At 71.1% G+C, this 112,740-nt stretch carries 106 protein-coding genes, 3 tRNA genes and 1 other RNA gene (1 of these 110 only partly in view); 48 read left to right on the top strand and 62 right to left on the bottom strand.

Going from position 1 to position 112,740, the window contains the following annotated elements; genetic code table 11:
• The 8 genes from ACFC1W_RS15265 to ACFC1W_RS15230 form a co-directional block, all read right to left on the bottom strand.
• Positions 1-343, bottom strand: partial view of a class I adenylate-forming enzyme family protein gene (locus ACFC1W_RS15265; protein WP_375994281.1) — the beginning only. Its footprint begins 1,247 nt before the window's first position; the window shows 343 of its 1,590 coding nt (coding positions 1-343); it begins with the start codon at positions 341-343; its stop codon lies off the left edge, out of view.
• Complete coding sequence (locus ACFC1W_RS15260) at positions 340-1,467, bottom strand: branched-chain amino acid ABC transporter permease (protein WP_375994280.1); 1,128 nt, start codon at positions 1,465-1,467, stop codon at positions 340-342. The genes ACFC1W_RS15265 and ACFC1W_RS15260 overlap by 4 nt, the downstream gene beginning before the upstream one ends.
• A complete protein-coding gene (locus ACFC1W_RS15255) occupies positions 1,464-2,339 on the bottom strand; it encodes a branched-chain amino acid ABC transporter permease (protein ID WP_375994277.1) in 876 nt (291 codons plus the stop codon). The genes ACFC1W_RS15260 and ACFC1W_RS15255 overlap by 4 nt, the downstream gene beginning before the upstream one ends.
• Positions 2,336-3,070, bottom strand: coding sequence for an ABC transporter ATP-binding protein (locus ACFC1W_RS15250; protein ID WP_375994274.1), 735 nt, complete (start codon positions 3,068-3,070; stop codon positions 2,336-2,338). The genes ACFC1W_RS15255 and ACFC1W_RS15250 overlap by 4 nt, the downstream gene beginning before the upstream one ends.
• Positions 3,070-3,861, bottom strand: coding sequence for an ABC transporter ATP-binding protein (locus ACFC1W_RS15245; protein WP_375994271.1), 792 nt, complete (start codon positions 3,859-3,861; stop codon positions 3,070-3,072). Before ACFC1W_RS15245 ends, ACFC1W_RS15250 begins: the two co-directional genes overlap by 1 nt.
• A 19-nt stretch (positions 3,862-3,880) precedes the next feature.
• The gene (locus ACFC1W_RS15240; RefSeq protein WP_375994268.1) at positions 3,881-5,086 is read right to left on the bottom strand and encodes a substrate-binding domain-containing protein; all 1,206 of its coding nucleotides are present in this window, start codon (positions 5,084-5,086) and stop codon (positions 3,881-3,883) included.
• Positions 5,087-5,273: 187 nt separating this feature from the next.
• Positions 5,274-6,116 carry a zinc-ribbon domain-containing protein gene (locus ACFC1W_RS15235; RefSeq protein WP_375994266.1) on the bottom strand — a complete coding sequence of 281 codons (843 nt, stop codon included), beginning with the start codon at positions 6,114-6,116 and terminating at the stop codon, positions 5,274-5,276.
• A 94-nt stretch (positions 6,117-6,210) separates the two neighbouring features.
• Positions 6,211-6,283: transfer RNA gene (locus ACFC1W_RS15230), tRNA-Lys, on the bottom strand.
• 93 nt (positions 6,284-6,376) lie between these two features.
• On the opposite strand from ACFC1W_RS15230, the gene ACFC1W_RS15225 reads away from it, so the two are divergent.
• Both ACFC1W_RS15225 and ACFC1W_RS15220 read left to right on the top strand, forming a co-directional pair.
• Complete coding sequence (locus ACFC1W_RS15225) at positions 6,377-7,204, top strand: inositol monophosphatase family protein (protein WP_375994263.1); 828 nt, start codon at positions 6,377-6,379, stop codon at positions 7,202-7,204.
• A 39-nt stretch (positions 7,205-7,243) separates the two neighbouring features.
• Positions 7,244-7,828 carry a hypothetical protein gene (locus ACFC1W_RS15220; protein ID WP_375994260.1) on the top strand — a complete coding sequence of 195 codons (585 nt, stop codon included), beginning with the start codon at positions 7,244-7,246 and terminating at the stop codon, positions 7,826-7,828.
• Between the two features lie 73 nt (positions 7,829-7,901).
• On the opposite strand, the gene ACFC1W_RS15215 is transcribed toward ACFC1W_RS15220, so the two are convergent.
• From ACFC1W_RS15215 to ACFC1W_RS15200, 4 genes are all read right to left on the bottom strand, one after another.
• Positions 7,902-8,255, bottom strand: a complete 354-nt coding sequence (locus ACFC1W_RS15215; RefSeq protein ID WP_375994257.1) for a UBP-type zinc finger domain-containing protein — start codon at positions 8,253-8,255, stop codon at positions 7,902-7,904.
• A gap of 40 nt (positions 8,256-8,295) precedes the next feature.
• A complete protein-coding gene (locus ACFC1W_RS15210; protein ID WP_375994254.1) occupies positions 8,296-9,921 on the bottom strand; it encodes an FAD-dependent oxidoreductase in 1,626 nt (541 codons plus the stop codon).
• Positions 9,922-9,923: 2 nt separating this feature from the next.
• Positions 9,924-11,819, bottom strand: a complete 1,896-nt coding sequence (gene nhaA / locus ACFC1W_RS15205; protein ID WP_375994252.1) for a Na+/H+ antiporter NhaA — start codon at positions 11,817-11,819, stop codon at positions 9,924-9,926.
• 128 nt (positions 11,820-11,947) lie between these two features.
• On the bottom strand, positions 11,948-12,808 hold the full coding sequence (locus ACFC1W_RS15200) for a M23 family metallopeptidase (protein ID WP_375994249.1): 861 nt from the start codon (positions 12,806-12,808) through the stop codon (positions 11,948-11,950).
• Positions 12,809-12,987: 179 nt separating this feature from the next.
• Between ACFC1W_RS15200 and ACFC1W_RS15195 the strand changes: the two genes are divergently transcribed.
• Both ACFC1W_RS15195 and ACFC1W_RS15190 read left to right on the top strand, forming a co-directional pair.
• Complete coding sequence (locus ACFC1W_RS15195) at positions 12,988-14,310, top strand: flavin monoamine oxidase family protein (RefSeq protein ID WP_375994246.1); 1,323 nt, start codon at positions 12,988-12,990, stop codon at positions 14,308-14,310.
• 10 nt (positions 14,311-14,320) lie between these two features.
• Positions 14,321-14,773: a VOC family protein gene (locus ACFC1W_RS15190; protein ID WP_375994244.1), complete on the top strand. Its 453-nt coding sequence runs from the start codon at positions 14,321-14,323 to the stop codon at positions 14,771-14,773.
• Between the two features lie 94 nt (positions 14,774-14,867).
• Here the strand turns inward: ACFC1W_RS15190 and ACFC1W_RS15185 are convergent, their stop codons facing one another.
• The 6 genes from ACFC1W_RS15185 to ACFC1W_RS15160 form a co-directional block, all read right to left on the bottom strand.
• Positions 14,868-15,557, bottom strand: a complete 690-nt coding sequence (locus ACFC1W_RS15185; protein ID WP_375994241.1) for an ArsR/SmtB family transcription factor — start codon at positions 15,555-15,557, stop codon at positions 14,868-14,870.
• Positions 15,554-15,913: a hypothetical protein gene (locus ACFC1W_RS15180; RefSeq protein ID WP_375994239.1), complete on the bottom strand. Its 360-nt coding sequence runs from the start codon at positions 15,911-15,913 to the stop codon at positions 15,554-15,556. Before ACFC1W_RS15180 ends, ACFC1W_RS15185 begins: the two co-directional genes overlap by 4 nt.
• On the bottom strand, positions 15,910-16,362 hold the full coding sequence (locus ACFC1W_RS15175; protein ID WP_375994236.1) for an OsmC family protein: 453 nt from the start codon (positions 16,360-16,362) through the stop codon (positions 15,910-15,912). The genes ACFC1W_RS15180 and ACFC1W_RS15175 overlap by 4 nt, the downstream gene beginning before the upstream one ends.
• Before the next feature lie 126 nt (positions 16,363-16,488).
• Positions 16,489-16,857, bottom strand: a transfer-messenger RNA (tmRNA) gene (gene ssrA / locus ACFC1W_RS15170).
• Positions 16,858-16,952: 95 nt separating this feature from the next.
• Positions 16,953-17,591 (bottom strand): class F sortase, encoded by a 639-nt coding sequence (locus ACFC1W_RS15165; RefSeq protein WP_375994234.1) that lies wholly within the window; start codon positions 17,589-17,591, stop codon positions 16,953-16,955.
• Positions 17,592-17,602: 11 nt separating this feature from the next.
• Positions 17,603-18,427: a DUF4397 domain-containing protein gene (locus ACFC1W_RS15160; protein WP_375994231.1), complete on the bottom strand. Its 825-nt coding sequence runs from the start codon at positions 18,425-18,427 to the stop codon at positions 17,603-17,605.
• Positions 18,428-18,550: 123 nt separating this feature from the next.
• On the opposite strand from ACFC1W_RS15160, the gene ACFC1W_RS15155 reads away from it, so the two are divergent.
• A complete protein-coding gene (locus ACFC1W_RS15155; RefSeq protein WP_375994229.1) occupies positions 18,551-19,228 on the top strand; it encodes an SIMPL domain-containing protein in 678 nt (225 codons plus the stop codon).
• 33 nt (positions 19,229-19,261) lie between these two features.
• Here the strand turns inward: ACFC1W_RS15155 and smpB are convergent, their stop codons facing one another.
• From smpB to ftsE, 3 genes are all read right to left on the bottom strand, one after another.
• Positions 19,262-19,738, bottom strand: coding sequence for an SsrA-binding protein SmpB (smpB, locus tag ACFC1W_RS15150; RefSeq protein WP_375994226.1), 477 nt, complete (start codon positions 19,736-19,738; stop codon positions 19,262-19,264).
• Positions 19,739-19,811: 73 nt separating this feature from the next.
• Positions 19,812-20,726: a permease-like cell division protein FtsX gene (ftsX, locus tag ACFC1W_RS15145; protein ID WP_375994223.1), complete on the bottom strand. Its 915-nt coding sequence runs from the start codon at positions 20,724-20,726 to the stop codon at positions 19,812-19,814.
• Positions 20,723-21,865 carry a cell division ATP-binding protein FtsE gene (ftsE, locus tag ACFC1W_RS15140; RefSeq protein ID WP_375994220.1) on the bottom strand — a complete coding sequence of 381 codons (1,143 nt, stop codon included), beginning with the start codon at positions 21,863-21,865 and terminating at the stop codon, positions 20,723-20,725. Before ftsE ends, ftsX begins: the two co-directional genes overlap by 4 nt.
• A 146-nt stretch (positions 21,866-22,011) precedes the next feature.
• Here ftsE and ACFC1W_RS15135 point away from each other — a divergent pair, with 146 nt between their 5' ends.
• Together ACFC1W_RS15135 and ACFC1W_RS15130 are read left to right on the top strand one after the other, a co-directional pair.
• The gene (locus ACFC1W_RS15135) at positions 22,012-23,346 is read left to right on the top strand and encodes a DUF222 domain-containing protein (protein ID WP_375994217.1); all 1,335 of its coding nucleotides are present in this window, start codon (positions 22,012-22,014) and stop codon (positions 23,344-23,346) included.
• 57 nt (positions 23,347-23,403) lie between these two features.
• Positions 23,404-23,751: a cupin domain-containing protein gene (locus ACFC1W_RS15130; RefSeq protein WP_375994215.1), complete on the top strand. Its 348-nt coding sequence runs from the start codon at positions 23,404-23,406 to the stop codon at positions 23,749-23,751.
• Between the two features lie 30 nt (positions 23,752-23,781).
• Here ACFC1W_RS15130 and prfB read toward each other — a convergent pair whose 3' ends face one another.
• Positions 23,782-24,894, bottom strand: a complete 1,113-nt coding sequence (prfB, locus tag ACFC1W_RS15125) for a peptide chain release factor 2 (RefSeq protein ID WP_375994213.1) — start codon at positions 24,892-24,894, stop codon at positions 23,782-23,784.
• 20 nt (positions 24,895-24,914) lie between these two features.
• Between prfB and ACFC1W_RS15120 the strand changes: the two genes are divergently transcribed.
• Positions 24,915-26,189 carry an MFS transporter gene (locus ACFC1W_RS15120; RefSeq protein WP_375994211.1) on the top strand — a complete coding sequence of 425 codons (1,275 nt, stop codon included), beginning with the start codon at positions 24,915-24,917 and terminating at the stop codon, positions 26,187-26,189.
• On the top strand, positions 26,186-26,512 hold the full coding sequence (locus ACFC1W_RS15115) for a hypothetical protein (protein WP_375994208.1): 327 nt from the start codon (positions 26,186-26,188) through the stop codon (positions 26,510-26,512). The genes ACFC1W_RS15120 and ACFC1W_RS15115 overlap by 4 nt, the downstream gene beginning before the upstream one ends.
• Before the next feature lie 30 nt (positions 26,513-26,542).
• On the opposite strand, the gene ACFC1W_RS15110 is transcribed toward ACFC1W_RS15115, so the two are convergent.
• Complete coding sequence (locus ACFC1W_RS15110; protein ID WP_375994206.1) at positions 26,543-27,559, bottom strand: helix-turn-helix domain-containing protein; 1,017 nt, start codon at positions 27,557-27,559, stop codon at positions 26,543-26,545.
• Between the two features lie 78 nt (positions 27,560-27,637).
• Here ACFC1W_RS15110 and ACFC1W_RS15105 point away from each other — a divergent pair, with 78 nt between their 5' ends.
• Positions 27,638-31,510, top strand: coding sequence for a S8 family serine peptidase (locus ACFC1W_RS15105; protein WP_375994203.1), 3,873 nt, complete (start codon positions 27,638-27,640; stop codon positions 31,508-31,510).
• A gap of 110 nt (positions 31,511-31,620) precedes the next feature.
• Complete coding sequence (locus ACFC1W_RS15100; protein ID WP_375994200.1) at positions 31,621-32,121, top strand: nucleoside deaminase; 501 nt, start codon at positions 31,621-31,623, stop codon at positions 32,119-32,121.
• Positions 32,122-32,131: 10 nt separating this feature from the next.
• On the opposite strand, the gene xdhC is transcribed toward ACFC1W_RS15100, so the two are convergent.
• From xdhC to ACFC1W_RS15085, 3 genes are read right to left on the bottom strand one after another with little or no spacing between them, the layout of a single operon-like run.
• Positions 32,132-32,965 carry a xanthine dehydrogenase accessory protein XdhC gene (gene xdhC, locus ACFC1W_RS15095; protein WP_375994198.1) on the bottom strand — a complete coding sequence of 278 codons (834 nt, stop codon included), beginning with the start codon at positions 32,963-32,965 and terminating at the stop codon, positions 32,132-32,134.
• A gap of 11 nt (positions 32,966-32,976) precedes the next feature.
• Positions 32,977-35,352 carry a xanthine dehydrogenase molybdopterin binding subunit gene (xdhB, locus tag ACFC1W_RS15090; RefSeq protein WP_375994196.1) on the bottom strand — a complete coding sequence of 792 codons (2,376 nt, stop codon included), beginning with the start codon at positions 35,350-35,352 and terminating at the stop codon, positions 32,977-32,979.
• Positions 35,349-36,806 carry a xanthine dehydrogenase small subunit gene (locus tag ACFC1W_RS15085; protein ID WP_375994193.1) on the bottom strand — a complete coding sequence of 486 codons (1,458 nt, stop codon included), beginning with the start codon at positions 36,804-36,806 and terminating at the stop codon, positions 35,349-35,351. The genes xdhB and ACFC1W_RS15085 overlap by 4 nt, the downstream gene beginning before the upstream one ends.
• A 137-nt stretch (positions 36,807-36,943) precedes the next feature.
• On the opposite strand from ACFC1W_RS15085, the gene ACFC1W_RS15080 reads away from it, so the two are divergent.
• Genes ACFC1W_RS15080 through pucL form a run of 6 tightly spaced genes read left to right on the top strand, consistent with a single transcriptional unit; the run spans position 36,944 to position 42,109 of the window.
• On the top strand, positions 36,944-38,227 hold the full coding sequence (locus ACFC1W_RS15080; protein WP_375994190.1) for a DUF6986 family protein: 1,284 nt from the start codon (positions 36,944-36,946) through the stop codon (positions 38,225-38,227).
• On the top strand, positions 38,224-39,039 hold the full coding sequence (locus ACFC1W_RS15075) for a bifunctional allantoicase/(S)-ureidoglycine aminohydrolase (RefSeq protein WP_375994187.1): 816 nt from the start codon (positions 38,224-38,226) through the stop codon (positions 39,037-39,039). Before ACFC1W_RS15080 ends, ACFC1W_RS15075 begins: the two co-directional genes overlap by 4 nt.
• A gap of 1 nt (position 39,040) precedes the next feature.
• Positions 39,041-40,390 carry an allantoinase AllB gene (allB, locus tag ACFC1W_RS15070; protein WP_375994184.1) on the top strand — a complete coding sequence of 450 codons (1,350 nt, stop codon included), beginning with the start codon at positions 39,041-39,043 and terminating at the stop codon, positions 40,388-40,390.
• Entirely contained in the window at positions 40,380-40,877 is a 498-nt protein-coding gene (gene uraD / locus ACFC1W_RS15065) for a 2-oxo-4-hydroxy-4-carboxy-5-ureidoimidazoline decarboxylase (protein ID WP_375994181.1), read from the top strand. Before allB ends, uraD begins: the two co-directional genes overlap by 11 nt.
• On the top strand, positions 40,874-41,209 hold the full coding sequence (gene uraH / locus ACFC1W_RS15060) for a hydroxyisourate hydrolase (protein WP_241110281.1): 336 nt from the start codon (positions 40,874-40,876) through the stop codon (positions 41,207-41,209). Before uraD ends, uraH begins: the two co-directional genes overlap by 4 nt.
• A gap of 6 nt (positions 41,210-41,215) precedes the next feature.
• Positions 41,216-42,109 (top strand): factor-independent urate hydroxylase, encoded by an 894-nt coding sequence (pucL, locus tag ACFC1W_RS15055; protein ID WP_375994177.1) that lies wholly within the window; start codon positions 41,216-41,218, stop codon positions 42,107-42,109.
• Between the two features lie 14 nt (positions 42,110-42,123).
• Here the strand turns inward: pucL and ACFC1W_RS15050 are convergent, their stop codons facing one another.
• The 7 genes from ACFC1W_RS15050 to ACFC1W_RS15020 are packed head-to-tail and all read right to left on the bottom strand — an operon-like array spanning position 42,124 to position 46,614.
• The gene (locus tag ACFC1W_RS15050) at positions 42,124-42,507 is read right to left on the bottom strand and encodes a pilus assembly protein TadG-related protein (protein ID WP_375994174.1); all 384 of its coding nucleotides are present in this window, start codon (positions 42,505-42,507) and stop codon (positions 42,124-42,126) included.
• 59 nt (positions 42,508-42,566) lie between these two features.
• Positions 42,567-43,046, bottom strand: coding sequence for a TadE family protein (locus tag ACFC1W_RS15045; protein ID WP_375994171.1), 480 nt, complete (start codon positions 43,044-43,046; stop codon positions 42,567-42,569).
• On the bottom strand, positions 43,021-43,413 hold the full coding sequence (locus ACFC1W_RS15040; protein ID WP_375994168.1) for a TadE/TadG family type IV pilus assembly protein: 393 nt from the start codon (positions 43,411-43,413) through the stop codon (positions 43,021-43,023). Before ACFC1W_RS15040 ends, ACFC1W_RS15045 begins: the two co-directional genes overlap by 26 nt.
• Positions 43,414-43,416: 3 nt before the next feature.
• Positions 43,417-43,620 (bottom strand): hypothetical protein, encoded by a 204-nt coding sequence (locus ACFC1W_RS15035; protein ID WP_375994166.1) that lies wholly within the window; start codon positions 43,618-43,620, stop codon positions 43,417-43,419.
• Positions 43,621-43,670: 50 nt separating this feature from the next.
• Entirely contained in the window at positions 43,671-44,609 is a 939-nt protein-coding gene (locus ACFC1W_RS15030; protein ID WP_375994163.1) for a type II secretion system F family protein, read from the bottom strand.
• Positions 44,606-45,463 (bottom strand): type II secretion system F family protein, encoded by an 858-nt coding sequence (locus ACFC1W_RS15025; protein ID WP_375994160.1) that lies wholly within the window; start codon positions 45,461-45,463, stop codon positions 44,606-44,608. The genes ACFC1W_RS15030 and ACFC1W_RS15025 overlap by 4 nt, the downstream gene beginning before the upstream one ends.
• Positions 45,460-46,614 (bottom strand): CpaF family protein, encoded by a 1,155-nt coding sequence (locus tag ACFC1W_RS15020; RefSeq protein ID WP_375994157.1) that lies wholly within the window; start codon positions 46,612-46,614, stop codon positions 45,460-45,462. Before ACFC1W_RS15020 ends, ACFC1W_RS15025 begins: the two co-directional genes overlap by 4 nt.
• A gap of 199 nt (positions 46,615-46,813) precedes the next feature.
• Between ACFC1W_RS15020 and ACFC1W_RS15015 the strand changes: the two genes are divergently transcribed.
• The 3 genes from ACFC1W_RS15015 (at position 46,814) to ACFC1W_RS15005 (ending at position 48,032) form a co-directional block, all read left to right on the top strand.
• Positions 46,814-47,026, top strand: coding sequence for a PLDc N-terminal domain-containing protein (locus tag ACFC1W_RS15015; protein WP_375994154.1), 213 nt, complete (start codon positions 46,814-46,816; stop codon positions 47,024-47,026).
• A 70-nt stretch (positions 47,027-47,096) separates the two neighbouring features.
• A tRNA-Leu gene (locus tag ACFC1W_RS15010) sits at positions 47,097-47,178 on the top strand.
• Positions 47,179-47,240: 62 nt separating this feature from the next.
• Positions 47,241-48,032 (top strand): DedA family protein, encoded by a 792-nt coding sequence (locus tag ACFC1W_RS15005; RefSeq protein WP_375994151.1) that lies wholly within the window; start codon positions 47,241-47,243, stop codon positions 48,030-48,032.
• Positions 48,033-48,044: 12 nt separating this feature from the next.
• Here ACFC1W_RS15005 and ACFC1W_RS15000 read toward each other — a convergent pair whose 3' ends face one another.
• Positions 48,045-49,001: a Ku protein gene (locus ACFC1W_RS15000; RefSeq protein ID WP_375994148.1), complete on the bottom strand. Its 957-nt coding sequence runs from the start codon at positions 48,999-49,001 to the stop codon at positions 48,045-48,047.
• A 78-nt stretch (positions 49,002-49,079) separates the two neighbouring features.
• On the opposite strand from ACFC1W_RS15000, the gene ACFC1W_RS14995 reads away from it, so the two are divergent.
• Positions 49,080-51,560, top strand: coding sequence for an ATP-dependent DNA ligase (locus ACFC1W_RS14995; RefSeq protein ID WP_375994145.1), 2,481 nt, complete (start codon positions 49,080-49,082; stop codon positions 51,558-51,560).
• Here the strand turns inward: ACFC1W_RS14995 and ACFC1W_RS14990 are convergent.
• The 4 genes from ACFC1W_RS14990 to murI form a co-directional block, all read right to left on the bottom strand.
• On the bottom strand, positions 51,557-52,477 hold the full coding sequence (locus ACFC1W_RS14990) for a cation diffusion facilitator family transporter (protein WP_375994142.1): 921 nt from the start codon (positions 52,475-52,477) through the stop codon (positions 51,557-51,559). The genes ACFC1W_RS14995 and ACFC1W_RS14990 overlap by 4 nt on opposite strands.
• 85 nt (positions 52,478-52,562) lie before the next feature.
• Positions 52,563-53,207 (bottom strand): RdgB/HAM1 family non-canonical purine NTP pyrophosphatase, encoded by a 645-nt coding sequence (rdgB, locus tag ACFC1W_RS14985; RefSeq protein ID WP_375994574.1) that lies wholly within the window; start codon positions 53,205-53,207, stop codon positions 52,563-52,565.
• A 22-nt stretch (positions 53,208-53,229) separates the two neighbouring features.
• Complete coding sequence (gene rph / locus ACFC1W_RS14980) at positions 53,230-53,976, bottom strand: ribonuclease PH (protein ID WP_375994139.1); 747 nt, start codon at positions 53,974-53,976, stop codon at positions 53,230-53,232.
• A gap of 27 nt (positions 53,977-54,003) precedes the next feature.
• Positions 54,004-54,831 carry a glutamate racemase gene (murI, locus tag ACFC1W_RS14975; protein ID WP_375994137.1) on the bottom strand — a complete coding sequence of 276 codons (828 nt, stop codon included), beginning with the start codon at positions 54,829-54,831 and terminating at the stop codon, positions 54,004-54,006.
• 52 nt (positions 54,832-54,883) lie between these two features.
• Here murI and ACFC1W_RS14970 point away from each other — a divergent pair, with 52 nt between their 5' ends.
• The gene (locus ACFC1W_RS14970; protein WP_375994134.1) at positions 54,884-56,242 is read left to right on the top strand and encodes a nicotinate phosphoribosyltransferase; all 1,359 of its coding nucleotides are present in this window, start codon (positions 54,884-54,886) and stop codon (positions 56,240-56,242) included.
• On the opposite strand, the gene ACFC1W_RS14965 is transcribed toward ACFC1W_RS14970, so the two are convergent.
• The 3 genes from ACFC1W_RS14965 to ACFC1W_RS14955 are packed head-to-tail and all read right to left on the bottom strand — an operon-like array spanning position 56,221 to position 59,290.
• Complete coding sequence (locus ACFC1W_RS14965; protein WP_127474413.1) at positions 56,221-56,487, bottom strand: DUF3039 domain-containing protein; 267 nt, start codon at positions 56,485-56,487, stop codon at positions 56,221-56,223. The genes ACFC1W_RS14970 and ACFC1W_RS14965 overlap by 22 nt on opposite strands.
• A 41-nt stretch (positions 56,488-56,528) precedes the next feature.
• Positions 56,529-58,097 carry a hypothetical protein gene (locus tag ACFC1W_RS14960; RefSeq protein ID WP_375994132.1) on the bottom strand — a complete coding sequence of 523 codons (1,569 nt, stop codon included), beginning with the start codon at positions 58,095-58,097 and terminating at the stop codon, positions 56,529-56,531.
• Positions 58,073-59,290 carry an ABC transporter ATP-binding protein gene (locus ACFC1W_RS14955; protein ID WP_375994130.1) on the bottom strand — a complete coding sequence of 406 codons (1,218 nt, stop codon included), beginning with the start codon at positions 59,288-59,290 and terminating at the stop codon, positions 58,073-58,075. The genes ACFC1W_RS14960 and ACFC1W_RS14955 overlap by 25 nt, the downstream gene beginning before the upstream one ends.
• A 196-nt stretch (positions 59,291-59,486) precedes the next feature.
• Here ACFC1W_RS14955 and ACFC1W_RS14950 point away from each other — a divergent pair, with 196 nt between their 5' ends.
• The 3 genes from ACFC1W_RS14950 (at position 59,487) to ACFC1W_RS14940 (ending at position 62,610) form a co-directional block, all read left to right on the top strand.
• Positions 59,487-60,179, top strand: coding sequence for an NTP transferase domain-containing protein (locus ACFC1W_RS14950; RefSeq protein WP_375994127.1), 693 nt, complete (start codon positions 59,487-59,489; stop codon positions 60,177-60,179).
• A 64-nt stretch (positions 60,180-60,243) separates the two neighbouring features.
• Complete coding sequence (locus ACFC1W_RS14945; RefSeq protein ID WP_375994124.1) at positions 60,244-61,188, top strand: hypothetical protein; 945 nt, start codon at positions 60,244-60,246, stop codon at positions 61,186-61,188.
• Between the two features lie 42 nt (positions 61,189-61,230).
• Entirely contained in the window at positions 61,231-62,610 is a 1,380-nt protein-coding gene (locus ACFC1W_RS14940) for an aminoglycoside phosphotransferase (RefSeq protein ID WP_375994121.1), read from the top strand.
• Here the strand turns inward: ACFC1W_RS14940 and ACFC1W_RS14935 are convergent, their stop codons facing one another.
• Positions 62,611-63,900 carry a CDP-glycerol glycerophosphotransferase family protein gene (locus ACFC1W_RS14935; RefSeq protein WP_375994118.1) on the bottom strand — a complete coding sequence of 430 codons (1,290 nt, stop codon included), beginning with the start codon at positions 63,898-63,900 and terminating at the stop codon, positions 62,611-62,613.
• Positions 63,901-64,009: 109 nt separating this feature from the next.
• Here ACFC1W_RS14935 and ACFC1W_RS14930 point away from each other — a divergent pair, with 109 nt between their 5' ends.
• Complete coding sequence (locus tag ACFC1W_RS14930; protein ID WP_375994571.1) at positions 64,010-65,035, top strand: glycosyltransferase; 1,026 nt, start codon at positions 64,010-64,012, stop codon at positions 65,033-65,035.
• A gap of 9 nt (positions 65,036-65,044) precedes the next feature.
• Here ACFC1W_RS14930 and ACFC1W_RS14925 read toward each other — a convergent pair whose 3' ends face one another.
• The 3 genes from ACFC1W_RS14925 to ACFC1W_RS14915 all read right to left on the bottom strand — a co-directional run bounded on the left by ACFC1W_RS14925 (position 65,045) and on the right by ACFC1W_RS14915 (position 69,397).
• Positions 65,045-66,496, bottom strand: coding sequence for a CDP-glycerol glycerophosphotransferase family protein (locus ACFC1W_RS14925; protein ID WP_375994115.1), 1,452 nt, complete (start codon positions 66,494-66,496; stop codon positions 65,045-65,047).
• Positions 66,493-67,767: a CDP-glycerol glycerophosphotransferase family protein gene (locus ACFC1W_RS14920; protein ID WP_375994113.1), complete on the bottom strand. Its 1,275-nt coding sequence runs from the start codon at positions 67,765-67,767 to the stop codon at positions 66,493-66,495. The genes ACFC1W_RS14925 and ACFC1W_RS14920 overlap by 4 nt, the downstream gene beginning before the upstream one ends.
• A 64-nt stretch (positions 67,768-67,831) precedes the next feature.
• Positions 67,832-69,397 (bottom strand): S1C family serine protease, encoded by a 1,566-nt coding sequence (locus ACFC1W_RS14915; protein ID WP_375994111.1) that lies wholly within the window; start codon positions 69,395-69,397, stop codon positions 67,832-67,834.
• A 119-nt stretch (positions 69,398-69,516) separates the two neighbouring features.
• On the opposite strand from ACFC1W_RS14915, the gene ACFC1W_RS14910 reads away from it, so the two are divergent.
• Positions 69,517-70,716 carry an aminotransferase class I/II-fold pyridoxal phosphate-dependent enzyme gene (locus tag ACFC1W_RS14910; protein ID WP_375994108.1) on the top strand — a complete coding sequence of 400 codons (1,200 nt, stop codon included), beginning with the start codon at positions 69,517-69,519 and terminating at the stop codon, positions 70,714-70,716.
• Positions 70,717-70,725: 9 nt separating this feature from the next.
• On the opposite strand, the gene ACFC1W_RS14905 is transcribed toward ACFC1W_RS14910, so the two are convergent.
• Both ACFC1W_RS14905 and ACFC1W_RS14900 read right to left on the bottom strand, forming a co-directional pair.
• Positions 70,726-71,541: a carbon-nitrogen hydrolase family protein gene (locus ACFC1W_RS14905; RefSeq protein ID WP_375994105.1), complete on the bottom strand. Its 816-nt coding sequence runs from the start codon at positions 71,539-71,541 to the stop codon at positions 70,726-70,728.
• Positions 71,538-72,071: a DUF6328 family protein gene (locus ACFC1W_RS14900; protein WP_375994102.1), complete on the bottom strand. Its 534-nt coding sequence runs from the start codon at positions 72,069-72,071 to the stop codon at positions 71,538-71,540. Before ACFC1W_RS14900 ends, ACFC1W_RS14905 begins: the two co-directional genes overlap by 4 nt.
• 94 nt (positions 72,072-72,165) lie before the next feature.
• On the opposite strand from ACFC1W_RS14900, the gene ACFC1W_RS14895 reads away from it, so the two are divergent.
• Positions 72,166-72,239: transfer RNA gene (locus ACFC1W_RS14895), tRNA-Met, on the top strand.
• A 58-nt stretch (positions 72,240-72,297) separates the two neighbouring features.
• On the opposite strand, the gene ACFC1W_RS14890 is transcribed toward ACFC1W_RS14895, so the two are convergent.
• Positions 72,298-72,768, bottom strand: a complete 471-nt coding sequence (locus ACFC1W_RS14890) for a MarR family winged helix-turn-helix transcriptional regulator (protein WP_375994100.1) — start codon at positions 72,766-72,768, stop codon at positions 72,298-72,300.
• A 79-nt stretch (positions 72,769-72,847) separates the two neighbouring features.
• On the opposite strand from ACFC1W_RS14890, the gene idi reads away from it, so the two are divergent.
• From idi to ACFC1W_RS14855, 7 genes are read left to right on the top strand one after another with little or no spacing between them, the layout of a single operon-like run.
• Positions 72,848-73,399, top strand: coding sequence for an isopentenyl-diphosphate Delta-isomerase (gene idi, locus ACFC1W_RS14885; RefSeq protein WP_241110252.1), 552 nt, complete (start codon positions 72,848-72,850; stop codon positions 73,397-73,399).
• Positions 73,396-74,451: a polyprenyl synthetase family protein gene (locus tag ACFC1W_RS14880; RefSeq protein ID WP_375994096.1), complete on the top strand. Its 1,056-nt coding sequence runs from the start codon at positions 73,396-73,398 to the stop codon at positions 74,449-74,451. Before idi ends, ACFC1W_RS14880 begins: the two co-directional genes overlap by 4 nt.
• Positions 74,448-75,317 carry a phytoene/squalene synthase family protein gene (locus ACFC1W_RS14875; RefSeq protein WP_375994093.1) on the top strand — a complete coding sequence of 290 codons (870 nt, stop codon included), beginning with the start codon at positions 74,448-74,450 and terminating at the stop codon, positions 75,315-75,317. Before ACFC1W_RS14880 ends, ACFC1W_RS14875 begins: the two co-directional genes overlap by 4 nt.
• The gene (crtI, locus tag ACFC1W_RS14870; protein WP_375994091.1) at positions 75,314-76,888 is read left to right on the top strand and encodes a phytoene desaturase family protein; all 1,575 of its coding nucleotides are present in this window, start codon (positions 75,314-75,316) and stop codon (positions 76,886-76,888) included. Before ACFC1W_RS14875 ends, crtI begins: the two co-directional genes overlap by 4 nt.
• 1 nt (position 76,889) lies before the next feature.
• Positions 76,890-77,234 (top strand): lycopene cyclase domain-containing protein, encoded by a 345-nt coding sequence (locus ACFC1W_RS14865; protein WP_375994089.1) that lies wholly within the window; start codon positions 76,890-76,892, stop codon positions 77,232-77,234.
• A complete protein-coding gene (locus tag ACFC1W_RS14860) occupies positions 77,231-77,536 on the top strand; it encodes a lycopene cyclase domain-containing protein (protein WP_375994086.1) in 306 nt (101 codons plus the stop codon). Before ACFC1W_RS14865 ends, ACFC1W_RS14860 begins: the two co-directional genes overlap by 4 nt.
• Positions 77,533-78,426 (top strand): prenyltransferase, encoded by an 894-nt coding sequence (locus tag ACFC1W_RS14855; protein ID WP_375994084.1) that lies wholly within the window; start codon positions 77,533-77,535, stop codon positions 78,424-78,426. The genes ACFC1W_RS14860 and ACFC1W_RS14855 overlap by 4 nt, the downstream gene beginning before the upstream one ends.
• Before the next feature lie 81 nt (positions 78,427-78,507).
• On the opposite strand, the gene ACFC1W_RS14850 is transcribed toward ACFC1W_RS14855, so the two are convergent.
• Entirely contained in the window at positions 78,508-81,429 is a 2,922-nt protein-coding gene (locus ACFC1W_RS14850; protein ID WP_375994081.1) for a UPF0182 family protein, read from the bottom strand.
• Positions 81,430-81,519: 90 nt separating this feature from the next.
• A complete protein-coding gene (locus tag ACFC1W_RS14845) occupies positions 81,520-82,644 on the bottom strand; it encodes a PDZ domain-containing protein (protein ID WP_375994079.1) in 1,125 nt (374 codons plus the stop codon).
• 126 nt (positions 82,645-82,770) lie between these two features.
• Between ACFC1W_RS14845 and ACFC1W_RS14840 the strand changes: the two genes are divergently transcribed.
• Positions 82,771-84,210: a zinc-dependent metalloprotease gene (locus ACFC1W_RS14840; protein WP_375994076.1), complete on the top strand. Its 1,440-nt coding sequence runs from the start codon at positions 82,771-82,773 to the stop codon at positions 84,208-84,210.
• Between the two features lie 768 nt (positions 84,211-84,978).
• On the opposite strand, the gene ACFC1W_RS14835 is transcribed toward ACFC1W_RS14840, so the two are convergent.
• Both ACFC1W_RS14835 and nudC read right to left on the bottom strand, forming a co-directional pair.
• Positions 84,979-86,742, bottom strand: a complete 1,764-nt coding sequence (locus ACFC1W_RS14835) for an ATP-dependent helicase (protein WP_375994073.1) — start codon at positions 86,740-86,742, stop codon at positions 84,979-84,981.
• Positions 86,739-87,653 (bottom strand): NAD(+) diphosphatase, encoded by a 915-nt coding sequence (nudC, locus tag ACFC1W_RS14830; RefSeq protein WP_375994070.1) that lies wholly within the window; start codon positions 87,651-87,653, stop codon positions 86,739-86,741. The genes ACFC1W_RS14835 and nudC overlap by 4 nt, the downstream gene beginning before the upstream one ends.
• 63 nt (positions 87,654-87,716) lie before the next feature.
• On the opposite strand from nudC, the gene ACFC1W_RS14825 reads away from it, so the two are divergent.
• On the top strand, positions 87,717-89,054 hold the full coding sequence (locus ACFC1W_RS14825; RefSeq protein ID WP_375994067.1) for a phosphotransferase: 1,338 nt from the start codon (positions 87,717-87,719) through the stop codon (positions 89,052-89,054).
• Between the two features lie 13 nt (positions 89,055-89,067).
• Here the strand turns inward: ACFC1W_RS14825 and ACFC1W_RS14820 are convergent, their stop codons facing one another.
• Complete coding sequence (locus ACFC1W_RS14820) at positions 89,068-92,352, bottom strand: ATP-dependent DNA helicase (protein ID WP_375994569.1); 3,285 nt, start codon at positions 92,350-92,352, stop codon at positions 89,068-89,070.
• A 65-nt stretch (positions 92,353-92,417) separates the two neighbouring features.
• On the bottom strand, positions 92,418-95,531 hold the full coding sequence (locus tag ACFC1W_RS14815) for an ATP-dependent helicase (RefSeq protein WP_375994065.1): 3,114 nt from the start codon (positions 95,529-95,531) through the stop codon (positions 92,418-92,420).
• A 138-nt stretch (positions 95,532-95,669) separates the two neighbouring features.
• Here ACFC1W_RS14815 and ACFC1W_RS14810 point away from each other — a divergent pair, with 138 nt between their 5' ends.
• Complete coding sequence (locus ACFC1W_RS14810) at positions 95,670-95,894, top strand: DUF3107 domain-containing protein (protein WP_241110238.1); 225 nt, start codon at positions 95,670-95,672, stop codon at positions 95,892-95,894.
• Between the two features lie 7 nt (positions 95,895-95,901).
• Positions 95,902-96,192, top strand: coding sequence for a hypothetical protein (locus ACFC1W_RS14805; RefSeq protein ID WP_375994062.1), 291 nt, complete (start codon positions 95,902-95,904; stop codon positions 96,190-96,192).
• A gap of 37 nt (positions 96,193-96,229) precedes the next feature.
• Here the strand turns inward: ACFC1W_RS14805 and ACFC1W_RS14800 are convergent, their stop codons facing one another.
• On the bottom strand, positions 96,230-96,943 hold the full coding sequence (locus ACFC1W_RS14800; protein ID WP_375994059.1) for a ferritin-like fold-containing protein: 714 nt from the start codon (positions 96,941-96,943) through the stop codon (positions 96,230-96,232).
• Between the two features lie 237 nt (positions 96,944-97,180).
• Here ACFC1W_RS14800 and ACFC1W_RS14795 point away from each other — a divergent pair, with 237 nt between their 5' ends.
• Positions 97,181-98,650 (top strand): DEAD/DEAH box helicase, encoded by a 1,470-nt coding sequence (locus ACFC1W_RS14795; RefSeq protein WP_375994057.1) that lies wholly within the window; start codon positions 97,181-97,183, stop codon positions 98,648-98,650.
• Between the two features lie 121 nt (positions 98,651-98,771).
• Positions 98,772-99,200, top strand: coding sequence for an SHOCT domain-containing protein (locus tag ACFC1W_RS14790; RefSeq protein WP_374200389.1), 429 nt, complete (start codon positions 98,772-98,774; stop codon positions 99,198-99,200).
• Between the two features lie 36 nt (positions 99,201-99,236).
• On the opposite strand, the gene ACFC1W_RS14785 is transcribed toward ACFC1W_RS14790, so the two are convergent.
• Positions 99,237-100,100, bottom strand: coding sequence for a PHP domain-containing protein (locus tag ACFC1W_RS14785; protein WP_375994054.1), 864 nt, complete (start codon positions 100,098-100,100; stop codon positions 99,237-99,239).
• Positions 100,101-100,174: 74 nt separating this feature from the next.
• Between ACFC1W_RS14785 and ACFC1W_RS14780 the strand changes: the two genes are divergently transcribed.
• Genes ACFC1W_RS14780 through ACFC1W_RS14770 form a run of 3 tightly spaced genes read left to right on the top strand, consistent with a single transcriptional unit; the run spans position 100,175 to position 104,463 of the window.
• Positions 100,175-101,197, top strand: a complete 1,023-nt coding sequence (locus ACFC1W_RS14780; RefSeq protein ID WP_375994052.1) for an endonuclease/exonuclease/phosphatase family protein — start codon at positions 100,175-100,177, stop codon at positions 101,195-101,197.
• Positions 101,198-101,236: 39 nt separating this feature from the next.
• Positions 101,237-102,661: an aminopeptidase P family protein gene (locus ACFC1W_RS14775; protein ID WP_375994050.1), complete on the top strand. Its 1,425-nt coding sequence runs from the start codon at positions 101,237-101,239 to the stop codon at positions 102,659-102,661.
• 2 nt (positions 102,662-102,663) lie between these two features.
• Positions 102,664-104,463 carry a gamma-glutamyltransferase family protein gene (locus ACFC1W_RS14770; protein WP_375994048.1) on the top strand — a complete coding sequence of 600 codons (1,800 nt, stop codon included), beginning with the start codon at positions 102,664-102,666 and terminating at the stop codon, positions 104,461-104,463.
• Between the two features lie 2 nt (positions 104,464-104,465).
• Here the strand turns inward: ACFC1W_RS14770 and ACFC1W_RS14765 are convergent, their stop codons facing one another.
• Both ACFC1W_RS14765 and ACFC1W_RS14760 read right to left on the bottom strand, forming a co-directional pair.
• On the bottom strand, positions 104,466-105,149 hold the full coding sequence (locus ACFC1W_RS14765) for an alpha/beta family hydrolase (RefSeq protein ID WP_375994045.1): 684 nt from the start codon (positions 105,147-105,149) through the stop codon (positions 104,466-104,468).
• Positions 105,149-105,835 carry a general stress protein gene (locus ACFC1W_RS14760; protein ID WP_375994043.1) on the bottom strand — a complete coding sequence of 229 codons (687 nt, stop codon included), beginning with the start codon at positions 105,833-105,835 and terminating at the stop codon, positions 105,149-105,151. Before ACFC1W_RS14760 ends, ACFC1W_RS14765 begins: the two co-directional genes overlap by 1 nt.
• A gap of 40 nt (positions 105,836-105,875) precedes the next feature.
• Between ACFC1W_RS14760 and ACFC1W_RS14755 the strand changes: the two genes are divergently transcribed.
• From ACFC1W_RS14755 to ACFC1W_RS14745, 3 genes are read left to right on the top strand one after another with little or no spacing between them, the layout of a single operon-like run.
• On the top strand, positions 105,876-107,159 hold the full coding sequence (locus ACFC1W_RS14755) for a magnesium transporter MgtE N-terminal domain-containing protein (protein WP_241110228.1): 1,284 nt from the start codon (positions 105,876-105,878) through the stop codon (positions 107,157-107,159).
• Positions 107,159-107,689, top strand: coding sequence for a DUF1003 domain-containing protein (locus ACFC1W_RS14750; protein ID WP_375994040.1), 531 nt, complete (start codon positions 107,159-107,161; stop codon positions 107,687-107,689). The genes ACFC1W_RS14755 and ACFC1W_RS14750 overlap by 1 nt, the downstream gene beginning before the upstream one ends.
• Entirely contained in the window at positions 107,686-108,837 is a 1,152-nt protein-coding gene (locus tag ACFC1W_RS14745) for an Mrp/NBP35 family ATP-binding protein (protein WP_375994037.1), read from the top strand. The genes ACFC1W_RS14750 and ACFC1W_RS14745 overlap by 4 nt, the downstream gene beginning before the upstream one ends.
• 10 nt (positions 108,838-108,847) lie before the next feature.
• On the opposite strand, the gene ACFC1W_RS14740 is transcribed toward ACFC1W_RS14745, so the two are convergent.
• Positions 108,848-109,240, bottom strand: a complete 393-nt coding sequence (locus tag ACFC1W_RS14740; RefSeq protein ID WP_191766629.1) for a twin-arginine translocase TatA/TatE family subunit — start codon at positions 109,238-109,240, stop codon at positions 108,848-108,850.
• 71 nt (positions 109,241-109,311) lie between these two features.
• Here ACFC1W_RS14740 and ACFC1W_RS14735 point away from each other — a divergent pair, with 71 nt between their 5' ends.
• Positions 109,312-109,947 (top strand): O-methyltransferase, encoded by a 636-nt coding sequence (locus ACFC1W_RS14735; protein ID WP_375994034.1) that lies wholly within the window; start codon positions 109,312-109,314, stop codon positions 109,945-109,947.
• A gap of 67 nt (positions 109,948-110,014) precedes the next feature.
• On the opposite strand, the gene ACFC1W_RS14730 is transcribed toward ACFC1W_RS14735, so the two are convergent.
• The 3 genes from ACFC1W_RS14730 to dapE form a co-directional block, all read right to left on the bottom strand.
• Complete coding sequence (locus tag ACFC1W_RS14730; RefSeq protein WP_127474371.1) at positions 110,015-110,188, bottom strand: DUF3117 domain-containing protein; 174 nt, start codon at positions 110,186-110,188, stop codon at positions 110,015-110,017.
• 98 nt (positions 110,189-110,286) lie between these two features.
• Entirely contained in the window at positions 110,287-111,510 is a 1,224-nt protein-coding gene (locus ACFC1W_RS14725) for a hypothetical protein (RefSeq protein WP_375994031.1), read from the bottom strand.
• On the bottom strand, positions 111,492-112,568 hold the full coding sequence (gene dapE / locus ACFC1W_RS14720; protein ID WP_375994029.1) for a succinyl-diaminopimelate desuccinylase: 1,077 nt from the start codon (positions 112,566-112,568) through the stop codon (positions 111,492-111,494). Before dapE ends, ACFC1W_RS14725 begins: the two co-directional genes overlap by 19 nt.
• Between the last annotated feature and the right edge of the window lie 172 nt (positions 112,569-112,740).

Here is a 112,740-nt window from a genome sequence, read left to right as displayed (position 1 = left end):
CGAGCAGCAGCACCGGGTCCGCCCGGTCGAGCTGGGCCCCGAGCTCGCGCGGCGTCAGCCGCCACGACAGCGGCACGAACGCGATGCCCGCGAGCGCGCACGCGAAGAACGCGACGACGTGGTCGGTCCCGTTGCCCGACACCGTGGCGATGCGGTCGCCGGCGCCGTAGCCGGCGCGCCGCAGCGCGTCGGCGAGGGCGACCGAGCGTTCGGCCAGCGTGGCGTAGTCGGTCGTCACGCCGCGGTCGTCGACGGCGATGCGATGCGGCGAGCGAGACGCCCGGTCGGTCAGCCAGCGCCCGATCGTGTGGGAGCCGTCCTCGAACTCGGCCGGCCAGGTCACGCGCGCACCTCCGCCGGCGCCTCGGCCGCCTCGTCGTCGAGGGTCTGCAGGGTGCCGCGGGCCTTCTCGCCGCGGCGGCGACGCACGGCGCCGTCGATCGTGCCGGCGATGCCGCCCGGCAGGAACATCACCACGAGGATGAACAGCACGCCGAGGATGAACAGCGGCTCCGACAGCGGCACGCGCAGCACGTCGGGCAGTCCGGCGATGGCCTCCGATCCGGCGAGGACCGTCAGGCGCTGGTCGAGAAGCGTGTACAGCACACCGCCAACGATGGCACCCCACCGGAACCCGACGCCACCGAGCACGACCATCACGAGGATCGTGATCGTGAGGTCGGCCGACACCGCACGCGGCACGGTGCCCGACTGCAGCAGCATGTACGCCACGCCGGCGAGGCTCGCGAGCACCGCGGCGATCACGAACACGAGCAGGCGCACGCGGTAGGGCGAGAGGCCGAGCACGCGCACGCGCTGCTCGTTCTCGCGCGTCGCGCGGGCGAGGTGACCGAGGCGCGAGGTGTCGACCCACAGGGTGACGAGGTAGACGACGACCAGCACCGCCAGAGCGAACCAGTAGAGGTTGCGGGTGTTGATCACGCCGATGAGGAAGTCGGGAACGAGGTCGGTCTCGAGCCCGAGTCCCTCTTCGCCGCCGGTGATCTGGGAGTTGCGCCGGACCAGCACCGACCCGGCCTGGGCGAACGCGAGGGTCACCATCGCGAACGGGATGCCCGACACGCGCATCGAGACCGCTCCCGTCACGAGGGCGATGAGCATGCCCCCGATCAGAGCGATGAACACGCCCGGCCACAGCGGCACGCCGAAGTGCTCGAGTGCGATGCCGAGCCCGTACGCGCCGGCGCCGAAATACAGGGCGTGGCCGAATGACAGCATCCCGCCCGATCCGAGCAGCAGGTTGTATGACAGTGCCAGCGCCGCGAACACCATGCACAGCGACAGCAGCGCCAGGGTGCCCGGCATATACGTCGGAGTCGGAAGGATGCCGGGAAGCGACAGGTTCAGCATCGGCAGCAGCGCCATGAACCCGACGAGGGCGACGCCGACGATGGCGGGCACGAGGCGGCGGACGCCGCCGGTGGTGGTGCGCGAGTCGGCGCTCATGCCTTCCTCCCGAGGAGTCCGGCCGGGCGCACCAGCAGCACCACGGCGAGGAGGATGACGACGATGAAGTCGCCGGTTCCTCCGAGATAGAAGTTCGCGAACTGCTGCAGGACGGCGACGAGGACGGATGCCACGGCCGCACCGGTCAGCGAGCCGAGACCGCCGACGACCGTGACGATGAACGCGAAGATCAGCAGCGTCGCGCCCAGGTGCGCGGACACGAAGGTGGAGTAGTGCATCGCGAGGACTCCCCCGATGCCGGCGGCGGCCCCGCCGATCGCGAAGACGAGGGTGAACGACCGTCGCACGTCGATCCCGAGGGCGGTGACCATCGAGCGGTTCTCCACCCCGGCGCGGATGATCATGCCGTAGCGCGTGCGCTTGAGGAACAGCACCAGGGCGGCGAGCACGAGGGCCGCGGCGATCATCAGCACCCAGTAGGTGTTAGGAATGCGGGCGCCCAGCACGTCGGTCGTCTGACGCAGCCACGCCGGCCCCGAGATGTGGATCGGGTCGGTGCCCCAGATGCCCTCGAAGAGGGCGACGGCGGCGAAGGAGAGTCCGACCGTCACGAGCACCTGCTCGATGTGCCGCTCGTACAGCGGACGGATCAGCACCAGCTCGGTGAGGGTCGCGAACGCTGCACCCACGCCCGCTCCGACGAGCACCGACAGCAGGAACGAGCCCCACGACGCGGTGCCGAGCGCCTGCGCCACCATCCAGCCCACGAATGCGCTGAGGGTGAGGAAGGCGCCATGCGCGAAGTTGAGCACGTGCATGAGCCCGTAGATGAGGCTCAGCCCGCTCGCGACGAGGAAGTAGAGGGCGCCGAGGCCGACGCCGGTGATGAGGGTGAGGACGAGGGTGCTCATGCGCGGCCGTCTTCCGTCCCGTGTGCGTGAGTGGGCTCTGCGTGCACACCCAGCAGCCGCCGGGTGAGGTCGTCGTCGTCGAGGATCTCGCGGGCCTTTCCGATGTGCACGACGCGGCCGCCGCCGATGACGACGGCCGTGTCGGCGAGGCGGCGGACCACCTCGAGGTTCTGTTCGACGAGGAGGATGGGCACGGTCTTGGCCGCCTCCTCGAGCGCGTCCGCCACCTCGCCGACGATCTTGGGCGCGAGGCCCTTGGTCGGTTCGTCGACGAGCAGGAGGCGGTTGTCGTTGATGAGAGCCCGGGCGACGGAGACCATCTGCTGCTGGCCGCCCGAGAGCGTGCCCGCGAGTTGATCGCGCCGCGCGACCAGGTCGGGGAACAGCTCGGCGACGAACTCGCGGCGCGGGGCGCGCTGGCGCTCTGCCAGCGCCAGGTTCTCGGCGACGGTCAGCGACGAGAAGATCTCGCGATCCTCGGGTACGTAGCCGACGCCCTTGCGGACGATCCTGTGCGTGGGCAGACCGTCGATGCGCTCGCCGGCGAGACGGACCTCCCCGCGGCGCTGGATGAGACCCAGGATGCCGCGCAGCGTCGAGGTCTTGCCCACTCCGTTGCGGCCCAGGACCGCCGTGATGCCGGTGGGAGGCATCTCGAACGTGACGTCCTCGACGACCTGCTGCCCGGCGATCGAGCACCGCAGGCCGGCGACGGTCAGGATGGCGTCCATCAGGCGGCCCCCGTCCCCAGATAGGCGCTCTGCACGAGCGGGTTGTCCATGACGGCCTGCGGAGTGTCGTAGGCGATGATCGTGCCGAAGTACATGACGGCGACCTTGTCGACGAGGCCCATCAGCACGTCGATGTGGTGCTCGACCATGAGGACGGTGCAGCCCTTCTCGCGGTGGAGGTCGCGGATGTTGCCGACGAGTCCGTCGACGTCGCCCGAGCCGACGCCGGCCATGGGCTCGTCGAGGAGCACGATGCTCGTCTCGGTCGCCAGCAGCACCGCGATCTCGAGCTTGCGCTTGTCGCCGTGCGAGATGTCTCCCGCAGCCGAGTCGCGCTTGTGGCTCAGCCCGACGGCCTCGAGCTTCTCGAGGGCGAGCGCGGTCGCGGCATCCGATCGCCTCGGGAACCGCACCAGCGACCCCGAGCCGCCCAGTGACACCTGGGCGGCGAGACGCACGTTCTCGAGCACGGACAGCCTCGGGAAGAGACTCGACGTCTGGAAGGTGCGCCCCAGTCCCGCCCGCGCCCGAGCGGGCACGGACGCCGCGGTGATGTCGTCGCCGTCGAGCAGCACGCGCCCGGCGGTGGGCTTCAGGAGGCCGGAGACCGCGTTGAACAGCGTGGTCTTGCCGGCTCCGTTCGGCCCGATGACGCCCACGAGCGAGCCCGCAGCGACATCGAGGTCGACATCTTTCAGGATCGTCGCGCCGCCGATCTGCAGGCCGAGGCCATCGACCTGCAGCCGGGAGCCGCGTGTGGCGGCCTGGGCGGACGGGACTGGGATGCTCATCGTTCGGTGCTGCTCCCGGTCACTCGGCGGCTTCGGCCGGCGCGACGTCGTCGGCCGAGACCGTGTCGACGAGCTCGGGCACGAACGCGCCGCCGTCGGCGACGAGCTTGACCTGGTACATCTCCTGGATGAGGGCGTGGTCGCCGGCGCGCACGGTCATCGTTCCCTTCGGACCCTCGAACTCGAAGCCCTCGAGCGCCTCGACCATCGCGTCGACGTCGCCGGCGCCCTCCTTGATCGCCTGGACGATCATGATGGCGGCGTTGAAGCCGTCGGGGCTGAACAGGTCGGGCGTGCCGCCCGCCGACTCGATGGCCTCGACCATCGCGTCGTTCACGTCGTTGTCGGGCGCCCCCGGGAAGTAGTGGTTCAGGAAGTTGATCTTCTCGGATGCCTCGCCGTACGCCCCGAAGGTGGCGGCGTCGCCGAGACCGGTGACGACGGGGATCTCATCGAGCACCCCCTGCTGGCTCAGCGCCTGCCACATCGCGCCCGACGTCGCACCGGCCCACGCCACGAAGACGAGGTCGGGTGCGCCCGTGAGGATCTGCTGCGCGAACGGCGTGAACTCGGTCGCGTCCTCGGCGACGAGCACCGAGGTGACCGTTGCGCCCTGACCGCCCAGGATCGCGTCGACCGCGGCGACGTTGCCCTGCCCGAAGGCGTTGTCCTGGGCGAACACGGTGACCGTCTTGCCCTCGATGTCGTCGAGGAACGTCCCGGCAGTGGCGACGTCCTGAGCGCTCTGGCGGCCGGAGCGGAACGTGTAGTCGTTCAGGCCGGTCAGCGCGTCGGCGGCTGCCGGGCCCGAGATGTAGAGGACCTTGTTCTGCTCTGCCTGCTCGGCGACGGCCAGCGCGACGCCTGAGGACGCCGTACCCGCGATGATGTTCACACCCTCGCCGATGAGCTCCTTGACGACCGTGACCGCCTTGTCGGGGTCGCCGGCGTCGTCCTTGTACTCGACCTCGATCGTCGTGCCGTCGACCTCGCCGGTGCCGTCGGTGGCGTAGTCGAGCCCCGCCTTGAACGCGTCGAGGTACTGCTTGCCGTAGCCGGCGAGAGGGCCGGACTCGCTCGTGACGACGCCGACCTTGATCTCGGCCGGGCGGTCGTCGCCGTCGGCCGGCGCGCCTCCGGGCTGAGCCTGCGGCGCGCAGGCCGCCAGGAAGATCGCGGCCGTGGCGACCACGGACCCCAGGAGCAACTTCTTCGAAACCCGCATGTGCGTGCCTTTCGCCGTTGGAAGGTTCGGGTGCCCGGATCGGGCATACCTGAAATCCGATTCAGGTATTCGCAAATGTAGGAAGTCCAGACCGTTCGGTCAAGTCGAGACGGCATTCGGACGGTCGTCGTTACCGAATCGCGATGGAGTGCGCGGTCGTCGAGCGGCAAGGCCAGACGACACGCGCTCAGATGAGATACGCGTCGACGAGCAGCGACCCGCGGATATCGCGCAGCACGTCGATGAGCCGGTCGACGCCTCGGCGCCCGATCGACGAAAGCTGCATGTCGTAGGGGCCGATCGGCTCGAGCCGCCCGGTGCGGATCCGCACGACCTCCCAGCCTGTCGCGCGCAGCGTGCGGTCTTTGCGACGATCGGCGTCTTCTCGCTTGCCCACGTGCTCGAGCCCGTGGCGACCGGTGCTGTCGTACTCGATCGCGAGGCGCAGCTCGGGCAGGAGGATGTCTGGCCACACCTCGACGTGATCGAAGAACGGACGCGACACCCGGACGGCGTTCATCCCCGGCGTCACCCCGAGCCGCGCGAACACGTCGGCTCGCAGCTGCGCCTCGACGGCGGACGCCGGGCGCGGCGCGCACGCGCTGACGAACGCCTCGCCTGGCGGAAGGTCGGGCGTCTTCGGACAGAGCGTGCGCGCAGGGCGGGCCGGCTTCGGCCGTGCGAGCCTCGGCCGCGCGACGGGTTCGCCCAGGATCGCGACCGGGGCGCGCGCCGACGTCGAGCACTCGGGGCACCACGCCGACCGCCGGCGCTCCCGCCCCGGGCGATGGCGTTGCTCGGCCGGTGTCGCGGCGAAAGAGTGCCCCGCCTCGCACTGCCACAGCAGCAGGACGTCTGCCGCCGGCGGGATCTGGGTGAGCGTGATGCCGGCGTTCAGTTCGGGGTGGTACTGCCGGATGAGCGCGGGGTACGGCGCCCAGGCCTCGCGATAGGTGCCCACCGGGTACGGCACGTCGGCGCCGCGAGAGAACTGGCGCCTCGCCCACCACAGTTCGACCCGCTCCGGCATGCGGGGCACGATAGCGCGGACCTCCCCCACCGACGTGGCGATGGCCGCGCGCACGAAGAAGAGCGGCCCTGTCCGGGACCGCTCTTCTGTGTTGTGCACCCCCAGGGACTTGAACCCTGAACCCACTGATTAAGAGTCAGTTGCTCTGCCGATTGAGCTAGAGGTGCGTGATTCGCAAGAGGCGAACCGAGGGTCAACATTAGCATCACGATTGCGTCACCGGAAATCGAGGCCGGGAGGAGGCCGTTAGTCTGGTCGACGTGACCTCCCCCACCACGCCGACGCGCTTCGACGCGCCCTTCGAGGGCGACCTGGGGGCTGATCTCGCGCTCGCTCTCCGGCTCGCGGATGCTGCGGACGCGGCATCCATGAGCCGTTTCGACGCCGCCGATCTCGAGGTGAGCCTGAAGGCCGACGCCAGCCACGTGACCGAAGCCGACCTCGCCACCGAGCGCGCGATCCGCACGATGCTCGAGACCGAACGGCCGGCCGACGGCGTCTTCGGCGAGGAGTACGGGGTCACCGGCGGCACGCGCCGACAGTGGATCATCGACCCGATCGACGGCACCGCCAACTACCTCAAGGGCATCCCCATGTGGACGACGCTGATCGCCCTCGCGATCGACGGCGTCCCGCGCGTGGGCGTCGCCAGTCAGCCTGCCATCGGCCGGCGCTGGTGGGCCGCGACCCGGCACGGCGCGTGGACCAACGTGCCGGGCGGCGAGCCGCGTCGCCTCGCGGTCTCCTCCGTCGACTCGATCGCCGCATCGAGCGTCAGCTTCCAGAGCATCGGACAGTGGCGGGATGCCGGCGAGCTCGACGCGCTCGAACGACTCACCTCTGCGGTGTGGCGCGACCGCGGCTACGGCGACGCGTGGCCGTACATGCTCCTCGCCGAGGGGCGGCTCGAGTTCGTGGCCGAGTTCGGCGTCAAGGAGTACGACATCGCCGCGCTCGTGCCCATCGTGACCGAGGCCGGCGGCCGCTTCACCTCGTTCCACGGCGACGACTCGCTCTCCGAACGGTCCTCGCTCGCGACCAATCGCGTGCTCCACGACGACTTCCTCCAGCTCCTGCACTCCCCCTGATCCTTCTCCCGCCCGATCCCCTCCCCCGGAGACCGCACGATGATCCCCCCACGTCACCGTTCCGCCGCCGGCGCGGCCGTCGCCCTCGCGGTCACGGTGCTGCTCGCCTCGTGCTCGGCGAGCCCTCCATCCGCCGGCCCCGACGCCACGCCGACCCCCGTGGCGACCGCACCCGCGCCGGAACCCTCGGCGACGCCCGAGCCCGAGCCGTCGGCCGCTGACGAGCCGACGTGCGAGACGCTGATCGGGGAATCCGTCATCGCCGACTTCGAGAGTCTGGGGTGGACGTCGCAGACCGAGCCGTTCTACATCGGCAGCTTCGAGGTCATCGAGGGCATCCAGTGCGTCTGGGCCGACTTCGACGGACCGGCGGGCGACCACGGTCAGATGTTCGGCTGGGCCCGCATCTCCGACGACGATGCGGCGGCGACGCAGGCCGAGCTCGTCTCGCAGGGATGGATCCGCGAGGAAGGGCCGGAGGGCGTGTACATCACCGAGAGTCCTGACACGACGATCTCCACCGACGACGAGGGCTACGGCATGACCTACCTCTACGCGCCCGGCTGGGTGAAGCTCGCCGACACCAAGCAGGGACTGCTGCTCATCGAGTGGCCGAAGTCCTGACCGCCGAAGCGGTGGTGGGCCGGTCCGGCAATCACCCTCACGCCGCGCGCCGACCGGTACGCGCTGCGCCGGCTCAGCGGCCTGCGGCGCGCAGCACGTCGCGCCAGTCCCGTGGCACCCGACCCTCCGGACCCGGCACCGGCTGCGCGTCGGGCCGACTGGTGGGGGGAGCCAACGCGGGCCCCTCCGCCCAGGCACCCGCCTCGTAGTCCCACCACCAGTCCTCGCCCGGCTCGAAGCTCTGCACGAGTCGGTGGCCCGTCTCGCGGGCATGAGCCGAGGCGTGCTGCGCGAGCGACGAGTCGCAGCATCCGATGTGCCCGCACGCGGCGCAGCGTCGCAGGTGGAACCACCAGCCGCCCGCCTCGTCGCACTCGGCGCATCCGCTGCCGCTCGGCGGGGCGGTCTCGTCGATGTCATCGGTCACGGCGTCTCCCGAACTCGATGCGGTGCCACCAGGCGGATCATTAGGCCAGCGCCCGATGGACGGAGGCGACGGCGCTCGACCCCTCGCCGACGGCCGCCGCCACGCGCTTCATCGACCCGCGCCGCACATCGCCGGCGGCGAACACCCGCGGCACGGACGTCTCGAAGGGCAGCGGCTCGCGGCCGAGACGCTGCCACTGCGCCAGCGACTGCGCGGCGATGTCGGTGCCGGTGCGCAGGAACCCGTCGGCGTCGCGGTCGAGCGACGGCAGCCAGCCGGTCGCCGGGTCCGCGCCGATGAAGCAGAACAGCCCGCGCGCCTCCACGTCGCCGAAGCTGTCGATGCGCACCCGCTCGAGCCCTGCTCCCCCGTCGAGTCCGACGACGTTCGCACCCGTGTGCACCTGTACGCGCGGATCCTCCATCAGCCGGTCGACGAGGTAGGACGACATTCGGGTGCCGAGCTCCGAGCCCCGCACGACGAGGTGGACGGGGCATCCGTTGGCTGCCAGATAGAGGGATGCCTGGCCGGCCGAGTTCGCTCCGCCGACGACCACCACCGGCGCATCCCTCACCTGGCGGAGTTCGAGCTGCGTCGCCGCGTAGTAGATGCCGGAGCGCTCGAAGTCGGTCCAGCGCTCGAGGCTCAGCCGGCGGTACGCGGCGCCCGACGTGACGATCGCGCTGCGCGCCCGGATGATGCGTCCGTCGGCGAGTGTGACGTCGAGCTGACGCTCCTCGACCGGATCGAGCCTCACCGCCTCGCACGGCGCGTAGACCCGCACCCCGAACTTCAGCGCCTGAAGGCTCGCCTGGCCGATGAGGTCGCCGCCGCTCACCCCGAACGGGAACCCGAGGAAGTTCTCGATGCGCGAGGTCGACGCCGCCTGGCCGCCGGGCGCGACGGCGTCGAGCAGCACGGTGCTGAGTCCCTCGGACGCACCGTAGATCGCCGCCGCGAGTCCGGCCGGACCGCCGCCGATCACGACGAGGTCGACCACCTCGTCGCTGTCGGCCTGGTAGCTCAGGCCGAGTCGCTCGGCCACCATCCCGGGCGTCGCGTTCGAGAGCGGCTCGCCCTGGATGTACGCGATCGGAAGGTCGTCCTCCGAGACACCGAGCTTCTCGTGGGTGCCGAGCTCGCCCGGGGCGAGCGCGACGGTCTTGTGCACGAGGTCGAGGCGCTCGGCGAAGCGCTGCAGGGCGAGGAAGTCGCTCGACGTGCTCGAGCCGACGAACTTGAGGGTCAGCGCGGCCGGCCCCCGCCGCAGAGACTCCCGGCGCGCCCAGAGCGCATGCAGGATGATGTCGCACAGCTCGTCGTCCTCTGCCATCAGCCGCCGCAGCTCGGGTCGCGACACCCGCAGCACGCGGGTCGGCGCAGTCGCCCGGGCCGAAAGGAAGGCGCCCTGCCCGTTGAGCAGGCCGAGCTCGCCGACGAACGTGCGCGGCCCCGAGTGCGCGATCACGGCCTCTTCGATCCAGAACAGTGAATCGCGCACGATCTCGATCTCGCCCTCGTCCACGAGGATCAGGTCGTACTCGCGATCGCCTGAGCGGAAGACGTAGTCTCCCGCCTCCACCTGTTCGGGCACGCCGAACCCGCGCAGACGCTCCCACTGGGCGTCCGTCAGTGTGGGCTGCTGCACCGGATCGACGTCTGCCATCGTCACCTTCCTGGGCGCTCGGGATCGGGGGCCGCCCCCGTCGCGCCTTCCGACAGCGCACGGATGAGCGACTGCGCGTCGTACGGACCGGTGTGACGACGGCCGTTGATGAAGAGCGTCGGCACCGACGTGATGCCCATGGCCTCGGCATCCAGCATGTCGTCCTGCACTCGACCGGTCACCTCCGGCGCCGTGAGATCCCGCTCGAACCTGTCGACGTCGACGCCGAGGTCGCGAGCGAGACGCACGATGTCGGAAGGCCGCTGATTCTCCTGGTCGGCGAACAGCCCGCGCTCGAACTCGAAGAACTTCCCCTGCAACGCCGCCGCCTCCGAGGCCTCGGCTCCGGCGAGGGCGTTCGGGTGGTACTGCGTGAGCGGGGCATGTCGCCACACGTAGCGCAGGCGGTCACCGAGCTCCTCGTACACCTCGTGGATCGACCCCGACGCCTTGAGGCAGAACCCGCACTGGAAATCGCCGTACTCGACGATCGTGAAGGGCGCGTCGGGCGAGCCGAAGATGTGGTCGCGCTTCGGGTCCACCGGACGCAGCAGCGTCTGGCCTGGGTCTACGTCGGTGCGCAGGGCGTCGGAGATGCGGAAGATGATCGTCGCGAGGATGAAGGCGATGACGGATGCCGCGAGCACGCCGACCCGCGCCTCGTTCTGCGCAACCGGGTCGTCGATCGCGAGGTCGACGATGAAGAGCGAGATGGTGAAGCCGATGCCGCACAGCGCCGCGCCGCCGGCGAGCCGGTCGAGCGTGAGCCCCGGGCCGAACTCGCCCATCCCGGTGATCTTCATCAGCGCCGTTGATCCGAAGACCCCGATGAGCTTGCCGGCGACGAGGCCCGCCACGATGCCCCACGTGAGTGACGAGGTGACCGCGCCCTGGAGGATCTCGGGGCTGAGCACGACGCCGGCGTTCGCGAGCGCGAACAGCGGCAGGATGACGTACGCGACGTACGGGGCGTACGCGGACTGCAGGCGTTCGTTGATCGAGATGGACTCCCGCAGGCTGTTGGCCGCCGCGCGGGCGTACTCGCTGTTCGGCGACTGCCGGAAGGTGCGGGCCAGCTCGAGCGCATGCTCCACATCGCGTCGGTCGGGGCGGTAGACGGGCACCAGCAGCGCGATCGCCACGCCGGCCAGCGTCGGGTGAACGCCCGATGCCAGGAAGGCGAGCCACACGATGATCGACAGTGTCGCGTAGACCGGCCCGCGACCGCTGGGCAGGTACCGCGTGAAGTACACGCCCACGAGGCCGACCGCGGCGATCGCGAGAGGCAGCGGCGTGAAGTTCGCCGTGTAGACGATCGCGATGATCGACAGCGCCCCGATGTCGTCCACGACAGCCAAGGCGAGCAGGAAGACGCGCAGTCGCCCGGGTACCCGCGGGCCGATGAGCGCGAGCGCGCCCACGAGGAACGCGGTATCGGTCGAGATCACGATCCCCCACGCGTTCTCGTACCCGGATCCCATCGCGACCAGTACGAACAGCAGCGCGGGCAGGGCAAGGCCCGCGACCGCGGCGATCACCGGCACCATGGCGCGGGACCAGCTCGTCAGCTCGCCGATCGCGAACTCCCGCCGCACCTCGAGTCCGACGGTGAAGAAGAAGATCGCCATGAGCGCGTCGTTCACGATGGCGTGCAATGTGAAGTCGAGCTGCAGATCGCCGACGCCGACCGTCAGATGGGTCTCCCAGAACGCCGCGTACGACGCCGTGGCGAGGTTCGCCCAGAGGATCGCTACGACCGTGGCGAGCAGGAGGAGGAGAGCCCCGATGCGGTTCTGACCTATGCCGCGGATCTTGTCCGCGATCGAACGGCGCGTGCGCGAATGCTCCGCGTCCTGTTCGGGATCGGGCGACTGCTGGATGACCGTCAGATTCGACATCGGACGTGATTCTTGCACGTCCGCTCGGACGGGAGGGCCGGAAAGCGGATGCCGCAGCCTCGGCCTCCCCGCGATGCCACAGCATCGCCGGGCTTCGCGAGCCCCGAGAGTGAAGTCGTCGCTGACGGTCAGCCGTCGACGCCGGTGTCCTCCCCGCCTTCGAGCGGCGGGTCGATGTCGGGATCCTGGTCGGGGTCCTCCGCGACGATGACGTCGTTGAGAAGGCCCGCATTGGCTTCCCGGATGCCGCGCTCCGCGGCATCCCGAACCGGTCCCATGTCGATCGACACGTTCTGCACGGAAGTGAGCTGGTCGATGATCTCCTGCAGCGCGGCGATCTGACCGGCCTGCTTCGCGATCAGCTTCTGGTTGTGGGCCACGATCGGCAGCGCCCCGTAGCGGAACTCCTGAACGATGCCGTCGATGCGCACCTTCCCGCCTGTCCAGACTCCGGCCTTGGTGTTGAGCAGTTCGTTCTTGATCTGCAAGAGAAGCGCGCGGTCCTGCTCGGTGAACAAGGGGTCCTCCTCGGAGGTGGTGGATGTGGTGAGTGTGGTGAGGCTGGGGTTGGCGACGAAGACTTCGAAGTCGTCTGTGGGGGTGAGGCCGGGGATCGGCACCGCGTTGCCGCGGTCGAACCAGAACGACCAGTGCAGGTGCTGGCCGACGCCGTGCTCGCTGCCGCGAGCCGAGGCGCCGGAACGTGCGATGAGCTGGCCCTGCCGCACGCGCTGACCGGGTTCGACGAGGATCTCGGACAGGTGGAGGCCGCGGTGCCAGTCGCGGCCCGTGCGCAGCATGATCGCGCGGCCGGAGGCGCCGGCCGTCGAGCGCTTGACCTCGTGGACGACCCCGTCGGCCGGTGCGACGACGTCGTCGCCGATGAAGCAGTTGTAGTCGATTCCGGGTTCCACGGAGGGCGGTCTGCGTCTGCGGTGACCGCCCCAGCTGTCGTTGATCCCCGGTTTGGACGGACGGATGTAGGCCATGAGCATCCTCCTCCGCCGGTGGGTCGGCCGCCGGCGGCCCGCCGACGCACCCCACCGCGCCGGCAGTCGCGATTATGCTCCTGACGGCGGCCTGGCGACAGAGTGGCGGTGAGGATCCCGATTCACGCACTCGATAGCGTCAGAGGGCGGCCCCGCGCCGCCGGGAGGGAAGGTCACCGATGGACGAGTTCGACACGATCGTGATCGGCGCCGGCGTCTGCGGACTGACCGCCGCGCGGCTGCTGAAGTCTGAGGGGCGGCGGGTCGTCGTGCTGGAGGCGCGCGACCGCGTCGGCGGCCGGGTCGTCTCCGATCATCGCTACGGCTTCGCCACCGATCTGGGCGCCTCGTGGATCCACGGGATCACCGACTCCCCCGTCGCCGCGGCCGCCGAAGCGTTCGGCATGCGCACGGTCGAGTTCACCGTCGGCAGCTACCAGGCCGACAGCCGGCCGATCGCGTACTACGGGCCGGATGGCCGAAGACTCTCCGACGCGGACACGCGCCGATTCGTCGCCGACATCGAGACGGTCGACGAGACCTTGCTCGGTGTGGTCGCCGAGTCGGCTCCGGATGCCTCGTACCGGGACGTGACCGAGGCGGCCCTCGCAGCTCAAGGCTGGGACGACGAGCGAACACAGCGCGTGCGCGAGTTCCTCGAGCACCGGTCGGAGGAGCAGTACGGCGTGTGGATCGAGGATCTCGCCGCTCACGGCCTCGACGACGACGTCGTGGTGGGCGACGAGGTGGTGTTCCCCGACGGGTACGACCGGCTCCCGCGCCGTCTGGCTGAGGGACTCGACATCCGGCTGATCCATGTCGTGTCGCACGTGCGATGGAGTGCCGACGGCGTCGTGGTCTCGACCGACTACGGCGCTTTCCGGGCGGCGAGCGTCGTCGTGACCGTGCCGGTCGGCGTGCTGCAGTCCGACGACTTCGTCATCGAGCCGGCGTTGCCCGGCTCGCACGCCGCCCCGCTCAGCCGGCTTCGCATGAACGCGTTCGAGAAGGTCGTGCTCGGCTTCCCGACGAAGTTCTGGGAGGACGACGTCTACGCCATTCGTCAGCAGGGTCCCGAGTCGCGGTGGTGGCACTCCTGGTACGACCTCACCGCTCTCCACGATCGACCCACGCTGCTCACGTTCGCCGCCGGCCCGGCCGCGATCGCGACGCTCGACTGGAGCGAGGACGAGATCGTCGAGTCCGTGCTCGCGCAGCTGCGCCGCCTCTACGGCGATCGCGTGCCGAAGCCGAATACTGTGCATGTGACGGACTGGCAGGACGACCCCTTCGCCTACGGCTCGTACGCGTACATGCGGGTCGGCTCGACGACATCCGACCACGACGACCTCGCCGTCCCGATCGGAGGAGTCCTGCATCTTGCGGGCGAGGCGACCTGGACCGATGACCCGGCCACGGTGCCGGCCGCCATGCTGTCGGGCCATCGGGCCGCGGAGAACGTGCTCGGACGGCCCGTCGCGATCGAGGCCGCCTGGGCCTAGAGTCGCGCGTATGCCGATCAAGCTCGAGAACGTCGCGATCGCGGTGCGCGACCTGGACGCAGCGGTCGCGTTCTTCACGGATCTCGGACTCACCGTGCTGGGCCGCGACACCGTCAGCGGCGAGTGGGCCGACACCGCCGTGGGTCTCGACGGCAACCACGTCAAGCTCGCCATGCTCGGGACGCCCGACGGCCACGGCCGGCTCGAACTGTTCGAGTACATCCACCCCGACGCGATCGAGACGGAGCCGACGCTCCCCCACGAGATCGGGATGCACCGCGTCGCCTTCTCGGTCGACGACATCGACGAGGCGCTGGCCATCGCGGCGCGCCACGGCTGCCGGCCGCTGCGCGGCGTCGCGACGTACGAGGACGTCTACAAGCTGACGTACGTCCGCGGCCCGAGCGGGATCCTCGTGATGCTCGCCCAGGAGCTGGCTGCGAGAGACCGATCGGATCGATGAGATCGCAGACGCACGCCGTGTAGAGCGCGCTCGACTCGACGATGTACCCCGTTCGGTGAGGCCCGCCGTGAGGATGTGACCTCGGCAGCACCGGTCACTGGGAGGTGAGTCCAAGGGCGGCGAAGTGGTCGCGACCCCGAGGGGTGATCGTCAACGCGCGATCGTCGCGGCGGCGGCGCAGCCATCCGGCGTGAAGCATGCCGGCGAGGATGGCGGCACCGAGCTGCCCTGCGACGTGCGGGCGCCTCTCCGTCCAGTCCATGCACGGGCGCACGAGCGGGCGGGACGGGGACGTGAGCGTGACGGGTATGCCGAGCGCGGAGCCGACCGTGCCGGCCTCCGTGGCGAACGTCCATGAGCCGTCGTGGTCGACGATCCACCCGTCCGAGATCGCACGGTCAGCGATCGCGATCCCCAGGTCGCCGGCGAGATGGTCGTAGCAACGGCGCGCCCTGCGCAGTGCCGTGCGCCGGTCGTGGGCGGAGAGCGAGGAGACGGGATCCTCGCTCGAGAGCCGGAGGAGGCTCTCGATGGCGTCCGCCACGGTCGGATCGGCCAGTCGCGCTTCACGCGTGCGGCCCACCGTCTCGATCTGGATCAACCCGGCGCCAGCGAGTCGTGCCAGGTGGGAGCTCACGGTCGACGGGGCGACGCCGATGCGTACCGCCAGTGCACCCGCAGGCAGCGGTGTGCCGCCGAGCAGCTCGCGCAGTACACGCAGCCGCATGGGTTCGGCGAGTACCCGGCCGAGCTCGTCGAGCGACGGCCGCACACGGTCGGTCATGCCAGCGCCCTTCGTGCACCCTCGATGTCGTCCACGACGAACACTTTGCGGTTGTCATGGTCACTGTACTGAGCATGGACGTGGATCCGCGCCGTTGCCAGGGCGGTCATCATCGTCCCCAATGCCCCCGGTCGGTCAGCCGGCAGCGCAGCGAGCACGACCCCGCGGCACTCCGCCCCGGGGATGCCCGCTATCGTCAGCGCCCGGAGCGCCGCTTCGCCATCCTCGACGAGGTAGTGGGCGGCGTCTCCCCACACTCCGCCGCCTTCCAGCCCCACGCCGGCAGACCCGAGGACCCGGCCGATGCGGGCGACGTCGGCGGCGATGTCCCGGACGGGGATGCCGATGTCGTTCACGCGGCGACCTCCACGGTGATGTCCACCTCGAGTGACGCCGTGAGCGAGTGTGCGATGAAGCATCCGGCATGGGCTTCGCGCATCAGCCGGACGACCGTCTCAGGGTCGCTCCCGCGGACGGTGACGGTCGGGCTGAGGACGATGTGCGTGATGCGTGCCGGACGCGCGTCCGCGGGCATGATCGCCGTCGCGTCGTCGCAGTAGCCGACCACGTTCACGCCGGCGCGCGCAGCGACGGCGAGGAACGAGAGCAGCTGGCAGGAGCTGGCGGCCGCCAAGAGCAGCTGCTCCGGGTTGGGGAGCGCGGCGTCCCCGAGGAACGCCCGATCGGCGCTGACGGCCAGACCGGCGTCACCGGCGGTCACCTGGTGCTGACGGCTGTAGGCGGCGTACCCGGCACCGGTCGACCCGGACCACCTGACTGATGACTCGTAGAGGTGAGCGTTCATTCTGCCAAGCTACGACCGGAACACTTCGGCGGCGACCGAAACGTCCCTCCACCGCCGACAGACGAAGAAGGGCCCGGGAACCGCGCGTTCGCGCGATTCCCGGGCCCTCTTCCGTGACAGCGGCGTTGGTGGAGATGGGGGGAATCGAACCCCCGTCCATCGCTGAGATACTGCGTCTTCTCCGGGCGCAGTCTGTGAAGACGTTCTGCTCGGCTCCGACCTTTGTCACAGACACCTAAGTCGACAAGCCCAGCCTGGGAAGAGTCCCACGTGACGTCCAGACGCCATCACGCAGCAAGTCCCCTAGATGACGCGAGGGTCCGTAGCGGGAACGCCTACGGTCTCACGGAGTTCAGGCTCGCTTAGGCAGCGAGGGCGAACTCATTGCGATTTGCATCGGCAATTATTGGTTTGCAGAGGTCGTTTACGAGATAACCCTGCATCCTCGGCCCGCTTCCCGCAGAGTCACAGGCGATGTCGAAACCGATCATCCCCATGAGCCTTCGTGCGAAGGGCCGCTGTCACGCTGTGGAGTTTCCAAGTGCTCGGCGCCGAGGCATCCGAGCACATCAGTCTACAACGTCCGCACGTCACGGGCCATTCCGCGGGGTCGCGATGACGACGACGTTGTCGGCGTACCGGCCGGTGCGCGCATCGAACTCTCCGCCGCAGGTGATCAGCACCAGGTTGCGCGCGCCGTCGCGGGCGAACAGCTCGTCCACGGGAAGCTCGCTCTTCGGGTAATACGTGACACTCTCCACCGTGTAGCGATGCAGCGCGTCCGAGGCATCCGTCACGTCGATCGAGGCACCCGCCGGCAGCTCGCGCAGCCGGCTGAACGGCCCGATCGGGTACTGCGGCGCGTCGACATGGGCGGAGATCACGATGTTTCCGTCGGCGCTGGACGGATCGGCGCCGTAGCGGTACCAGCCCGCGACGGCCGGGTCGACGGGCAGCTCCATGAATCCGCCGGTTTCGACCCCCACGGCAATCACCGGGACATCGGCACCGATGGTCGTGACGACCACCCGCACCGGCGGCGCAGACCGGCGCGCCGGCGGCGGGGTGGCCGTCACGATCGGCACCTCGACGACGGGCGTCGGGAGCGCGTTCGTCGTCGGTGTCGGTGCCGTCGCCGACGGGGCTGCCCCTGGGGGTGAGCTGCATCCCGCCAGCACGACGACGACCGCGAGCAGGGCGGTCGCAAGGCCCGCGGTCGTCCTCGTCATGGGGTCCGCCCTCAGCGCTGAGCCCGCGCCCGCGCCACAGCGACGGCGGATGTGGCGACCGCGGCGGCGATGGCGATGCCACCGAGAAGCAGCAGCATCTGCATCGTCATGTCACGCTGAGCGAGCTGGCCACCGGTGCCCGAGTTGACCCCGTCCGGCGCGGAGTGCAGGCCGGTGATCGTCTGCACGGCGAGGTCGAGGTTGCCGTCCTCGAGGCTGCCCCACGCGTACACGATGGTGAGCACGCCCTCCTGGACCTCGACGGGCGCCGGGCCGATCACCGGGTCGGTCGTCCCCGCGGCGGCGACGGATGCCTCGATCGTGCCTGCCGGCAGATCCAGGGAGGCTTCGTCCGGATTGGCGAGGCCCTCGATCACCGGCGTCCCGCCCGCGAGCACGTCGACGGCCGGCGCCGCGGCGTCGTGGCGCACCGTGAGCCGGCCCTCGCCCGCGGCTGTGGGCGACGTGTCATTGACGTACGGGGTCACCGTCGGCGCGCCCGCCTCGTCGAGGTGGGCCACGGCGGTGTAGTTGGTGTCGGCCTCCAGCGTGACGGTCACCGGCCCGAGAACCGGTGCGCTGTCGTCGGTCGCGTCCGGCGCGGTGAGGGCCACCTCGTAGTCGCCCGCCGGCAGATCGAGCGGTCCGGCGAGGTCGCCCGGCTGGAAGTCGTCGAGAGTGAGTTCGCCGTTGACATACACGTCCACAGGCGTGTCGGGGATGCCGTGCAGCACCGAGAGAGCCGCATTGCCGGCGGTGGCGGCGCTGGCGGGGGCGAGCAGGCTGACTGCGGCGATGGCGCCGACGGCGATGCCCGCGAAGATCCTCGTTCGCATGATGGTCCTCCTTCGTCAGGGGCGATCGTCCGTCGCCCGTCGAGAAGTCATTCCCCGCGATGGGTCCGATTTGGATGCACTCGAATGAAAATTCGTCCGTCGCCACGCAGTAGGCTCTGCCGCATGAGCGACGTCGTCATCACAGTCCGGGGCGAGCACGAGGCGCGCATCGCGCCCGAGCGGGCGGTGGCCCATCTCACGATCCGGGCCGAGGGTGCGGAGCGGGGGGCCGTCGTCGAGCGCATGGCCGCGTTCAGCGAGCCGGTGCGGGAGGACCTCGCTTCACGCACCGCCGCGGGCACGGTCGTCGAATGGACGAGCCAGCGCGTCTCGGTCTGGTCGGAGCGCCCGTGGAATCCCGAAGGGCGACGGCTGGCCCCCGTGCACTACGCCACCGTCGATTTCAGCGCGACGTTCACCGACTTCGCCGTGCTGTCGTTCTGGGCCGGCGAGGTCGTCGAGCGCGAAGGGGTCCAGCTCGGCTGGATCGAGTGGCAGCTCACCCCCGAGACGCGAGCCGCGATGGAGCGCGACGTCGCGGCGAGCGCGGTCGGCGTCGCCGTCGCCCGGGCGAACGCCTACGCCGGTGCCATAGGTCTGTCGACGGTGACGCCGCTCGAGATCGCCGATCTCGGACTGCTCACGCGCAACGAGTCCCCCGCCGCCCCGCGGCAGGAGCGCATGCTGATGGCCAAAGCATCCTTCGCCGCAGATGCCGGCGGTGGAGCGCCCACCGTCCAGCTCCAGCCGGAGGACATCGTCCTCACGGCCGGCGTCGAGGCGCGGTTCAGCGCTCGCTGACCGGCCCCGAACGAGGCGGTCGCGGCATCCGCTCTACTCGCCCAGACGGTTACGGCTGCGCATGGCCCGCTCGGCCTCGCGCTTGTCTTCGCGCTCGCGGATGGTCTGCCGCTTCTCGTACTCGCGCTTGCCCTTCGCCACGGCGATCTCGACCTTGGCGCGGCCGTCCGAGAAGTACAGCTTGAGCGGCACCAGCGTGTAGCCTCCGGCGCTGATCGCGTGCGAGAGCTTGATGATCTCGTCCTTGTGGAGGAGCAGCTTGCGCACGCGCTTGGACGCGTGGTTCGTCCAGTGCCCCTGCGAGTACTCGGGGATGTGCACCGCGTCGAGGAACGCCTCACCGTTGTTGATGTAGGCGTAGCCGTCGGAGATGTTGGCACGGCCTTGACGCAGCGACTTGACCTCGGTGCCGGTGAGCACCAGACCCGCCTCGTACGTCTTCTCGATGGTGTACTCGTGGCGCGCGCGACGATTGGTCGCGACGACCGTCTCCCCGCGTTCCCTGGGCATGGTGACTCCTCGATTCACGCCGTGCGGGCGCACGGCAGCCGTTCAGTCTACCCCCGGACGACTCGCCCGAGAGTCAGGCCCGCAGCCAGCGACGGATCGCGAAGCTCGCCGACAGCGCCGCGAGCACGATGCCGATGAGGATCAGCACCGGCACGACGATCCACGCGTCGTCCAGCCCGACCCACGTGGTCACGAACTCGACGCGTCCGCGCAGATACTGGTCGACGCCGAAGTGCACGCCCGCGATGACGGCACCGCTGGCCAGCAGCGACCCGATGAGCGCCGCGAACACGCCTTCCAGGACGAAGGGGGTCTGGATGAAGCGATTGGATGCTCCGACCAGGCGCATGATGCCGAGTTCGCGCCGTCGGGCGTAGGCCGAGAGCCTGATCGTCGTGGCGATCAGCAGCACGGCGGCGACCAGCATCAGCGCGGCGACGCCGACTGCGATGTACGTCGCGACGGTGAGGGCGGAGAACAGCGGCTCGAGGTACTGCAGCTGATCCTGCACCTCCTCGACGCCCTCGGTGCCGCCGAACGCCTCGATGATGACGTCGGACTGGTTCTGGTCGACCAGGTTGATCCAGAACGTCTCGTTGAGCTGGTCCGGCGTGATGACGCTGGCGTAGTCCTCACCGAGGAGATCGATGACGTTCTGGTACGCCTCGTCGCTGTCCTCGAACCGCACATCGCGGATGAGCGGCGAGAGGGCGGGCCCGTCGAGCTTCTCCTCCACCGCCGCGAGCTGCTCGTCGGTGGCCACGCCGCCGGTGCAGGTGGGGGCTTGCGAGATCGCGGTGCACATGTAGATCGCCACCTGGGCGCGGTCGACCCAGAAGTCCTTCATGATGCCGATCTGCATCTGCATGAGCATCGCCGCTCCGACGAACGTCAGCGACACGAACGTGACCAGCACGACGGAGATCACCATCGAGGCGTTGCGGCGCAGGCCCGTGAACGCCTCGCCGAGGATGAGACCGACCCTCATGACGTGGGCCCCACTTCGTCGTCGGGAGCTTTCTCGCCCAGACCGAGCCGGTCGGCGAGGCCGAGCTCGGCGACGTCCACCTCGGGGATGTCGGCCACCGGGATGGGCGCGGTCTGCGGCGCGCGCGCAGCCGGAGAGCCCGGGCGGGCGGGAGTGGGCTCCTCGACCGTGTCGGACTCGGAGGCCGCGGCTTGCTCGGCGGCCGATGCCGGAGCGGATGCGGCAGGCGCAGGCTCGGCCGCGGGTGCCGGCGCTTCGTGCTTCGGGCCGCGCGCCGTCGACGGCGACGCCGGCTGGGGCGCGGCATCCGTCGCCTCATCCTCGTTCGCCAGGGTCGGATCCAGCCCGGCCTCGGCAGCCGCGGCGGCTTCGCGCTGCACCTCGAGCACGGCGGTCAGGGCAGCGACAGCGGCTGCGCCGCGCTCCTGCTCCGGGGCGAGGCTAGGCAGGCTCGACGTGTCGCCGTAGCCACCGTGCCGCTCGTCTCGCACGATCTCGCCGTGCACGAGCTCGATCACGCGCCGCTGCATCTGGTCGACGAATCCGGCCTCGTGCGTCGCCATGACGACGGTGGTTCCGCCGGCGTTGATGCGCGCGAGAAGCTGCATGATGTCGACGGATGTCGCGGGGTCGAGGTTTCCGGTGGGCTCGTCGGCCAGCAGCACCTGCGGGCGGTTCACCAGCGCACGGGCGATCGCGACGCGCTGCTGCTCGCCACCCGACAGCTCGTGCGGGAACCGCTTCTCCTTGCCGGAGAGTCCCACGAGCGCGAGTACTTCGGGAACGGTCTGCTGGATGAATCCACGCGACGACCCGATGACCTGCAGCGTGAAGGCGACGTTCTGGAAGACCGTCTTGGTCGGCAGCAGGCGGAAGTCCTGGAAGACCGCTCCGATGTGGCGCCGGAAGTACGGCACCTTGCGGTTCGACAGCGTTCGCAGGTCGCGCCCGAGCACGACCACGCGGCCGTCGGTGGGCGTCTCTTCGCGGAGGATCATGCGCAGACACGAGGACTTGCCCGAGCCGGATGCGCCGACGAGGAACACGAACTCGCCGCGCAGCACCTCGAAGTCGACATTGCTCAAGGCAGGCTTCGACGTGCCCTTGTAGCGCTTCGTGACGTTCTCGAACCGGATCATGGCCTATCGAGCCTAAGCGGATGCCTCCGCGCCGGCCTCCGCGACACCCTCAGGCGCCGCATCGGTTCGCGGCGTCGCCCGCGTGCGCGCTGACTGCTGTCCTCGCCGCCGAATCGGATGTCGTAGGTATGTTCTAATGTCGACGTATGGCCGATGACGACCCCTTCGCCTCCCCCGATGAGCGTGATGTGTGGGACGAACCGTGCGACGGGTTCGAGGCTCCAGATGACGTCGACCGCGTCACCGAGGTCGCCGCCATGATGTCGGTCTTCGCCGCGCAGCGTGTGATGCGGGTGGATCAGCTGCGCCGCAACGCGTTGGCTGATGCCGCCTCCTACGGCGGGGCCGTCGCGGCGGTCGTGGAGCGATCCGTGCGGTTGGAGTTGGCGGCCGCTCTGCGGATCACCGAGCACGCCGCCGCCGGACTGCTCGGATTCGCGCAGGCGCTTGTGCACCGGTACCCGGCCGCGTTGGACGCGCTCGGACGAGCCGCGATCACCGAGCGGCATGCCGAGATCCTGGTCGACCTGCTGGATGCGGTCGAGCCCGAGGTGCGGGAACGGGTCACCACGACGGCGGTGGACTTGGCGGTGCGGCTCCCGGTCGGCGCGTTCCGCCGGCAGCTGCGGGCACTCCTCGAACGTGAGCGGGCGGCGAGCCTGGCGGAGCGGCATGACTGGGCGGTGCGGCATCGTCGGGTGATCGTGGAGCCCGCCGACGACGGCATGGCCTGGCTGCATGCGTTCCTGCCCGCTGTGGAAGCCCGCGCCATTCAGGGGCGGCTCACCGCGATCGCCAAGACCCTCGACCGCAGCGTTGCGAGTGGCGGAGATCGAGACGCCTCAGCCGGAGAAGACGCGCGGACGATGGATCAGCGGCGCGCCGACGTGCTCGGCGACCTGCTCATCGACGGCGAGACCGCCGCCCTGCCACCCGAAGCGGCGGGCGTCCGTGCCACCGTGATGGTGACCGTCCCTGTGCTCACCCTCCTCGATGACGACGGGGCGGGCGCCGGGCCGGCGACGGCGGATGGGGTCGGTCCGATGTCCGCCGAGCGGGCGCGGGAGTTGGCCGCCGGTGCGGACGGGTGGACGAGGATTCTCACTCACCCTGAGACCGGCATGGTGCTCTCCGTCGGCCGCGACCACTACCGGCCACCGCCCGCCCTCCGGAAACTGGTCAGGTGGCGGGCCGACCGATGCATGGCACCGGGATGCGGCATCCCCGCGAGCCGGTGCGAGATCGACCACACCGTGGCCTGGGAACATGGCGGTACCACCAGCCTCGACAACCTCGCACCGCTCTGCAAGGGCCACCACACCATCAAGCACCACGGCGGCTGGCAGGTCGAACACGTTCCCGACGCCGGCGGCGCCCTGCAGTGGACCTCACCTAACGGGCGCCGCTATCGCGTCGAACCCGAACGCCCGGTACCCGCCTTCCGGCCGACCGCCAGAGGAACCACCCCCGCACCGTTCTGATCGCCCGCGGGCAGGCCGGCACTGGACGCGTGCACCGCCGACAACCACGATGGACGAATGACCTCATCCCCCATCCCCGCGTCCGAACTGCTCATCGGCGCGTCACGAACCATGCGCTTCGAAGGTGAGCCGTACGGCTCGGGCATCTCGTTCTTCTACGTCGACAATGATCCCGGGATGGGTCCGGATCTGCACCGCCACCCGTACACCGAGACATGGCTCGTGATCGAGGGCGAGGCAACGATCCGGATGGGCGACGAGACCGTCATCGCGCATACGGGCGACACCGCGGTGGTCGCCGCCGACACGTGGCATGGCTTCACGAACACAGGTCAGGGCCGGCTGCGGATCGTGTGCATCCACGCGTCCCCGGTCATGATCCAGGAGAACCTCGACGAGGCGTGAGACGCCCGAGGGGCCTCGCTGAGAACGACGTCAGTCGTCGTCGTCCTTGCGCTTGCGCCAGCGGATGCCGGCCGAGATGAACCCGTCGAGGTCGCCGTCGAACACGACCGCCGGGTTGCCGACCTCGTGCCCGGTGCGGAGGTCCTTCACGAGCTGCTGACCGTAGAGGAAGTACGACCGCATCTGGTCACCCCAGCTGGCGGTGATGACGCCGGCCAGCTCCTTCTTCTTCGCGGCTTCCTCTTCCCGTTGCAGCAGCATCAGGCGTGTCTGGAGCACCCGCATCGCCGCGGCGCGGTTCTGGATCTGGGACTTCTCGTTCTGCATCGAAACGACCAGGCCCGTCGGGAGGTGCGTGATGCGGACGGCGGAGTCGGTGGTGTTGACCGACTGCCCGCCGGGGCCCGACGAGCGGAAGACGTCGACGCGGATGTCGCTCTCCGGCACCTCGACCTCCTGGGCCTCCTCCATCACGGGGATGACCTCCACCGCGGCGAAGGACGTCTGGCGCTTGTCGGCCGACCCGAAGGGGCTGATGCGCGCGAGGCGGTGCGTGCCGGCCTCGACCGAGAGAGTGCCGTAGGCGTACGGTGCGTCGACCTCGAACGTCGCCGACTTGATGCCGGCGCCCTCGGCGTAGGACGTGTCCATGACCTTGACGGGGTACTTGTGGCGCTCGGCCCAGCGCAGGTACATGCGCAGCAGCATCTCGGCGAAGTCGGTGGCGTCGTCGCCGCCCGCGCCGGAACGGATCGTCACGACGGCCGCACGGTCGTCGTACTCACCGTCGAGGAGCGTCTGCACTTCGAGCTGGCCGATGATGTCTTCCAGCTCCGCGATCTCGTGGCGAGCCTCCTCCGCGGAGTCCTCGTCGTCCATCTCGTTGGCGAGCTCGACGAGCACCTCGAGGTCGTCGAGTCGCTGCTCGACGTCGGTGACGCGCTTGAGCTCCGCCTGACGGTGACTCAGGGCGCTCGTCACCTTCTGCGCCTGCTCGACGTCGTCCCACAGGTCGGGTGCCCCGGCGGCCTCGCTCAGCCGCGCGATCTCCGCCGTGAGCGCGTCGACGTCGACCACTGCCTTGATGTCGGAGAACGTGGAGCGCAGGGCCTGGATGTCGGCGGAGGGATCGAAGTCGAGCATGACAGTCCAGACTAACGTGGATGCACGTGAGCGATCGCCCGCGGGATGTTCTCGTCCGGTTCGCGCCGATGATCTACGGCCCGACCGTGCTCTTCGCGCTGGGCGAGGGCGCCGTCATCCCGCTGATCCCGGTGATCGCGGCACAGCTCGGGGCCGACCTCGCCACCGCCGCGCTCGTCGCCTCGGCGCTGGTGGTCGGCCAGCTGTGCGGCAACATCCCCGCGGGCTGGGCGGTCGCCCGCATCGGGGAGCGCTTCACCATGGTCGTCGCCGGCGCGCTCTGTCTCGCCGCGGTGGTCGGCCTCGCGCTCGCCCCGTCGCTCGGCGTCTTCGCTCTCGCGGTGTTCGTCATCGGCTTCTGCGCTGCGGCGTTCGGCCTCGCCCGCCACTCGTTCATGACGACGCGCGTGCCGCTCGCGTTCCGCGCCCGCGCGCTCTCCCTGCTCGGCGGCACCTTCCGCCTGGGCATGTTCATCGGGCCGTTCGTGGCCGCCGCGCTACTCGCCCTCTTCGGCGACGAGCACGCCACCATCTGGTTCTTCGGCGCGTGCCTCGTCGCGACCATCCTGCTGGTGCTCCTGGGTCCCGATCCGGAGCACGCCGTCGCGGCGCCCACACCCGCGCGCGGCGACTCGGCACTGGCCGAAGACACCGGCGAGCCCGTCACCGGCTCGATCCCCATCGCCGAGCGCAGCGGCGTCTTCCGCACGATGTGGGCGTATCGACGCGTGCTGTCGCGCCTGGGCCTGGCCGCGGCATCCCTCTCCGCCGTCCGCTCCGCCCGGCAGGTCGTCCTGCCGCTGTGGGGCGTGTCGCTCGGGCTCGACGCGCAGACCATCGCGCTCGTCGTCGGAATCTCGGGTGCCATCGACTTCGCGCTCTTCTACGCGAGCGGACAGGTCATGGACCGCTTCGGGCGCCTGTGGGCCGCCCTCCCCGCCATGCTCCTGATGGGTCTCGGCTTCCTCGCGCTCTCGTTCACCCACGATCTCGAGCAGTCGGCGATGTGGTTCGCGATGTTCGCCGCCGTCCTCGGAGTCGGCAACGGTCTGTCGAGCGGCATCCTGCTCACACTCGGCGCCGATATCGCCCCCAAGGACGATCCGGCACCGTTCCTCGGATCCTGGCGCACCCTGACCGACGCCGGAGGTGCCGTCTCGCCGCTGCTCGTGTCGGCGATCGCGGCCGCCTCCACGCTCGCCCTGGCGACGGGCGTCGTCGGCGTCATCGGCCTCGTCGGCGCCGCCGCGTTCGTCCGCTGGGTTCCGCGGTTCGTGCCGAGGCCGAAGCCGTGACGGTGCGGTTCTGCACGAGCCGCAACCAGGGTCGTCGCTGCACGCGCCACCTGGACCATCCGGGGCTGCACCGCCACCGGACGATCATGTGGGCGGATGCCGCGGCCGACCTTCCGCGATGCTCCGGCTCGGGTGCGCCCGGCGCACCCGCCGCGACGCTCCCCGATGGATTCCCCGAGGGCCGAGCGCTGTGCCCGACGTGCCTGCGGTTCGTGCCCCTCGACGAGGACGGTCGGCTCGTCGAGCACGACACGTCCGACCCGGCCGAGAACGACAGCGAGATCGCACAGCGCCGGAGCTGGTTCAACACGCACGCGGACTGACGCGCACGACGGGCCCCGCCCGCGCGGCGCTCAGACCCACGACCTGCGCACGGCCGCCGCGCCGAGCTGCATGCGGGTGGTCACACCGGCGATCTCCATGAGGTCGGCCACCCGGCGCTGGACCGTGCGCAGCGAGATCCCCAGCTGCGTCGCGGCCGCGGCATCCGTCACCCCCAACAGCAGCAGCCGCAGCAGGTCTCGGTCGACCTCCTCGGTGGTGGGCACCTCGGCGACGGGGAGGAACGCGGTGGCGTGACTCCAGTACTCCTCGAAGATCGCGATCACGAGGTCGAGGAGGCCGCTCGGATGGATGAGCAGAGCGCCGAAGCCCTCGTCATCGCCCTGCGCATGCATGGGCACGAGGGCCATCTGGTCGTCAGCGATGAACATGCGGGTCGGAAGGGCGGGGAGCACCCGGATCTCCTCGCCGATCTGCGCCATCTCGCGTGCGGCGGTGAGGAACCCGGGTCGCTCGAGCACGGCGCTCTCGACGATCACGCGATAGCGCACACCCCGCGCGAGGGCGCGATCCTCCTCGATGTTCTCCTCGCCGCTGACGAGCGCGACCTCGTGCAGGACGAGCACACGCACCTGCTCGGTCGACGCCGCCTGCAGCTGCGCGATGCGCTGCCGCACGGCGTCGTCGCCGATCACGACGTCGACGACATCGGCGACGCTGCGCTGCTCGGCCGAGCGCCGGTACAGGTCACTCAGCTCGACGAGCGCTTCGTGCGCGCGCGTCAGCCCGCGCTCGCGCTCGAGCAGCAGCGGGCGCAGCGCCGTCGTCGGGGGCGAGGCGACATACCGGTCGCTGCGTGCGGCTTTGCGTGCCACCAGGCCGAGTCGCTCGAGCTGGGCCACGATCGGACGAACGCGCGGCAGCGACATGCTCAGCGCCTCGGCGACCTCGGACGCCGACACCGACGTCTGCTGAAGGATCCACCGGTACACGGCGGTGTGCTCCTCATCGAGACCCAGTGCATCGAGCACGGTGACCTTCTCCACACCGGCCATCTTCACCCACCGGATGTGGCGGATGGTGGCCATGGCATTTCTCCGCCACCACTGTACGCGCAACGCATGAGAGCTTCGTAGCAGATCCCCTACCCCCCGAGAGGTTCCCGCATGTCCAATCCCCCACCCATCGGCCGCCGTCTGCGTCCGATCGTCGCCGCCACAAGCGGTCTGGCGATCGGCATCGCCGGCATCGGCCTCACGACTCTGCCGGCGACCGCGACCTCGAACGTCGACGGTCCCCCCACCCCCGACGCGGTCGCCGGCAGCTCCTCCACCGTCACGCTGATCACCGGCGATCGCGTGACCGTGACCGACCTCAGCGACGGCACGCACACCGTCAGCATCGACACCGCCGTCGATGGTGCGGGTGTGCGCACGTACGACGCGGGCGGAGAGCTCCACGTCGTCCCCGACGCCGCACTCCCGTACCTGGCCTCGGGCGCGCTCGACCAGGATCTCTTCAACGTCACGAAGCTGATCGAGTTCGGCTACGACGACGCCTCGGTCGACGCGACCCCGATCATCGTGGAACAGGATGCCGCGGCCGCGCGCACCTTCGCCGCACCGCTCCCCGGGCTGGAGGTGCAGACCGAGCTCGCCAGCATCGGGGGCGCCGCCGCCACGCTCGGCCACGAGTCCAGCGCCGCGGCGTGGGAGACGCTGACGGCACCGACCGCGCGCGCGTTCTCCGCGACTCCCGAGCTCGCGGGCGGCATCGAGGCGATCCACCTCGACGGCAAGGTCGAGGCGACGCTCGACTCGAGCGTGCCGTTCGTCGGCGCACCGTCCGCGTGGGCTGCCGGTCACACCGGCGAGGGCGCCACGGTGGCCGTGCTCGACACCGGCTACGACGACACTCACCCCGACCTTCAGGGACGCGTGCTCTCCGGCTCGCGGAGCTTCGTGCCGGGCGAGGAGGTCGACAGCGACCCGAACGGCCACGGCACGCATGTCGCGTCGACGATCGCCGGCACGGGCGCCGCGAGCGACGGGCTGCACCGCGGCGTCGCCGACCGCGCGGACCTGCTCGTGGGCAAGGTGCTCGGCGCCGACGGCTACGGCCAGGACTCCTGGATCATCGAGGCGATGGAGTGGGCCGGTCAGAACGCCCCGATCGTCTCGATGAGCCTCGGCTCGATGGAGGCGTCCGACGGCAAAGACCTCATGGCCGAGTCGCTCAACCGGATCGCGGACGAGACCGGCGCGCTGTTCGTGGTCGCGGCGGGCAACAACGGCGCCCCCGAGACGATCGGCGCGCCCGGCTCGGCCGAGCAGGCGTTCACCGTCGGTTCGGTCGACGACCCGAGCGGCGGAATGTCGTACTTCTCGAGCCAGGGTCCGCTCTCCCGCTCGGGGGCGCTCAAGCCCAACGTGTCCGGACCGGGCGCCGACGTCACGGCCGCTCGCTCGGCCGACAGCGGCGGAGAAGGCTCGTACATCTCGATGAGCGGCACCTCGATGGCGACGCCGCACGTCGCCGGTGCCGCGGCGATCCTGCTCGGCGCGCACCCGGAGTACACGACCGAGCAGCTCAAGGCGGCGCTCGCGAGCACCGCACGCGACTTCGGGTTCTCGGCGTACGCCGGCGGCTCGGGCGTCATCGACATCGACGCCGCGCTCAACGCGCCGGTCGTCGCCTCCGGCTCGGGCGACTTCGGGATGCTCGCCTGGGGCGAGGAGCCGACTCCGGTCGAGCGCACAGTCGAGTACACCAACCGCACCGCCGCGGAGATCACCGTGACGCTCGAGCCGACGCTCGCCGACACCACGCCCGGCGGCGAGGTGGGCCCCGGCCCGTTGTCGGCCCGCGCCGCCCTCGACGCGCTCACGATCGACGCCCAGACGCTCACCATCCCCGCCGGTGGCACAGCATCGGTCACGATGACCGTCGACCCCGCGAAGGTGCCGGCGGGCCGGCAGCTGTCCGGGGCGCTCATCGGCTCGGTGGACGGCGAACCCGTCGTGCGCACCGCCCTGGGCACGATCGCCGAGGCTGAGCGGTACGACCTCACACTGAGGGCGACGGACTTCGACGGCAATCCGATCGACACGTACGCGTACCTGTGGAACGCGCAGACGAAGTTCGCCGAGCCGATCTTCGTGGGCGGTGAGACCACCCTGCGCCTGATGAAGGGCGACTACTCGGTCGTCTCGTACCTCGACATCCAGCGCACACCCGACACGCTCGCCACGGTGATGGTGGGCGAGCCGACTCTCGAGCTCGATCAGGACACGACCGTCACCCTCGACGCCCGCACGGCGGAGAAGGTCTCGGTGCACGTCGGCGCGAAGGGCGTGGAACCGGTGTTCCAGCGCTTGGAGATGAAGGTCGACGACTTCTTCGTCAGCGCGATGATGCCGGTGTGGACCGACGAGATGTGGGCCCAGCCCATGAAGGTCGACGACGCCGACTTCGACTTCACGGTCCGCTGGCGCCTGCAGACCCCTCTGCTCACGCTGAGGGAGGGCAAGAAGCCCCTCGATCTCATCGTGCTGGGCGGCTCGAAGCTCCTCGACGGCTCGTTCACAGCGACCGCCGTCGACGCGGGAGCGGGCACGCCGGGCGAGCTCGCCGCGGCGGGCGTGAAGGGCAAGATCGCCGTCGTGACCCGCGGGAACGATCTGTCCGTGTCGCAGCAGGTGGCCAACGCGGCCCAGGCCGGAGCGAAGCTCGTCATCGTCGCGAACAACGAGGACCGCGAGTTCAACGCGTGGGCCGGTTCCGAGATCGACTATTCGGATGCCACGATCCCCGTCGCGGGCATCAGTGGCGTCGAGGGGCGCAAGCTCATCGGACAGCTCGGCGGCAAGAAGAAGATCACTCTCTCGGCGGTTGGCGTGCCCGACACCGACGTGGTCTACGACATCGCCGAGTGGGGCGACGGAGAGATCCCCGCGGACCTCGCCTACACGCACTCGTCGAAGGACCTCGCCCGCATCGACACCCGCTACCACGGCCAGGAGGAGGAGGTCGCGGAGTTCCGCTACGACTTCGTCCCCGGTGCCGAGTACGGCAACGGGTTCCCGTTCCGCGCCAAGCGCGGCATGGACCGCGCCGAGTGGATCAACACCGATAACCTGCGGTGGAACCAGTGGGTCGCCGTGACGTCGGTGATGTGGGAGATCCGCGACAAGCTGCGCACGTACGAGCGTGGCCAGCGTTCGAGCGAGGAGTACTTCGGCGGGATCGTCCGCCCGTACGTCGCCACCGGCTTCTGGGTCCCCTACCGGGTGTCGGACTACGTGCAGATCAACGTGCCGAGCTGGGCCGACGGCGGCAACGCCGATCACACCGGCACGTTCGACACCTGGATGCCCGACTCGACGGTCCAGCAGCTCACTGACGTCTACATCGACGGCGAGCTGATCAGGCAGACCGAGCACCAGGGAGCGAACCTGTTCGACCTGCCCGACGGTGAGCAGGAGTGGCGCGTGGTGAGCACCGCGACCCACCCCGGCACCCACCTCGCCGGTTCCACCAAGACGGTCAGCGACTGGACGTTCCGCTCCGCAGGAAAGCTGGGCGACTGGAACTACCGCCTGCTGCCGATGATCCAGGCGTTCTACGACGTCGACGTCAACAAGGACAACATGGTGGGCGAAGGGCGGCGCAAGGGAACGGGCGTCTCGCTCGGTCTCGAACTCGGTCATGTCGCGGGCAGCGCTCCCTCGGGTGCGATCACCACGGCGACGCTCGAGTACCGCGCCGCAGGCGGTGAGTGGAAGTCCGTCGCGCTGAAGCCGGCCAAGACCGAAGCCCCCACGGGTGCGGTCGAGCACAGCGGCGACATCTTCGTCGAGTCGCGCGCGTGGGTCCGCGGTTATGCCGCGCAGGTCCCCGTGTCCGACAAGGGCGGCTGGGTCGATCTCCGGGTCAGGGCGACGGATGCCGCGGGCAACACCTTCTCGCAGGAGATCGTGAAGGCGTTCCAGGCCACGCCCGCCAAGGGCGGAGGCCACGGAGGAGGCCACCGGCACTGACGCTCCTGACGATCGACCGCAGGGTCCTGTCCGCTTCGGCGGGTGGGACCCTGTGTCGTACGCCACACGGCGTGCTGTGCCGCCGCCGCCGTGTGGCGTACGGTCGAGGCATGCCTTCGCCCACAGGGCCGTCGCCGGGGGCCGCTGATCTCCTGGCGCGCGCCGTCGACATCGCGACCGCCAACGCCGGCGAGTCCGGGGGTCCGTTCGGAGCCGTCGTCGTCACGCGCGACGGACAGGTCTTCGAAGGCGTCAACCGGGTGACCGCCGACCTCGACCCGTCGGCGCATGCCGAGGTCGTCGCGATCCGCCGTGCGTGCCAGGCGGTCGGCACGTTCGACCTCTCCGGAGCCACCTTGTACGCGAGCTGCGAGCCCTGCCCGATGTGCCTCGCGACGTCACTGTGGGCGCGCATCGACCGGGTGTACTTCGCCGCCGACCGCGACGACGCCGCTGCGGCAGGGTTCGACGACGCCCGCTTCTACCGGTACTTCGACGGCATGCCCGAAGACCGCGCGATCCTCCCCGTCGAGCGCATCGGGCTACCCGCGGACGGGCACACCGCACCCTTCGTCGCATGGGGCCGCAACGACCGGCGCGTCGAGTACTGACGACCCACGCTCACTCGTGCGCGGTCACCGCCGCAGCCTCGATGAGCTGCAGGGTGCGCGCCGCGACACTGACGGCGATCGACGCGGGTGCCTTGCCGCGGATCTCGGGGATGCCGATCGGGGTCGTCACCCGGGCAAGTCCGCTCTCTGTGTGTCCGAGCTCGGTGAGCCTGCTGCGGAAGCGCGCCCACTTGGACGACGAGCCGATCAGCCCGATCGATCCGAGGTCGTCGCGTCGCAGCGCCTGATCGGTGATGGCGAGGTCTTCCCCGTGGTCGTGGGTCATGACGAGCACGTGCGCGCCCGGCGGCACGTCGGCGATGACCGTTTCCGGCACCGGCGCGTGCCGCACATGAACGGTCGCGACGGCATCGGCCAGGATGCCCGACGCGCCGGGCACGCCCAGCCGTGCCGGAGCCAGCATCTCGGCGCGCGCGTCGACGAGCACGAGCTCCAGTTCGTGCCGACCGAGGATACGCGCCAGCTCGATCCCGACGTGGCCGAGACCGAAGACCACCACCGTCGGCATGGCTCGGACCGGTTCGAGCAGCATGGTCACCTCTCCCCCGCAGCACTGGATGCCGTACTCAGTCGTCGACTTGTCGCTCAGCGTCAGCGTGAGCAGGCGCGGCTCGTCGGTGCCGGTCACGAGCATCTCGCGCGCCTGCGCGATGGCCGTGGCCTCCAGATTCCCACCGCCGACCGTGCCGAACAGGGCATCGGGCGACACGACGAGCTTCGCGCCGCCGTTGCGGGGCGCGTGCCCACGGACCATCGCGAGCGTCACGATGACCGCCGGCGTGCGCGCCTCACGCAGCCGTTGCAGCGCGTCGACCCAGTCCATGGCGGAGTGCCTCAGCGCCGTGCATCGGCGAAGACCGACGCCGCGCCGGGCTCCACGGCGTCGCCTGCCGCCTGCGCGGACCGGATGGCCCAGAACACCGCCTCAGGAGTCGCCGGCGACGCGAGCTCCACACTGTGGCCTGCCGGCCCGAACGCCTGGACGGCCGCGCGGATCGCCTCCCGCACGCTGAACGCCAGCATCAGCGGCGGCTCCCCCACCGCCTTCGAGCCGTACACGGCTCCGTCTTCACGCGCGTCGTCGAAGAGCCGCACGTGGAACTCCTCGGGCATCTCCGAGAAGCTCGGAAGCTTGTACGTGCTCGCGGCCTGCGTCTGCAGCCGCCCGCGGCTCGGACCGTCGCCGGTGTCCCACCGCAGCTCCTCGAGAGTCAGCCATCCGACGCCCTGCACGAAGCCGCCCTCGATCTGACCGATGTCGATCAGGGGCGAGAGCGAGTCGCCGACGTCGTGCACGATGTCCACCCTGCGCAGCAGCGTCGCTCCCGTGAACCCGTCCACCTCGACCTCGGCGGCGGCCGCACCGTACGCGAAGTACTTGAACGGCGATCCCTGCATGCGCACGCCGTCCCAGTGGAGTCCTTCGGTGCGGTAGTAGCCCGCGGCGAACAGCTGAACCCGCTGCAGGTAGGCCTCGCGGGCGACCTCGGCGAAGGTGAGCCGCGTATCGACGCCCGCTGCCGAGACCCATCCCTGCGCGAAGCGCACGGCGCCGGCATCCGCTCCCAGCATTCCCGCCGCGACCGACGCCATTCGCACCCGCAGCTGGTCGCACGCGTTCTTGACGGCACCGCCGTTGAGGTCCGCTCCGGCCGACGCCGCCGTCGCAGACGTGTTCGGCACCTTGTCGGTGCGCGTGGGTGCCAGGCGCACCTGGTCCAGTCGCAGGCCCAGCGTGGTCGCGGCCACCTGCAGCATCTTCGTGTGGAGGCCCTGGCCCATCTCGGTGCCGCCGTGGTTCACGAGAACGGAGCCGTCCTTGTAGACGTGCACGAGAGCACCCGCCTGGTTGAACGCGGTGAAGTTGAACGAGATGCCGAACTTGATCGGCGTCATCGCGATCGCCCTCTTGACGTGCTCGTGCGACGCGTTGAACGCCCGCACCTGCTCTCGGCGGACGTCGACATCGCTCTCCGCGCGCAGCTGGTCCCAGATGGCAGGCATGCGCGCGGCATCCTTCACCGGCTGCCCGTAGGGCGTGAGCTGTCCCTCGCCGTAGAGGTTCTGCCGCCGGAGGTCGATCGGGTCCTTCCCGAGAAGGGGCGCGACGCGGCCGAGGATGTCTTCGATGAGGAAGACGCCCTGGGGGCCGCCGAAGCCGCGGAAGGCGGTGTTCGACGGCTTGTTCGTCCGGACGATGCGTCCGAGCGCGCGCACGTGCGGAATCCAGTAGGCGTTGTCGATGTGGCAGAGCGCCCGGCTCATGACCGGTTCCGACAGGTCGAGGCACCACCCGCCGTCGGACGTGAGCGTCGCGTCGAGCGCCAGCAGTCCGCCGCCTTCGTCGAATCCGGCGCGCCACGAGATGTGGAACGGGTGCCGCTTCCCGGTCATCGTGATGTCCTGCGTGCGGTTCAGCCGCAGCCGCACCGGGCGACCGGTGAGCTTCGCGCCGAGCGCGGCGATCGCGGCGAGACCGTGCGGCTGCATCTCCTTGCCGCCGAACCCGCCGCCCATCCGCAGCGTCTGCACCGTCACCTGACTCGACAGCACGCCCAGCACATGCGCGACGATCTCCTGCGTCTCGCTGGGGTGCTGCGTCGACGACTGCACGAAGTACTGGCCCTCGGAGTCGCGCACCGCGAGCGCGGCCTGCGTCTCGAGGTAGAAGTGCTCCTGGCCGCCGAGCTCGGTCACGCCCTCGAATACGAACCGCGCCCGAGCGAGCGCGGCGACCGCGTCCCCACGCTCGACCGTGCGCTGCACACCCTGGAACGCGCCCGCGGCGATCGCCTCGGTGAGGGTGAGGATGCTCGGCAGCGGCTGGTACCGGACCACCACGGCGGCGGCGCCCAGGCGCGCTGCCTCGGGTGTCTCGCCGAGCACCCAGGCGACCGCGTGCCCGTGGTACATCGCCTCGCGCGGGAAGAGCGGCTCGTCCTCCTTGACGCCGGCGTCGTTGATTCCCGGCACGTCCTCCGCGGTGAGCACGCGCACGACACCCGGAACCCGGTAGGCGCCCGAGGGGTCGACGTCGACGTAGGCGTGAGCAGCGGTGGACTGCACAGGCCAGGCCGTGAGCACGCCCGCTGCCGAGACCGCGAGGTCGTCGGTGTAGGCGGCGGCGCCGGTGACGTGCAGCGTCGCACTCTCGTGCGGAACCGGGATGCCGACGACGGCGTCGTCGGGACGTTCGGAGAGCTCACTCATGCCGTGACCCCCGCCCGCTCGACGTCTCCCGCCGTGGCACCGTGGAGCTTCAGGAGCGAGTTGCTCAGCATCAGGGCCCGGTAGTCCGCGCTCGCGCGGTGGTCCGACATCGGTGTGCCCTCCGACCCGAGCACGGCCGAGGCTGCGCGCACCGTGGCGATGTCCCAGGGCTCGCCGGCGAGCCGCTGCTCCGTCGCACGCGCGCGCAGCGGCGTCGCGGCGACCCCGCCCAGGCCGATGCGGGCAGCTGTGACGACTCCGCCGTCGAGATCGAGGGCGAATGCGATCGCCACGCTGGAGATGTCGTCGAACCGCCGCTTCGCGATCTTGTGGAACGCGGTCACCGACGCGAGCGGGAGGGGGATGCGCACGTCGCGGATGAGCTCGTCCGGGCGCCGCACCGTTTCGCGATAGCCCGTGAAGTAGTCGGCCAGCTCGACCTCGCGATCACCGTCGAGCGAAGCCAGCACCACACGCGCATCGAGGGCGAGCAGTGCGGGTGCCGCGTCGCCGATCGGTGATGCCGTGCCGAGATTCCCGCCGAGCGTGGCGCTGTTGCGGATGAGGCGCGAGGCGAACTGCGGGATGAGCTCGGCCAGCAGCGGGACCCGCCCGCCGAGCCCGCGTTCGATCTCGGACAGCGTCAGCGCGGCGCCGATCTCGATGACGTCCTCGCTGACCGCGAGTGCGCGGAGTTCGGGAATCCGGTCGATTGCGACGGCGAGCGCGGCCCGTCGGCCCCGAAGGCTGACCTCGACGCCCCAGTCCGTCGCCCCGGCGACGACGGTCGCCTCCGGCTCGTCGCGCAGCAGCCGCAGCGTCTCGTCGAGCCCGGCGGGACGCACGAAGCGCGCGCCGTCGACGACGCGATCGGCGGGCGCGGCTTCCGGCGCAGGCCGCGAGCGGCGCTCGGCGAGCGCATCGCCGGGGTCCGGCATCCCGAGCGCGTAGGCAGCGTCACGGATGGGCCGGTATCCCGTGCAGCGGCACAGGTTGCCACTCAGGGCGTGCAGGTCGAAGCCGTTCGGGCCGCGCTCGCGATGCCCGGTGTCGCGTTCCTCCGGCGGTGTCCGGTCGGCGCGATAGAACTCAGCCGCCATGCTGCACACGAACCCGGGTGTGCAGTAGCCGCACTGCGATCCGCCCGCCTCGGCAAGGCGCGCCTGCACGGGGTGCAGCGCCTCCGGCGAACCGAGCCCCTCGGCAGTCACGACCTCTTGGCCCTCCAGCGAGTGGACGGGCATGAGGCACGAGTTGACGGGTACCCACGCCGACGCACCGTCGCCGTCCGGGCCGAGCACCAGCATCGCGCACGCGCCGCACTCGCCCTCGGCGCAGCCTTCCTTGCTCCCCGTCAATCCGACGGACCGCAGCCAATCGAGCGCGTTCGCGTTCACCGGCACGCCGTCCAGCGGCCGGCGGATCCCATTCACGGTAACGACGTTGTCAGCCAAGTGAGCTCCTCTTGCGCGATTGTACGTCGGCACTGTCGTTCGCCGGCACCGTTGTCGGTCGGCAGTGTGGCGATCGCTCCGCGCGTGCGCCACGATGAGGGAACCACGAAGGTCGGCCGCCAAAGGAGGCACCGCCGATGAGCCCATCCGGCCGCGCGCTCACGCCTGCGGTGCTCGATCACGTCGACGCCTCGCTGCGCGAAACCGACGACCTGCTGCGCACCGCCTACCCGGGAGACGACGGCTCACGGCAGCCCGTGCACACCGTGTACGTCCCGGCGGACCGCATGGCCCCGGCTCTGGCTGCGCAGTGGGGCGCCGCAGCGCTGGACGCCGCCGTCGACGCCGGCGGGCTGACCGTGCTGGCGGAACGCATCGGCCTGCAGCCGTCGCTCGCCCACGAGGTCGCCCGGCGAGCACAGGCGAAGCTGACGCGCGAGCCGATAGAAGACCTGCGACTGGACTTCGAGGACGGCTACGGCGACCGCGGCGACGACGTGGAAGACGCCCATGCCGTCGAGGCCGCCCGTCTCGTCGCCGAGGCGCTCGAAGCCGGCGCGGCACCGCCGTTCATCGGCATCCGCGTCAAGAGTCTCGAGCAGTCGACCCGGGCGCGCAGCCTGCGCACACTCGATCTGTTCCTCGGCACCCTCCTCGAGCGGCGCGGACTGCCCGCCGCGCTGATGCTGACGCTTCCCAAGGTGTCGACGCTCGCGCAGGTCGAGGCGATGGTGGTGGTCGGCGACGCGCTCGAGCGCGCGCACGAGCTGCCTGAGCGCGCCGTGCGATTCGAGGTGCAGATCGAGACACCGCAGATCGTCCTCGGCCGAGACGGCCGGGTGCCGCTCGCGCAGCTGGCCGCCGCCGGCGACGGGCGGGTCACCTCGCTGCACTTCGGCACCTACGACTACACCGCGGCGATCGGGATCTCCGCCCGCCACCAGTCGCTCGAGCACCCCGCCGCCGACCTGGCGAAAGATCTCATGCAGCTCGCGGTCGCGGGCACCGGCATCCGGCTCTCCGACGGCTCGACCCACATCCTGCCGGTCGGCGACGGCGCCCTCGACGCGTGGGTCCTGCATGCCCGGCTCGTGCGTCGTGCCCTCGAGCGCGGGATCTTCCAGGGCTGGGACCTCCACCCCCACCAGCTGCTGACCCGGTATCTCGCCACATACGCGTTCTTCCGGGAGGGATATCCGGATGCCGCGGCCCGCCTCACCGGGTATCTGCAGAGCCGGGTCGGCACCGTGCTCGACGAGCCCGCGACCGCACGGGCGCTGGCGTGGTTCCTGCAGCGCGGTGTGCAGTGCGGCGCGATCGACGCAGAAGAGGTCATCGCCGACGTGGGCGTCGGCGTCGACACGCTCACCGCGCTCGCGCATCCCGCCCGTCCTGGTCCCCCGGCTGAGGAGTCCGCATGACCTATTTCACCCCGTCGGGCGGACTGCCCGCCCAGACCGAGCTGCTGACCGATCGCGCCCTCGTGACGGAGGCCTACACGGTCATCCCGAAGGGGGTGCTGCGCGACATCGTCACGAGCAGCCTGCCCGGCTTCACCTCGACGCGCGCCTGGATCCTCGCCCGGCCGATCGCGGGCTTCTCGACCACGTTCTCGCAGCTCATCGTCGAGATCGGCGCGGGAGGCGGCGCCGAACGCCCCGAGCGGGAGGCGGGCGTGGAGGGCGTGGTGTTCGTCACGTCGGGCGCGCTGACACTCCTGCTCGCCGGCGAGCGGCACGTGCTCGAACCCGGCGGTTACGCGTACCTGGCAGCGGGCGAGACGTGGTCGCTCGTGAACGAGAGCGCTGAGCCGACGAGCTTCCACTGGATCCGCAAAGCGTACGAGCCGGTCGAAGGCCATGCCGCGGCATCCTTCGTCACCCGGGATCAGGACGTCGCACCCGAGCCCATGCCCGACACGGACGGCGCGTGGGCGACGACCCGGTTCGTCGACCCCGACGACGTCGCGCACGACATGCACGTCAACATCGTGACGTTCCAGCCGGGCGGATCGATCCCCTTCGCCGAGACGCACGTGATGGAGCACGGCCTGTTCGTGCTCGAGGGCACGGGCGTGTACCGGCTCAACGGCGACTGGGTCGAGGTCGAGGCGGGCGACTTCCTGTGGCTGCGCGCCTTCTGCCCGCAGGCCTGCTACGCGGGCGGACCGGGGCCGTTCCGCTACCTGCTGTACAAGGACGTGAACCGCCAGATCCGCCTGACCGGGGCCTGACGTGGCGTTCGACACCGTCTTCCGCGCGGCACGCGTGCTCATCGACGGCGCCTTCCGTCCGGCCGACGTGGGCGTCCGCGATGGCGTGGTGACGCATATCGGTGAGATCGGAACGGGACGGGATGCCGAGTCCCTCGTCGAACTGCGCGACGGCGAGGTGCTGCTGCCCGGGCTCGTCGACACGCACGTGCACGTGAATGAGCCGGGCCGCACCGAGTGGGAGGGCTTCGAGTCGGCCACCCGCGCCGCAGCCGCCGGCGGCGTGACGACGATCGTCGACATGCCGCTCAACAGCATCCCGCCCACGGTCTCGGTCGCAGCCCTCGCCGAGAAGCGCTCTGCGGCCGCGGGTCGCGTCCACGTCGATGTCGGCTTCTGGGGCGGCGTCGTGCCCGGCAACCTCGCCCAGTTGGGTCCGCTCACCGAGGCCGGCGTGTTCGGCTTCAAATGCTTCCTGGCTCCGTCGGGCGTCGACGAGTTCCCCGCCGTCACCACTGAAGAGATGGGCGAGGCGATGGCGGTCGTCGCCGCGCTCGGATCCTTGCTGATCGTGCACGCCGAAGACGCGCACACGATCGAGGCGGCACCGCACCGGGGTGGTCGCGAGTACGCCGACTTCCTCGCCTCGAGGCCGGGCGAAGCCGAAGACGCCGCGATCGCCGACGTCATCCGGTTCGCCGAGGCGACCGGGGCGGCAGCCCACATCCTGCACCTGAGCAACGCAGGCTCGCTCGACCGCATCGCGGAGGCGCGGCGGCGCGGCGTCGATCTGACCGTGGAGACCTGCCCGCACTACCTCACCCTCACCGCGGAGGAGATCGCGACCGGGGCCACCGTGTGCAAATGCTGCCCGCCGATCCGCGACGCCGCCAACCGGGATGCGCTGTGGCGGGGTCTGGCGGACGGGACGATCGGCGTCATCGTGTCGGACCACTCCCCCAGCACGCCCGACCTGAAGAACGCCGGTGACGGGGACTTCGAGGTCGCGTGGGGCGGGATCGCCTCGCTGCAGCTCGGGCTGCCGCTCGTGTGGACGGAGGCGCGCAAGCGCGGGCTCCGACTGGAACGCGTCGTCGACCTCATGGCCGCGAAGCCTGCTGCGCGCGCGGGCCTGGCCGACAAGGGCCGGATCGCGGCCGGCGCCGCGGCGGACTTCGCGGTGTTCGCGCCGGAGGAGACGTTCGTCGTCGATGCGCGGTCGCTCGAGCACCGGCATCCGATCTGCCCATACGACGGCCGCGAGCTGACCGGCGTCGTGCGGGCCGCCTACCTCGCCGGCGCCCGTATCGACCGCGAGGTCCCGCGCGGACGCCTGCTCACGCGGCGGATGGAGGTGGCGCATGCGGCGTGAGGAGTTCAACGGCGCCGACCGGGCCGAGGCGATCGCCGCGCTGCGGACGTGCGCCGATGTGACGCGCTGGTGCGAGCAGCTGGCCGATCGCCGGCCGTACGCGTCGATCCGCGAACTGCTCGCGGAGGCGGCGAGCGCAGCCGACCCGTTCACGCCGGACGAGGTCGACGCGGCGCTCGCACACCATCCGCGCATCGGCGAGCGCGCACGGGGCGACAGTCGCGAGGCGACGCTGTCGCGGGCGGAGCAGGCGGCGGTCGACCCCGCCGACGCCGACGTGCAACGCGCGCTGCGCGACGGCAATCGCGCGTACGAGGAGCGGTTCGGGCGGGTGTTCCTCATCCGCGCCGCCGGCAGGGACGCGCCCGAGATCCTGGCCGCGCTGCGCACGCGACTGGAGAACGACCCCGACACCGAAGCCCGGGTCGTGGGAGAACAGCTGCGCGAGATCGCGCTGCTGCGACTGGAGGGGATGGTGCAGCCATGAGCGTGTCGCACATCACGACGCACGTGCTCGACGCGGCCCGTGGCAGGCCGGCGAGCGGCGTGGCAGTGCAGCTGCTCACCCGCGACGGCGACGCCTGGCAGCCGATCGCAGAAGCGGTGACGGATGCCGACGGCCGGGCGTCGCAGCTCGGGCCCGAGAGACTCGCCCCCGGCGACTACCGGCTGCAGTTCGACACCGGTGCGTACTTCGACGCGCAGGGCACACCGACGTTCTATCCCGAGGCGGTGCTGACCTTCCGCGTCGACGAGTCGCACTGCCACGTGCCGCTGCTGCTGAGCCCCTTCGCCTACTCCACCTACCGAGGAAGCTGAGCATCGATGAGCATCATCCTGGGAGCGAATCAGTACGGAAAGGCCGAGGTGCGGGTCGTCAAGGTGACGCGCGACGACCCCCGTCACGAGATCGAGGACCTGAGCGTCACCTCACAGTTGCGCGGTGACTTCACCGCCGCCCACCTCACCGGCGACAACCGTCACGTCGTTCCGACCGACACGCAGAAGAACACCGTGTTCGCCTTCGCGCGTGACGGGATCGGGTCGCCCGAGGAGTTCCTGCTCCGCCTGGCCGACCACTTCACCGGCTCGTTCGAGTGGGTCACGGGCGGCCGGTGGACCGCCGAGAGCTACGCATGGCAGCGGATCCACGTCGACGGCGACCCGCACGACCACGCGTTCGTGCGGGCGGGCCAGGAGACTCGCACCGCCGTGGTCGTCGCCGACGGGGACCAGCGGCATGTGCTCGGCGGACTGCACGGCCTGACTCTGCTGAAGACCACCGCATCGGGGTTCGAGGGCTACCCCAAGGACCGCTACACGACGCTCGCCGAGACCCGCGACCGGATCCTCGCGACCGACGTCGCGACCCGCTGGCGGTACCTCCCCGGCGCGGAGGTCGACTACAACGCCGTATACGCCGACGTGAAGCGCACTCTGCTGGAGGAGTTCACGCGGCGATTCTCGGCGGCGCTGCAGACGACGATGTTCGAACTGGGCACCGCGGTGCTCGAGGCGCACGACGAGATCGCCGAGATGCGGTTCTCCCTCCCGAACAAGCACCACTTCGCCGTCGACCTCGCGCCGTTCGGCCTCGACAACCCCAACGAGGTGTTCTACGCCGCCGACCGCCCCTATGGTCTGATCGAGGCGCAGGTCACGCGGGAGGGCGTCGAGCCGGCCGGCGCCGCATGGGAGGGCGCGACGCCCTTCTGCTGAAGCGTGCTCGATCGTCAGCGCAGCGCGGTGCGGCTCGTCGCCGTGGCCTCCAGCGCCACGCCATCGGGCACGAAGAGCGTCAGGACAGGCGGCCGCCACGTCGCGGCGACCGTCACCCGGGCTGAGAGCCCATCGGGCGTGCCGGCCGACAGCAGCGTCGCGCCGGCACCGAGCTCATCCACCATCGTCTGCGCCTGGTCGCGGACGTGCGCCGTCGTCAGCTCGGCGACCGGCTCGCCGTCGTCAACGGACAGCACGAAGCCGTCGGCGGCCGCGAGGGCCGCGGCATCCGCCAGCGAGTCCAGCCGTTTCTGCGCCAGATAGAGACTGGTGGCATCGGCGCACACCAGGATGGCGACGAGCGCGAGAACGCCGTAGCCGAGGGTCAGCAGCAGCACGCTGCCCTCGTCATCCGATCCCCGGCGCCGTGCACGAGCGTCGCAGGACGGGCGGGCCCTCATCGCGATCCCCAGAAGCGCGACACCTTCTGCGCGGCGGACGCCTCGAGCGGAATGCTCGCGAGGCGATCGAGCCCGAACACGGGCGGTACGAGCGGAAGTGCCACCCGCGTCCGCAGGGTCACGACCAGCGTCGCGCCGGCGCGCGGGCACGCGGCCCCGGCCGGTCGGCAGGCGAACGCCACGTCGACGGATGCGGGATCGAGCCCGTACTCGCGGGTGATGGAGTCGAGCACGAGGTCGGCACGTTGCGCGGCGTCGGCGTCATCCGTGGCCGTCGCAACGGCACGCGCGATATGGCGCGCACCCGCTTCGGCGCCCAGCGACTGCCCCTGGACGAGGCCGAGCGCACCGACGAGGTAGACGAGCGGCACGAGGAGCAGCAGACCGACGAGGATGAACTCCAGCGCGGCGGATCCCCGCTCGCCGTCGTCGGGCAGAGCGGACAGCGGATCAGCCGAAGGACTCGACCGGCGCACGGGCTGTCACCTCCATCGTGCGCGGAGCGCCCAGCAGTCCGACCAGCGGCAGCATCGCACGCACCGTCACCTCGACGGACATGTGGCCCAGCGCATCCGTCTCGCGCACATCGATGTCGGTGGCGTACTCCTCGCCGACCGTGCGCGACACGATCTCGCGGGTGCGCCGCGCCCCGTCGTCGAGCGAGGTGTCGGCGAGGGCCGCGTGGTACGCCCCCTCGACGGCGGCATCGTGCACGACGTTGCGCACGTAGACCGCCACGCCGAACTGGAGCACCCCCAGCGTCAGCACGGTGAGCAGCGCTCCGACGAGCACGAACTCGACCGGGCTGGAGCCCTCCTCATCGAGGGGACGATGGACCCGCACGGATCAGAAGCCGGAGACGCGCGAGATCGCCTGCTCGAACAGTCCGGCGAGCGCCGGGCCCGCGAGCGCCCAGATGACGACGACCAGTCCCGCGGTCATCAGCGTGATGAGCACCCAGCCGGGCACATCGCCGCGGTCATCGTGGACGATGTCGGCGAACGACGCCCGCAGGCGCGACGTCAGATTCTGGAGCTGGTGGCGGATCATGTCTCTCCTTCGAGGGGGTCAGGTGGAGCGTGACTGAGGTGGAGGGCGACTCAGCCGAGGCCGAGCCGGAGCATGAACACTCCCGGGAACACGGCGAACAGCACGCTGAGCGGGAGGATGAGGAAGACCAGCGGCACGAGCATGTAGATCTCTTTGCGCCCCGCGCGTTCGATGAGGTCGCGCTTGGCGTCATCCCGGGCGTCGAGCGCCTGGGCGTGCAGCACCTGCGCGAGGGGCGCCCCGCGGTCGATTGCGGCGACGAGCTGGTCGACCGAGCGCGACAGGGCGGGGATCTGCAGAGCGTCCGACATCCGTGCCAGCGCCTCCGGGAGCGGCGAACCGGTGCCGACGGCCACCACCGCTCCGCGCAGCTCCGCCGTGAGCTCGCCGGCCCCGACCTCGCTCACACGTCGCAGCGAGTCGAGGATCCCCTCGCCCGCCGAGAGGCAGAGTGCGACGAACTCGAGCACCGTCGGGAGCTCTTCGCGGATGCGGGCGACGCGCGCCCTCGCCGAGTGCGACAGCCACGCGTCGTACCCGAGGATCCCTCCCACCGCGAACAGCGGGGGCAGCACCACGAGCGAGGGCGAGCCGCGGCCGAGCAGCACGGCCGCGACCACGAGCGCGCCGCCCGTCGCCAGTCCCGCGATCGACCACGCCAGCTGCCGGCCGCGGAAGGCCGCGGCATCCGTCGACCACCCCGCCTGGTGAAGCCGGCGGGCCAGCGCCGCGTCGCCGCCCAGGAATCGCGCGAAGCGCTGCTGCAATGCCTGCCACGCGAGGGACGGGGCTGGCACCGGACCGGCCGCGCCGATGACGTCCCCGACGCCGCGCGGATCGGTCACGTCGCGTATGTACGGAGCGATGCGCCGCGCGAGGCTCGGCGCGCCGACGCGCGGGGCGAGCGACAGCAGCAGGCAGACGCCGACTCCGAGCGCCGTTCCGAGCACGATCGAGAACGCGACGTCGTCCATCGGGAAGAGGCTCACCCGAACCACCTCCGCGGCTCGGGCAGACGTCCGAGCCGGATCATCACGCGGAACGCGACGAACGACACCGCAGCGCCGGCGAGGATGAGAGCGACCCCTTCGGGACTGCCGTACGCCTCAGCGCCCTCGGGCCGCATCGCGAGCAGGCACAGGATGACCCAGGGGGCGGCGACGCCGAGCACGGCGGCGCCGCGGATCCATGACTGGCGCGACTCGACCTCGGCGCGCAGCGCGCTGTCGGCGCGCACCGAGGCGGACAGCGCACGCAGCACCGGCGTCAGCTCGGTGCCGCCCACCTGGCGCGCCATGCGCAGCGTCTCGATGATGCGATCGGCGACCGGATCGGCCAGCGCCACCTTCAGGCGCTGCGCGCTGGAGTCGAAGTGACCGGATGCCGCAACGTCGCGTGCGAACCCCGCGAAGGCCGGCCGCAGCTCGACGGGCGCGGACCGCGCGAGACTCGCGACGGCGTCGGGCAGCGACATCCCGGCGCGCACCGATGCGATGAGCAGGTCGCACACGTCGGGCCAGAGGCCGCGACGCACGCGCACGAGCCGGGACCGCCGAGCGCGCAGCCACGCGAACGGCGCGACGGCGCACGCGACGGCAGCGACGAGGCTCAGCGCCGGCACCTGCGCGACGATCCACGACACGGCCGCGCCGACCACCCCGGCGCAGGCGGCCACGACGATCACCGAGCCGGGCGACAGGCGCGCCAGCCCGGCGCCCTCGAGGAGTCGCGCGATGCGTCCGTGCGACGCCTCGGGCGCCGGCCGCTCGCGCAGCGGCCACAGCCAGGGCGAGATGGTGAGCAGCGCCCCGGCGGCGAGCACGGCGCCCCAGACGAACGTCATGCGTCGTCGCCTCGATACAGCGTCCGCGCGGAGATCACGCCCTCGTCGACACCGACCGGCTCGACGATCTCGGCGACGCGGCGCCGGCCTGCGGCATCCCGCTCGCAATGCACGACCAGATCGACGGATGCCGCGACCGCCGGCAGCACGAATGCGGCGTCGATGTTGCGCCCGGCCAGCAGCGGCAGCGCCGCGAGCTTTCCCAGCGCTTCGCGCCCCGAGTTGGCGTGGATCGTCGCAGCGCCGGGCACGCCGGTGTTGAGCGCCAGCACGAGGTCGAGTGCCTCGGCGTCGCGCACCTCGCCGACGACGAGACGGTCGGGGCGCATGCGCAGCGCCTCCTTCACGAGGCGCCGCAGCGTGACTTCGCCGGTGCCCTCGAGACTCGGCTGCCGACCCTGGAGCGCGACGATGTCGGTGGCGGCGACGGCGAGCTCGAAGGTCTCCTCGACGGTGACGATGCGATGCTCGGCCGGACAGGCGGCGATCATGGCGCCGAGGAGTGTGGTCTTTCCCGCGTGCGTGGCGCCCGACACGATCACAGAGGCTCCGCGATGCATCGCGGACCGGAGCAGGTCCGCGCCGTCGGCGGTGATCGAACGTGCAGCCACGAGCCGGTCGAGGTCGCGGAAGGCGGGCAGGAACTTGCGGACGTTGACCGCCCAGTGCCGCCGGGTGATGTCGGGGATCACGACGTGCAGTCGGGATCCGTCGGGCAGCGACGCGTCGACGAAGGGCTGGCTGAGGTCGACGCGTCGACCCGAGGATTGCAGCATCCGCTCGACGAGATCGCGCACCGCCGAGTCGGTCAGCGCGAGCGGTGTGCGCTCCGGCACCCCACCCCGGGCGACGAAGATGCGGTCGGGGGCATTGATCCACAGCTCCTCGACGGTCGGGTCGTCGAGATACGGCTGCAGCGGACCGAAGCCGGCGACCGCGGCGAGCACCTCGCGCACGCACGCCGTCTCGTCGTCGACCGGCGCGAGCCCGCGGGCGAGGGCGAAGTCGTTGTGGCGTCGTACCTCCGCTCGCGCGATGTGCGCGGCGAACTCCGGATCGCGCGACGGGTCGGTCCGCTCGGCGCGCAGCCGTTCCCGCACCCGCTCGGCGACGAGGGTCGCCGTCGGCGGGGAGGCGGTGGACGAAAGCACCACTGCATCCTCGCAAGGGAGGAAAGCGGCATCCCGAAGTTATCCACAGGTGCCGAAGGCGGCGCGCCGCGCTCGCCGGACCGAACGGACTCTCGCCGGACCGGTGGCGCCGGGGCCGATGGACCGGATCACGCTCGTGCCGTGACGCGTCACGGTGCAGGATGGAGGTGACACCGACGAACGATTCGGAGGCACGACGATGACCAAGAGCCGGCAAGAGATGGCACCGATCGGCCGAGCCGTCCTCGGCCTCGTGGGCCTCGTGCAGGTCGTGTTCGCCTTCCTGGCCTTCTGGGATCTCGCACATCGCGACGCGTCCGAGGTGCGCGGCCCGAAGCCCGCGTGGATCCCCGCGATCCTGGTCAATTGGATCGGCCCGGCGAGCTACTTCCTCTTCGGCATCCGTCGCTGAGAGCCCCCGCGGAACCCGGGGGCCTGCCCCACAGCCCGCGTCCAGGCGTCTCAGTAGACTGAACCTGCTCGCGGGAGTGGTGGAATTGGCAGACACGCAGGATTTAGGTTCCTGTGCCTCCGGGCGTGTGGGTTCAAGTCCCACCTTCCGCACGCAGCTGCTTCGCTGACCGCGCTGCACCGCCGACCGCCTCGACCGACGGGAATCCCACATCGTGCACGCCGTGCCCACTGCTCTCATCCCCTGGCTCGATCCCGCCGCGATCATCGATTGGGCGGGCCCGTGGGCGCTCGTGGTCGTGTGCTTCATCGTGTTCGCCGAGACCGGTCTGCTGGTCGGCTTCCTGCTGCCGGGCGACACGCTCCTCGTCATCGCCGGCCTGCTCTCGCACCCCCAGGACTACGCACCGAACGGCGTGTTCGGCCTCAGCGTCTGGTGGGTGGCCCTGCTGATCGGACTGGCCGCCTTCGTCGGCGGCGAGGTCGGCTACTACATCGGCCACAAGGGCGGGCCCTCGGTCTTCGAGAAGAAGGAGTCCGGGCTCTTCAGCGTCAAGAACGTGGAGCGCACCAACGCGTTCTTCGAGCGCTTCGGCGGGCTCACGATCATCCTCGCCCGCTTCGTGCCGATCGTGCGCACCTTCGCGCCCGTCGCCGCCGGCGTCGGCCACATGAACAAGTGGAAGTACACGCTCTACAACTTCATCGGCGCCGTGATCTGGGGGTTCGGCCTGACGATGTTCGGCTACCTGATCGGCTTCATCCCGCCGGTGGCGACCTTTGTCGAGAACTACATCGACCTCATCCTGCTCGCCGCCGTCGGCGGCACCGCCGTGGTGACGCTGTGGCACTACTTCCGCGAGCGCAGCAAGGCCAAGAAGGCCGCGGCGGCGGGTGAGGATGTCGTGACCGACCACGAGGAGGCCGAGGCGCTCGTGCTCGACGCCGACATCTTCGACCGCGGCCCCGAGCACGGACAGCACGGGGGCGAGGCGCCGCGGGCCTGACGCCGTCGTCGGTCAGGAGGCCTTCGCGGTCTTCTTCGCCGCCGGCTTCTTCGCAGTGGACTTCTTCGCGTCGCCCTTCGACGAGCTCGCCGCCGCGGACGACTTCGCCATCGGCTTCTTGGCGGCGGGCTTCTTCGCGGGTGCGTCGTCCTTCTTCACCGACGCCGCGCCGCCCTCGCGCGCAGCGCGCGACTTCTCGACGCTCGCGCGCAGCGCCTCCATGAGGTCGATGACCTCTCCCCCGGTGTCCTCCTCCTCGTGGTCGCCGAAGGTCTCGGAGGTGTCGAGCGCATCGCCCTTCTCGAGCTTCGCATCGATCAGCGTGCGCAGCTCCTCCTGGTACTCGTCCGTGAACTCTGACGGGTCGAAATCGCTCGCGAAGCTCTCGACGAGGGATGCCGACAGCTCGAGCTCCTTCGCCGAGATGCGCACCGTCTCGTCCAGCGCCGGGAAGGCCGCCTCGCGCACCTCGTCGGCCCACAGCAGGGTCTGGAGCACCAGAACGTCACCGCGCACCCGCAGCGCGGCCAGCCGCGTCTTCTGGCGCAGCGAGAACCGCACGATCGCGGTCCGGTCCGTCTGCTCGAGCGTCTTGCGCAGCAGCACGTACGCCTTCGGCGAAGCGCTGTCGGGCTCGAGGTAGTACGCCTTGTCCAGCGTGAGGAGGTCGACCTGGTCGCTCGGCACGAACTCGACGACGTCGATCTCGCGGCTCTTCTCGGCCGGCAGCGCCGCGAAGTCCTCCTTCGTGAGCACGACGGTCTTGTCGCCGTCGTCGTAGGCCTTGTCGATGTCCTGGTAGGGCACGACCTCGCCGTCGATCTCGCAGATGCGCTGGTAGCGGATGCGGCCGCCGTCCTTGCTGTGCACCTGGTGCAGCGACACGTCGTGGTCCTCGGTCGCCGAATACACCTTGACCGGCACATTGACCAGACCGAAGGTCAGCGCACCCTTCCAGATCGCCCTCATCCCCCCAGTGAACACCGGTCACACCTGCCACGGCTAGCCCATATGCAGGTGTTGACATGTCGCAGCTAGCCTGAACGCATGCCGGGCGCGTCCAACATGGTGAGCATCGGCGGCCGGCGACTGCGCGTCACGAACCTCGACAAGGTGCTCTACCCCGAGACGGGCACCACCAAGGGCGAGGTCATCGACTACTACACGCGCATCGCCCCGCTGCTCATTCCGCACGTCGTCGGGCGCCCCGTGACCCGCAAGCGCTGGCCGGACGGCGTCGGAACCGACGACGACCCAGGCATGGTCTTCTTCGCGAAGGACCTCGAGCGCGGTGCGCCGTCCTGGGTGAGGCGGATGCCGATCCCCCACTCCACAGGGACGAAGGACTACCCCCTGATCGGCGACGTGCCCACCCTCGTCTACCTCGCCCAGGTGGCGAGCCTCGAACTGCACGTGCCGCAGTGGCGCTTCACACCCGATGGCGAGCGCGGATTCGCCGACCGCCTCGTGCTCGACCTCGACCCCGGACCGGGCGCAGGGCTGCCGGAGTGCGCCGTCGTCGCCGGCTGGGCACGCGGCATCCTGTCGGGAATGGGACTCGACCCCTACCCCGTGACCAGCGGCAGCAAAGGCATCCACCTGTACACGTCGCTGCCCGACGGGCAGACGACCGAGCAGGCGTCGATGATCGCCAAGGAGCTCGCTCGCGCGATCGAGGCCGACCACCCCGACCTCGTCGTCAGTTCGATGAAGAAGACCGAGCGGCCTGGCAAGGTGCTCATCGACTGGAGCCAGAACAACGGCTCCAAGACGACGATCGCCCCGTACTCGCTGCGCGGCCGCATGCACCCCACGGTCGCGGCCCCGCGCACGTGGGATGAGCTCGACGACCCGGGGCTGCGGCATTTGCTGTTCGAGGAGGTGCTCGAGCGCATGCAGACGATCGGCGACCCGATGGCGGCGCTCGGCTTCCACGCGGGCGGACGAGAGGCCGAGACCGGGCCGCTGTCGGCGTACATGTCCAAGCGCAGCGCATCGCGCACTCCCGAACCGGTGCCCGGCAACCCCCTGGGCGCGACTCCGCACGGCGAGAAGCCGATCTTCGTCATCCAGGAGCATCACGCGACGGCGCTGCACTGGGACTTCCGCCTCGAACACGACGGCGTGCTCGTCAGCTGGGCGGTGCCCCGCGGCGTCCCGCACTCGTACAAGCGGAACAATCTCGCCATCATGACCGAGGACCACCCGATGGAGTATGCGAGCTTCGAGGGCACCATTCCGGCCGGCGAGTACGGCGGCGGCAGCGTCACGATCTGGGACGACGGCCGCTACGACCTCGAGAAGTGGCGCGACGACGAGGTGATCGCGACACTCGAGGGTCGCCCGGGCGGCCCGCTCGGGCGCGTGCGCCTCGCACTCATCCGCACCGAGGGCGAGGGTGAGAAGTCGAGCTGGCTGCTGCATCGGATGAAGACGGATGCCGCGGGCCGGCCACAGCCGGACGGCATCCCCGTCGAACCCAGCGCGCAGGCCGACGCACGACCTCCCGCACGGCGCGCGGGTCCTGACGAGGACTCACCGTCCGCCCCGTCCGCGCCGGCGGCGATGCTCGCGACGAACGCGACCCCCGGCATCGCCCGTCAGTCCGCGGCCCGCTGGGGCGGCGAGCCGTGGGTGGAGGGAAAGTGGGACGGCATCCGCGCGCTCGGCGTGTGGGACGGCTCGCGGCTGAGGCTGTACGCCCGCAGCGGCAACGACATCACCCATCGCTACCCCGAGCTGACCGACGTGGACGCGGGGCTCGGCGGCGCCCCGGCGATCGTCGACGGCGAGCTCGTCGCGCTCGAGCCCGACGGCCGGCCGAGCTTCCCGCTGCTGCAGGGTCGCATGAACCTCGAGCGTCCCGCCGAGATCGCCCGCGAATCCCGACGCGCCCCGGTGCGGTACTACCTGTTCGACGTGCAGTCCGCCGACGGCGACGACGTGACCGGCGAGCCTCTGCGCGTCCGTCGGCGTCTGCTCGAAGACCTCGCCGCCGACGCGATCCCGCTCATCTCGGTCCCGCCCGTCTTCGACGACGTCGACGCCGCGCTCGACGCCAGCCGCGCGCTGCGACTCGAGGGCATCGTCGTGAAGGATCCGCGATCCCGCTACACCGGCGGCGTCCGCTCGGAGTCCTGGCTCAAGGTGAAGCACACGAGCACCCAGGAAGTGGTGATCGCCGGCATCCGTCCGGGCAAGGGCGGGCGCAGCGGCACGTTCGGCTCGCTCCTGCTCGGCATCCCCGGCCCGGACGGCCTGCAGTACGCGGGGCGCGTCGGCACCGGATTCAGTGACAGCATGCTCACCCAGCTCCTGCGCACGCTCACGCCGCTGCGCACCGACGACAACCCGCTGGTGGGGGTGCCGCCGCTCGATGCCCGCGACGCGCTGTGGGTGCGGCCCGAGCTGGTCGGCGAGGTGGAGTACGGCGAGTTCACTCCGGGCGGCATCCTGCGCCACCCGCGCTGGCGCGGACTGCGGCCCGACAAGAGCCCCGGCGAGGTGCGCCGCGAGGACGTGCCCTAAGCGTGGGCGTCGTGCTCGACGTGGCCGGCGGGCTCGAGCTGGAACGTCGAGTGCTCCACGTCGAAGTGCTCCGACAGGCAGGACTGGAGAGTGCTCAGGATGCCGGAGGCCCGCCCATCGCGCATGGCGGCGTCGTCGACCACGACGTGCGCGCTGAACACCGGCGCTCCGCGCGTGAGCTGCCACACGTGCACGTCGTGCACGTCGACGACGCCCGGGGTCGACAGGATGTGATCGCGGATGTCACGCACGTGCGTGCCCGCGGGCGCCGACTCCGCCAGCACCGACACGACCTCCCGCAGCAGCCCGATCGCACGCGGGATGATCATGGCGGCGATGACCAGCGACGCGATCGCGTCGGCTTGCACCCAGCCCGTCGTCACGATCACGATCGCGGCGACGATCACCATCGCCGAGCCGATCAGGTCGCCGAGGACCTCGAGGTAGGCCCCGCGCACGTTGATGCTGCGGCGCTGCGCGGAGCTGAGCAGCCACATCGCCCCTGCATTGGCGATCAGACCCGCCACGGCGACGGCGAGCATGAGCCCGCCCGCCAGCTCGACCTCGCCCGGATCCAGCAGTCGCTGCACGCCCTCGACGGCGACCCATGCCGACAGCACGAGGAGGATGACGCCGTTCACGAGCGCGCCGAACACCTCGGCGCGCTGGTACCCGAATGTGCGGCGGTCGTTCGCCGGACGCGCCGCGACCGACGTCGCCACCAGCGCGATGACCAGCGCCGCGGCATCCGTGAACATGTGCGCCGCGTCGGCCAGGAGCGCCAGCGATCCCGACAGTGCCGCTCCGACGACCTGCACCACCATCACGACGCTCGTGATCGCGAGTGAGATCGCGAGCAATCGGCGGTTGCTCGCCCCGCGGATGCCGCCCTCCGAGGCGCTCGCGTGATCGTGCATGTGCCCAGGCTAAGCCCGGGGGCGACCCGCCGTGTGCCGATCCGCGCAGTCGGGAATGATCGTGATTCTCACTCCCGCGAGCGCGTCACAGCTGCTCGAGAAGCGGAGCCAGCTCGGCGAAGGCACGGGCACGATGCGACGCGCGGTTCTTCTCGAGCGACGACCATTCGCCGACGGTGCGCTCGCTGTCGGCGGGCTGCCCGTCGGGGATGAAGACCGGGTCGTAGCCGAAGCCGCCCTCGCCGGATGCGGCGGTGGCCAGGCGGCCCGGCCAGCGCCCTTCGACGACCTGCTCGCTCGACGCATCGCCGGGCACCACGAGGGCGATGGTCGATACGAACTGCGCCGTCCGGTGCGGGTCGGCGATGTCGGCGAGCTGGTCGAGCAGCAGCTCGAGGTTGGCCGTGGCGTCCTTCGCATGCCCCGCCCAGTAGGCCGAGAACACGCCGGGCGCGCCGCCGAGCACGTCCACGCAGATCCCCGAGTCGTCGGCGAGCGCCGGCAGTCCGGTGTGCTCGGCGGCGGCGCGTGCCTTGATGAGCGCGTTCGCGGCAAAGGTCACGCCGTCTTCGACGGGCTCGGGCCCGTCGTACGCGACGACCTGCAGGTCGGGGCGGGTCTCGGCGACGATCGCCTGGAACTCCTCGACCTTGTGCCGGTTGTGGGTGGCGAGCACGACCTGACGGAGCGACGGAGACTGCGCGGCGACGTCGGCGACGGCATCCGACATCTCCTCGGGCAGCGCGCTCATGTCAGGACCCCTCGACCAGGCCGAGCGCGGCGAGCTGGTGGTCGCGCAACGACGCGCACCCATCGACGCCGAGCCCCAGGAGGGCGTCGAGCTCGCGCTTGTCGAACGGCGCGCCCTCGGCGGTGCCCTGCACCTCGACGAACAGCCCGCGCCCGGTGACGACGACGTTCATGTCGGTCTCGGCGCGCACATCCTCGACGTAGGCGAGGTCGAGCATCGGCTCGCCGTCGATGATGCCGACCGACACGGCCGACACCGAGTCGATGAGCACCTGCGACCTCTGGGCGATGAACTTCTTGCCGCGGCCCCACTCGATCGCGTCGGCGAGCGCCACATAGGCACCGGTGATCGCTGCGGTGCGCGTGCCGCCGTCGGCCTGCAGCACGTCGCAGTCGATCACGATGGTGTTCTCGCCGAGCGCCTTGGTGTCGACGACCGCGCGCAGCGCGCGGCCGATGAGACGCGAGATCTCGTGCGTGCGTCCACCGACGCGGCCCTTCACGCTCTCGCGGTCGTTGCGGCTGTTCGTCGCGCGCGGCAGCATCGCGTACTCCGCGGTCACCCAGCCCTTGCCCTTGCCCGTCAGCCAGCGCGGCACGCCGTTCGTGAACGACGCCGTGCAGAGCACCTTGGTCCCGCCGAACGAGATGAGCGCCGATCCTTCGGCGTTCGCGCTCCAGCCCCGCTCGATCGTGATGGGTCGCAGCTGGTCGACGGCGCGGCCGTCCGCGCGGACGAGATCGGTCATCGGGTTCTCCTCGGGTGGGACGGGGGATCAGTTCGAACGATGCGGGAGGTCGATGGCGCCGGTCTGCACGAGCTGCACCTCGCGCACCTCGCGGCCCATCAGCCGGTGGGCGAGTTGGAGGAACTCGTCGGCCGACGCGCCGGTGGCCTCGTAGACGTGGCGGGGCGCGGCATCCGGACCCGCGAGCAGATCGCGGGAGACCAACTGGCGGTAGACGTCCTTCGCGGTCTCCGTGTCGCTCGACACGAGCGACACATCGGGTCCCATGACGTAGCTGATGGCGCCCTCGAGGAAGGGATAGTGGGTGCACCCGAGCACCAGCGTGTCGACGCCGGCGTGGCGCAGCGGCGCGAGGTACTCCTCGGCGGTCGCGAGCACCTCGGGCGAGTCGGTCACGCCCGCCTCGACGAACTCCACGAACCGGGGGCACGCCTCGGCGAAGACGGTGAGGCGCTCGTTGACCTCGAGCATGTCCTGGTAGGCGCCCGAGCCGATCGTGCCGGCCGTGCCGATCACCCCGATGCGTCCGTTCCGGGTGGTCGACATCGCGGTGCGCACCGCGGGACCGATCACCTCGACGACCGGGACGTCGTAGCGTTCGCGGGCATCGCGCAGCATGGCGGCCGACGCGGTGTTGCACGCGATCACGAGCATCTTCACTCCCTCGTCGACGAGGGTGTCGAGGATCTCGAGCGAATAGCGCCGTACGTCGGCGATGGGCTTGGGGCCGTACGGCGAGTGCGCCGTGTCGCCCAGATACAGGATCGACTCGCGCGGCAGGAGGGCCGATACGGCTCGTGCCACCGTGAGTCCGCCGACACCGGAGTCGAAGATTCCGATGGGTGCGTCCTTCACGATGATCCAGCCTACGCCAGGCCGTGTCATCGAGATCGCTAGAGTGACCCGCATGACCGCCTCGCGCAGCACAGCCCTGCACACCGATCGCTACGAGCTCACGATGCTCGACGCGGCTCTGCGCGACGGCACCGCCGGCCGACGATGCGTCTTCGAGCTGTTCGGCCGGCGCCTGTCCGGCGGTCGCCGCTTCGGCGTCGTCGCCGGCACCGGCCGTCTGCTCAGCCTCATTCGAGACTTCCGCTTCGGCGATGACGAACTGCGGTTCCTGCGTGACGAGCGGGTGGTGGATGCCGCGACCCTCGACTTCCTCGAGGGCTACCGCTTCACCGGCTCGATCACGGGCTACCGAGAGGGCGAGCTGTACTTCCCCGGCTCCCCCATCCTCACCGTCGAGGGGACGTTCGCCGAGGCCGTCGTGCTCGAGACCCTCGCGCTGAGCGTGCTGAACCACGACTCGGCCGTCGCGACCGCCGCCGCGCGCATGAGCGTCGCCGCCGGCGACCGCCCCCTCTCCGAGATGGGCTCACGGCGCGCCGGCGAGGCGTCCGCCGTCGCGGCCGCCCGCGCCGCCTACATCGCGGGCTTCGGCGCGACGTCGAACCTCGAAGCGGGGCGCGCCTGGGGCATCCCGACCATGGGCACCGCAGCCCACGCGTGGACGCTGCTGCACGACACCGAAGAGGAGGCGTTCCGCTCGCAGATCGAGGCGCTCGGCACCGACACCACGCTGCTCGTGGACACCTATGACACGCGCGAGGGCGTCGCCACGGCGGTGCGAGTCGCCGGCACGCACCTCGGCGGGGTGCGCATCGACTCCGGCGATCTGCCTCTCGTCGCCGCCGAGGTGCGTGCCCAGCTCGACGAACTCGGCGCGACCGGCACCCGCATCACCGTGACGAGCGACCTCGACGAGTACGCGATCGCCGCGCTCGCGGCATCCCCCGTCGACTCCTACGGCGTGGGCACGTCGGTCGTCACCGGTTCGGGCACGCCCACCGCCGGCATGGTCTACAAGCTCGTCGCCCGCCAGGACTCCGCTGGGGGCTGGGTGGCCGTCGCGAAGGCGTCGACCGACAAGGCGTCGAAGGGCGGTCGCAAGGCCGCGTTCCGCACCCTCCACCGCGGCACGGCCACGAGTGAGCTCATCGTCGTGTCGGACGGGTTCGAAGACGTCGCGGCCGCGGCATCCCATCCCGATGCCCGCCCGCTGCAGGTGGCCCTGATGACGGACGGTGAGCCGGATGCGGCGTTCGAGGGCCACGAGGGAGTGGAGGCGGCACGCGAGCACCATGCGTTCGCCCGCGAGGAGCTGCCGGTGCGCGGGCTCGCGCTCAGCAAGTCCGACCCGGCGATCCCGACGGTCTACGCCGACGCGGCGGACTCAGCTCACTTGGCCAGCGACTCGTAGATCTCTTTGCAGGTCGGGCACACCGGGAACTTCTCGGGGTCGCGCCCCGGCGTCCACTTCTTGCCGCACAGCGCCCGTACCGGCTTGCCGGTGATGGCGGACTCGAGGATCTTGTCCTTCTTCACGTAGTGCGAGAAGCGCTCGTGGTCTCCGGGCTCGATGTTCTCTTCGCGGATGAGCTCTTCGAGCTCTCGGTCGAGGGTGGCCAGACCGCCCTGGTCCGGGCCTTCGAGAGGGGTGCTCATGGTCAGCCAGTGTAGTCCGGCCCGCCGGAGTCGGGACCCGCTCAGGTCGACTCGGCGAACTCCATGAGGCGCCCTCCGCGCCGCGAGAAGACCATCGAACCGGCGGTCACGCCGATGATCAGCACCCCGAGTCCCGTCGCCAGTCCGGCCCACAGGGCGAGCATCGCGGACTCGATGTCGTCGGTCAGAGCGACCCATGCGCACCAGAGCGCCGGGACGGTGACGATCACGGCGCCCAGCATGACCAGGCTCTGCGAGACAGCACCCGTCGCGCCCGTGCGCTGCGGCTGCTGGAACGGGCTCTCACCGGGCCGCGAGACGGCATAGGGCGCCACGACGGAGGAGACGCTCGACAGCCCGAGCCCCGCGAAGAAGAGGGAGGCGCAGACACCGACCATGGCCGGGAGGAGCGCCCAGCGCCCGTGGATCGAGATCACCACGGGGATCGCGACGGCGAGGACCGGGATGCCGAGGAGCAGCACCGGCACGAGGCGGCCCAGGCGGTCCGAGACCCCGCGCATGCCGCTGGCGATGTGCATCCACACCGCGGTGGAGTCGTAGGCCACGTCGTTGTGCGGAAGCCATCCGAGCAGCAGGGCGGCGAACGGCACGGGCACGAGGATCGCCAGCTCGAGCGGCACCCCCGCGACGAGCAGGGGCAGGACCGTCACGGCCGCCGCCACCGGGATGACCAGCATGTTGACGACGTAGCGGCGATCGCGGAACCAGTACAGGAGACTGCGCGCGGCGACCGCACCGCCGGGCGTGCCAGGGGCCACGGCGAACCACCCGAGGCCTGCGCGCTCGCGACTCGTGACCGGGCGCTCGGTCGTGGTGAGGAGCCGGTGCACCGCCCAGGCCCACAGCAGCGCGAGGACGCCGAGCGTCGCCACGGCGATCGCCACCGACAGCCACGCCCCCGCGGGGTCGAGGTCGGCCACTCCCGGGAACGCCCAGGCCGCGCCGAGCGGCGTCAGCGCGAGCGCGTTCACGGCTTCGGTCAGCTGGGTGGGTACGGTTCCGCGCCACTCGAGCGACGCGAGGAAGACGCCGACGGGCACCACCACGACCACGATCGCGAGGAGGAACAGGCCCGAGAGCTCGCGCGAGCGGCGCTCCCGCAGGTAGAGAGCGGCAACCGCCATGCACACGCGGGCGAAGAGGGCGCACGTGAGGACACCGAGGACGACGCTCGCCGCAGCGACGGGCCACGCCACACCGTGCTCGACCCACACGATGGCGGCGCACGCCGCGATCGCCGCGAGGGCGAGGACGGGGACGCTCACCAGCCCGACCAGCGCGAGGACCAGCGCAAGGCGTCCGCGAGGCACCGCGAGCAGCGCGAAGCGTCGCGGGTCGAGGGGGTCCTCCACCGCACCGATGAGCGGGGCCAGACCGAAGCCCAACGTGACGGCCGAGCCGCCGAGCACGATCACCGTCTGGGCGACGTCGGCGTCGGCATCCCGCAGCGTGAGCATCGCCCAGCAGGCGGCGACCGTCGCCGCGATCAGGATCAGCACCGCCGCGATCACGCGTGCAGCGTGAGCGCGGCCGCCACGAAGCGTGCCGAAGAGCAGTGCGAGCCTCAGTCGGAGAACGTGTGCAGCCACTCCAGGCCCTCCACGTCGCTGAGCCCGCCGGCCAGCTCGATGAACCGCTGCTCGAGGCTGAGCTCGCCGCGCACCTCGTCGACGGTGCCTTCCGCGAGCACCTGGCCGGCCACGATCACCGCGACGCGCGAACACACGCGCTCCACGAGTTCCATGCCATGGCTGGACAGGATCACCGTGCCGCCGTGGGCGACGTAGGTGGAGAGGATGTCGAGGATGATCGCGCTCGAGACCGGATCGACCGCTTCGAACGGCTCGTCGAGGACCAGCAGCCGAGGCGAGTGGATGAGGGCTCCCGCGAGCATGACCTTCTTGAGCATGCCGGCGGAGTAGTCCGAAACGACGCGCCCGAGCGCATCGCTCAGATCGAAGGCGCGCGCGAGGTCGGCCGTTCGGCTTTCCACCACCGCCGCCGGGAGCCCCCGGAGCACGCCGTAGTAGTGGAGGAGCTGCCGACCGGTGAGCCGGTCGAAGGTGCGCAGGCGGTCGGGCAGGACGCCCATGACGCGCTTCGCGGCGAGTCGGTCGGATGCCGCATCCGCACCGCCGACCGTGATCGTGCCGCGGTCGGGCTCGAGGAGGCCGGCGATCAGCGACAGCGTCGTGGTCTTGCCGGCGCCGTTCGGACCCACGAGGCCGTAGAAGGTGCCGGCGGGCACGGTGAGGTCGATGCCGTCGACGGCGAGGGTGTCGCCGAACCGCTTGGACACGCCACGCAGGACGAGGACGTCTTCCGCGGGGGCCGGCGCGGCGACCTCGACCACGGGTTCGGGCTCGATGACCGGCTCCGGCTCCGCCTCGACGACCCCCTCGGCCTCGGGCTCGGCCTCGACCGCAGGCTCGGGGAGCGGCGGCTTCGGCGGGATGACGATGTCGGCGGCGGCGAGTTCCGCGAGCTTCGCGGAAGGGGCTGCCGGAGCGGCGTCGCCGGATGCCGACTCATCAGGAAGGCCCTCCTCGGCGGGCGGCCCTTCGGTCGGCGGCCCTTCGGCCGGCGGCTCTTCGGCGGGCGGCTCTTCGGCGACCGGCGCGGGCTTGGTGGGGCGCTTGCCCTTCGCGGCCTTCTTGCGGGGCGCTTTGCGCTCGACTGACGGAGCCTTGGGGCTCGACGGCAGCGACACGATGGGCGCACTGTCGTGACCGTCCGGCTCTTCCGGATCGATGTCGTTCGGCACCGGGAGGGAGGCTGACACCGATCCAAGGTATCAAGCGGTTCTCTGAGAGCGGTCACTGAGTGACGCCGAGTCTCACGAACACGGATTTGTCACGAATCGACAACGGCGGCCGATCATTCTGCACGTTCACAGGTGCCATCGCTACCATGGACGCGGCACGAAGGGGTGTCGAGTCGGTGTACCGACAGTGAATCTCACACTCAGGAGCAGACCTTTGACCCTTCAGACCGTCATTCTCGCAGCCGGAATGGGCTCGCGCCTCGGCCGGAGCCTTCCGAAGCCGCTGACCGAGCTCAACGACGGCCGCAGCATCATGCAGCAGCAGCACGACAACATCCGCGCGGCGTTCGGCGCCGCGGCGAAGATCACCACGGTCGTCGGCTACCGCGCAGAGACCATCGTCGAGGCCTTCCCGTCGGTCGACTACGTCTACAACGACCGCTACGACCAGACCAACACCTCCAAGAGCCTGCTGCGCGCCCTGGCCAAGACCGGCAAGGGCGGCGTGCTCTGGATGAACGGCGACGTCGTCTTCGACCCCATGGTCCTCGGCCGCGCGATCGAGCTGATCGAGCGCGACCAGTCGTTCGTGACGGTCAACACCTCGAAGGTGAGTGACGAAGAGGTCAAGTACACGGTCAACGGCGCAGGCTTCATCAAGGAGCTCTCCAAGACCGTCGAAGGCGGTATCGGTGAGGCCGTCGGCATCAACTACATCTCGAGCGGCGACAAGAAGGCGTTCATCCGCCAGCTGACGCGCGTCGATGACCAGGACTACTTCGAGCGCGGCCTGGAGCTGGCGATCGCCGAGGACGGGGTGCTGCTGCAGCCGCTCGACATCTCCGACCTGTACGCCGTCGAGGTCGACTTCGCCGAGGACCTCGAGCGCGCCAACCTCTTCGTCTGACCCATCCGGCGGAGCCTGTCAACCCGCAGGCCGCGCTCAGGCTCGGCCGCATAGGATCGGCCCGATGGTCGAAAAGGTGCACACGATCCACTCCCTGCCCGGGGACTCTCCGTGGCAGGGCGGTCTGCCGCCCGTCGGCTCGGAGGAGCACCCGCGCACCATCCGCGCCCTCGACCGCGTGCTCGCTATCCAGCGCCCGGTGGTGCTGGCTCATCTGCGCAGCATCCGTCTCCGCCATCCACACGCGTCGACGGCCGACCTCGTTCGCATCCTGGAGCGGCGGTACCTCGCAGCGGTGACGGCGGGCGGCGCCGCGGTGGGAGCCACGGCCGTCGTGCCGGGCATCGGCACCGGTGTGACGCTCGCGCTCAGCGGCGTCGAGACCGTGGGGTTCATCGAGGCGACCGCGCTGTTCGCCCAGTCGGTGGCCGAGGTTCATGGCATCCCGGTCGCCGATCCGGATCGTGCGCGCGCCCTCGTGCTCACGCTCATGCTCGGCAAGGAGGGCGTCGATCTCGTTTCGCAGCTCGCCGGGCAGGCCATGGGCCGGGGTCCGTCCCGCGACAAGTACTGGGGCGAGTTGATCACGAAGACGATCCCCCGCGCCGCCATGGGCCCGATCGTCGATCGGCTCAAGACGACGTTCATCCACCAGTTCGCCGTGCGCGGCGGCGCCTCGTGGATCGGCAAAGCCCTGCCGTTCGGCATCGGCGCCGCGATCGGCGGCACCGGCAATCACCTTCTCGGCCGGCGCGTGCTCGTGAACGCACGTCGTGCCTTCGGGCAGGCCCCCGCGATCCTCCCGCCCGACCTCGAGCCCAGACCGGGGGCGACGCCGTTCGAGCGCGCGGCGACCCGCACGATCCGCCACGCCGGCGAGGCCGTCGTGAACGGCGCCAGGCGTCTTCGCCCCGGCTCCCGCAAGGCCATCCCGCAGAGCCCGGCCGATCCGGAGGATCTCGCCGACGTCGCGCAGCCTGCCATGACGGACGGTGACGCGGAGGACTGACCGGCTGGCTCCCCGAGCGCGTTCGGGCATACCCTCGGAGACATGGACAGCACGCTGGCGTGCCTGGCGGCATGGATGCCCAGGCAGCGGTGGTACGCGGCCAAGGGCCGCCCGCCGAGTCTTCGCCTGATCTCGTGGTGGGATCTCGCGCCGACCGTCGCCGAGGACGCGGGCGCGCGCATCCGCACGTATCTCGTCGCCGACGAAGGCGCCTTCCCCGCCGTGCTGTACCAGCTGCCCGTCGTCTCACGCGCGACCGAGACCGTGGACGCGTCCCCGGACCACGTCATCGGCAGCCCCGAACCCGGCACGACGTTCATCGACGGACCGTTCGACCCGGCGTACGCGCGTGCCCTGATCCGGCTCGTCACCCTCGGCGGCACCGCCGAGGGCCCGCGCACAGTGGCGACCGGCCACCCCGCGCCCGATGCGCCCCCCGACGAGCCGCGCAGCGCGAGCGTCGTCTCGGGCGAGCAGTCGAACACATCGCTCATCTTCCGCTCGCACGGGATGCCCATCATCTGCAAGATCTACCGTCAGCTGCACCCCGGTCTCAATCCGGACATCGAGCTGCCGACGGCGCTGGCCGCAGCCGGGTCATCGCACGTGCCGCGAGCGATCGGCTGGGTGGAGGGCGCGTGGCCCGACCCGGCGACCGCACAGGGCACCGTGACCGGATCGCTCGCCACGGCCCAGGAGTTCCTGCCCAACGTCGAGGATGCGTGGCGTGTCGCACTGCGCGCGGCCGCGCGCGGCGACGACTTCCGCGGACCGGCGCGCGCGCTGGGCGCGGCGACTGCCGACGTCCACGTGTCGCTGGCGGAGCTCTTCCCGACTCGTCAGACGCTGCCCGAGGACCGTGCGACCACGGCCGAGTCGTGGCACCGGCGGCTGACGATCGCGATCGCGGAGGTCCCGGAGATCGCGGAGCGGCGCGAGGCCATCGAGTCGGTGTACGAGCGGGCGGCAGCCGGGGACTGGCCCGATCATCAGCGCATCCACGGCGACTATCACCTCGGGCAGGTGCTGCACGTCCCTGGGCGGGGCTGGGTGCTGCTCGACTTCGAGGGCGAACCGCTGCGGCCGATGTCGGAGCGCACCCGCGCGGATCTGGCGCTGCGGGACGTCGCCGGCATGCTGCGCTCGTTCGACTACGTCGCCGGGTCCATCCGCCTGGACGACCCCGACCGCTCCCCCGCCGCCGCCCGCGAGTGGGCCCGCGCCGCGCGGGAGGCGTTCCTCGAGGGGTACGCGCTCGCGTCGGGCGCCGACCTGGAGGCCGACAGCGCGCTGCTGGCGGCGCTCGAGCTCGACAAGGCCGTATACGAGGCGATCTACGAGGCGCGCAACCGCCCGACGTGGGTCACGATCCCGCTCCGCGCGATCGCGCGGCTGGTCGAGCGACCGGCGCCCGTCGGCTGATCAGCTCTCGCCCGCGTCGTCGAGCTCTGCTTCGTCGGGGTCGGGCTCGTCGTCCTCGCTCTCGACCACGGACCGCGCGTACCAGTCATCCCATTCGTCCATGAGCCGGCGGACGGCATCGTGGAAACGCTCGGTCGCCGCCCCGGGCGACGTGTCGCCGAAGTAGTGCCGCACCCACCGTTCGAGGCGCTCGACGGCTTCCGGGTCGTTCAGCACCCGGTCCGTCTCCGCGATGATCGACGGCGCGTCCGCGGCATCCAGCCACTCGCAGGCCGACAGGTAGCCGTGCGTGTCGATCGCGGCGGCGGGGTCGACGGGGCGCGTGATCATGAGCGGCTTGTCCGCCGCGAGCCGGTCGTAGACCATCGCCGAGATGTCGACGATCGCGACATCGGCGGCCGAAAGCTGCCAGCCCAGATCGGGCCCGTTGTCGTAGACGTGCTGGGCCGACGGGTCGGCGGCATTGGCCGCCGCGATCGCCGCGATGATCCGCTTGTCGGCGTCGCCGTACTCGGGCACCACGACCCCCGATCGCGGATGCGGTCGGTAGATCACACGGTGGCGCTTGCTCGCCAGCAGCGCGCCGATGAGCGCCTCGCCGTGCGTCACGATCGAGCCGTAGTGCGCGGAGGGCCGGTCGCCCTCCCACGTGGGTGCGTAGAGAACGACGGTGCGGTCGTCGGGCGTGTACGCCAGCCTGCCCGAGTAGTGGTCGGCCTGCGGCCTGCCGATCGCGATCGCGCGGCGGTCGACGTCGTAGTCCCACAGCACCCGCGACAGCCGCTCGCGGGCGGCATCGCCGGCGATGAGCGCGTAGTCGTACGCCTTGTACTGGTTCGTGGTCATGTACATCTTGTCGGACTCGCCGTGGTTGATGAACACGTGCCACCGGCGGCCGTACCGGAACATCTGGAAGTTGCGGGTGTTCTGGTTGACGTACAGCACGACACGGATGTCCTGCTCGGCGACGAACCGCTCCAGGTCGCGCACGGTCGGCACGAACGCCACCGGCGGGGCGTCCTCGGCCAGCAGCGCCTGGGCCCCCGTGGTCGCCCGGCTGAGCACCACGACCGGCCAGATCTTCGCCAGCTCGGCGAGCGGCTTGTACCACTGCCGCATCTGGTACATGTTGACCGCGCCGTCGGCGAAGTAGACCGCGACCCGGTAGTGGAATCGCGGATGCTGCGGGCGAGCGGCCAGCGTGCGGCGGACGTCCTTCACCGCCGACCGGCTGCGCACCGCCTTGCGGACGAGCGCGACGGCCTTCTTCGCATCCGAGACCAGACTCACTCGTCCAGCCTACTCAGGCGACCCGTGACATGATCGACGCGTGCAGGACGAGCAGCGCGGACGCAAGGACGCTCCAGAGGTCCCCCGCGACGCCGGCGTGACGTTCGTCATGCCCGTCCTCAACGAGCGCGACTACCTGCGGCGCGCGGTCGAGACGGTTCTCGCCCAGGACGTGGACGGCCCCTCCGAGCTGATCCTCGCCCTCGCGCCGTCCACCGACGGCACGACCGAGCTCGCGCGCGAGATCGCGGCCGGTGACGAGCGCGTCGTTCTCGTCGACAATCCCGCCGCCGACATCCCCGTCGGACTCAATCGCGCGATCGCGGCCGGGCGCTATCCGACCATCGTCCGCGTGGACGCGCACTCCGAGCTCGAGAGCGACTACACCCGACGCGCACTGGCGACCCTCGACCGCGTGCGCGCCGCGAACGTCGGCGGAGTCATGCGCGCCGACGGCCGTACGCCGTTCCAGCGTGCGGTCGCCCGCGCGTACAACTCGCCGATCGGCCTCGGTGGTGGCGCGTACCACGGCGGCACACAGGAGGGCGAGGCGGAGTCCGCGTACCTCGGGGTGATGCGGCGGGCCGTGCTCGACGAGGTGGGCCTGTTCGACGAGACCATCCGCCGCGGCGAGGATTGGGAGCTCAACCTCCGCATCCGGCGAGCCGGCTACCGCGTGTGGTTCGATCCGGCGCTGTCGGTGACGTACTGGCCGCGCGAGAGCTGGTCGCGCCTGGCACGGCAGTTCTCCGCGACCGGTCGCTGGCGCGGCGAGCTCGTGCGCCGCTTCGGGCGCGGCAACTCGCTCCGCTTCTTCGCTCCCCCGGCGCTCGTCGCCACGATCGTGCTCGCGGTCGTCGTGGGCGTGCTGCAGCTGACGGGTGCACTCGCCGGCTGGTGGTCGGCCGCGGCATCCCTCGTCTACCTTCCCGTGCTCGTGTACGCGGCGCTCGTCGTGATCGTCGCGCTGGGACCGGGTGGCGGTCGCGGATGGCGCGACAAGCTCTGGACGATGGCCGTCCTGCCGACCATGCATCTCTCCTGGGGATGGGGGTTCATCGTCGGCGTGCTGCGCGGGGCGCACGACACCGTCGACACGTCCCGCCTCGGCTCGCGCAACACTCCGCTGCCGTAGCCCCTCGGGTCAGCCGGCGTCGACGAAGCCCTGATCCAGGATGCGGGCCACGACGCGCTCCGCGGCATGCCCGTCGTCGCGGGAGTTGAACTTCTCCCGCCACCGCGCATAGCGCATGGTGTGCGCGACGTCGGGGGCGCTCGTCAGTGCCGCGACGAGCTCCTCCTGCGAACGGACGACCGGGCCCGGCGCGTGCGCGGCGAGATCGAAGTAGAAGCCGCGGAGTTCGCCGCGGTAGTGCTCCATGTCGGGCACCAGGAAGTACATCGGCTTGCCCGTGACGGAGAAGTCGAACATCACCGAGGAGTAGTCGGTGATCAGCGCATCCGCCGCCAGCAGCAACAGCGAGGTGTCGGGGAAGCCCGTCACGTCGACGACCCGAGGGCCCTCGGCATCCTTCCCCTGCTGCAGGGTGCGGGAGTGGCCGCGCACCAGCACGACGGCGTCGGCGGCGGCGGCCAGCGCCACCGGGTCGACGAAGTCGACGATCTCGTCGCGGTCGTCGCGCCACGTCGGCGCGTACAGCAGCACGCGCTCTCCCTCGCGGATGCCGAGCGACGCGCGTGTGGCCGCGCCGTCGCCGGTCACGAGCACGTCGTTGCGCGGGTACCCCTCGACCCAGACGGGCCGCGAGAGGAAGGCGTAGGCCTTGCCGAGGATCCGCGCCGCATACGGGTTCTGCGCCAGCAGCACGTTCCACCGGCGCGACTCGCGCAGCACGGCGATGGCGCGCCGCGGGTCGAACCCGGGGCGATGGAGTGCGAGCCGCTTGAGCGGAGTGCCGTGCCAGGTCTGCAGGACGATCTGCCCCTTGCGCCGCGAGAAGCGCCTCCGCAGCCAGTCGTTCACCACGAGCAGACGCGCGGACCCGCGGGCGCGCCACCACTCGGGACTGCCCTCGACGACGGCGACTGCGCCCTCGGGAACGGCGACCGACAGGTCGACCACGCTCCAGTAGCGCGTCACGCCCGGCGCTCGCCGTGCGAGCTCTCGGTCGATCGCGAGGGGGTTGCAGCTGGCGTTGCGGCCGTAGAAGCTCTCGAAGAAGACGGCATTCTCGAGCCGCGCGGCGCGATGCGCGTAGCGGCGCTCGAGGGCGTCCTGCCCCTCGCCCGAGTCGTACGCGGGATCGACGGGCGGCCCGACGCGGAGCGTCCAGCCGTCCAGCGACGCCCGCACCGTGCCCAGCTGCGCCAGCGCCAGGGCCGCGGGCTCGGAGACGGCGGCGCCCTCGGCAGCGGTCACCTGCACGTCGTAGTCACCGGTCGGCAGCGGCAGCTCCGGCCCGCCCCAGCGGCGCGCGCGCAGCGGCAGCACGGCGCGCCACGTCTTCCCGCGGCCCGTGAGCGCTGCCGGGACGCGCGCGCGACGGCCGACGAGCTCCACCGCGGCGGGGCGAGGGCCTTCGCCCGACAGGACGAGCGCAGGACCGCCGTCGGTCGTGAAGCGGGCGTCCGTCATCGTGGTCCTCTCTCGCCGGCGTCTCGGCGCGATCCGGCCAGGATGGCACGGTACACCCTTTCGGCATTGGCACCGTCCCGGAAGGCGTGCACGCGGGCGCTCAGCGCCCGTGCCCGCCCGCGTCGCCGCTCCGCCTCGTCGTCGCGTGCGAGCACGGCATCGAGCTGCGCGCGCGCGGCCTGCCAGTCGCGCGCCCAGTCGTCACCCGCGACGTCGGCGTACCGTCCGTAGAAGCCACGGCGACGGCCGTACTCCTCGACATCCGGCGCGAGGAACACGACCGGCAGAGGCACGAGCGCGCTGTCGAACACGAGGGACGAGTAGTCGGTGACCAGGACGTCGGCGCCGGGGAGCACCGGGGTCACGTCGGCGACGAGGTCGCTTCCGAGCAGCCGGACCCGGTCGGTGCCCTGCGGCGGGCGGTACTCCCCCGCGCCGAGCGGATGGGACCGCACCAGCAGCACCGCATCGTGCTGCTCGAGCAGGGCCACGAGCGCGCGCCACTCGTCGGTCGACGGCACCGCCGGGTCGGCAGCACCGTCGCGCCACGTCGGCGCGTACAGCACGACCCGCGACGCGTCGTCGATCGGACCGACAGCCTCGGCGATGGCCTGCCGGGCGGACGCGCGCCGCTCGTCGGCGGTGCCGCGGGACAGCACATCGACGCGTGGCTCGCCCGTCACGGGCACGCGCTCGTCGGGGAGCGCGAAGGCGGACTCCAGACGGCCGCGCACGGTGTGCGACGCGGCCGGGAGGATCCGGATGCGGCGGGCTGCTCCGCGGTACATGGCGCCGAGCAGGCGGCGCAGAACGCGGCCCAGCCGCAGGCGCGCGACGGCGCTGGGGACGCGCAGCGTCTCGGGAGAGTCCAGCCCGATCCGCTTGAGCGGGATGCCGTGCCACAGCTGCACCACGAAGGCTCCCGAGACCGCATAGCGATTCACGTCGCCGAAGCCGTGCGTGACGACGATCACGCGGGCGCGCGCCGTGCGCCATAGGCCGCGCAGCGAGGACTTCCTCAGTGTCGGGATGCCGCGGGCCGCGGCATCCGTCTCCTCCCGGTCGCTCCCCACGAGCCATACGGCCCGCCGACCGCCGACAGCCGCGACATCCCACAGCGCAAGAGCTCCGTCGCCGATGCCGCCCCCGCAGCCGAACACCCACTCGTCCCGCGAGCGCGGAACGACGAGGGTCAGCATGCGTCCCGCGGCATACAGCGGGATCGTCGCGAGCTTTCGCGCATTCCCCGCGCCGAACGAGAAGGACGCCATCCCGCGAGCCTAGCGTCCGCGCCGGCGGACAGGCTTCGCAGGACGGCGTCCTGAGCGTCGGGTGCTACTGCTGCAGCTCGCCGAGGGTGACGTCGACCGTCTTGGTCTCGCCGTCGCGAACGTACGTGACCGTCGCCTCGCTGCCGGCCGCGGCCGCACGCACCTGGGCGGTGAGATCGACCGCGTCGGTGACGGGGACGCCGTTGAACGAGGTCACGACGTCGCCCTTGCGCAGACCCGCCTCCGCAGCGGCACCCCCCTGGACGGCCTCATCGATGTACGCACCGGTGGTGGTGGCGCCTTCGACGGATGCCGCGGGCAGGACGTTCGCTCCGAGGAGACCGTGCGTCGCCTCGCCGTTCTCGATGATCTCGTCGGTGATGCGCTGGGCGATGTCGGAGGGGATGGAGAAGCCCACGCCGATCGAGCCGGAGCCCTCCGACGATCCGCCGGCCGTCGCGATGGCGACGTTGATGCCGATCAGACGTCCTTCGTCGTCGACGAGCGCGCCGCCGGAGTTGCCCGGGTTGATCGCCGCATCGGTCTGGATGACCGCGATGGAGATGGACCGGCCCGGCGTGCGCTGCTGCTGGCCCTGGCCGAAGTCGAACTGGAACGGGCTGCCCTGCTCAGGCGCCTGCTCGCCTTCCTCACCCTCGTTCGCGTCGCCCGAGTCGGGCGCCGCCGACGAGGCGATCTCGATCGAGCGGTTCAGCGCGCTGACGATGCCGGTGGTGACGGTGTTGGCGAGGCCGAGCGGCGCGCCGACGGCGATCGCCGTGTCCCCCACGTTGAGGTCGGAGGACGAGGCGAACTCGATCGGCGTCAGGTCCTTCGCGTCCTCGAGCTTGATGACGGCGAGGTCGTAGGTCGGGTCGGTCCCGACCACCGTGGCGTCGTAGACGCGGCCGTCCGATGTGGTCACGCGGATCGCCGCGTCACCCGTGGCGCCGTCGAGGGTGACGACATGCGTGTTCGTGACGACGTAGCCGTCCTCGGTCAGCACGACACCGGACCCGGTGCCGCCGCCGCCGCTGCTCGTGGCCTGGATCGTGACGACGCTCGGCACGACCTTGGCGGCGATCGCGGTGGTCTGATTGACCGCGTCGGAGTCGTTGACGGTCACCGTGGCCGGGCCGGCCGCGGGAACGGTGCCGTCGGGGGCGAAGAGGTTCACGCCGGCGTACGCCCCGCCGAGGCCCGCGGCACCGCCGACGATGGCCGCCGCAGCGATCAGGCCGACGATCCTGCCGGCGCCGGTGGGCTTCTTCGGTCCGGTCGGAGCCGGCTTGCCGAGCGGGACGGTCGGCTGGGTGCCGGTCGCCGCCTGGCCGAACGCCGCGCCCTGCGGCTGCTGGCCGGCGTACGCCTGCGGGTACGGGGCGGGCTGGCCGGCGTAGCCCTGGGGGCGAGCATAGGCCTGCTGGTGCACCGGGTACGCGGTGGGCGCCTGCTGCGCGGCCTGCCAGGCCGCCGTCGTCGGCGGGGCGGGCGCGACCGGGGGCTGCGGAGTCGCGGCGGGCGCAGGCGTCGCGGGTGTGGTCTCGGCCGAGGGGGCAGCGGGCGAGGGCTCGCCGGCCGCGTCGGCGGGGGTCTGGTCTGCGGGGGCGTTGCCCTGGTTGTCGCTCATGATTGCTCCTTCTGGTGCCAAGCAAGGACCACATTGCCCACCGATGCTGTGCGTTTCTTATGCCGCCGATGGGACGGAACTATGCAATCGACCTGAGCAGGTCGAGTACCGTGAGTCCGATGCGACACATCCCCGGGGCATGGCACCGCGCGGCGACGGGCGCCGGACTCGTCAGTGCGGACGGATCCCTCCACCCCACCATCTTCGCCGAGATGTCGGCACTGGCGGCCCGTTCAGGCGCGATCAATCTCGGCCAGGGCTTCCCCGACGAGGACGGCCCGGCAGAAGTCCTCGAGGCGGCGCGTGCGGCCATCAGCGGTGGCCTGAACCAGTACCCGCCGGGACGCGGCATCCCGGACCTCCTCTCTGCCGTCTCCGAGCACCAGAGCCGCTTCTACGGTCTGGAACTCGATCCTGCGGCCGAGGTCCTCGTGACGGCCGGCGCGACCGAGGCGCTCGCCGCGACGCTGCTCGCCCTCATCGACGGGCCCGACGACGAGATCGTGGTCTTCGAGCCCTATTACGACTCGTACGCGGCCGTCGTCGCACTCGCCGGCGCGCGCCTGGTGACGGTGCCCCTGCGGTGGCCGGACTTCCAGCCCGACCTCGACGACCTGCGCCGGGCGGTCAGCGACCGCACGCGCGTGGTCCTCGTCAACGACCCCCACAACCCGACGGGGGCGGTGTTCACCGCCGAGGTGCGCGACGAAGTCGTGCGCCTGGCAGAGCGCCACGACGCGCTCATCGTCACCGACGAGGTGTACGAGCACCTCGTGTTCGATGAGCCGCACGTGCCGATCGCCACGCTCCCGGGGGCCCACGAGCGCACCCTCACGATCTCGTCCGGCGGCAAGACGTTCTCGACGACGGGCTGGAAGATCGGCTGGGTCACGGGGCCGGCCGATCTGATCTCGGCGGTGCTCGCGGTCAAGCAGTTCCTCACCTACGTGAACGGCAGTGCGTTCCAGCCCGCGATCGCCGTCGGTCTCCGGCTCGGCGACGAGTTCTTCCGCGGGATCGCCCGCGACCTGCGCGACAAGCGCGACGTGCTCGGCTCCGGTCTGCGCGCGGCCGGCTTCGAGGTGTCGATCCCCGCCGGGTCGTACTTCACCGTCGCCGACGCCCGCGTTCTCGGCACGACGGATGCCGCGGAGTTCTGTCGTGAGCTGCCGGAGCGCGCCGGCGTCGTCGCCATCCCGCTCACCGCGTTCGCCACACCGCAGCACCGCAGCGACTATGCGACGCTCGTGCGATTCGCGGCGTGCAAGCGCGTGGAGGTGCTGAAGGAGGCGGCATCCCGTCTCGCCGTCCTCCGCTGACGGCGGAGGTCAGCCGTCGCGCGGCGTCACCGCGAGGCGACGCAGACGGAGCGCCGGGTTGACGCGGCGCACGCGTTCGACCGCGACCGGATCGAGGTGTGCGACGGCGACGTCGGTCGCCGTGCCGACCGCGGCGAGTTCCACGCCCTGCGGGTCGACGATCATCGAGTTGCCCACGCCGAGCGGCGGTGGGTGATCGGCTGCGGCGACGAACACCGTGTTCTCGATCGCCCGCGCATGCAGCAGGGTGCGCCAGTGGTGCTCCTTGAGCGGGCCGCGCACCCACTCCGCGGGAACGAGGAAGACGTCGGCTCCCGCGTCGACGAGCAGCCGGCCCACCTCGGGGAAGCGCAGGTCGTAGCAGGTCATGAGACCGAAACGCAGGCCGCCCAGGTCGAACGTCTCGGGCGTGCCGACCACGCCGGGCTCGACCCAGTCCGACTCGCGCTGGCCGAACGCGTCGTAGAGGTGCAGCTTGCGATAGCTCGCCAGGAGCCCGCCGCCGTCCACCGCGACGACGGTGTTTCGCACGCGACGTTCGTCGTCGGCTCGCTCGAGGAGTCCCGCGACGAGGTGCACACCGTGTTGGGCGGCGATCTCGGTGAGCCGGCGGACGAACGGCCCGTCGACGTCTTGCGCGTGCTCGGCCAGCGAGGCGTCGAAGGGGTCGACGAAGTAGCTGGAGTACTCGGGGAAGACCACGACCCGAGCGCCGCGGGCTGCCGCCGTGGCGGTGAGTTGAGCGATGACGGCGAGGTTCGCCTCGGTGTCGGCGGCCGGGGAGAACTGGGCGACCGCGATGCCCAGATCGTCGGCGGCGGTCATGAACGCCACCTCCGGCCGACGCCGTCGCCGTCACCGACGCGCGCGCGGATGATCGCGGGCGCGATGAGCCACAGCAGGATGATCAGCACGCTCAGGATCGCGAGCGCCGTCCACGCGGCGGCATCCCCGACGACGACGTCGAACACGAAGGCCACCACCCCGACGACGAGGATCGACACCGTGAACAGGGCGGTGATGAGGGCGGCATGGCCGTACGTGACCACCGCCGCCTTGGCCCGCTGCTGGAAGAGCACCCGGTGGAGCGCGACCGGTGCGAGCGCGATGATGGCGCTCAGTGCCGAGATCACGACGAGCGTCAGATAGATGGTGCGCTGCCCCTCCGTCAGATCGGCGAACGCCGGCTGGAAGGCGAGGGCGAGCAGGAAGCCGGTGAGGATCTGGGTGCCCGTCTGCAGAACGCGCAGTTCCTGCAGCACTTCGTTCCAGTTGCGATCGGCCCGTTCCGTCGGGGTCTCGTCACGGCCGTCGTCGAAGTCGTCGTGCGTGTCGTCGTCGCGCGGCGGTGGCATGCGTTCATCCTCCCGCCCCACCGCGTCCGGCGGCAAGCGAACCGGCCCCGCGTCGCGACCCTCTCCGAAACCGTGCTAGGCTTTCTTCTTGTGCCGCGGGGTGGAGCAGCTCGGTAGCTCGCTGGGCTCATAACCCAGAGGTCGCAGGTTCAAATCCTGTCCCCGCAACAAGAAGAAGAAGGACTCTCCGGTTTCGGAGAGTCCTTCTTCGTTTCTCCGCCGGCGCTCACTCCCGTTGCAGAACGGCGCCGAGCTCGTCCAGGAACCGCGCGATGACGGCCAGTTCTTCGTCCGAGTACGTGGTCACCACGCTCCTCATCGCCTGCAGTCGCTCGCCGAAGTGCCGGAAGAACGTCCGGCGGGACTCGTCCGTGAGCACGATCACCCGCGCCCGCCGGTCGCTCGGGTGCGGACGGCGCTCGACATGCCCGGAGACCGTCAGCCGATCGAGCAGCTTCGTCGTCGACGCGGTGGAGATCTTCAGGTGCGCGGCCACGTCGTGCGGACTGACGGACTCTCCTCGCTGCTCGCGCATGATGAGCATGCGCAGCGCCGAGAGGTCGGACGCATTCATCTCCATGTCGTCCTTCATCCCGCCGTGCATGCGGTCCATCGCGTCGCTGAAGGCGCGCACAGCCTGCAGAACCTCGAGAACGGCCCTATCGTGCGGGGACTGCGGATACCACTCGTGCGCCATGTGGACACCCCTTCCCTACCCTTGTATCATCGGGACACGACAATCGCTAGCTAAACTAGCGAATTCCAAGGAGGATCCCATGACCGATGCCGACCACGTGGTTCTTCTCGATGACGAGGGCAGGGCGATCGGCACGGCTCCCAAGAGCAGCGTTCACGGGACCGACACGGCCCTCCACCTCGCATTCTCGTGCCACGTCGTCAATCCCGACGGCCTGGTGCTGGTGACGCGCCGGGCGCTCGACAAGCAAGCCTGGCCGGGCGTCTGGAGCAACTCGTTCTGCGGCCACCCGAAGCCGGCCGAGCCCGTGCTCGCCGCGGTGCACCGCCGTGCCGAGTTCGAACTGGGCATCAGCCTCACCGACATCGAGCTCGCCCTGCCGCTCTTCCGCTACCGCGCGACCGATGCCAACGGCATCGTGGAGCACGAGGTGTGCCCGGTGTACACCGCGCTGACGTACGACGAGCCGGTCCTCAACCCCCTCGAGGTGGTGGACGCCCGCTGGGTGGAGCCCGCCGAGCTCGCGGCATCCCTGCAGACGACTCCCTGGGCGTTCAGCCCCTGGCTCGTGCTGCAGGCCGAGCAGCTGCACCTCTTCGACACCGTCGCCCAGCGTCGCCGCGCATCATGATCACCCTGTCCCCCGATCCCCGTGTGGATGCGGCGATCGACGCCTCGCTCGACCGCATCGTCACCCGCGCGAGGACGCTGGGCGCGGGCTTCGGCGCCCTGGGCGACGCCGTGGCGCGGGCCTCGCGCGGAGGCAAACGATTCCGCCCCGCGCTCGTCGCCGCCTCTTTCGGCGCGTTCGGCGGCGATCCGGATGCGACACCGAGCCTGTACCCCGTCGCCGCCGCGTTCGAGCTGCTGCACGCCGCTTTCGTCGTGCACGACGACGTGATCGACCACGACACCGAACGCCGCGGCATCCTGAATGTGGCCGGCGAGTTCCGCGAGCACGCCCGCGTGCAGGGAGCGGATGCCGCGGGCGCGGCGGTTCTCGGGGACGCGGCCGCCATCCTCGCCGGCGATCTCCTGCTGCACGAGGCCTTCCGCCTCGTCGCGTTCGCCGAGGTGGATCCGGTCGCGCGCGAGCAGCTTCACGGGCTCCTCGATGACGCGGTCTACGTGTCGGCGGCGGGAGAGCTGGCCGACGTGACGCACGCCGTGGTGCCTGAGCACGCATCGCAGGACGACATCCTCGACGCCGCGTTCAACAAGACGGCGGTGTACTCGTTCCAGGCGCCGCTGCAGGCCGGGGCCGTGCTCGCCGGCGTCGGCGACGAGGCACGCAGCGTGCTGTCCACCGCGGGCGGGTCGCTCGGTCTCGCGTTCCAGCTCGTGGACGACCTCATCGGCGCCTTCGGCTCGGCCGAGCAGGCCGGCCGGGAGACGGGCGGTGATCTGCGCGAGTCCAAGCGCACGCCGCTCGTCGCCCTCGCGCGCGAATCATCGTCGTGGCCGAAGGTGAACGAAGCACTCGCCGTCGCGCACACCGGCCCCATCGCCGTGCGCGACGCGCAGGTCGCCCTGCTCGAGAGCGGCGCCCCCGTGCGTCTGCGCAGCCTGATCTCCGACACCCTCGATCGGGTGCGCACCGCGTCGCGCGAGCCGGCCCTTCCGGCCGCGGTCGGGTCGCTGCTCCGGGATCTGGCAGACGGCGTCGAAGGGCGCATGCCGTGACCGCGCGTGAGACGGGCCTCGACCTGTACGACCGCACGGCTCGGGATGCCGCGGCCACCGTCATCTCGCGGTATTCGACGTCGTTCAGCCTGGCGTGCCGCCTGCTCGGACCGCGGCCGCGGCCGCACGTGCGCACCGTCTACGCCCTCGTGCGCGTCGCCGACGAGATCGTGGACGGCCCCGCTGAGGCCGCCGGGCTCTCCCCCGCACAGGCAGGAGCCGTCCTCGACGACCTGGAGGCCGAGACGCTCGCCGCCGTCGAGCGCGGATTCAGCGCGAACCTGGTCGTGCACGCGTTCGCCCGGACGGCGCGTGAGTGCGGCATCGACGGCGAACTGATCCGTCCCTTCTTCGCCTCGATGCGCACCGACCTCTCGACGAGCCGTCACGACGACGCGTCGCACGACGCCTATGTGTACGGCTCCGCGGAGGTCGTCGGCCTGATGTGCCTGCACGTGTTCGTGAACGCGGGGGCACCGCATCCGGTCACCCCCTCTCCGGAGCTGGTCGACGGTGCACGACGCCTGGGCGCCGCGTTCCAGGACGTCAACTTCCTGCGCGACCTCGACCACGACGCGTCCGCGCTCGGTCGCGACTACCTCGGCCTGGAGACCGGCGGAGTATCGCGCGCCGCAGTCCTCGACCGGATCGATGCCGACCTCGCGGTCGCCGCGGCCGTCATCCCGAAGCTTCCCGCCGACTGCCGCCGGGCGGTGACCGCCGCGCACGATCTGTTCGCCGAGCTCTCGACGCGGCTCCGCCGCTCCGCCGCGGCAGGAGGGCGGGTACGCGTGCCCGACCCGGTCAAGGCCCGTCTCGCCGCACGCGCCTGGCTCGGCTTCGCTCCGCGCGAGGTGCGCGCATGAGCGGCGGAGCCGGGCCCTTCGCGCGCCGACGCGCGGTGGTCGTGGGTGGCGGCATCGCCGGACTCGCCACCGCGGCCCTCCTCGGCGTGGAAGGGTGGGACGTCACGGTCTTCGAGGCGCGCGACGTCGTGGGCGGCCGCGCCGGATCGTGGGACCAGGACGGATTCCGGTTCGACACCGGGCCGAGCTGGTACCTCATGCCCGAGGTCTTCGACCACTTCTTCCGCCTGCTCGGCACGACCGCCGAGCGCGAGCTCGACCTCGTGCCGCTCGACCCCGCGTACCGCGTCTACTCCGACCCCGCCACCGGGCGGGCACCGCTGGACGTGCGCTCGGGGCGCGAGGCCGCGACCGCGCTCTTCGAGAGCGTCGAGCCCGGCGCCGGCGCGAAGCTGAGCGCGTACCTCGACTCGGCCGGCGATGCGTATGATCTCGCCGTCACCCGCTTCCTCTACGACACGTACGAGACCACGGCAGGTCTGCGCGACCCCGCGCTGCTCCGCCGCGTGCCGCAGCTCGCGCCGCTCCTCACCAGAAGCCTCGCCTCGCACGTGGACCGCCGGTTCGCCGACCCGCGGCTGCGCCAGATCCTCGGGTACCCGGCCGTGTTCCTGGGCGGGTCGCCATACGGCGTGCCGAGCCTGTACCACCTGATGAGCCACCTCGACCTCGACGAGGGCGTGCTCTACCCGCGCGGCGGCTTCATCGAGATCATCCGCGCGATCGAGCGCCTGGCCGTGGCATCCGGAGCCGTCATCGAGACCGGCGCGCGCGTCGTCTCGATCGACACGACCGGTGCCACCGCGACCGGCGTCATGCTCGCCGACGGGCGCCGCGTCGAGGCCGACCTCGTCGTGTCGGCGGCCGACCTGCACCACACCGAGACCGCCCTCGTCGCGCCCGGGCTGCAGAGCTACCCCGAATCGTGGTGGGCCAAGAAGGAACCCAGCCCCGGGGCACTCCTCCTGCTGCTCGGCGTGGAGGGCTCGCTCCCCCAGCTCGCGCACCACACCCTCCTCTTCACCGACGACTGGCGTTCGAACTTCGACGACATCTTCGGCGCGCACCCGAAGATCTCCGACCCGGCGTCGCTGTACGTCTGCCGCCCGAGCGCCACCGATCCGACCGTCGCACCCGCCGGGCACGAGAACCTCTTCGTCCTCGTCCCCGTGCCGGCCGACCCGTCGCTCGGCCGCGGCGGAGAGAGTGGTGACGGCGACGCACGCATCGAGACGGCGGCCGACCGCGTGATAGAGCAGCTGGCGTCGTGGTGCGACATCCCCGACCTGGCGGACCGCATCGTCGTGCGCCGCACCATCGCGCCGGGAGACTTCGCGGACGACCTCAACGCGTGGCGCGGCAACGCGCTCGGCCTCGCGCACACGCTCGGGCAGAGTGCGTTGTTCCGTCCGCGCAACGCGTCGCGCAAGGTCGCGGGGCTCTCCTATGCGGGCGGCTCGGCCCTGCCCGGCATCGGCCTGCCGATGTGCCTCATCTCGGCGGAGCTCGTCGTGAAGCGGCTGCGGGGCGATCGCACCCCGGGACCAATCGCCGAACCCGCGAGGGTGTGACGTGCCGGGACTGTACCTGGCCGCGATCCTCGTCTCGGCCGCCGGCGTCGCGCTCCTGGATCGCCGCTGGCGACTCGCCGCGTGGGCGACCCCCGGTCGCGCCGCCGCCGCCGTCGCCATCGGCACGGCGTTCTTCGTCGCGTGGGACGCCGTCGGGATCGCCACGGGCGTGTTCGTGAAGGGGGACAGTCCGCTGCTGATCGGGATCGATCTCGCGCCGCATCTCCCCCTCGAGGAGCCGTTCTTCCTCGCCTTCCTCTGCTACCTGGCGCTCGTCCTGCACGCGGGCGCCGTGCGTGTGCTCTCTCGTCGCGCGCAGCGCCTGGACCGGCAGGAGGCGACATGACCTATGCGCTGATCGTCCTGCCGTTCACCGTCGTCACGGCGGCGGTCGTGGGCGCCACCGCCCGACGGCCGCGCTTCGCGAGGCGCATGGCGGCGTCGGGGCTGGCCGCCGCCGCGCTCGTCCTGCTCACCGCGGTGTTCGACAACCTGATGATCGCGGCGGGGCTGTTCACATACCCTCCCGAGCACCTCAGCGGACTGCGGATCGGGCTGGCGCCCATCGAGGACTTCTCGTACGCGGTGTGCGCGGCCTTCCTCATTCCCGCCGTCTTCACGCTGCTGACGCCGAAGGAGCGGGCATGACCGATGCACCACCTCTGCGCACGGGCACGGTGATCCGCGAGCTGTTCGTCTCGTCGCGACCGGTGAGCTGGATCAACACCGCGTACCCGTTCGCGGCGGCGTACCTGCTCACCACGCGCGATATCGACGTCACGCTGGTGATCGGCACGATCTTCTTCCTCATCCCGTACAACCTCGCGATGTACGGGATCAACGACGTGTTCGACTACGAGTCCGACCTGCGCAATCCGCGCAAGGGCGGCGCGCACGGCGCCGTCCTCGACCGGCGCATGCATCCGATCACGCTGTGGGCGGCCGGCCTGTCGTGCCTGCCGTTCGTCGTCTACCTCGTCATCGTGGGCTCCCCTGCGTCGTGGGCGGTGCTCGCGGCGAGCCTCTTCTTCGTCGTGTTCTACAGTGCGCCGCCGCTGCGGCTGAAGGAGGTCCCCTTCGCGGACTCGCTGACGAGCAGCATCCACTTCTTCTCCCCCGCCGTGTACGGGCTCGTGCTCGCCGGAGCCGAGTGGACCTGGCAGCTCGCCGCGGTCATCGTCGCGTTCGCACTGTGGGGCGTTGCCTCGCATGCGTTCGGGGCGGTGCAGGATGTCGAAGCCGACCGCGCGGCCGGGATCTCCTCGATCGCGACGGCTCGGGGTGCGCGCTGGACCGTCTGGTTCGCCCTCGCCTGCTACGCGGCGTCGGGCCTCGTCATGCTGCTCACGGCCTGGCCCGGGCCGCTCGCCGCCCTCGTCGCGGTGCCGTATCTCGTCACCGTGTGGCCCTACCGCGATGTGACCGACGAGACCGCCGACACCGCCACGCGCGGCTGGGGCCGCTTCCTGTGGCTCAACCAGTTCGCCGGGTTCGTCGTCACGCTGCTGCTCATCTGGTTCTGGCTGCTGACCGACTGACCGCGGGGTCTGGGCGAGCTGCTCACCTGTCACGATGTGCGCCATCCGACGGCGTGTCGTGAGAGGTGAGCGACAGACGGTCTACGGCTCGAGCGCGCCGAGCTCGATGAGCTTCTCGACGGCCGCCGTGAGCTTCTCATCGGCCTCGGCGAAGGCGGCAAGATCGCCGGCCTTCAGGGCCGCCTCACGGGCCAGCATCGCCTCCTGCGCGTCCTGGAGCGCCGCCTGGTACTCGTCGGACGGCACCTCGGGCGTCTCCGGCTCGGGGGTGGCGCCCGGCGTCGGGGTCGTCCCCGGCGTCGGCGTTGCCCCCGGCGTCGGCGCGACGTCGTCATCGCCGGCGGCCGCTCCGGAATCGCCGCCGAACAGGGCGTCCAGCGCCTCGTTGAGGGTGTCCTCGAAGGCGATGTCATTGCCGAACGACACCAGCACCTTCTGCAGGGTGGGGAGCTTGGTGGCACCCGACGACTGGACGAAGACCGGCTGCACGTAGAGCAGTCCGCCGCCGACCGGAAGGGTCAGCAGGTTTCCGTTGAGCACGTCGGACTGACCCTGCTTCAGCAGGTTGATCTGCGACGACACCAGCGGATCGGCGTTGAAGGTGTTCTGCACCTGGCCGGGACCGGGCACCGTCGTGTCGGCGTCGATCACCAGCATCCGCAGCTTGCCGTAGTCGGCGGCCTTCTTGCCCGCCTCGGCTCCGGCGTTCGAGTCGACCGCGAGGTAGCCCATCAGGACGTTGCGCGCGTTCCCGCCCGTCGACGACGGGATGAATGACGTGAACATCGAGTACGTCGGGTTGTCCTGCCCCGGCATCTGCATCGTCAGGTAGTACGGCGGCTGCAGCTGCGAGTCGGCCTGCGGGTCGTTCGGCGTCTGCCAGCGGTTGTCGCTCTGGTAGAACGAGCGGGCGTCGTCGACGTGGTAGATGCCGAGCACTGTGCGCTGCACCTTGAACAGGTCGGTCGGATAGCGCACGTGGCTCATGAGCTCGGCCGACATCTCGCTGATGGGCTCGACCGTGGTCGGGTACACGTTCTGCCACGACTGCAGGACCGGGTCCTCCTCGTCCCACGCGTAGAGCGTGACCGAGCCGTCGTAGGCGTCGACCGTGGCCTTCACCGAGTTGCGGATGTAGTTGATGTCGTCGAGCGCGAAGCGCGGCGCCGGGTTCGACGAGTCGGAGATCGCCGAGGCGAGGCTCACGGTCGACGAGTACGGGTAGTTGGCGCTCAGCGTGTAGCCGTCGATGATCCACACGATCCGGCCGTCGACCACGCTCGGGTACGGGTCGCTGTCGAGCGTCAGGTAGGGCGCGACCTTCTGCACGCGGGTCAGCGGGTCGCGATCGTAGAGGATCTGCGAGTCCTCGTTCACATAGTCCGAGAAGAGGATCTGCTCCGCCTGGAACTTGAGGGCGTAGATCAGCCGGTTGAAGACGCTGCCGATGCTCGGCCCGCCGTCGCCCACGAACGTCGTCTTGACCTCGCCGCCGCCGTCACCGCCGGTCGGGTAGTCGAGTTCGACCGGTTCGGCCCCTTCGGGCGCTCCGACGATCGAGTACGTCGGCGAGTACTCGCCGAAGTACACGCGCGGCTGGAAGTCCTCCTGATCCGACAGGAAGCCGGAGGCCGGGATGCCGCGCTCGAGGAAGACCGGGTCGCCGTCGCCCGTGCGGTCGTTGCCCTTCGCCGCCACGAGACCGTAGCCGTGCGTGTAGACGACCGCGGAGTTCTGCCAGTCGGCCGCGGCGCCGAGCTCTGCGAGATCGAGCTCACGCACCGAGACCACGGTGTCCTGCGAGACGCCGTCGATGTCGTAGCGGTCGACGTCGAGCGGGTTCTGGAACTGGTAGTACCCGCGATACTGCTCGAGCTGACGCACCGTCGGCGAGATGATCGCCGGGTCCATGATGCGGATCTGGGCGGTCGTGGCCGCATCCTCGCGCAGCTGGCCGGCCTCGGCATCCGTCACCGCCTGGAAGTCCTGCTTCTCCAGACCGTCCACGCCGTACGCCGCGTGGGTCATGTCGACGTTCCGCTGGTAGTACTCCTGCTCGAGGGCGAAGCGGTTGGGCTGCACCTGGAACGTGTTGACGACCCACGGGTAGCCGATGCCCAGCACGATCGCCGAGACCACGAGGAGGGCCGTGGCGATGAGCGGGTAGCGCCAGCGACCGATGATCGCCGTGACGAAGAAGAGGAGGGCGACGATGACCGCGGCGAACGCGAGGATCGTCTGGCCGGGGATGATCGCGTTCACGCCGGTGTAGCCCGGGCCGGTGATGCGGTCGCCCGGCTCGACGAGCGTCTTGTAGCGGTCGAGCCACAGGCTCGCGCCCTGCACCAGCAGGTAGAGGCCCGCGATCACCGCGAGCTGGATGCGCGCCGACTTCGAGATGCGCAGCTCGCGCTGACCGACCCGCACCGAGCCGTACAGGTACGACACCAGCGCGGTGACGAGGAGGCACACCAGCAGCACGGCCGACACGAAGCCGACGAGCGCGCTGTAGAACGGCATGGCGAAGAGGTAGAAGCCCGTGTCGAGGCCGAACTCGGGGTCGACGACATCGGTGGCGACGCCGTTGAACCACAGCCAGGTCGTCTCCCACTGTGCGGATGCCGCGAACCCGGCGAAGAAGCCGAAGAAGACGGGAATCCCCCACATGGCGAGGCGACGCAGCGGCTCGACGACCTCCTGGTAGCGGTCCAGCTGAGAGCTCAGCCGCGCGTAGACCGGCCGGAGTCGGTAGGCCAGCTGGATGGCGAGCCACACGGGCACCGCCATGCCGAGGAAGCCGACGACGAACATCACGACGCGCGCGACCCACTGGGTGATCAGGACCGAGTCGAATCCGAGCTGGTCGTACCAGAGGAAGTCGGCGTACAGGTTGGCGAACGCGAAGAAGGCCACCACGAGGGCGGCGATGATCGCGAGCGAGATCGCGATGACACGTCGGGAGCGGGAGGGTGTGGCCGGGGTCGGCGCCGAGGTCGTGGTCACCGTCCCATCCTAGGCGCGCGGATCTGGGCGGCCGCCGAGTCCGCCCTGGGCGTACTCCCCGAACATCCGCTCGCGGTCATGCGATCCGGATCAGCCCGCCGCGCAGGTCGGCAGCGCATCGACGTCGCCGCCGGCGCGCACGGCCTCCAGAGCGTCCAGCGCGTCGTCGAGGGTCTCGACGGCGAAGACTTGCAGACCGTCGGGGACGTGACCCACGACCTCGTCGCAGTTCGCCTCCGGTGCGAGGAACCACTCGGCGCCCGCATCCTTCGCACCGAACAGCTTCTGGCGGATGCCGCCGATCGGCCCCACCTCGCCGTCGGCCGTGATCGTCCCGGTGCCCGCGACGTTCTGACCGCCGTTGAGCTGGTCGGGCGTGAGCGTGTCGATGATGCCGAGCGCGAACATCATGCCGGCGCTCGGGCCGCCCACGTTGTTGAGCTGGATCGTGACGTCGATCGGGAAGTCGTAGTCGGTGATGAGGTTGACGCCGAGCAGCAGCGTCGTCTCGCCGTCGACCTCGGTCTCCTTCGGCGTGATGGAGACGGTCTGCTCTTCGCCGTCGCGGTCGATGAGCAGCTCGACCGGAGCCCCGCCGGCGTCGTTCACGATCTTCCGCAGGGCCGCGGCATCCGTCGCCGGCTCGCCGTCCGCGGCGACGATCACGTCCTCCTCCTCGAGCACGCCCTCGGCGGCCGAGTCCTCGAGGATGGAGTGCACCGAGATCCGGGCGCCGACGTCGTAGCCGAGCTCGGTCAGGGCGGCGGCGGTGGCCTCCTGCTGCGAGTCGACCATCATCTGCGCGCTCTCGGCGTTGCGGTCCTCGGTGGTCGTGCCCTCGGGGAACACGGCGTCGAGGGGCAGCACGGCCTTGCTCGGGTCGAACCACGCGAGCGCGAGCTCGAACCACGACGGCGTGCGCTCGCGGTTGCCCACGACCTGCACGGTCAGGAGGTCGAGCGCGCCGTCCGTCTCGAAGGTCTCGGCACCCTCGACGGAGATGAGCGGTACCTCGTCGCCGTCGGCCGACTCGGCCGTGCCGAGGGTGTTGTACACCGGGCCGGGGCGCTGGATCACATACGACGTGGGAAGGAACGTGATGACCAGCAGGACGACGAGCGCGATGGCCAGCGCCCAGACGCCGACCAGCGTGCCGCGCGACATGCGACGCCGCGGTGCGGGCGTGATCGTGACGTTGTCGTCGAACAGGGCCACGCGGGACCTCTCTCTGCCTGGTCGTTCGCGACCGGCGTAAGGCGTTCGAGGCTCTGCCGGGGAGTGCGATGGATGCTGCGACTAGCGTAGAGCGCGACGTCATGAACCGGCTGAAAGGCGGCTGAAGTGGCAGACGACGATCGCAGTCCCGAGGAAGAGTTCCAAGAGCTGATCCGCCAGCTGTTCGGCGGATCCGGTGGGCTCGACCCCGAGCAGCTCTCCGCCCTGTCGGGGATGAACATCGACCCGGCGATGATGCAGACCGTGATGCAGCACCTCCAGGGTGCGTTCACGGGCGGCGGCGAGACCGGCATCTCATGGGACCTCGCGCAGCGCCAGGCACTTCACATCGCCAACCAGGACGGTCTCGGGGTGACCACCGGTCAGCGGACCGACCTCGATCAGGCCTTCGCGCTCGCGTCGCTGTGGCTGAGCGAGGCGACCACGATCTCGGAGCTCGCCGAGCAGCCACAGACCCTCACCCGCGGCGGCTGGGTCGAGGCGACCATGCCGGTGTGGCAGCAGCTCGCCGAACCGGTCGCCACGAGCATCGCCGATGCGCTGACGTCCGCGCTCGGCCAGAACGCCCCCGAAGACATGCAGGGCCTCGTGCAAGGCGCCGGTCGCCTCATGCGCACCGTCGGCGGGTCGCTCTTCGCGTCGCAGTTTGGGCAGGTCGTGGGCAACCTCTCGAAGGAGGTGGTGAGCGGCGGCGACGTGGGCATCCCGCTCATGCCCGACGGCCAGGCTGCGATCCTCCCCCAGAACTTCGCCGACTTCGGGCGCGACCTCGAGGTGCCCGACGACCAGCTGGCGCTCTACGTCGCCACGCGCGAGCTCGCGCACGCGCGGCTGTTCCGCCACGCCCGGTGGCTGCGCCTGCACGTCATCTCGCAGGTGACCGACTTCGCGCGCGGCGTCCACGTCGACACCGACGCACTCGAAGACCTGGCGTCCCGCTTCGACCCGTCGGAGCCCGACGAGCTGCGCCGCGCGCTCGAGAGCGGCGCCCTGCTGCCCGCGCGCTCCGAGGCCCAGAACGCGGCGCTCACACGCCTCGAGAACCTCCTCGCCACCATCGAGGGCTGGGTCGAGGTCGTCACCGAGCAGGCGACGTCACGCCTCCCCTCGGCCGACCGCATCGCCGAGGCGGTTCGCCGCCGGCGTGCCGTCGGCGGCCCGGCCGAGCGCGCGCTCGGCTCGCTGGTGGGGCTCGAGCTGCGTCCGCGCCGGATGCGTGAGGCTGCTGCGATGTGGCGAGCGGTGACGGATGCCGTCGGCCCGGCCGCCCGCGATGCACTGTGGGATTACCCCGACCTCATGCCCGGCGCGGCCGACATCGACGATCCCGCGGGCCTCGTGGCGCGCCTGGAGGCGCGTGCACGCGGCGAGCAGCCGGCACCCGACGAGCTGGACGACGCGCTCGCGCGGCTTCTGGCCGGCGAGATCCCCCCGGTCGAGGGCGAATCCGGAACGGCCGGTGACACGGGGGCCGAGGCCGACGACACCCGGGACGACGGCGACGACGACCAGGGCGCCGCGCCGGACGACCACCGGCCGGTGTGAGCACGGGCGCCCGTTCCTCCCCAGAAGCCGTGTGACCGGGCTGTCGCGGCCGCGGCTGTGGAAACCTCCCGGCGGCGGCGCGGCGTCATCAGAATCAGGGGATGCTCCGGATCGATCCCGCCCATCCCCCGCTGTGGCGCACACCGACGACCCTTCAGTTCGGGCGCGAGCCGGTGCTCGTGCTGGATGACCCCGCGCCCTGGCAGCAACGGCTCGTACGCGAGTTCGAGCGTGGCATCCCCGATCAGGCCGCGGTCCCGTTCGCCGTCGCGCTCGGTGCCGATCCCCGCGCCGCCGAGGAGTTCGTCTCGCACATGGGCGACGTGTTCGCGTCGGCCGATCCCCCGCACCCGCGCGTGATCGTGCAGGCGGCCGGCCACGTCCCGCGCGCGCATGTCGACGCGGTGGCGGCTGCGCTCAGCCTGGCGGGGTGCGAGGTCGAGACCGCAGATCCGTTCGATCCGCCGGGAGCGCCCACGGGCGCTGCGCCCGTGGTCGTCGTGGCACATCATCTCGTCGCCCCGTCGTTCGCCGCGGCGCTCATGGCCGACGACCGTCCGCATCTCCCCGTCGTCCTCACCGCCACCGGCGCCGAGGTCGGCCCCTACGTGACGCCGGGGGCCACCGCGTGCCTGGCGTGCGTCGCCGCACACCGACGCGACGACGACCCGGCGTGGCCGGTCATCGCAGCGCAGCTTCTCGGGCGGCCGCTGCCCGCCGTCGACGCCTCGACCCTGTGGGAAGCGGGGATCGTGGCCGCGCGGTTGATCACCGGCGCCGAGTCGTGTCCGCCCCGCCGGAGGACGCGCTCCCTGACGCTCCACGCCGGGTCGCTGCGGCGGGGCGTCCGGAAGCACCGACCGCACGAAGAGTGCCGTTGCCGATCTCTCGCAGAAAGCGCGACGGCTGGCGATCCCGCACGCCTCGAGCCCACGACACCGAGAGCGTACGCGCGGCCCGCGTGATTCCGACGTAGGCGAGACGCCGCTCCTCGTCGACCTGCTCGAACGTCGTCGCGTAGGCGATGGGCAGCAGTCCCTCGGCCATGCCGACGAGGTGCACGTGATCCCACTCCAGACCCTTGGAGGCATGGATCGTGGCGAGTGTCACGGTGCGCAGCGCGGGCTCGTCGTGGCTGCGCGCCCGAGCCGTCAGCTCGTCGGTGAACTCGCGCAGCGTGGTTCCCGGCGGCGCCTCCTCGGCGAGCCGCAGCAGCGCGGCTCGCAGCTCCCACGCATCGCGGAGGGCACCACCCGCCTGCGGCGGCTCGTCGGTCAGACCGAGCGAGCGCAGCACGTCGCGCACGGTGTCGACGAACCCGCCCTCGATCGGCGCGACGGAGGCCCCGCGCAGCGCCATGATCCCCTGCCGCACTTCGGGCAGGTCGAAGAACCGGCGACCGCCGAGCACCGTCGACGCGATGCCCGCGTCGGCGAGCGCCCGCACGAGTTCCGCCGACTGGGCGTGCGCCCGGTACAGCACCGCGATCTGCCGCGGATCGATCCCCGACGCGATCTGGGCCGAGATGCGCGCGGCGACGGCGCGCGCCTCCTCCTCGTCGTCGACGAACGCGGCGACCGTGGGGGCCTCGGCTCCCGCGGGCCGTCCCGGTGCCGCGACCAGGTGCAGGGCGCCAGGGCGGTCGCGCATGAGCTCGTTGGCGACGCCGAGGATCGCGGCATCCGATCGGTAGTTCGTCTCGAGACGCACGATGCGTGCATCGTCATGCCGTGCAGAGAACTCGAGCAGGAAGCGCGCGTCGGCACCGGCGAACGAGTAGATCGTCTGACTCGCGTCGCCCACGACGCACAGGTCGCGGCGGTCGCCGAGCCACAGCGCGAGCAGGCGATGCTGCAGCGGCGAGACATCCTGGAACTCGTCGACCGTGAAATGGCGATACTGCTCGCGCACCGCGCGCGCGACGTGGGGCTCGGCCTCGAGCATGCCGGCGCACGCGAGCAGGACGTCCTCGAAGTCGAGCTGTCGCCGCTCGTCCTTGAGCTTCTCGTACGCCCGCTGGAGTGCGACGACCTGGTCGACCGACATGCGGCCGATGCCCTGCGGCCGGGCTGCCGCGTAATCGTCGATGCTCAGCATCGACACCTTGCGCCACTCGATCGCGCTGGCGGCGTCGCGCAGCGTCGCGGTATCGGGGTTCAATCCGATGCCGTCGGCCGCATGCGCGAGCAGCCGCACCTTGTTGTCGACGATGCCGGGTGCGGTGTCGCCGGCGAGCGTCGGCCAGAAGTAGTTCAGCTGTGCAAGGGCGGCCGCGTGGAACGTGCGCGCGGCGACGCCCTCGACACCGAGCGCGCGCAGGCGGCCCCGCATCTCGCCCGCGGCCTTGGCGGTGAAGGTCACCGCCATGACACGTCCGGGCGAGTAGGCGCCGGTGTCGACGCCGTGCGCGATCCGGTGCGTGATCACACGGGTCTTTCCGGTTCCGGCTCCGGCCAGCACGACGAGCGGTCCGCGCAGCGAGCGCACCGCTTCGAGTTGGCTCTCATCGAGACCCGCGAGCGCCCGGCTCATGCCACCCCCGCGTGCCAGTCGCTGATCAGCCGGTGGGCGATCGAGGCGCGGCCCGGAAGAACCACGTCACCCTCACCCGCGAGCGCCGCCCCGATGGCGTCGCGCGTGAACCACCGCACCGCGGCGATCTCCTCGCCGTCGGCACGTGCGGCGTCGTCATCGGAAGCCGTCGCGAGGAACCCGAGCATGAGCGACCGCGGATACGGCCACGCCTGCGAGCCGCGGTACTCCACGGCCGCGACCTGGATGCCGGACTCCTCGGCGACCTCTCGCTGAACCGCCGCCTCGAGCGACTCCCCCGCCTCGACGAAACCCGCGAAGCACGAGAAGCGCTCCGCCCCCCAGAGGGCGTTCGACCCGAGCAGCAGCAGGTCGGGATCCTGCGCGCTGGTGATCGCGACGATGACCGCGGGATCCGTGCGGGGGAAGTGCTGTCGGCCGCACGAGGGGCAGCGGCGCGACCACCCGGCGTCGGCGAGCATCGTCAGGGCGCCGCAGGCGGGGCAGAACCGGGCATCGAGCAGCCAGCGCCCCAGGCTCAGCGCCTCGACGAACGCCCCCGCGTCGTGCGGCGCCAGAGCGCCGCCGATCGCGCGCAGGCCGGCCCATCCACCCGGGTTCTCGAACGGCTTCGCCTCGGCCTTCTCGAACACGGCGGTCAGCAGCGCGCCGCCGGCCTCGTCGCGGCCCAGGAACGCCCACTCCGCGCCGGGCGGGACCGCCTCGGGTGCGACCCAGCGCAGGTCGGCGGGTCCGTTGAGCGGGGCGGCGTCGCCCGCGAGCACGAGCACCCGGGTCGCGGCATCTGCTCGAGCGGTCTCGATCAGACCGGGCGTCGCGCGCTCATCGGGCGCGCGGTCGACCGCTGCGGCGGCGAGCGGCGGGAGCCGCGTGCTGTCGGACGCCGTCATCGAGGAACTCCAGCAAGGGCGTGGCGCGGGGATGGACGAGCGTGACCGACCTACCCTGGGCACATGGCACGCTCACCCTTCACTCTAGCCGCGTCCGTGACATCGGCTCTGCCCCGGGTCGGCGTCGTCGGGGTCGGCGAACTGACCGAGGGCACCGTCGGGCGCTACGACTCCGCCGTCGCCGAGCTCGACGACGGCCGCCGCGTCGTCGTCCGTGTCCCCGCAGACGCAGCCGTCTCTCCGGAGCTCGCGGCCGAGGTGCGCGCTCTGCGCGCCCTCACGCCCGGCGTGCGGGGCCTTCTGCCTTTCCGCGCTCCCGAGCTGCTCGGCGAGACCGGCCTCGGTGACACACGTGCCGTGGTCGTCGACTTCCTGCCGGGGTACCGCGTCGACGCCGCCCACCTGCCGCCCGGCCGCGGTGCCGCCACGTCGCTCGGCGCTGCACTGGCGGCGCTGCACGCCCTCCCGCTGTCGATCGTCCGCACCGAGGGCCTGCCCGTGCGCACTCCGCAGCAGGTCCGCACCGACACCGGCCGTCTGGTGGACCGCGCCCAGGCGACTCGCCGTCTGCCGGTGGCGCTCGCCGATCGCTGGCAGCGCGCGATCGACAACGACGAGCTGTGGCGCTTCGAGTCCGCCGTCGTGCTCGGCGGAGCGGGCGCGGCGTCGTTCCTCTTCGAGGACGTCGACGGCGTGCCGCAGGTGACCGGTCTGCTCGAGTGGCACGGCCTCTCGGTCGGCGACCCGGCGACCGACCTGCAGTGGCTGGCCTCCGCGCCTGCGGCGGCCGACGACGTCTACGCGGCGTACGTCGCCGGCAGCGGGCGCGCCCCCGACGCCCGCGCGCGTGAGCGCGCCCGCCTGTATGCCGAGCTGGAGTTCGCGTCGTGGCTGGTTCACGGCCACGAGTCCGGACGCGACGAGGTCGTGGACGACGCGGTCGAGCTGCTCGAGACGCTGGCGACGGGGGTGGCCGGCGACGACATCGTGACGGATGCCGCGCTCGGCGTCGACGATGCCATCGCCCTTCTCGACCGCATGCCCGAGGCGTCGGCGGCGGCGGTCGACACGTCGATGCACACCGATGCCTACGACCCGGAGGAGCTATCGCTGTGGGTCTCGACCGACGGTGATCCCGCTGACCGCGAGCCCGAGGACACCGCCGAGATCGATCTCGGGGACGCCGGGCCGGGGCGGGATCCCGAGCAGCGCGCGGCCGCCGAGGCATGGCACGCCGATGACCTCTCGACCTCGCCGATCGACATCGTGACCGGCGACCCCGTGCGCACCGCCGACATCGCCGACACCCGTGACACCCACGACGCGAGCCACGACGGCGACGCCGCGGCGGAGGCCGAGCGAGCGTCCGAGGCCGCGCTGCGACGGTGGCTCGCGCCGTAGCCTGTCGGCGGGGTCAGCCCCGGAGCACGAGGTCGGCCGCGACGTAGTACAGCGCCACGTCGATCTCCTCCAGAGGCACGCCGTGCTTGGCGTGGTACGCCTGCCGGTAGAGCTCGAGCTGCAGCATCCGCTCCTCCTTCTCGGCATCGGTGCGCGGAGCCGCGCCCGTCTTCCAGTCGACGATCTCGATCCGGCCGCCGCGGTCGTCGCGACGGTAGACGGCGTCGAGCTTGCAGATCACGACGTGCGGACGGCCGTCGAGGCCGGTCATGGTGAAGTCGATCTCGGTCTCGACCTCGAGCGGGCGCAGGGTCGCCCACTCCGAGGCGAGGAATCGCGCCTGCAGCGCGTCGAGCGCCGCGGCGTCTTCGGCGGAGGATTCGGTGCCGGGCAGATCGTCGTCGGACTCCCACAGCGCATCGTCGATCGACCCGCCGAGGCCCGGCGTGCCGGCGCGCTGCTCGACCCATGCGTGGAAGAGGGTGCCGAGGCGCGTCTGCCGGAACGGGCGCTCGGGCAGCGGCCGGGCGATCGCAGCGACGGTGCCCTCGTAGTCGGAGACGAACTCCTTGTACCGGGATGCTGCGATGCGCGTCGGCGCGTCCCGCGTCGCAGGTGCTCGCCGGGCGTCCCGCTCGGCGAGCAGCAGCGCCACGTCGGAATCGGGCATCGGTCGCGGAGCGGACAACGCGGCCTCGACCGCCGAGGCGGCGCGCTCGACCACCGCGCGACGAGAGCCGAGCGGATCGATCGGCCACTGGAGCATGCGACGCTCGCCGAGGTACGGGTTCTCCCCCGGCTCGTCACTCGGCAGCTCGTGCTCCAGCGCTGCGGCGATCTCAGTGAAGAACGTGCTCCGCTCACGCGGGCGCTTCGTGCCGGACCACGTCGACCCGGTCAGCAGCAGATGGTCGCGGGCACGGGTGACCGCGACGTAGGCGAGCCTGCGATCCTCTTCGAGCTGCCGCGCGCGGTTCGCCGCGACGAAGTCCTCGACGGCCGTCTTGAGTTCCTGCTGCGTGCCGGCGCCGCGCCACGCGAGGGCGGGGAGCCACGCCGCATCGCCGCGGAACGCATACGGCAGCACCCCGAATCCGAGCCAGCCCTTGGTGTCGCGGGGCGCGCTCGGCAGCTCGTCCTTCACCAGGCGCACGACGGCGACGGCATCCCACTCCAGTCCCTTGGATCCGTGGATCGTCAGAAGCTGCACGACGTCGTCTTCAGGCGGCTCGGTGCGCGGAGCGAACTCGTCGAGCTGCTCAGCGTGATCCAGCCAGGCGAGCAGGCTCGACAGCGAGCCCGACTCGTCCGCCGCGAGGAAGGCGTGCAGCTCGTCGACGAACGCGCGCAGCTGGGCGCTCGCGATGCGCGCCGGGCCGCGGGCCTCGTTCGCCGCGAGCTCGACGTCGAGCCGCAGCTCGATCTCGATCAGCCGCACGAGTTCGGGGATCGGCATGCCGGCAGCCTGTCGCAGACCCGCGAAGACGGCGCCGGCCTCGCGGAGGCGCTCGCGCGCCGCGGCGGTGAAGCCGGCCAGCCAGCCGTGGTCGGCGGGATGCCGGAGCACGAAGTCGAGCGCGTCGACGAGAGAGCCGTCGTCGTCGCCCGCACCGGAGCGGATGCGCTCCACGACCTCGGGAGCGAGCGGCTGCAGCGCCGCGTCGTGGCGTGCGATGCGCCGGGCGAGCGCCGCGAGCTCTCGCAGGTCGGGCAGTCCGATGGACCACCGCGGCCCCGACAGCAGACGGATGAGCGCGGAGCCCGCACTCGGGTCACTGACCACCCGCAGCGCGCTCACGACGTCGACCACCTCGGGCGTGGACAGCAGTCCGCCGAGGCCGAGGATCCGATGAGGGATGCCGCGCCGCCCCAGCGCGTCACCGAAGCGCACCATGTGCTTCTTGCTGCGGAAGAGCACGGCGCCGGTGGTCGCCAGTCCGGCCCGGGCGCGGTCGGCTCGGACGCGTGCGAACCACTCTGCGACGCGATCGGCCTCGGAGTCGAGATCGGCATCGAACGCGGTCTCGACCGCTCCGGCGGGGGCGCCGGGCCGCGCACGCAGCTCCTGGACGCGCACGGCGGCCGAGGCGGCGAGCGGGGCCAGCACGGCGTTCGCGGCGGTGAGCACGTCGGCGCTGTTGCGCCAGCTCGTGAGCAGCGAGTACTCCGCGCACTCCCCCGACGGCGAGAACGCCGCGGCGAATCCGCCGAGATTGCCCGCACTCGCACCGCGCCACCCGTATATCGCCTGATGGGGGTCGCCGACCGCCATGACCCCCGTACCCGCGAACAGCGAGGACAGCAGGTCTGTCTGCACCACCGACGTGTCTTGGTACTCGTCGAGCAGCACCACGCGATAGCGGTCGCGCAGCTCGTCGGCGACGGCGCGGTGGCCGGCGACCACCTCGAGCGCGCCGGCGACCTGGTCCGAGAAGTCGATCACGCCGATGCGCCGCTTCTCGGCTGCGTAGTCGCGTGCGAGATCGGCCAGCATCGACAGCGCCGCGACTTTCTCGTTCGCCTCGGCCACCTCGGCGTAGACGACGGTGCGCGCGTTCGTCGAGGGCAGATCCATCACTCGCCGGAAGCTCTCGGGGAACGCGGCGAGGTCATCGAGGTCGACGAGGTTGTCGACGCCGTCACGCGCGATGCGCAGTGCGCCGTCGATGATGCTCCGCACCGCCTCGCCACGGGTCTCGAGCCGCGGATCGTCGGAAGCGAACACCACCCGCCGCATCAGCAGCCACGCCGCCGACTCCGACATGACGGCGGCCTCGGCATCCCGCCCGATCCGCACCGCGTGCTCGCGCACGATCTGGTCGGCGAAGCTGTTGTAGGTCGACACCGTCGGCCGGTGCAGGAGCGCGTCGTCTTCAGCCTCCTGCGGCTCCGCGCCGACGAGCCGGGCGAGCGCGTCCATGGCCTCGTGGCGGGCCGCCGTGGCCCGTGCTCCATCGCCGGCTGCGCGCTCGAGCTCGGCGAAGACGTCGAGGCGCCCCGCCTCGTGAAGCGCGGGAAGGAAGCCCACGAGTCCGCGTCGCTCGAACTCGCTCAGGCGCGCCAGCCGACGCTGGATGCGCTCCGCGAGCTCACCGGCCGCCTTTCGTGTGAACGTGAGCCCGAGCACCTCGTCGCGGCGCACGAGCCGGTTCGCGACGAGCCACACGACCCGCGAGGCCATGGTCTCGGTCTTGCCGCTGCCGGCACCCGCAACGACCAGCGCCGGGGAGAGCGGCGCCTCGATCACCGCGGTCTGCTCGTCGGTCGGCGGGAACTGGCCCAGTGCGGCGGCGATCACCCGAGCGGGCAGCGGCGCGGTCGCGGGGTCTGCCGTCGCGGGCGGAGACACGGACTGGTCGGTGATCACGACGCGCTCACCGCCCCGATCGTGTGGATGCGGCACAGCCCGTACGAATGGTCGTCACGGCAGTGCTCCTCGTACGGCGCGGCGAACGACACACCGCGCATGGTCGTGACCGCGTGCCTGATGCGGGTGAGGAAGGCCTCGCGCCGCTCGTCGTCGAAGGGCGGCTGCCACGGCTCGGCGTAGTCGGATCGGGTGGCCGTCGGCCGCAGCACCAGCAGCTTCGCACCGCCCGGCGCATGTCCGGCGGCCGCCGGGATCGCACCTGCCTCGAACGCCAGCTGATAGGCGCCGAGCTGCGGGTTGTCGACGACCTTCGCATTCGTCTGCGGCTCGCGCTTGCCCGTCTTGAGGTCCATGATCACCACCGTGCCCTCGGGCGTGAGCTCGACGCGGTCGATGTAGCCCGACAGGATCGCACCGTGCTCGAACGCCTCGGCATCGTCGAGCGGGATCGCCACCTCGAAGTGGGGTTCGGCGCCGATGAGCGTTCCGCCCGACGCCTCGAACCGCCGCAGGTAGAGGTGCAGGCGTCGCACCAGGTCCCTCGCCCGTGTCTTCTCGGACCGGTCGCGCCAGTCCGCCTCGAACGCGAGTTCGCTCCAGCGCGCCTCCACCTCGGCCCACAGGCTCTCCTCGGTCGAGTCGGCCGCGTGCTCGAGCGCCGCGTGGATGATCGTGCCGAGTCCGGCCGTCGTGCCGCCCGGATCACCGCCGAGGTCTCCGATCACCCAGTTGAGCTCGCACTCCTCGAGCGTGTGGAGGCGCGAGGGCGAGACCCGCACGTCTTCCTTCTCGAGGTCGCGCAGCGGACCGGTCGATGTCGGCCGCGGAACGCCGAACCACTCGCCCGGCGCGGCGCCGGGCACGCCCGCGTCGGCGAGCAGCGCCAGCTGCCCGGCTGCGTGCGCCGCGCTTCCGCGGCTCGCCCCATCGGTGAGCACACGCCGATGGCGGGCGACGAGCCCGCGCAGCGACAGCGGGTGATCGACGCTGTGACGCTCAGGGTCGGGGAAGAACTCGAAGAACACACTCGGTCCGGTGTCGTCGTCGTCGACGGCAGTCACGACCACACGCTGCGTCGCACGCGACAGTGCGCGCACGAGCAGCCGCAGCTCTTCGTGCATCGCGGAGCGGCGCCGGTCGAAGACGCCCGCTGCCGCATCGCCGGTGCGGGTCGCGGCATCCGCCAGCCGCCACGTCTCGAGCAGGCTGCCGCGCAGGCGCGTGTTCGGCCAGATGCCGTCCTGCACGCCGGCGACGACGACGGTGTCGAACTCCAGCCCCAGCGCGCCCGCGGGCGTCAGCAGCTGCACGGTGTCGTCACGGACGGGCGCGGCGAGCCGGTCTTCGGCCACGTCGGAGTCGAGGATGCCGCGCACGAACACCCGCGGGTCGGCGTCGAGCGACCGCTCGACGAAGCGCTTGGCGACCTGGAACAGCGCCACCACGGCATCGAGATCGCGATTCGCCTGTTCAGCGAGGGGACCGTGGCCGCGGGCCAGCTCCGACCACACGCGCTGCAGTCCGCTGCGATCCCATGCCGCCCAGAGCAGCTCGTGCGCGGTCGCGCCGCGGTCGAGCTCTTCGCGCAGGAAGGCGAGCGTGCGGGCGAGGGCCGCCGCCCGGCGGGCCTCGCGGGTGTCGACCAGGTCGAACTCGAGCGGCTGGGACATCGCCGACACGAGCAGGTCGCGGCCGGACCGCTCTCCGCCCGCAGCGAGCTCGGCGTGTCGCAGCGCGGAGCGGAGACGGCGCAGCTCGATCGGGTCGAGACGCCCGTAGGTGCCCAGCAGCGCAGCCGACACGTCGTCGAAGGTGCGGTCGTCACCGGCGGCGAGCTCGATCAGCCGCAGCAGGTCGTTCACCGGTGTGAGCGCACCGAGGGCACGGCCGGGGCCGCTCGAACGGGCGGGAACCTCGCGCGCCGACAGCTCGGCCTCGAGCGCCGCGACCTGCCGGGTGTCGTGGGCGATCACGGCGCAGCGCCCCCACGGCACGCCGTCGTGCACGTGGCGCTCGCGCAGCAGCCGGGCGATCGCGTCGTACTCCTCGGCCGGCGACCGCAGCAGCAGAGCACGCACGGAATCGTCGGGCTCGGCGCCGGTGCCTGCGCCGCGGTGCGCCACGACGCCGACGGCGCCGATGCGCTGCGTGATCCGCCGCACGAGGTCGCCCTGCCAGGGCGTGCCGCGGTGGCGCGTGTCGAGGACGGACACCGCCCCGAGACTCGCCGCGAGCCGCGCGAAGTTCTCAGGCGTGGCGCCGCGGAACGATCCGGCGCCGACGTCGGGATCGCCGAACGCGACCACCGGGATCCCGCGGCCGCGCGCTGCCTCGAGCAGTTCGACGCCGCCGAGGGTGAGCTCCTGCGCGTCGTCGACGAGGATCACCCGCAGCCGGTCGATGGCAGGGATGCCGTCGCCCGCCGTGCGCAGGAGTCCGACTGCTTCCCGCACGAGGCCGGCCGCATCGCGGTGCGCGCCCCGCATGCCCGCGCGCACCTCGTGGTACTCGCCCGCGAAGGACGCGAGCGAGACCCAGACCGCCAGGTCGTGCTGCTCGCCGAGCGCCCGCAGCCGCCCCGGTTCGATGCCGAGCGTCGTGCACTCCGCGAGGAAGGTGCGCACCTCGGTGCGGAACCCCGGAGTGGAGCGGATGCCTGCGCCCAGCCACTCCGGCCAGCGCGACCTGCCGGTCTCCCGCTCGTCCTCGGCATCGCCGTCGAGCAGGTCGCCGATGAGCTGGTCTTCGTCGCCCCCGGTCAGCAGTTGCGGCGGGTCGGCGTCGATCGCCACCGCGTTCGCGCGCACGAGCTGGAAGGCGAACGACGCCACCGACCGGGCCAGCGGGCCGGACGTGGCGCGCCCGACGGCGAGCGCGAGCCGGTCGCGGAGTGCGGTGGCCGTCTGCCGCGTGGGCGTCAGCACGAGGATCGCGTCGGGGTCGACGCCTCGGGCGACGAGGGCGGCCACGCGGGCGACGAGGGCTGTCGTCTTGCCGGTGCCGGGCGCCCCTACGACGACGCAGGAGGCCTCGCCCGCCAGCTCGACGACGACGCGCTGGGGATCGTCCAGCGCGGCCGTCGCACCGGATCCGTCCCGCAACACCATGCCCTCGACCGTAGCGCGGACTCACGACACCCCCGTTCGCCGACAGCGAGCGGACGGACGACCTGGGCGCGTGCGGCCGTGTCGTAGAGTTGCCATGCGCCGGGGAACCCGGCCGCGCAGTGGGAGAGAGGCAGTCACGTGGAGATCCGCATCGGCATCGCGAACACCGGACGCGAGCTCAACTTCGAGACGAACGAGGCTGCGGCCGACGTGAAGAAGTCCGTGGCCGCGGCGCTCGACGCCGGTGCCACGCACCTCACGCTCGCCGACAACAAGGGGAACAGCTACATCGTCCCCACCGCGAGCCTGGCGTACATCGAGCTCGGGACCGAGGAGTCCCGCCGCGTCGGCTTCGTCGCCTGACCCGCCGATGCAGATCATCCTCGCGATCATCGTCGGCGCCGTGCTCGGCATAGCCGTGCACTTCCTCGTCGCCCACCGCTCGACGCGCGGCGTTGTGATCGGCCCCGCACTCGGCGCGTTCGCGGCCGGACTGGTGTGGACGATCCTCACGTGGGCGGGCGTCGGCATCGACAGCGTATGGCTGTGGCTGTCGATGTTCGTCGCGCCGGTGGTCGTGACCTACCCCGTTCTGGTGGTGCTCTCGCGCATGCGCGTGGCGCACGATGCCAGCGAGCGCGCGCGCCTCCGGATCGGCTGACTTCCCGCGCACCCCGCGGAGGGCGCCGTGGAGCGCCTCAGGCCGCGAGGCCCATCGCGTCCATGCGCCGCGAGTGCGCTGCCATGAGCTCGGTGAACACCGGCTCGACCTTCGCTTCGTCCGCCACGCGCAGCGTCACCGGCCGCAGCGCGGCCCGGGCGATGAGCAGCGTGTCCCCCACGAGCCGCCGCCCCCACAGCGCGAGCAGCGACTTCCACTCCGGATCACTCTCGATCGTCCGGCCGATGATGTCGACGATCGCCTCGCGATCGTCGTCGGCGCGCAGGATGCGGGCGACCCGTCGTCCGGTGTCGGCATAGCTCGCCGACAGCGCCAGGTAGAAGTCGTCCAGCATGCCCGCCGTGATGTGCACCGACAGCATCGTCTCGGGTGCACGCACACCGTGCGTCGCCCCACGGAACGCGTCCAGCGGCTCGCGGAACGGCAGCATCAGGTCGGTGGGGTCGTCCCCGCGCTCGCGGATGAGCGCCACGAGTTCCTCGTGCTTGGTCAGCGCGGCGCCCGCGGCGCGTGAGAGCGACTCCTTGTCGGACAGCTCCGGCGTCAGCGCGATGAGCTCGCTCAGCGTCTCGAAGTAGCCGAGCTGCAGATAGGCGGCCTGGCCGAGGAACGTGTCGATGTCGGGCGCGAGCTCCTCGAAGTCGACGCGCGTCGCGTCGCCGAGGTCTTCCCTCGAGCGGAGCTGCAGCTTCCGCCCGGGTTCCCGACGCTGCCAGAACCACTTCACCACGGGCTACAGCCTAGGGTCGCACGGCGCCGGGCGCGGCATCCGCTCTCCTCCGAACCGTCCGAAATGCCCTCCGGCGCCCTCCTCCGGTATCGTGGTGACGTCCCCGGCATCGGATCGGGGGCTCCCGCGCCTGTGGCTGAGAGAGGGCGTGGACCGCACTTCCGCCCGCGCGGCGTCGATGATCACCGCGCCAGGGCACGGACCAGGCAGCATCTCACTGCCGGACAGGCTCATATCGTGACGACCTTCGCCGAACTCGGCGTCGACCAGGACATCGTCGATGTCCTCGCAAACAAGGGCATCGTCGATGCCTTCCCCATCCAGGAGCAGACGATCCCCCTCGGCCTCCCCGGCCAGGACATCATCGGGCAGGCCAAGACCGGCACCGGCAAGACGTTCGGCTTCGGCATCCCCGTGGTGCAGCGCCTCGGCCGCAACCCCGAGCCGGGCGTCAAGGCCCTCATCGTGGTCCCCACCCGCGAGCTGTGCGTACAGGTCTACGAAGACATGGACATGCTGACCTCGGGTCGTGCGACGAGCGTCGTCGCGATCTACGGCGGCAAGGCCTACGAGGGCCAGATCGACCAGCTCAAGGCCGGCGCGCAGATCGTCGTCGGCACTCCCGGTCGCCTCATCGACCTGAACAACCAGCGTCTGCTCGATCTCTCGCACGCGACCGAGGTCGTGCTCGACGAGGCGGACAAGATGCTCGACCTGGGCTTCCTGCCCGACATCGAGAAGATCTTCTCGAAGGTGCCCGCCGTGCGTCACACGCAGCTCTTCTCGGCCACCATGCCCGGTCCGATCGTCGCCCTCGCGCGCCGGTTCATGTCGAACCCGATCCACATCCGCGCGACCGACCCCGACGAAGGACTCACGCAGGCGAACATCAAGCACCTCGTCTACCGCGCGCACTCGCTCGACAAGGACGAGGTCATCGCCCGCATCCTGCAGGCCGACGGTCGCGGCAAGACGGTCATCTTCACGCGAACCAAGCGCGCCGCGCAGAAGCTCGTCGACGAGCTCGGCGACCGCGGCTTCAACGCCGCCGCCGTGCACGGCGACATGAGCCAGGAGGCGCGCGAGCGCTCGATGGCCGGATTCAAGGCCGGCAAGCGCGACGTGCTCATCGCCACCGACGTCGCCGCGCGCGGCATCGACGTCGACGACGTCACGCACGTCATCAACCACACGATCCCCGACGACGAGAAGACGTACCTGCACCGCGCCGGCCGCACGGGCCGCGCCGGCAAGACCGGCATCGCGGTGACGTTCGTCGACTGGGACGACCTGCACAAGTGGGCGCTCATCAACCGCGCGCTGGAGTTCGGGCAGCCCGAGCCGGTCGAGACCTACTCGTCCAGCCCCCACCTCTACTCCGACCTCGACATCCCTGCGGGCACCAAGGGCCGCATCGCCACGGCGCCCAAGACGCAGACCGTCAAGACGCAGGATGCCGCACCCCGTGACGGCGCCGACGGCGACGGCACCACGCGTCGGCGCAGCCGTCGCCGGTCCGGCGGATCTGCGGGCGCCCAGGGTGCCGGCCAGGCCTCTGCCGCCCAGGGCGAGCGCCCTGCCGAAGGCGGCGGAACGCACGACGGAGGCGGCAAGGAGCACCACGACGGCAAGCCCGCTCCGCGCCGGCGTCGACGTCGCCGCGGCGGCTCGTCCGCGTCGGGCGGTGGCGCCCCCGTCAGCGCCTGACCTGGGGACCGACGCACGGCGACATCCGCGTCCAATCGCGTGATTCCGACGCGGCCGGGCGCTATCGTGAGCGCAAGCGGCGCACTTCGCGCCGCACCTCGCATTCAGAAAGGCACTCATCGTGCGATTCATCGACGCGGTCACGACCGGCTACGAGTACCAGGGGTTCTGGGGTTCCCTCGGGGACCTCATCTGGTGGTTCCTCTGGGTCTTCGTGTTCGTCGCCTACCTCTTCGCGCTGTTCGCCGTGATCGGCGACCTCTTCCGCGATCACGAGCTCAGCGGGTGGTGGAAGGCCCTGTGGATCATCTTCCTGATCTTCGTCCCGTTCCTCACGCTGCTCGTCTACCTGATCGCCCGCGGCAACGGCATGGCCCGTCGCGGAGCGGCCGAGGCGAAGCAGCTTCAGGCGGCGCAGGACTCCTACATCAAGTCCGTGGCCGGCGGCACGAGCGCGACCGACGAGATCGCCAAGGCCAAGGCGCTCCTCGACGCGGGCACGATCACCCAGGCCGAGTTCGACGCCCTCAAAGCGAAGGCGCTCGGCTGAGGCATCCGCTCTCCACGGTGAGCGCCCTCGTCTGCCTCACGGGTAGACGGGGGCGCTTCCCGTTGCGGCCTCGATGATCCGCGCGACCATGGCGTCGTCGGTGGTGTACTCGCCCGGCTGGTTCGGCTTGCCGAGCCCGTGGTAGTCGCTGGATCCGGTGACGATGAGATCGCGCTCCTCGCACAGCTCGCGCAGCGAGCGGATGCCGGACGCACGGTTCTCGCGATGGCCCAGCTCGAAGCCCGCGAGACCCGCGCCGAGCATGCGATCGGTCAGATGTGCGGGCAGCAGGCCGGCGCGACCCGCCGGGTGCGCGATGATCGGGACTCCCCCGGCGCCGGCGACGAGCCCGACCGCAGTGACCGGATCCGGCGCGTACAACGCGACGTAGTAGTCCCCGCCGGGGCTCAGGATGCTCGAGAACGCCTCGGCGCGGTCGCGCACCAGACCTCGCGCGACGAGCGCATCGGCGATGTGCGGACGCCCCACGGTGGCGCCGTCGGTCGTCTGCGCGAGGATGTCGTCCCACACCAGGTCGTAGTCGCGCGCGATCCGGTCGGCCATGATCCGCGCGCGGTCGAGCCGCGAGGAACGGATCTTGTCGGTCATCGCGCGCAGCGCCTCGTCGTCCGGATCGACGAGGTACGCGAGCACGTGCACGCTGCGCCACTCGTGGCGCGCGGAGAGCTCCATCCCGGGGATGAAGGTCATGCCGAGGGATGCCGCGGCCTCGGCCGCCTCCGCCCATCCCGACGTGGTGTCGTGGTCGGTGAGCGCGGCGGTGCGCAGCCCGTGCCGGTGCGCGGCCGCCATCACCTGCGCGGGCGATTCGGTGCCGTCGGAGAGGACCGAGTGCAGGTGCAGATCGCTCGGGCCCTCGAAGCGCAACCGTCCCGGCATCCTCCGAGCGTAGCGCGCCGACATGCGGGCGGGCGCTGACCGATCTCCCAGCCTGCTCGCATAGAGTCGCCGACGTGCTTCGCCTGTTCGGGATCCTCGTGACCGTGCTCTGCGCGATCACGGCGGCCGTGCTGACCTGGCCCGGCTTCTTCCGGGTGGAGCGGTTCTATCCGGTGGCTCAGATCGTCTCGTTCCGGGGTCTCCTCGCCGTCGCGTTCGCGCTGATCGCGGTCCTGGCCCTGCTGGTCGCCATCGTGCGGCCGATCCGCGCCTTCTCCCTGTCGATCGCGATCGTCGCCGCCCTGGCCGCGGTCGCGAACGGGGTCATCCTGATGGGCCGGGGCGGCATGGGCACCGAGGCCCTGCCTGCCAAGACCGACACGGCGATCCGCGTGATGACGTGGAACACGGCCGGGCCGGCGACCCCGCCCGACACGATCGCGAAGATCGCCGTCGCGATGGACGCCGACATCGTCGCGCTCCCCGAGACGACCATCGAGACGGGCGAGCAGGTCGCCATCGCGATGCGCGAGCTCGGGCACCGCATGTGGGCCCACCATGCCGAAGACCCTTCGACCGAGTGGGATGCCGGCTCCACGACGCTGCTCATCTCCCCCGAGCTCGGCGACTACGCCGTCATCGAGTCGTCGATCGACGGCACGAGCAACACGTCGACGGTGCCGAGCGCCGTGGCGATGCCCACCGACGGCCAGGGACCCATCGTCGTCGCCGCGCACGCGGTCGCGCCGCGCCCCAGCTACATGCAGGACTGGCGCGACGACCTGCAGTGGCTCGCCGATCAATGCACCGACGCCAACGTCATCATGGCCGGCGACTTCAACGCGACCGTCGACCACATGTCGGCCCTCGGGGTGGACGACCGCACTCTGGGCCTGTGCGATGACGCCGCGATCGTGACGGGGAACGGCGCCATCGGGACATGGTCGGCGGAGATGCCGTCGGTGCTCGGCACGCCGATCGACCACGTCATGACGTCTGCTCACTGGGAGGCCACCGGCTCGCTCGTGCTGCGCTCGATGGACGGCTCCGGATCGGACCACCGCCCCCTCATCGTGCAGCTGGAGCCTGTGGACTGAGCTCTCCGTCGCGCGGCGGTCGCGTGACAGACTGGACGCATGAGCACCACAGGCGACAGCGACACGATCGCGCAGACGGACGCCGAGACCCCCGCCTCGACGACCACGAACCGGCGTCAGCCCTACGGCCAGGGCTTCCTCGACACCATCTCCGAGGGGTGGGCGGAGCGGCCCGACTCGATGCCCCCGACCCGCGAGCAGGCGGCGTACACGGCCGCGCGGCGCGACGCGGTGTCGGCGGCGTTCCCGGGCAAGCGCCTCATCATCCCGGCGGGCGAGCTCAAGCAGCGCAGCAACGACACCGACTATCCGTTCCGCGCGCACTCCGCGTTCTCGCACCTCACCGGCTGGGCGTCCGACGCCGAGCCCGGCTCGGTGCTCGTGTTCGAGCCGCGCGAGGGCGGCGGTCACGACGTGACCCTGTACTTCCGAGAGCGCGCCGACCGCACGACGGCGGAGTTCTACTCGGATGCCTCGATCGGCGAGTTCTGGATCGGGCCGCGTCCCGCGCTGGCGGGTGTCGCCGCCGACCTGGGTGTCGCGACCGCCCACATCGACGAGTTCGCGTCTCGCGACGGCGAGCTCCAGCTCGACGAGGACGAGGACCTCACCCGCTTCGTGTCGGAGCTGCGCCTGGTCAAGGACGAGTACGAGGTGGCGCAGATGAAGCTCGCCGTCGAGGTCACCGCCCGCGGATTCGACGACATCGTCGCCAACATCCCGGCGATCGTCGCCCATCCCCGCGGCGAGCGCATCGTCGAGGGCGTCTTCCACCAGCGCGCCCGCAGCGACGGCAACGCCGTCGGGTACGACACCATCGCGGCGGCCGGCCCGCACGCGTGCTACCTGCACTGGACGCGGAACGACGGCGCCGTCGTTCCGGGCGACCTCATCCTGATCGACGCCGGCGCCGAGGTCGACAGCCTCTACACCGCCGACATCACGCGCACTCTCCCGGTCAGCGGCACTTTCACCGACATCCAGCGCCGCATCTACGAGACGGTCCGCGAGGCCGCCGACGCCGCGTTCGCGGCGGCGAAGCCGGGCGTCAAGTTCCGCACCGTGCACGAGGCGGCGATGCAGGTCATCGCGACCCGCGTGGCCGAGTGGGGTCTGCTGCCGGTGACGGCGGAGGAGGCGCTCGACGCCGACAAGGGCGGCCACCACCGCCGGTACATGGTCCACGGCACGAGCCACCACCTCGGCATCGACGTGCACGACTGCGCGCAGGCGCGGCGCGACATGTACTACGACGGTCTCCTGGAGCCCGGCATGATCTTCACGATCGAGCCCGGCCTCTACTTCCAGATCGACGACGTCACGGTGCCCGAGGAGTACCGCGGCATCGGCGTGCGGATCGAGGACGACATCCTCATGACCGCCGACGGGCCGGTCAACCTCTCCGCCGGCATCCCGCGCACCGCCGACGAGGTCGAGGCCTGGATCGCGCGACTCTCCGGCTGAGCGTGGCCTACACCCCGCCGCCCGCGTTCACCACGCGCCCGACCCTGTCGGGCACGTTCGGCATGTCCGCCTCGACGCACTGGCTCGCGACCGCGACCGCGCAGTCGGTGCTCGAGCGCGGCGGCAACGCGTTCGACGCGACGGTCGCGGCCGCGTTCGTGCTTCACGTCGTGGAACCGCATCTGAACGGGCCCGGTGGCGACCTCGTCGGGATCTTCCAGACAGCGGATGCCGCGTCCCCCACAGTCCTGATGGGCCAGGGACCGGCGCCCGCCGCCGCCACGATCGAGCACTACCGCGCCGAGGGACTCGATCTCGTCCCCGGCTCCGGCGCCCTGGCCGCGGCCGTGCCGGGCGCGGTGGACGCGTGGCTGCTGCTGCTGCGCGACCACGGCACGTGGGAGCTCGGCGACGTGCTGTCGTACGCGATCGGCTACGCGCGCGACGGTCATCCGATCGTGCGGCAGGCCGCTGCGACCATCGCCCGCGTCGCGGAGCTCTTCGCCGAGGACTGGACGACCTCGCGCGACCTGTGGATGCCCGGCGGCGCGCCGCCGGCGCCGGGCGACGTCGTGCGGAATCCGGCGTATGCCGACGTGCTCGACGGGCTCGTGCATGCCTCCTGCACGGTGCGCGACGACGGACCGGTCGGCCGCGCTGCGCGCATCGATGCCGCCCGCCACGAGTGGAAGACCGGCCAGGTCGCGCAGGAGGCCGCGGCGTTCGCCGCCGATCCGCACCGTCACTCGGCGGGCGGAGTCCACGCCGGCGTCATCACGGCCGACGACTTCGCGGCGTTCGACGCCGGGTACGAGTCCGCGGTCACCCGGGACTTCCGTGGGCACACGATCGCGAAGGCCGGCGTCTGGACGCAGGGTCCGGCGCTGCTGCAGACCCTCGCGCTCCTCGAGCCCCTCGACGACGACCTGCTCGACCCGTCGCAGGAGCCCGGCGCCCACACGATCCTCGAGGCGCAGAAGCTCGCGCTCGCCGACCGCGACGCGTGGTTCGGCGACGCCGACGTCGAGCTCGACGCCCTCCTCTCCCCCGACTACCTGGACGAGCGGCGCTCGCTGATCGCCTCGTCGGCGTCGACGGAGTTCCGGCCCGGCGCGCTCGGCGGGCGCTCCGGCTTCCGCCCGCCGCTGCGCACGTCGTACGACGCGGCGGGCGTCGGGACGGGCGAGCCCACTGTCGCGAAGACCGGCGAGACGCGAGGCGATACGTGCCACCTCGACGTCGTCGACCGCTGGGGCAACATCGTGTCGGCGACGCCGTCGGGCGGCTGGCTGCAGTCGTCTCCGGCCATTCCCGCCCTGGGATTCTGCCTCGGCACCCGCCTTCAGATGACGTGGCTCGAGCCGGGGCATCCGTCCTCCCTCGTCCCCGGACGCCGTCCGCGCACGACGCTCACGCCGACGCTCGTGCTGCGCGACAGCGCACCCGAGTTCGCGATCGGCTCACCCGGCGGCGATCAGCAGGACCAGTGGCAGCTGCTGGCGCTGCTGCGCATGATCGTCGGCGGCTACTCCCCGCAGGAGGCGATCGACGCACCGTCGCTGCACACGACGGCGATGCCGGAGTCGTTCTGGCCGCGCACCTGGACGCCTGCGGGCGCCGTCGTCGAAGACCGTCTGGGCGAGTCGGTCGTCGCGGGCCTCGAGCGCCGGGGGCATGCGGTCACCCGCGCAGGCGACTGGTCGCTGGGTCGTGTCTCTGCGGTGGGGAGGGACGCCGAGACCGGCGTCCTGTGGGCGGCTGCCAACCCGCGCGGCATGCAGGGGTACGCGGCCGGGCGCTGACGCTACTCCGACCGACGACGCATCCAGTGAGCGACGGCCGGGGCCAGTTCGGCGCCGACCTCGTCGGCCGGGCGCTTGCGGCCCTTGATCTCGAACGAGTGCCCACCGCCGTCGATCCAGAGGATCTCGGCATCCTGGCACGACGCGACCGCCGCTTCCAGCTGCTCGACGGGCTGGATGAACGGGTCGTTCGTGCCTTCGAGGAAGAGCTGCGGCGGCGCGACGTCGGGAAGGTGCGCGGTCCGCGCGTTACCGGGGTCGCCGGGCGGGTGCAGCGGGTAGCCCAGGTAGATGAGGCCGCGCGGGGCGATGCGCCCCTCCGCCGCCGCCATCGAGGCCATGCGTCCGCCGTAGGACTTGCCCGATGCCCAGAGCGGCAGGTCCGGGGCGTGCTCCGTCGCCGCCGCCTCGACCGCGGCCCACGTCGTGACGGCGTGGGCGGCCGGGCCCGGCATCCGTCGTCCTGCTTCGAGGTAGGGGAAGGTGAACCGCAGGGTCGCGACGCCGCTGTCGTGGAGAGCATGCGCGAGTCCGGTGAGGAACGGATGCCGCATCCCTGCGCCAGCGCCGTGCGCGATGCCGAGCAGCGCCCATGCGTCGTCGGGTCGACCGAGCAGGCCCGACACCTCGACCTGGCCGTTGGGGAGCACGACCCCGATGCGCAGGTCGGTCTCGGTCGTCGCCATCAGCGGTCGGAGCCCGCCTCGGACCCGGTGGCGTCGCCTTCCGAAGGCTCACCAGGCGCAGCGGGAGCAGCAGGGGCGGGCCCCGCCGCACCGTCGTCCGCCGCGGCGGTCGCGGCCGGCGACACCCGCTCGCCGTAGCGCGGCGGCTCGGGGTCGTCCTCGGGCGCCGCAGGGACCGCCGGCGGCGTCGAACTCTGCGCGGGAGGCTCGGGCGCCGCCTGCGGTCCGAGCACCTGACGGGCGCGATGGATGCTGGTCGCCGCGACGGTGACCTCGTAGTGGTCCGCGACCACCTGCATCACCGACGCGTAGTCTCGACGACGGCGCACGAACGAGTACGTGATGATGCTCAGGAGCATGCCGATCGCGATGCCGACGAACAGCACGCCGACGAAGGCCTGGATCGGCACCGTGGGCGAGCCGATCACGAGGATGGCGGAGAAGAGCAGGCCGAGCAGCAGGCCGTTGATCGCGCCGGAGCGGGCGGCGGAGGCGTAGCCGAGCCGGCCGGTCACCTTCTCGATGGACCGCAGGCCCTGCCCCACGATCGCGATGTCACGGGCGGGCACCTCGCCGGCGATGAGTGACGACACGGCCTTCTGCGCGGCGTCGTACGTGGGGAAGCTGGCGACGGTCTGACCGACCTCCTCAGACCCCTGGGGAAAGCGTCCGCCCATCATGGTCATCTCCCCATCCTCCCACGGTGTCCGGACTACGCTGGAACGCGTGAGCACGCAGAGGGTATTCGTGGCGCGCCTGTCCGGGTGCTCCGTCTTCGACCCCGCAGGCGACCGCCTCGGGCGGGTGCGCGACGTCGTGGTCATCTACCGCAAGGATGATCCGCCGCGGGTCATCGGGCTGGTGGTCGAGATCCCCGGCCGCCGTCACGTGTTCGTCTCGATCGGCCGTGTCACGTCGATCGCCACCGGCCAGGTCATCACGACCGGCCTCATCAACGTGCGGCGGTTCCAGCAGCGCGGCGGCGAGGTGCGTGTCATGGCCGAGCTCCTCGGGCGCAAGGTGTACCTCAACGACGGCTCGGGCACCGCGGTCATCGAAGACGTCGCGATCGAGCGCAACCGTCTCGGTGAATGGGACATCGGCCAGCTCTTCCTGCGCCGGCCGCGCACGAGCGCGTCGCCGTTCGCGAAGGGCCCGACGACCTTCGCGTCGTGGCAGGACGTGCGCGAGCAGCAGAACCCCGGCGAGGCGCAGTCGGCCGAGCAGCTCGTGGCGACCTACTCCGACCTCAAGCCGGCCGACCTCGCCAACACCCTGCTCGACCTCCCCGACGAGCGGCTCATCGAGGTCGCCGAGGAACTGCCCGACGACCGGCTCGCCGACGCGCTCGAAGAGATGCCCGAAGAGGAGCAGGTCCACATCCTCGAGGCTCTCGGCGATGAGCGCGCGGCCGACATCCTCGATGCGATGGAGCCGGATGACGCGGCCGACCTGCTCGGCCAGCTGCCGGAATCACGGTCCGAGGAACTGCTCGAGCTCATGGAGCCCGAAGAGGCCGAAGACGTGCGTGCGCTGCTGAAGTACGGCCCCGACACCGCGGGCGGTCTCATGACCAGCGAGCCCATCGTGCTGTCCGCCGACGCGACCGTCGCCGAGGCCCTCGCCCTGATCCGCCGGCACGAGCTGCACCCCGCCCTGGCCGCCGCCGTCTTCGTCACCCTCCCGCCGTACGAGACCCCGACGGGCCGGCTGCTGGGCACCGTGCACTTCCAGCGGATGCTGCGCTATCCGCCGCACGAGCGGCTCGGCGCCATCATCGACGACACGCTCGATCCGCTGCCGGCCTCGGCATCGGCCGCCGAGGTCGCCCGTCTCCTCGCGAGCTACAACCTCGTGTCGGTGCCGGTCGTCGACCAGGCGCACCGGCTCGTCGGCGCCGTCAGCATCGACGACGTGCTCGACTACCTGCTCCCCGACGACTGGCGCTCGCACGGCGAGGCGCCACCGGCGGTCCCCGTCTCGACCGCGACGATTCCGAGGCGCTCGTGATGGCGCGCCGGCAGACGCGCCAGGTGGCGCTCGACGCACCGCGCGGGCGCTCCGGGATGCTCCAGCGCACGCCGCAGCCGTCGCAGGACCGGTTCGGCCGCTTCTCCGAGGCATTCGCCCGCGGCATGGGCACCTCGGGATTCCTCATCGGCATGACGGTCTTCGTCGTCGTGTGGCTCGCGTGGAACACCTTCGCGCCCGTCCCGCTGCAGTTCGATCCGCGGGCGCAGAACTTCACGCTGCTCACGCTGATCCTCTCGTTGCAGGCCTCGTACGCCGCACCGCTCATCCTCCTCGCGCAGAACCGTCAGGACGACCGCGACCGCGTGCAGATCGAGCAGGATCGCCAGCGCGCTGAGCGCAACCTCGCCGACACCGAGTACCTGGCCCGCGAGGTGGTGGCGCTGCGCATGGCGGTGACCGACTTCTCCGACGAGGTCGTCACGCGCGAGGTGCTCCGCGCCGAGCTGCGTGCGCTCCTCGAGAAGATCGAGCTGCGCGACGACACGCCGGACGGCACGGGCAGATGAGCGAACCCACCGCGGACGCCGTCCGCCGGGCGGTCGACGCCGTGCTCGACCCGGAACTGCGCCGCCCCATCGGCGAGCTCGACATGGTGCGCGACATCGCCGTCAGCGACGGAATCGCCGAGGTCGGCATCGTGCTCACGATCGTCGGGTGCCCGGCCGCCGAGCGCATCGCAGCCGATGTGCGCCGGGCCGCGGCATCCGTTCCCGGAATCTCGGAGGTCGCGCTCGACGTGGGGGTGATGACGCCTCAGGAGCGCCAGGCGCTCACCGATCGGCTGCGCGGCGGTCGCACCCGGGAGATGCCCTTCGGTCCCGGCACCCTCACCCGGGTGATCGCCGTGACGAGCGGCAAGGGCGGCGTGGGCAAGTCGACCGTCACCGCCAATCTCGCCGTCGCGCTGGCCGCCCGCGGCCTGGCCGTCGGGCTGATCGACGCCGATGTGCACGGCTTCTCCATCCCCGGGCAGTTGGGCCTCGTCGGACCCGACGGCGCAGTGCCGCAGCCGACGCGCATCGACGACCTCATGCTTCCGCCGGTCGCCCACGGAGTGAAGGTCATCTCGATCGGCATGTTCCTGCGCCGCGGGCCCGGCACCGAGCCGCTCGGCGCGGTGGCGTGGCGCGGACCGATGCTGCACCGCACCGTGCAGCAGTTCCTCACCGACGTGTACTTCGGAGACCTCGACGTGCTGCTGCTCGACATGCCACCCGGCACGGGCGACGTCGCGATCTCCGTCGGTCAGCTGCTGCCGAACGCCGATGTGCTGGTGGTGACCACGCCCCAGGCGGCTGCCTCCGACGTCGCCGTGCGCAGCGGACTCGTCGCCCGCCAGACCGGGCAGCGCGTGATCGGCGTCGTCGAGAACATGGCCGCCATGACCCTGCCCGACGGCACAACGCTCGACCTCTTCGGATCCGGCGGCGGGACGGCGGTCGCGTCAGCCCTGTCGAGCGATGGGCTGAAGGTGCCGTTGATCGGCTCGGTGCCCCTCAGTCCCGTTCTGCGAGGGGACGCGGATGCCGGCATCCCAGCCGTCCTCGCCCACCCCGAGGATCCGGCGGCGCGCGAGATCGAGCGCATCGCGCAGGCTCTCATGGCCGAGCCGCGGGGTCTCGCGGGTCGTTCGCTGCCGCTGCGCCCGCGGTGATCGGGACGCGTCAGGTCGCTTCGGTGTCGTACGGCGTCGGTCCGTCCTCCGGGCCGCGGAAGGGCGACCGCACGGGGGGTGGCGGCGGAGTCCCCGTGGACGCGACGGCTGCACCGGCCTGAGCCGCCCGCACCGTGGGAACCGGCGCGTCGTCGAGCAGCGCTTCCCGGATGATCCGCCGCGGATCGTACTGCCGCGGGTCGAGTGTACGCCAGTCGACGTCGTCGAAGTCCTCCCCCATCTCGTCGCGCACGCGGGTGCGCGCCGTCGAGAGCCAGTCCCGTGCGCGACGGGTGAAGCTGCCGAGCGACTCCGCATACCGGGGAAGTCGTTCGGGACCGACGATGAGCGCGGCGACGAGGCCGATCAGCAGCAGCTTCTCGATCGTGAGGCCGAAGAACATGAGATCAGGTTACCGCCGCGCCTGAGGCGTGAGCGCACGCGTTCCCCGTAGGCTTTGCGCGGAGGATGTCGATGGGAGAGCAGAACGCGAATCAGCGATTCGCCGCCGAGGCGACGGTCGAGCCGGACCACATCGCGCGGGCGCGTGCCCACGCGCTCGAGCTCGGTGCCGCGCCGATCAGCGCGCCCGTCGGCGCTCAGTGCGCCCTCATCGCCGCAGCATCCCAAGCCCTCAACATCGTCGAGATCGGGACCGGTGCCGGCGTCTCGGGTCTGTGGCTGCTGCGCGGCTCGCCCCGCGCCACACTGACGACGATCGACAAGGAGCCGGAGCACCTCGGCGCCGCACGGCAGGCGTTCGCCGAGGCGAAGATCCCGCCGGCGCGGGCGCGCTTCATCACCGGGCGCGCCGCCGAAGTCCTCCCCCGGATGAACGAGGCGTCGTACGACATCGTGCTCGTCGACGCCGACCCCGAGGGAGTCATCGAGTATGTCGAGCACGGCCTGCGGCTGGTGCGCGCGGGAGGCACGGTGCTCGTCCCGCGGGTGATGGCCGGCGGCGCGGTCGCCGACCCGGTGCGCCGCGATCCCGTGACGACCGCCTACCGCTCGCTCATCCAGGAGACGCAGGCCTCGCCCGCTGTCATCGGCGCACTGTCGATCGTCGGTGAGGGACTCCTGCAGCTGACGACCGTTCCGACCGACTGAGCCGCATCGTCCGCGGACGCGAAAACGGCCGGTCCGAAGACCGGCCGTTCCGTGGAACGGGTGTGACTCAGGCGGGGCTGACGACTCCGCCCAGAACGTCGTAGAGCTCCTTGGCCTCAGCGTCGTTGACGGAGACGACGAGACGACCGCCACCTTCGAGCGGCACGCGCACGATGATGAGGCGACCCTCCTTCACGGCCTCCATTGGCCCGTCTCCGGTTCTCGGCTTCATGGCTGCCATTGCGGCTCCCTTTCATCGATGGTCTGCACGTCAAGTTTATCGTGACCCTGCGACCCTCGGGCGACACTTGTGGACATGGAGTCCCAAACTGCGATACTTCACGGCACCTGCCAGATCACATTCCCGAGCGCGTACATGTTGTAGATCCACCACCACTGCCCGATGAGGCAGGCGACGAGCACGCTGCCTCGCCAGACGTTCGAACGCGGCACGGCGACCGCCCCCCACAGCGGCGACAGCGGGACGAGCAGGCGGAACAGGCTCGACTGCGGGAAGAAGACCAGCAGGAGGTACACGACGTAGCTCGCGCTCCACAGCCGCACCTCGACGCCGAGTCGCTTGACCTGCGGCACGAACAGGAGAACGGCCCCGATGGCGAGGACGGCTGCCCCGACCACGACGTAGCCGAGCTCGATGGGCAGGCGCCACACGGTGCCGAACCAGAAGGCGGTCGCGGTGAGGAATCCCTCGAGCGGGAAGAACACCGCCTCCCCCAGAATCCAGTTGCGCCGCCATGCGAGCTCCGTCGCGAGGTACGCACCGCTGTCGCCGGTGAGCAGTCCGGCGATGACCTGCCACGCGAACCCGACGACGGCAGCAAGCAGGCCGAGGGCGACGATGTGCACGATCTCGCGGGCAGGCAACGGCTCGCGGCGACGCCTGAACCAGCGCCAGATGCCGAACAGGCCGAGGAAGAGAGCGAACGCCAGCACCCCGGGGCGGGTGAATCCCATGACCGGAATGAGCCCGTAGAGCCATACGTACCGGCGACGCATCACGCACCACAGGGCGAGGAAGAGCCAGAGCAGGTACAGCGCCTCGGCGTAGCCCACCTGGAAGAGCGCGGCGAGCGGGCCGGCGGCGAAGAACGTGACCGCCCACAGCGCCGCGGTGTCGTCGATCCGGCTGCGCAGCAGGTGGAAGAGGACGAGGGATGCCGCGTACCCGGCCAACAACGAGACGACGAACGCGCCTGCGGCGAAGGTGCCGAACGGCAACGCGACGATCTTCGCCAGCTGCGGGTAGATGGGCATGAAGGCCCAGGCATTCTCGGCCACCGCCCCGGAGTCCGTGAGTGGCAGCTCGGTGGGGTAGCCCCCTACGGCGACGAGCCAGTACCACTGCGCGTCCCAGCCCAGAACGAAGTCGGCCAGCGTCGGGTCCGGACCGAATCGCGACTCGAAGCCCGAGAGCTCCGCGGCGAGCAGCAGGAACGCCGTGGTCACCACGCGAGCCGCGAGGTAGATCGCACCGACCCGGACCGCCGCGCTCCCCGCGCTCAGACGCGGGTGGACCGCGGAGGTCAGCTGCCGGTCAGCCACGCGCGCAGGCCCCGCTCCACCGCGTCGATCTGGCCGACGGGCACGCGTTCCTCGTCGTGGTGAGCGAGGTGGGGGTCGCCAGGACCGTAGTTGACCGCCGGCACGCCCAGAGCACTGAAACGCGCGACATCCGTCCAGCCGTACTTCGGGCGCGGCTCGGCCCCGACTGCGGCGACGAACTCCTGCGCGAGCGGCGCATCGAGTCCCGGTCGCGCGCCGACGGCCAGGTCGACGATCTCGACGTCGAATCCGGCGAACACGTCGCGCACGTGCTGCTCCGCCTCGGCGGCGTCGCGACTCGGTGCGAAGCGGTAGTTGACCTCGATCTCGCACAGATCCGGGATCACGTTGCCCGCGACCCCGCCGCTGATGCGGACGGCGTTGAGGCCCTCGCGGTAGACGAGTCCCTCCACCGGCACGTCACGCGGGCGGTACTCGGCGAGGCGGGCGAGCACAGGGGCGGCGCTGTGGATGGCGTTCTGGCCGATCCAGGCCCGCGCGCTGTGGGAGCGGACGCCGTGGGTCCGGACGATGGCGCGGAGGTTGCCGTTGCAGCCGCCCTCGACCTCGCCGTTCGACGGCTCGCCGAGGATCGCGAAGTCGGCCGCGAACAGGTCGGGGCGCGTCCGGGCGAGCCGGGTGAGGCCGTTGAGGTCGGCGTCGACCTCCTCGTGGTCATACCACATCCAGGTGATGTCCACTCGAGGCGCGACCAGCTCGGCGGCGAGCTTGAGCTGGACGGCGACACCGCCCTTCATGTCGACGGTGCCGCGACCCCAGATGAACGGCTCGCCGTCGATCTCGATGTCACGCGTCGGCACGTTGCCGTTGATCGGCACCGTGTCGATGTGACCGGCGATCGCGACCCGCTGGGCTCTGCCCTGCGTGGTGCGCGCGACGATCGTGTCGCCGTCACGATAGACCTCGAGATGAGGGAGCGCGGACACCGCCGCGAAGATGAGGTCAGCCAGCGTGGTCTCGTCACCCGAGACGCTCGGGATGTCGCAGATCGTGCGGGTGAGGTCGGCAGAGGTCGCGGTGAGATCGAGCGCCGGCATCCCCCGAGTCTACCGATGCAGCCGTTGACGCGTTCCATCGCGGGGCGGCTCTATCTGCACTCCGGAGCGACGGTTATCGCGAAATGGCCACCCTGCGTTGGGTGGCCATTTCGGTAATGGAAGTCCGGCGGTGTCCTACTCTCCCACAGGGTCCCCCCTGCAGTACCATCGG

The sequence above is a fragment of the Microbacterium sp. NPDC056003 genome (assembly GCF_042274785.1).
In the GTDB taxonomy this organism is placed as follows: Bacteria; Actinomycetota; Actinomycetes; order Actinomycetales; family Microbacteriaceae; genus Microbacterium.
This window is presented reverse-complemented; position numbering and strand designations above follow the sequence as displayed.

Coding starts and splice junctions, on each gene's coding strand:
- ACFC1W_RS15260 (WP_375994280.1), bottom strand. CDS start 1,467: ATGAGCGCCGACTCGCGCACCACCACCGGCGGCGTCCGCCGCCTCGTG.
- ACFC1W_RS15255 (WP_375994277.1), bottom strand. CDS start 2,339: ATGAGCACCCTCGTCCTCACCCTCATCACCGGCGTCGGCCTCGGCGCC.
- ACFC1W_RS15250 (WP_375994274.1), bottom strand. CDS start 3,070: ATGGACGCCATCCTGACCGTCGCCGGCCTGCGGTGCTCGATCGCCGGG.
- ACFC1W_RS15245 (WP_375994271.1), bottom strand. CDS start 3,861: ATGAGCATCCCAGTCCCGTCCGCCCAGGCCGCCACACGCGGCTCCCGG.
- ACFC1W_RS15240 (WP_375994268.1), bottom strand. CDS start 5,086: ATGCGGGTTTCGAAGAAGTTGCTCCTGGGGTCCGTGGTCGCCACGGCC.
- ACFC1W_RS15235 (WP_375994266.1), bottom strand. CDS start 6,116: ATGCCGGAGCGGGTCGAACTGTGGTGGGCGAGGCGCCAGTTCTCTCGC.
- ACFC1W_RS15220 (WP_375994260.1), top strand. CDS start 7,244: ATGATCCCCCCACGTCACCGTTCCGCCGCCGGCGCGGCCGTCGCCCTC.
- ACFC1W_RS15210 (WP_375994254.1), bottom strand. CDS start 9,921: ATGGCAGACGTCGATCCGGTGCAGCAGCCCACACTGACGGACGCCCAG.
- nhaA (WP_375994252.1), bottom strand. CDS start 11,819: ATGTCGAATCTGACGGTCATCCAGCAGTCGCCCGATCCCGAACAGGAC.
- ACFC1W_RS15200 (WP_375994249.1), bottom strand. CDS start 12,808: ATGGCCTACATCCGTCCGTCCAAACCGGGGATCAACGACAGCTGGGGC.
- ACFC1W_RS15195 (WP_375994246.1), top strand. CDS start 12,988: ATGGACGAGTTCGACACGATCGTGATCGGCGCCGGCGTCTGCGGACTG.
- ACFC1W_RS15190 (WP_375994244.1), top strand. CDS start 14,321: ATGCCGATCAAGCTCGAGAACGTCGCGATCGCGGTGCGCGACCTGGAC.
- ACFC1W_RS15185 (WP_375994241.1), bottom strand. CDS start 15,557: ATGACCGACCGTGTGCGGCCGTCGCTCGACGAGCTCGGCCGGGTACTC.
- ACFC1W_RS15175 (WP_375994236.1), bottom strand. CDS start 16,362: ATGAACGCTCACCTCTACGAGTCATCAGTCAGGTGGTCCGGGTCGACC.
- ACFC1W_RS15165 (WP_375994234.1), bottom strand. CDS start 17,591: ATGACGAGGACGACCGCGGGCCTTGCGACCGCCCTGCTCGCGGTCGTC.
- ACFC1W_RS15160 (WP_375994231.1), bottom strand. CDS start 18,427: ATGCGAACGAGGATCTTCGCGGGCATCGCCGTCGGCGCCATCGCCGCA.
- ACFC1W_RS15155 (WP_375994229.1), top strand. CDS start 18,551: ATGAGCGACGTCGTCATCACAGTCCGGGGCGAGCACGAGGCGCGCATC.
- smpB (WP_375994226.1), bottom strand. CDS start 19,738: ATGCCCAGGGAACGCGGGGAGACGGTCGTCGCGACCAATCGTCGCGCG.
- ftsX (WP_375994223.1), bottom strand. CDS start 20,726: ATGAGGGTCGGTCTCATCCTCGGCGAGGCGTTCACGGGCCTGCGCCGC.
- ftsE (WP_375994220.1), bottom strand. CDS start 21,865: ATGATCCGGTTCGAGAACGTCACGAAGCGCTACAAGGGCACGTCGAAG.
- ACFC1W_RS15135 (WP_375994217.1), top strand. CDS start 22,012: ATGGCCGATGACGACCCCTTCGCCTCCCCCGATGAGCGTGATGTGTGG.
- ACFC1W_RS15130 (WP_375994215.1), top strand. CDS start 23,404: ATGACCTCATCCCCCATCCCCGCGTCCGAACTGCTCATCGGCGCGTCA.
- prfB (WP_375994213.1), bottom strand. CDS start 24,894: ATGCTCGACTTCGATCCCTCCGCCGACATCCAGGCCCTGCGCTCCACG.
- ACFC1W_RS15120 (WP_375994211.1), top strand. CDS start 24,915: ATGCACGTGAGCGATCGCCCGCGGGATGTTCTCGTCCGGTTCGCGCCG.
- ACFC1W_RS15110 (WP_375994206.1), bottom strand. CDS start 27,559: ATGGCCACCATCCGCCACATCCGGTGGGTGAAGATGGCCGGTGTGGAG.
- ACFC1W_RS15105 (WP_375994203.1), top strand. CDS start 27,638: ATGTCCAATCCCCCACCCATCGGCCGCCGTCTGCGTCCGATCGTCGCC.
- ACFC1W_RS15100 (WP_375994200.1), top strand. CDS start 31,621: ATGCCTTCGCCCACAGGGCCGTCGCCGGGGGCCGCTGATCTCCTGGCG.
- xdhC (WP_375994198.1), bottom strand. CDS start 32,965: ATGGACTGGGTCGACGCGCTGCAACGGCTGCGTGAGGCGCGCACGCCG.
- xdhB (WP_375994196.1), bottom strand. CDS start 35,352: ATGAGTGAGCTCTCCGAACGTCCCGACGACGCCGTCGTCGGCATCCCG.
- ACFC1W_RS15080 (WP_375994190.1), top strand. CDS start 36,944: ATGAGCCCATCCGGCCGCGCGCTCACGCCTGCGGTGCTCGATCACGTC.
- ACFC1W_RS15075 (WP_375994187.1), top strand. CDS start 38,224: ATGACCTATTTCACCCCGTCGGGCGGACTGCCCGCCCAGACCGAGCTG.
- uraD (WP_375994181.1), top strand. CDS start 40,380: ATGCGGCGTGAGGAGTTCAACGGCGCCGACCGGGCCGAGGCGATCGCC.
- uraH (WP_241110281.1), top strand. CDS start 40,874: ATGAGCGTGTCGCACATCACGACGCACGTGCTCGACGCGGCCCGTGGC.
- pucL (WP_375994177.1), top strand. CDS start 41,216: ATGAGCATCATCCTGGGAGCGAATCAGTACGGAAAGGCCGAGGTGCGG.
- ACFC1W_RS15035 (WP_375994166.1), bottom strand. CDS start 43,620: ATGATCCGCCACCAGCTCCAGAATCTGACGTCGCGCCTGCGGGCGTCG.
- ACFC1W_RS15025 (WP_375994160.1), bottom strand. CDS start 45,463: ATGACGTTCGTCTGGGGCGCCGTGCTCGCCGCCGGGGCGCTGCTCACC.
- ACFC1W_RS15015 (WP_375994154.1), top strand. CDS start 46,814: ATGACCAAGAGCCGGCAAGAGATGGCACCGATCGGCCGAGCCGTCCTC.
- ACFC1W_RS15000 (WP_375994148.1), bottom strand. CDS start 49,001: ATGAGGGCGATCTGGAAGGGTGCGCTGACCTTCGGTCTGGTCAATGTG.
- ACFC1W_RS14995 (WP_375994145.1), top strand. CDS start 49,080: ATGCCGGGCGCGTCCAACATGGTGAGCATCGGCGGCCGGCGACTGCGC.
- ACFC1W_RS14990 (WP_375994142.1), bottom strand. CDS start 52,477: ATGCACGATCACGCGAGCGCCTCGGAGGGCGGCATCCGCGGGGCGAGC.
- rdgB (WP_375994574.1), bottom strand. CDS start 53,207: ATGTCGGATGCCGTCGCCGACGTCGCCGCGCAGTCTCCGTCGCTCCGT.
- rph (WP_375994139.1), bottom strand. CDS start 53,976: ATGACCGATCTCGTCCGCGCGGACGGCCGCGCCGTCGACCAGCTGCGA.
- ACFC1W_RS14970 (WP_375994134.1), top strand. CDS start 54,884: ATGACCGCCTCGCGCAGCACAGCCCTGCACACCGATCGCTACGAGCTC.
- ACFC1W_RS14965 (WP_127474413.1), bottom strand. CDS start 56,487: ATGAGCACCCCTCTCGAAGGCCCGGACCAGGGCGGTCTGGCCACCCTC.
- ACFC1W_RS14945 (WP_375994124.1), top strand. CDS start 60,244: ATGGTCGAAAAGGTGCACACGATCCACTCCCTGCCCGGGGACTCTCCG.
- ACFC1W_RS14940 (WP_375994121.1), top strand. CDS start 61,231: ATGGACAGCACGCTGGCGTGCCTGGCGGCATGGATGCCCAGGCAGCGG.
- ACFC1W_RS14930 (WP_375994571.1), top strand. CDS start 64,010: ATGCCCGTCCTCAACGAGCGCGACTACCTGCGGCGCGCGGTCGAGACG.
- ACFC1W_RS14925 (WP_375994115.1), bottom strand. CDS start 66,496: ATGACGGACGCCCGCTTCACGACCGACGGCGGTCCTGCGCTCGTCCTG.
- ACFC1W_RS14920 (WP_375994113.1), bottom strand. CDS start 67,767: ATGGCGTCCTTCTCGTTCGGCGCGGGGAATGCGCGAAAGCTCGCGACG.
- ACFC1W_RS14915 (WP_375994111.1), bottom strand. CDS start 69,397: ATGAGCGACAACCAGGGCAACGCCCCCGCAGACCAGACCCCCGCCGAC.
- ACFC1W_RS14910 (WP_375994108.1), top strand. CDS start 69,517: ATGCGACACATCCCCGGGGCATGGCACCGCGCGGCGACGGGCGCCGGA.
- ACFC1W_RS14905 (WP_375994105.1), bottom strand. CDS start 71,541: ATGACCGCCGCCGACGATCTGGGCATCGCGGTCGCCCAGTTCTCCCCG.
- ACFC1W_RS14900 (WP_375994102.1), bottom strand. CDS start 72,071: ATGCCACCGCCGCGCGACGACGACACGCACGACGACTTCGACGACGGC.
- ACFC1W_RS14890 (WP_375994100.1), bottom strand. CDS start 72,768: ATGGCGCACGAGTGGTATCCGCAGTCCCCGCACGATAGGGCCGTTCTC.
- idi (WP_241110252.1), top strand. CDS start 72,848: ATGACCGATGCCGACCACGTGGTTCTTCTCGATGACGAGGGCAGGGCG.
- ACFC1W_RS14880 (WP_375994096.1), top strand. CDS start 73,396: ATGATCACCCTGTCCCCCGATCCCCGTGTGGATGCGGCGATCGACGCC.
- crtI (WP_375994091.1), top strand. CDS start 75,314: ATGAGCGGCGGAGCCGGGCCCTTCGCGCGCCGACGCGCGGTGGTCGTG.
- ACFC1W_RS14860 (WP_375994086.1), top strand. CDS start 77,231: ATGACCTATGCGCTGATCGTCCTGCCGTTCACCGTCGTCACGGCGGCG.
- ACFC1W_RS14855 (WP_375994084.1), top strand. CDS start 77,533: ATGACCGATGCACCACCTCTGCGCACGGGCACGGTGATCCGCGAGCTG.
- ACFC1W_RS14835 (WP_375994073.1), bottom strand. CDS start 86,742: ATGAGCCGGGCGCTCGCGGGTCTCGATGAGAGCCAACTCGAAGCGGTG.
- nudC (WP_375994070.1), bottom strand. CDS start 87,653: ATGACGGCGTCCGACAGCACGCGGCTCCCGCCGCTCGCCGCCGCAGCG.
- ACFC1W_RS14825 (WP_375994067.1), top strand. CDS start 87,717: ATGGCACGCTCACCCTTCACTCTAGCCGCGTCCGTGACATCGGCTCTG.
- ACFC1W_RS14815 (WP_375994065.1), bottom strand. CDS start 95,531: ATGGTGTTGCGGGACGGATCCGGTGCGACGGCCGCGCTGGACGATCCC.
- ACFC1W_RS14805 (WP_375994062.1), top strand. CDS start 95,902: ATGCAGATCATCCTCGCGATCATCGTCGGCGCCGTGCTCGGCATAGCC.
- ACFC1W_RS14785 (WP_375994054.1), bottom strand. CDS start 100,100: ATGCCGGGACGGTTGCGCTTCGAGGGCCCGAGCGATCTGCACCTGCAC.
- ACFC1W_RS14775 (WP_375994050.1), top strand. CDS start 101,237: ATGAGCACCACAGGCGACAGCGACACGATCGCGCAGACGGACGCCGAG.
- ACFC1W_RS14765 (WP_375994045.1), bottom strand. CDS start 105,149: ATGGCGACGACCGAGACCGACCTGCGCATCGGGGTCGTGCTCCCCAAC.
- ACFC1W_RS14760 (WP_375994043.1), bottom strand. CDS start 105,835: ATGACCATGATGGGCGGACGCTTTCCCCAGGGGTCTGAGGAGGTCGGT.
- ACFC1W_RS14750 (WP_375994040.1), top strand. CDS start 107,159: ATGGCGCGCCGGCAGACGCGCCAGGTGGCGCTCGACGCACCGCGCGGG.
- ACFC1W_RS14745 (WP_375994037.1), top strand. CDS start 107,686: ATGAGCGAACCCACCGCGGACGCCGTCCGCCGGGCGGTCGACGCCGTG.
- ACFC1W_RS14740 (WP_191766629.1), bottom strand. CDS start 109,240: ATGTTCTTCGGCCTCACGATCGAGAAGCTGCTGCTGATCGGCCTCGTC.
- ACFC1W_RS14735 (WP_375994034.1), top strand. CDS start 109,312: ATGGGAGAGCAGAACGCGAATCAGCGATTCGCCGCCGAGGCGACGGTC.
- ACFC1W_RS14730 (WP_127474371.1), bottom strand. CDS start 110,188: ATGGCAGCCATGAAGCCGAGAACCGGAGACGGGCCAATGGAGGCCGTG.
- dapE (WP_375994029.1), bottom strand. CDS start 112,568: ATGCCGGCGCTCGATCTCACCGCGACCTCTGCCGACCTCACCCGCACG.